The following is a 115,343-nucleotide window of genomic DNA, read 5'->3' as shown; positions in this document are numbered from 1 at the left end:
ATTTACGTAGAAAATCAAGTCATAGCAAAATCAATTATTACAAGCAAACTAAATTAAATAAAAAAGGAGATATGAATAAATGATTACATTAAAATCTGACCGAGAAATAGAAGCCATGGATAGGGCTGGGGATTTTTTAGCAGGAATCCATATTGGGCTACGTCAGATCATTAAACCTGGTGTTGATATGTGGGAAGTCGAAGAGTATGTTCGTAGACGTTGTAAAGAAGATAATGTCCTTCCTCTCCAAATTGGTGTTGATGGTCAAGTCATGGACTATCCTTATGCAACTTGTTGTGCCTTAAATGATGAGGTTGCCCATGCCTTTCCAAGACATTATATTCTTAAAGAAGGCGACTTGTTAAAGGTGGATATGGTTTTAAGTGAACCCTTAGACAAGTCAGTCCTAGATGTTTCCAAATTAGACTTTAACAAAATAGCAGAGATGAAAAAATACACAGAAAGCTATGCTGGTGGCTTGGCGGATTCTTGTTGGGCGTATGCTGTGGGAAAGGTTTCAGATCAAGTTACTGATTTGATGAATGTGACCAAAGAAGCGATGTATATTGGTATCGAAAAAGCCCAAGTTGGAAACCGCATTGGAGACATTGGCGCAGCTATTCAAGAATATGCAGAAAGTCGTGGTTATGGTGTCGTAAGAGACTTGGTAGGACATGGGGTAGGTCCAACCATGCATGAAGAACCTATGGTTCCAAACTATGGAATTGCAGGGCGAGGTTTACGCCTAAAAGAGGGAATGGTCTTAACCATTGAACCAATGCTCAACACTGGAACATGGGAAATTGATACAGATATAAAAACAGGATGGGCACATAAAACCCTTGATGGAGGCCTTTCTTGTCAGTATGAACATCAATTTGTCATTACAAAAAATGGGCCTGTTATTTTAACAAGCCAAGGAGAAGAAAGAACTTATTAGGATGGAAAAGAAGAGTTTTATTAGTAGATTAGTTGAAAAATGGCAATATGAACCTGTACAAGCCTTTATGAAACATCTTAATAGTGCAGAGATGGATCTGTCATCTGTTGCGGTTGCTTATTATTTAATGATCACTGTTTTTCCCTTAATCATCATTGCAGCCAATATTTTCCCTTATTTAAATATTGATATTTCAGACTTACTAACGCTAATGAAACAAAACTTGCCAGCTGATATTTACAGGCCAGCTTCAGCTGTAGTTGTCAATATCTTTTCTAAACCAGCTGGAGGAATTCTAGGAATGGCGACTGTTGCAGGACTTTGGACTATGTCTCGAAGTTTGACCTCCCTGCAAAAAGCCATCAATAAAGCTTATGGGGCTTCACAACATAGGGATTTTTTAGTCAGTCATATTGTTGGCCTGTTTATCAGTGTTTTTATCCTCTTTTTGTTAACATTTGTACTTTTATTCTCAACATTTTCAAAAGCAGCTATTCAGCTCTTGGACAAACACTATAACTTGAGTGATAATATTACTTCCTTGTTTTTACTCTTGATCCAACCAGCGACAGCTGTCATTATCTTTTTAGGGATTATGTTGCTTTATTTTATCCTGCCAAATGTTAAGATTCATAAAATCAGATATATCTTGCCAGGAACCTTTTTAACAGCCTTTGTCATGACTTTTATGAGTAATGTCATTGCTAATTATGTTATGCATAATGTAGAGCGCATGGTGGATATTAAGGCCTTTGGTTCTATTATGGTATTTATTTTAATGCTTTGGTTTATCTTCTTAGCCAGAATTCTTATTTTGGGAGCCGTTTGTAATGCAACCTACCAAGAAATAGATTTAGGAAAACTAGAAGGACGCAGGGGAGATGTAGCCTCTCTGATAAAAAAGACCTTAGGAAATAACCATTCAGAAAAAGAATAACTTTATCTTGCCGGATAAAGTTTTTTTGTATCTAGAACTTGCATATATCTTGTGATAAAATGATTAAGTTAACAAGGAGATACTATGCAGCTTAAAATAAATGCCCCTGCTTTAAAGGGAAGTCTTAAGGTCCCAGGTGATAAATCCATTAGCCATAGAGCTGTTATTTTTGGTGCAATGGCCCATGGCTTAACAGAAATAAGAGGAATCTTAAAGAGTCAAGACGTCAAAGCCACTATTGCAGCTTTTAGTCACATGGGAGTTGGAATTGTAGAAAAAGCAGATTGTCTTTTTATTTATGGTAAAGGCTATGAAGCTTTGCAGGCTCCTCATCAGGATTTGGATATGGGAAATTCAGGTACCTCTATGAGGTTAATTTCTGGTCTCTTAGCAGGTCAGAACTTCACAACTACCTTAAAAGGGGATGCTAGTTTATCTAGAAGACCTATGGACCGCATTGCTATTCCCTTAAAGCAAATGGGAGCTCTGATTGAAGGGCAAGGAGATAAGCAAGTTCCTCCCTTAACAATTAGAGGGACCAAAAAACTAAGGCCAGTTAGTTATCAGTTACCAGTAGCATCAGCTCAAGTTAAATCAGCCATTCTCTTAGCAGCTCTTCAAACAGAAGGTGAAACGCAGGTCATTGAAAAGGAACTGACCAGAAGTCATACAGAAGAGATGATTCAAGCCTTTGGAGGACACTTAGTCCAAAAAGGAAAAAATATCCTTATCAAGGGGCCACAGGAATTGCAAGGGCAAAAAGTTGAAATTCCAGGAGATATTTCAAGTGCTGCCTTTTGGATGGTAGCAGCCTCTATTGTAGCGGGTTCTCAAATAAAACTTGAAAATGTAGGGATTAATCCTAGTCGAACGGGTATTATTGACGTGCTTAAACAAATGGGAGGTAAGCTAACTATCGAATCCTTTGATGCTCAAAAAATGTCAGCTACTATAAAGGTTTCCTATGCAAAGCTAAAAGGAATTGAAATTGGGGGGGAGCTCATTCCTCGGCTAATAGATGAACTTCCTATTATTGCCTTACTTGCAACTCAAGCACAGGGACAGACAATTATTAGAGATGCTGCAGAATTAAGACTAAAAGAAACAGACCGAATAGCAGCTGTCACTAGTATTTTACAGGCTATGGGAGCCGACATTCAAGCGACTTCTGACGGTATGATTATTAAAGGAAAAAGTCAACTGCAAGCTTATAATGCAGATGCTCAGCTGGACCATAGAATAGCTATGATGACAGCTATTGCTGCCTTAGTAGTTAAAAAAGGACATATGGAGCTAAAAGGTCAAGCAGCTATTGAAACAAGTTATCCTAATTTTTTCAAGGATTTAGAAAGGTTATATCATGACTAAGCTATTACTGGGATTTATGGGAGCAGGAAAAACAACCATTGGAGCTCTTTTATCTGAAAATGTTCTTGATATGGATACTCTAATTGAAGAACGGATTCAGATGTCAATATCAGATTTTTTTGCTAAAGAAGGTGAAGAGGCCTTTAGAAAGATAGAGTCTAATCTCTTGGAAGAATTACTCCTAAGCCAAGAAGATAGGATTATTTCCACTGGTGGTGGTGTGGTTATTAGCGCAAAAAATAGAGAGCTTATTTGTCGTAATAAAAAAAATAATATTCTTTTTTCAGCCTCTTTTGAAGTTTTATATGAGAGGATCAAAAAAGATAAGGTCTGTCAGCGCCCACTTTTTTTAAACAATTCAAAAGCAGCTTTTCAAGCTATTTTTGATAAACGAATGGTACTCTATCAAGGCTTGGCAGATACTATTATTAATGTAGATAATAAAACACCTCAAGAGATTGCCGCTATTATTAACCGCAGGTAATGGGATAGGCAATTAGAACGCTTTTACTTCGACTGCTATTTTTATAGAAAAATTAAGATAATTTAAGACAAGTTTTTAAAGATAAGCTATAATAGAAATGTAAAGAATTATAAGAATAGATAGTATTAGAATACAAAAAGTTGGTTAAGTAGATGACAAGAGATAAAAAAGGTGGACTTAGCCACCATGAAGAGCTAAGGTATTTTTATTTATTGAGAAATCTTAGTTATCTAAGTGATAATGAAAAGATAGAGTATCGTTATCTTAAAGCAAAGATGGATGCCGTTACTTCTGATTATCAGGCTGGTTTTGAACAAGACCGGGATTATAAGAGCTCTAGCTATGGTTCAAATTATCAAGTCTATCAGCCCGGCTATTCAGAAAACCTCTATGAGGGCTCAAACCCTGATGACCTTCCCTTGTATCCCCAAGAAGAGCATCTTTCCAGAAAAGAAAGACGTTCAAGAAAAAAGAGACAGCAAGAATATGAACAGTCTCAAGATTTTTATGAAGAAGACTTTTATGATAAGAAGGCTAAGAAAGCTCCAAGGAAAAAAAGAGGTTTATCCTTTTATTTGAAAATAGTAGGCTTTTTACTCTTCTTGCTTTTAGTTGGTATCTTAATCATGTTCTTCAAGGGCTTTTTTGATGTTTCTCATAATGCTAAAAATTATAAGCCAGCTGTATCGGAAACCTTTAAGGGGCAGGATACTAAGGATGGAACCAATATCTTGGTTCTAGGTTCTGATAAACGGGTTACACAAGGCTCAAACGAAGCTAGGACAGACACTATTATGGTTGTGAATATGGGAAATAAGGATAAGAAAGTTAAGATGGTTAGTTTTATGAGAGACACTCTTGTCAATATTCCTGGCTATAGTGCTAATAATTCTAGCTATGACTTAAAGCTTAATGCTTCGTTTAACCTCGGAGAACAAGCCAATAATCAAGGAGCAGAGCTGGTTAGAAAGACGCTTAAACATAATTATGATATTGATATTAAATATTATGTTATGGTGGATTTTGAAACCTTCTCTGAAGCTATTGATACCCTCTTTCCAAATGGGGTAGAAATGGATGCTAAGTTTGCGACTATCGGTGGAGAGGCTGTTGATTCAGTTGAGGTACCCGATGACTTAAGGATGAAAGATGGTATAGTACCTGATCAGACTATCAAGGTTGGTAAGCAACGAATGGATGGTAGGACCTTATTGAATTATGCTAGATTCCGTAAAGATGATGAAGGTGATTATGGACGTACTGTCAGACAGCAACAGGTTATGAGTGCAGTTATGTCACAGATTAAGGACCCAAGCAAACTCTTTACAGGCTCAGCAGCTATAGGAAAAATTTATGCTCTGACATCCACAAATCTTTCCTTCCCATTTGTGGCACAAAAGGGTCTAACGACTCTAACAGCTGGTAAAGGTGTTGAACACATCACTATTCCTCAAAATGGGGACTGGATTGATGAGTATGATATGTATGGAGGTCAAGCCCTCTATGTTGATTTTGATAAATATCAGGAGAAATTAAGTAAATTAGGTCTTCGCTAAAATATGTTATAATGAAGAGTAACTGGAGTTGCTCTTCTTTTTTAGGGTAATATTTGGTTTAAGAAAAGGAAACATATATGTTAAAGAAAAATGATGTTGTTGAAGTAGACGTTTTAGATTTGAGTCATGATGGCTCAGGAGTAGTGAAGCACGAAGGCTTTGTTTTCTTTGTCGAAAATGCCCTACCTACTGAGAAAATCCTCATGCGTGTTTTAAAAATAAATAAAAAAATTGGCTTTGGTAAAGTAGAAGAATTTTTAGTAAAATCACCCTATCGTAATGAAAACCTTGATATGGATTATTTACGAACTGGAATTGCTGACTTTGGTCACTTAGATTATGCACAACAATTGCATTTTAAGACAAAGCAAGTTGCTGATAACCTATACAAAATAGCAGGCATATCAGATGTAGAAGTTTTTGACACTATTGGAATGGCAGAGCCCCTAGCTTATAGGAATAAGGCTCAAATACCTGTAAGACGTGTTGATGGAAAGTTAGAAACTGGCTTCTTCAGAAAGAATTCTCATGATTTGCTACCTATTTCGGACTACTATATTCAAGATAAAGAGATTGATAAGCTCATTAATTTTACAAGAGATTTATTGATTCAATTTGAGGTTAGTCCTTATAATGAAGAAGAAAAGACAGGTTTAATTAAAAATCTAGTTGTTCGTCGAGGCCATTATTCAGGACAAATGATGTTGATTTTTGTGACCACTCGTCCTAAGGTCTTTAGGGTTGATCAAATGATCCAAAAGATTACAGAGGCATTTCCAAAGGTAGTCTCCATTATGCAAAACATTAATGATCATAAAGGAAATACTATTTTTGGAGATGAATTCAGAATCCTTTATGGCAAAGACCATATTATGGATAGTATGCTTGGTAATGAGTATGAGATTTCTGCCCAATCCTTTTATCAAATTAATACAGAAATGGCTGAAAAGCTCTATCAAACGGCCATTGACTTTTCAGATTTATCAAAAAATGATATTGTAATTGATGCCTATGCAGGAATTGGAACAATTGGCCTTTCCTTTGCTAACAATGTAAAAAAAGTTTATGGAGTTGAAATTGTTGAAAAAGCTGTAAAAGATGCCGAGAGAAATGCCGGGAGAAATGGTATTAAAAATATCAGCTTTGTGACTGACTCAGCTGAAGCAGCTATGGAAAAATGGTCCAAAGAAGGAATTAAACCTGATGTAATCCTCGTAGATCCCCCTCGCAAAGGCCTAACAGAAACCTTTATAAAAGCTAGCGTCCAAATGAATCCCAAAAAAATTACCTATATTTCATGTAACCCAGCAAGCCTAGCACGTGATATAAAGCTTTACAAAGAATTAGGCTACAAACTCACCAAAGTACAACCAGTCGATCTATTCCCACAAACACATCATGTGGAGTGTGTAGTGTTGCTACAACGAAGCAAAGGGTAAAAATCCTTTATTTTAAGCACTTTTTCAAGCATTTCGTCTTTATTGAAGAGGCTGAATTTGATATAAAAAAGATCTTAAAAAATGAAATTGAAGTGAACGTCTGTATCGATGTCGACTGCGTAGACAAAAAATAGATACGTCGTAAAATATTTTAGTTAAGCGAGAACATGTTAATAAGTGTTCTCGCTTTTTTTATTTTCAGGAGGCATTCATGCAAAAGAATGAACAATCATCACGTCAAATCGTGATATGTCATCTCACAACTATTATGGGAATTGATAATGAGAAGGCCACACAACTAGTTGATGAAATGGAAGAGTCAGGGCTAATTCAATTTGATGAGTTAGAAAATGTTGGTTTATTGGTGTTGGAGGGACAATCATGAAACGTATTACCGCAAATTAGTATCAGATATCAGAGCGTTATTATAAGCTACCTAAACTATTGTTTGAGAGTGAACGCTATAAGGATATGAAATTAGAGGTCAAGGTGGCTTACGCTGTCTTAAAAGATCGGTTAGAGTTGTCTTTGAGCAAAGGCTGGATTGATGAGGATGGGGCTATTTATTTGATATATTCTAATTCAAATCTGATGGCACTTTTAGGCTGTTCAAAGTCAAAATTACTCTCTATCAAGAAAACCTTACGTGAATATGGCTTAATGGATGAAGTCCAACAGTCCTCCAGTGAAAAAGGTCGAATGGCCAACAAGATTTATTTAGGAGAATTAGAACATGAACCTACCCCAGTCTTAAAAACAGCCGGGGCTAGTGTTAAAAAAATACTAGGGGGGTCTCAAAATCAGCCGGGGCCAGTCTTAAATTCAGCCCCTAGTGAGACTGAAGGAAGTGAGACTAATTATAGTGAAACTGAAGGGAGTGATTTCCTTATTGAGGATGAAGAGGAGATAGAAAATCTAACAAGTAAGAAAAGCGACAATGAACATTTTCATCGTAAGGTGGAGCAAGTCACAAGATATGACAGAGATTACATTTGGGGACTGGTTCATGACCAGTTGGGACAGGTTGGCTTATCACAGGCAGCTAGTGACTATGCCATGATTTTTTAGTGACCGTTATCAGTACGCTTTGGAACATATGCGATTTGCTCGATCAGCGGAAGTGATAGCTGAATACGTGTTTAATGGAGTACTGTCAGAATGGACCAAGCAACTCAGACGACAAGAAGAAAAGGGAGGTGATTAAAATGATTTGGTGGATACTAGGTGGAATCTATTTGGTTTCGCTTATCATTTTGATTGTTGAAATCATTCGTGCACCAGAAATGGATGATCATTATTAAGCAAGGGTGTTACGGAAGAAGTAATGTCCTTTTATTTTTGCCAGAAAGGAATGAGAGACATGAAGTTTTTAGATTTGTTTGCAGGAATTGGAGGCTTTCGATTGCGTTTAACTAATCAGGGGCATGAGTGCTTGGGCTTTTGTGAAATTGATAAATTCGCTAGAACATCTTACAAAGCCATGTTTAACACAGAAGGAGAAATAGAATACCATGACATTAGACAAGTCACAGACCAAGACTTTAGACAACTTAGAGGGCAGGTGGACATCATCTGTGGGGGATTCCCTTGCCAAGCATTTTCACTCGCAGGCAGACGACTGGGATTTGAGGATACTCGAGGTACTCTGTTCTTCGAGATTGCTCGAGCGGCCAAACAGATCCAACCACGTTTTTTATTCTTGGAAAACGTCAAGAGCTTACTCAGTCACGACAAGGGAGAGACATTTCGAACAATCCTCACCACATTGGATGAGTTGGGGTATGATGTCGAATGGCAGGTGCTTAACAGTAAAGATTTCCAAGTGCCGCAAAACCGTGAAAGAATTTTTATTATCGGACATTCTAGAAGATACCGTCCCAGATTCCTATTTCCTCTCAGAGGAGAAAACAGCCCAGCTCATCTTGAAAGGCTAGGGAATGTTAATCTCTCTAAGCGTGGTTTGAATGGTGAAGTCTATCTGACAAGTGGACTTGCTCCTACACTAACGAGAGGTAAAGGAGAGGGGGCAAAAATCGCCATTCCAGTCTTAACACCAGATAGATTAGAAAAACGCCAACATGGACGACGATTTAAAGAAAATCAAGACCCTATGTTTACTTTGACCAGTCAAGATAGACACGGGGTTGTTGTCGCTGGAAACCTTCCGACTAGCTTTGATCAGACTGGAAGAGTATTTGACATTTCTGGCTTGTCACCAACATTGACAACCATGCAGGGTGGAGATAAGGTGCCAAAGATTTTATTGAGAGAAGAATTGCCGTATCTGAAAATCAAGGAAGCCACAAAAGCGGGATTCGCAAAGGCGACGCTAGGAGATTCCGTTAATCTTGCTTATCCAGACTCAACCAAACGGAGAGGGCGAGTGGGAAAGGGAATATCAAATACACTAACGACTTCAGACAATATGGGAGTGGTGGTCGCTGCGCTGGAATATCGACAGGATAAGTGGTATGAAGTCACTGGCATTGTCTTAGAGGGGAAACTTTATCGCCTGAGAATAAGACGACTGACACCAAGAGAGTGTTTCAGGCTTCAAGGCTTTCCTGATTGGGCTTATGAAAAAGCAGAAGCAGTCTCTAGTAAAAGTCAATTATATAAGCAAGCAGGTAATAGTGTAACTGTCACAGTTATTGAAGCCATTGCGAGAGAATTTAGAAGAATGGAAGAGGAAGATAAACATGAACCTACTACATAAGAAAAGTATCCTAGATTGTACGGAATTAGAAGAACGTATTCACCAAGCTGAAACCAATCAGCTACTGGAAAAGTTGCTGTCGCTCCCCAATTTTGATTGTGACTTTGAGGTGACTTTTGAAGATGATTACCATAAAAAGATGAACTACCCACTATTCTACGAATCCAATCTTCATCGGATTTCGGATTTTATGGAAACTAGGGATATTAAAAATGGTGTGGATACCCTGTTGACTGAAGCCAATCATCTGGCCTTTCGTGCCTTTGGTCAACACTATACTGCAGAAGGCAAAGATGGCATACTGACAACATTGATAACTGTTAAGTGCTACGGTGAAGGACGGATGCCTATTGACATGAGTCGCTATTTCTCAACACCTGAACCAACAGTTGAAAATAGCCTAACCCTATAAGGAGGATCCTATGCTTGAGGTATATCTAGGATAAGTTGGTCTATGTCAATCCAGCTTTCTACTTTCCGAATGTGATTCAGGTTCAGACCACCATTCTTCCAACTATCGGTCAGTTTGGCGGTGATGAGTTCGAGAGAGCAAAGGTTATTTATGACTATCTCAAAAGCAAAGGTGCGACCAATCAAGCTATCGCAGCCATTTTAGGAAATTGGTCGGTAGAATCCTCTATTAATCCCAAGCGTGCGGAGGGCGACTATCTATCTCCCCCTATTGGTGCTACAGACAGTTCGTGGGATGATGAGGGCTGGCTCTCACTCAATGGTCCAACTATATACAATGGACGTTACCCAAATATTCTTAAACGTGGTTTGGGTCTAGGACAATGGACAGATACCGCAGATGGGTCACGCAGACATACCTTATTGCTAGAATATGCCAAAAGAAAACATCAGAAGTGGTATGATTTGGGGTTACAACTGGACTTCATGTTGTATGGGGATAGTCCTTACTACACAAGTTGGTTGAAAGAGTTCTTTAACAATTCAGGAAGTCCAGCCAGTCTTGCCCAACTCTTTCTGATTTACTGGGAAGGTAACTCAGGAGATAAGCTATTAGAGCGACAAACAAGAGCGGCTGAGTGGTTCTATCAAATTGAAAAGGGCTTCAGTCAGCCAAATGGTGGAACGGCACAAAGTGATCTACAAGCACTTGAAGCTGTTCGAGGAGACCTCTTTGAGAACTCTATTCCAGGAGGTGGTGACGGTATGGGTTATGCTTACGGTCAATGTACTTGAGGAGTTGCAGCCCGTATCAACCAACTGGGTCTGAAACTCAAAGGTAAAAATGGGGAGAAGATTTCTATTATCAGTACTATGGGAAATGGCCAAGACTGGGTGCGTACAGCGGCAAGCCTTGGTGGTGAAACAGGCACAACTCCACAAGCAGGAGCTATTATTTCCTTTGCGGGAGGAGGACATGGCATACCAGCAGAATACGGGCATGTGGCTTTCGTGGAAAAAGTCTACCCAGATTGCTCATTCCTTATCTCCGAAACCAACTATAATGGCAATCCCAACTACACCTTCCGTAGAATATCTGGAGTGGATAGTAGCTTGAGTTTTGCATATACGACGAAATAAGAAAATGATATGCTAACAATAACTTGATTTGTTAGCATATTATTTCGTTTATCGTTGATTATTTTAAAACAATGTGCTAATATTGTTTTAAAGTGTTAGCATATTGTTTTGGAGGTGGTGATATGGATTTGTTAGAGAAACCCGTTTATAATTATATTAAAAATAATCATGGAGTAATAACTTTTCGTGATATGGAAGAGCTTAACTTTTCTTATCAACAACTGAATCAATTAGTCTCTAAAGGGAAAGTGGAATCAATTGAAAGAGGTATCTATCATCTGCCAGATACCTATATCGATGACTATTTTAGTTTACAGTACCGTTTTCCAAAAGGAATTTATTCCTTAGAAACAGCACTTTGGTTACATGGTCTGTCCCTTACCATTCCATTTGAGCCTGTGATGACTTTTCCTTTTGGGACAAATACGAGGCCAATGAAAGAAGCTAGTGTCAGGCCGATTGTTGCTAGAAAGTATCATGAAATCGGTATGATTAAACTGGAGCGACAAGCTGGACAGTTTATCTCAGTATATGATATGGAACGAACATTAGTGGAGTGTTTGAGAACAGCTTACCATGTCGATATTCAAGTTATTGCTCCAGCTTTTCAAGCTTACTTCAAAAAAGGAGCTGTAGATTACACTAAGTTGTATCACTATGCACAACTATTTAAAGTAACTGAAAAACTACAATCATATGTGGAGGTCTTGTCGTGAAATTTTCAAATGCTAATAGTTTCAAAGCCAAAGTCAAGAATATTGCAAGAGAAAAAGGGATACCTGCTCAACAAGTTCAGCAAAATTTTCTGATTGAACAAGTCTTAAAACTCATCTCAGAGAGCAAGTATAAAGATTCTTTCATTGTGAAAGGTGGATTTCTTATCGGACAGATGATTGGCTTAGATAAACGGACAACAATGGATTTAGATGTTACCCTGAAAGGTCAACCTCTTAACGAAGAAAATATTCAATCAATCTTCAAAGAAATAATCAATCGACCTTCTGAAGGTTTCCAATTTGAAATTGATAAGTTAGAGCCAATTCGACAAGATGACGAATATGGTGGTTTTTCCCTTAAACTAAATGCGACATTTGACATCTTACGTGAAATTGTCTTTATTGATATAACGACAGGTGACCATATTACGCCACGAGAAATTACATACCAATTACAATCCGTTTTCTCAGAGGATAAGCTAGAAGTTTGGACTTATAATTTAGAAACAGTTCTTGCTGAAAAATTAGAAACCATTATAAGTCGAGGAGCTGCTTCAACTAGACCTCGTGACCGCTATGATCTCTATACATTGTACCACCTTCGAAAAGATGAGATTGATGTACCCATATTGAATGCAGCTTTGCACAATACTGCTAAAAAAAGAGAAAGTTTAGATATTTTGATAAATTGGGAAGAGCAATTAGAGACACTACGTAGCTCTGACTATCAGAAACAGCTTTGGTCTCGTTATCAAAAATCATTCAGATATGCCAGTGAAACGAGTTTTGAGGAATCTGTGGACATAGTAGCAATTATTTTAAATCATTTGGAGGTTTAGTATTGTATGCTGACAGGAACTTTACAGATGATGGGGTATGAATTTTTCTTTACGTTCGATGAAGAAAGATTATCCTTGATTCCCAAAGAAGGGGAAAAAGATGAGATTAGGTATTCTTGGTTCTATACTAAATTAGGAATAGGAATCTTTTCTTGGCCAGGGAAGCCTAAATTTGTAGAAGAAGACTTTCTTTATGGACGGGCAAATGAAACAAATCAAGTTATTACATTTCTAACAAATAAACACACGCAACTTCAGGAAAATAACGGTATCATTACAGTGCCGATTTTGGCCTATTTTTTTAGTTATTCTGACAGACCTAGGATTAGTCGAATATCATTTAGTGGGCTAGAGCTAAACTATATTCATCCAATTAATCGTACCTTTGAAATTTCGTATAAACCTGAAGAACACGATGGAAAAATCAATATTAGTACCTATGATTTTGATTCAACAACGACAGAAGAACAGAAGTTTAACGTTTTTGGAAAAGAAGTTCAAGTTTATTTCGGCGTCACTAGAACAACAAGTTTATCTATCGAAAAGCCACCACTAGCGTTAGCATCGTCAATGGTTTTTCATTTTGAAGAAACTCAAGATTATTCTTTTGTACGAGAGTTATATCGTATCGCAAAGGAGTTTATCCAATTTCTTTGTAATCGAAGAAATGTTAGTTTTACTGATATTCGATTGTCAAATAATCAAGGAAAGGTTGGGGAATTCAATGTGATTGAAGAAAGTATTGAGATTGAGATGAAGCCATTGAAAGATGGAAGATATATTCAACAAAAATATATTGCTGGTTATGAGGGAAAGATATTAGATGACATAGCTGAAAATAATCTATATCTCAGACATCTAGGTAAGAGTTTTAGGGATAGTCGGATAATTGATGCTGCTAGTTTTGTATTAAGGACTGCTGCTTTTGAATGGGAGTTTAGTAGACTATTTTCAGGAGATAAGTGGAAAAGTGAACAAAGAAAAAAATTAGAGGAAGAAGCTAGTAAGGAATTAGAGCGTTTGATTGAAAACTCAACAGGTAAACTGAAACAGATATATAAAGATTTGAAAAAATCAGTTGTTTCTTATCTATCTCTTTCTCAAAAAATTAGTCAAATTTTTGAAGAATATGGCGCATCTTTATTGGATTTATTTGGACAATCCATATATAAATTAAACAATATTTCTTATAATCACTCTGAAATTGCAGAGCGAATAGGCAAACAAAGAAATAATTTCGCTCATGGGAATTTAGATAAGGAATTTATAAATGAGTCTTTGCTAGATGTGGTGTTCCTTGAACAAATTGTCCTAGCTATGCAACTCCAATGTTTTGGAATAGATGAAGTAGAAACTAAAAAAATCATAAATGAAGTATTTTGCCATAATTTAATCGTATAGAGTTGTTAAAAAAGTATATTCCGAAAGTCTAGAACTACTAATTTTGTAGACTTGGGTTCACAAACTCCGAAACCAACTATAATGGCAATCCTAACTACACCTTTCGAAAATTATCTGGAGTGGATAGTAGCTTGAGTTTTGCGTATACGACGAAATAAAAAAGGATATGCTAACAATAATTAGATTTGTTAGCATATCTTTTTATTTTTTGGGTCACGATTAATCAGGATTTCTAGAAATGAGAATTGTTATGAGACGAATCATCTCATCAAGAACGTCTGCAAGTGGAATACCCTTTGTATAGCTATATTTTTTTGAATAATTTTGCCATTGTTGATTCTGAATAGGGTCAGCTTTGAATCTCTCAAGTAGTTCAATCATTTTATCAAAATCGAGGTCAGTTTCGCGATAGGAAAAGGTTCTTTGACAAGCATTTTTTAACTGAATGAAATCAATATCTTTTTTCTTCAATTTTGAAAGAATATAAATATCATAAAAATCTCTGCTTCGGCTATTCAAGAAGTTGCGTGAATAGATGGTCTGGAGTTTTTCAGCTAGGATTGTTTCAATGGTATAAGCAATTATTGGAAAATTCTCATTATCAAAAATAGCTTTATAATTGTATGTAATCGGCTGAGGAGTTACAACATCACCTGTTGCAATATCCAAATGGATAATTTGTTTAATATTTTCGAGTTGACATAAAATAGTTGCACGATAGCCACCGTATTCATCACTTTCTTTAATAGCTGTAATCGATTGAATCTTAAAAGAAATTCCTTCTTCTGAGTTTACTAAAATTTCCTCAAGTTGTTGCATCACAGTTTCTTCTGAGAGTGTTATTTGGTGGAACAAAAAATCAATATCAACAGTACTACGAGATTCAACTCCAATAACATTTGAAAGAAGGAATCCTCCCTTGAAAATATAGTGATCTGAATAAGTACTTTGACTTAATTTTTTCAATATCACTTCAAGAAAGTAATAGGTCATAATTGAATTAAAGGTTAAGCCAGTATTCTTTGATATTTTATGACAGAGTGCTGTTAATTTAGCTTTGTTCATACAAGGACCTCCAGAGTTTGTTTGACTTTGTCCAAGGTGTTCATTTTTGAAGCATATTCATAGAGTTTTGCAAGATTTTTTTTAGGATAATTTCCATAATGTTGAAGTGTTTTGACAAAAAGCTCAGTATCTATTTTTTCTCGATGAATCACAAAATCACAGATAATACGTTCAAAATCATATACTCTTACTTCGTTTCCCATAGGAGTTTTTACAATAGTAATTCCTAGTTCGCTGTATTCTTTTGATACGGAATATATGTTCAGATTAGCTGGAGGCGTATTAAAACGGTAGCCTCTTGGAACGGTTACATCAAAGTATTGTGGAATTTCATCTGTAAACTGTTGTAGGTAAAGTGCTGAGATATAAGAGAAGACAGCTTTGGGATATCGGTACTGAAAGAAGTAGTGTTCATCGTAGTCTCCATTTTGGGTTAGAAAAATTCCCTTCTCGACGCGGTATAGAATTCCTTCTTTTTCTAGTCTTGTCAAATATATTGTTGGAATATTTAGTGCTTTACAATCTTTATAGGTGATAATGCCATTTTGGTTTTCTATTAATTCAAGTAGAATCTCTTTATTTGACATGCTTACTCCTTTCTATGTTTCTTTCACACTACAATTTTACAATATTTGTAGTGTAAAAGCAACATTTTCTTTTCCCTGAACTTATTGTGATAACAAAATCAAGCCTTCTTTTTTATGATGAGGAAAGAGTGACAAATTGTTGCTAGAGAATAAAAGAAAAGAAGGACACTTTATGACCAAAACATGTAATCATCACTTTCTTGTCAATCAGGAAAAAGGCGAGAAACACGTCTTTCGCAAGAGTAAAAGATATCGAACGTTATGTTCGGTTGCACTTGGAACAATGGTGACGGCTGTTGTTGCTTGGGGAGGGAATGTTGCATATGCTGATGAAGTTACAACATCAGTTGACACCACCATTCAACGAACGGAAAATCCAGCCACGAATTTACCAGAAGCACAACCAAACCCTGTATCTGAACAAACTGAAAGTATAACGTCAACTGGTCAATCTAATGGTGCTATTGCTGTCACCGTACCGCATGATACCGTAACACAAGCAGTTGAAGAGGCAAAGGCTGAAGGTGTTTCTACGGTTGAAGATAGTCCAATGGATTTGGGAAATACAAGCTCTGCAACAGAGACCAGCCAACAAATTTCAAAAGCAGAAGTAGATGCGCAAAAACAAGTGGACGCTATCAATGAAGTTACTGAAACCTACAAAGCTGATAAAGCGACTTACGAATCGAATAAAGCCCGCATTGAACAGGAAAATAAGGAGCTGTCACAGACCTACGAAGAGGCTAACCAACCTGGTAAAGAGACAAATGCTTGGGTTGATACCAAAGTCAATGACCTAAAATCCCAGTATTCAGATGCTGAAGTGACCGTCAATGAACAAGTGGTTTCATCAGGAAATGGGACATCTGTACTTGACTATACAAACTATGGCAAAGCTGTTGAAACCATTCAATCAACTAACGAACAAGCTTTAGAGGATTATCTAACGAAGAAAACAAAGGCTGATGAAATTATTGCGAAAAATCAGGCCATTCAAAAAGAAAATGAAGCTGGACTTGCTAAGGCAAAGGCGGATAATGAAGCCATTGAAGGGCGGAATCAGGCTGGTCAAACGGCAGTTGATGCTGAAAACCGTGCAGGCCAAGCTGCGGTGGATAAAGCTAACCAAGAGAAACAGAAATTAGTTTCAGATCGTGCAGCTGAGATTGAAGCTATAACCAAACGCAATCAAGAAAAAGAAGAAGTCGCAAGAAAAGAAAATGAAGCGATTGATACCTACAATGCGAAAGAATCGGAACGCTACCAACGTGACTTGGCTGAAATTTCAAAAGGTGAAGAAGGCTACATCTCAGAAGCCCTTGCTCAAGCACTCAATCTCAATAATGGTGAACCACAAGCACAACATGGGACCATTACCCGAAATCCTGATCAGATCATTTCAACTGGCGATGCCATGCTGGGGGGCTACTCAAGAATTTTGGATTCAACAGGATTCTTTGTTTATGACAATTTTAGGACAGGTGAGACCCTCAGTTTTAACTATCAACATCTTCAAAATGCACAATTTGATGGGAAAAAGATTAGTCGTGTGAGTTACGATATTACCAACCTTGTGTCACCAGCTGGAACCAATTCCGTAAAATTGGTTATGCCAAACGATCCTACCGAAGGCTTTATTGCCTATCGAAATGATGGAAATGGGGGCTGGCGAACAGACAAGATGGAGTTTCGTGTGACTGCCAAGTATTTCTTGGAAGATGGGTCGCAAGTCACCTTCTCCAATGAAAAGCCAGGTGTTTTCACGCATTCTTCCCTCAATCATAATGATATTGGTCTGGAATATGTCAAAGATACTTCTGGGAAATTTGTATCCATTAATGGTTCAACTATCCAAGTGACCGATGAAGGTCTGGCTCGTTCTTTGGGTTCCAACCGTGCAAGCGATTTAAATTTACCTGAAGAATGGGATACGACATCTAGCCTTTATGCCTATAAGGGTGCCATTGTCTCAACGGTCACATCAGGCAATACCTATACAGTCACCTTTGGCCAAGGCGATATGCCACAAAATGTTGGCTTGTCTTACTGGTTTGCTTTAAATACCCTACCAGTTGAGTTGCACGGACAGTAACACCTTATAGTCCCAAACCTCGTGTAACGGTAGAGCTTGAACCTGTTCCAGAACCTATTACGGTAACTCCAGATGTCTATGTTCCAAAAAACTTTACACCAGAAAAGCCTGTGAGTTTCACGCCCAAGCCTTTGGAAGAAGTGGTGCAGCCTAATCTGACGTTGACCAAGGTAACGCTACCTGTCAAACCTATTCCAAAAGAACTACCAACGCCCCCTCAAGTACTGACTGTCCATTACCATGCTTATCGTTTGACCACAACTCCAGAAATTATGAAAGAAGTGGTGAATACGGACCAAGCCAATGTACATGAGAAAACAGTCGCAAAAGATTCAACGGTTATCTATCCCTTAACGGTCGATGCTCTCTCTCCTAATCGTGCTAAGACGACTAGTCTCATGTTTGAGGACTACTTGCCTGCTGGCTATCTCTTTGATTTGGAAAAAACACAGGCTGAAAACGGAGACTACGAAGTGACTTTTGATGTATCTAAAAACTTTGTGGCCTTAACCGCAAAGGAAAACTTGTTGCAGGAAGTGAACAAAGATTTAACCAAGGTTTATCATGGACTAATGTCAAATAAGTAGACAGAAAACCGTGTTATTTTATTGCGTTAAAATAATTTTCTTCTTTCTGATTAGGAGTTAGTCCTAGATTAGCCGTATGTGGGTTGTAATTGTTATAAAAATTCTCAATGTATTCAAAGCAATCTAATTGAACCTGTTTGATATTTTGATAATGTTTTCGGTTGATTTGTCTATGCTTTAAATACTTGAAAAATGCTTCAGTTACGGCATTATCATAAGGATATCTAGGATTAGAAAAAGAATGCATGATATTGTTGTCATCAATAATTTTTCTAAATTCGCTGGCCTTAAATTGTGAACCTTGGTCGGAATGAAAGAGAAGTGTTCCTTCAACCTTTCTTTTATTAAGAGCTAATTCTAGAGTGTCACATGCTAACTTTGCATCCATACGATGACTCAGTTTCCAAGCAATACATTTTCTAGAATAGAGATCAAGTATTGCGCAGAGATAGACATATTTCTTATATCCGATAGAAATATAGGTGAAGTCTGTTGTCCAGACTTGATTTGGTTTGTCAGGATTAAATTTTTGCTTGAGTAAATTTTGAGGGGAGTTTCTTTGAGCTTCTTTAAGAGCTCGTTTTGGCTTAACTGTTGCCATTTTAGGGAGCGCCATATTCTTCATAAGACGGTAAATTCTTCCTTCAGAGATTTTAGTGTCATAGTCTCTTTGAAGAATGACCTTGATAGCCTTCACACCAAGTCTTTTGTTTGCTTTGGTATAAATCTCAAGTATTTGTTTTCTATAAATTTGATTATCCAATTCTCTTTTTGAGGGCTTATGTTTTAGAAATTTATAGTAAGTGGAGCGATTGACACGTAAAACACGACACAAGGTTGTTGTGGCGTGTTCAAAGCGTAACCGATAGACAGCGAGGAGTCTTACTTTAAGTTTTGCATGAATATGGCACTTGCTTTTTTTAAGATAAGGTTCTCCTCTTCAAGCTGTGCATTACGTTTTTGTAACTCTTGTATTTGCTTGGCAGTAAGTACAGAATTATCTTCGAGTCTGACTTGAGAATACTGTTTGACCCATTTTGCAAGCGCAGAAGCGGATACCCCATAGTCTTTACAGAGTTCAGACTGAGTTTTTCCAGTTTGATAAAGGTTGACAAGGGATTGTTTAAATTCTTCATCGTAGCGTTTAAATGTTGACATAGGTTGTCCTTTCGTTTTTGTGTCTTTTAAAACAGATTATAACACACAAAGTTTTGTCTACTTTTATAGTATACATCCAAATTTCAGTAGAGCTGTAAGCTTTTTAGATAATGGAGGAAAGTATGTTTTTTGTGGCTTTCTGAATCAACATCCTGTTTTATCAAAAGAAAACGATAAAACGTTGAATACAGAAGAAATATTCAATTCGTTAAAATTAGTTATTGTAAAAAATATTTCTCTAATTGGAAATTGTTTAGGAAGCCAAGAGGACTTAAATAAAGTAATTGAAATCTATAGTTCTAACATGTCGCCGACTATTGATTCAGAATATAATTTAGGTCAATTGGAAGAGTTCTTGACAAGAAGTTTTTTTGATAAAAATAAATTAGGGAAATGTGTAATTGATTATAGTAAGGAGGGTGTTACATATGTTTAATAGATTTTTTGGCATAATAATTTGTATCATTGTGGGGAATGTTGTTTTGACAATATTGGAAAGTTTTGGTATGAATGTCTGGATTGCAAGATTAATTGCTTGTTTAGTTGTCGGAATATGCAGTATTCTAATTTATCATTTTGAAAAAAAGTAAAGGGAAGATTCTATGAAATTATATAATATTGTTAAAAAATTTAAGAATCATGCTGTATTGAATGATATTTCTTTTGAGATAAATAAAGGAGAGATTGTTGGTTTAGTTGGAAAGAACGGTGCTGGAAAGAGTACGCTGATGAAGATTATTTCAAAGTTAGATACTAATTTCGAAGGAAAAATAGATGAAGTAGGTCGCTTGGGGTACTTCATTGAATCGCCAAAATTAGTCACCAATAGAACTGGATTGTGGAATTTAAAATATTTTTCGTATATTTTTGGGAATAAGTTCTTAATTGAAGATTATTTTGATTTTTATCAATCTATAGAAATAATAGATTTCCTTAAACAGAAAGTAAAAAAATATTCTTTGGGAATGAAACAGAAGTTAGGAGTTCTAATAGCATTATTAAACAATCCAGATTATGTTATATTAGATGAACCTACAAATGGTATGGATATTGATTCTAGTATTGTCTTTTTACAAGAGTTAAAAAACATTGTAAAGGAGAAGAATATAGGGGTTTTTATTTCTAGTCACAAATTAGAAGATATAGAACTGATATGTGATAGAATTGTTTTCTTGAATAATGGAAAATTAGAAAAATTAAATAGTAGGGAGTATAAAAATAGGATTATACATAAATTGATATTTAGAGATAAAAATGATGTTGATTTATTTCTAAAAAATCAAAACATAGGGATAATAACTGAAAGTCAAGATGATTTTGTTAAAATTGAGACAAGCTACTCATATAGTGAATTAATGGACTTAATTAATAAATTAAATATTAGTTTGTTAGATTATTCCTATGAACAAAAAACTTTACGAGATATCTATATAGACAAAATTATCAAGGGAGATTGATACTATGAAATTCAACAAACGATTATATATTAAGAGTTGTCTCAAAGAATTAGTAACCTCTGGTATTATAATAATTGGAGTAATTGTTGCCTTAATTCCACCTGTAATTTTAATGTATTATATTATAAATTATGGAAGTCATTCCTTCTACATCAAACATATTTCAAATTTTTTCTGCATTTTTGGACTATATATTGGTGTTTTAAGCCCACTTTATTTTATAAATAGAGATTTTTCAATGGATACTATTACATTAGTTTGTAATACTAAAGAAAATAGAATCGCTTATTTAAATGCCAATGTATTACTTGCTTTCTTTCTCTCTCTCTTTATTTTACTCATCAATTGGAGTAGCTACAGTACTGCTAGCAAATTATCTCGGCGTTACGGGTGATTTGACCATTAATTTCATAATTGGATTCTTTTGTAATTTAACTATTACGATAGTTTTCTATTATTTATTTAGCTACCTATTATTTTCTTTTTTTATAAAATCTAATGTTGTTTTTTCATTTCTAACTTTATTACTATTGTTTATTCCGAATATAATTTCAAATATTTTATACTCTACGCAAAATGAATTGTTAAATAATTTATTTGAAAAAATTCCAATGTATTTTTTACCAATTTATGCAGGTTCAAATATCATGGAGGTTAGTCAATATATAATTTCTATTTTGAGTATTTGTATTTTATATACACTATCGATGAAGAAAACTTTAAATCTTACATTTTAATTTATGATTGATCATTTAACAAAGTAGGACTTGTATTGTTCAAATTAATTATGCGTAATCAATTGAGTATTTCCTCTAAAGTCATAAACCACCCATGAAAACGGACTTTATCTTGTTCGAAACCCGCCATCAGAAAACCGATCTTCATACTCTCTCACGCTTAACTTATCAAGTGCTATGTCATCTTTCTCCTGTTCTCTGCCAAAGATACTTCTTTTTATAATCAGTATTCCTTTTACAAGCTTAATTTATACCTTTCTTAAGATTGTGACTGCCAGTGTTGCCTTTTGGAGCAAGCAATCAGGAGCTCTTACTTACATTTTTTATATGTTCAATGATTTTGCTAAATATCCTATATCTATTTATAATAGCTTTCTTCGTTGGTTGATTAGTTTTATTATTCCTTTTGCTTTTACGGCTTACTATCCTGCAAGCTACTTTTTACAAGGTAAAAATCCTTTATTTAATATTGGAGGCCTTATTCTGATTTCCTTAGTCTTTTTTGGCCTTTCCTTACTACTTTGGCATAAAGGCTTAGAGGCCTATGAAAGTGCTGGGTCATAAATAAGGTAAGAGACAGACTTTTCTTTCAGTCTAAAAAGCTCTAGCCTTATCTTTCAAGCTTTATTTATGATATGTTACTTATTTTGTGGTAGCATTATTATAAGAAGGAGGAGCATTATGAAAAATCATATAGAATCACTCTTACTAAAAACAGATAACACATTGTGGTCTCAGGCAGCTCAGAAAATTGCTCAGGTAGAATGGCCAGCAGGCCCAGCCTTAGCCAAACGAATGGAAAATGATTCCTGGTCCCAAGATGAAGCCGTAGTTTACCTTCATGATGAGGGGAAATTAGTTGGTTTTTGTTCCATAGAACATGAGGATATTGTTAAAGAGGTTGATTATTCACCCTTTGTGAGCTCTGTGTATGTTAATCCAGATTACAGAGGACAGGGATTAAGTTTAAGGATTGTTAGTCTGGCAGAAGACTTTGCAGGGACTCAAAATATTTAGAAACTTTATATTGTCACACGTCATATAGGACTTTATGAAAAATTAGGATATCAAAAAATAGATGAAAAAAATGACGTTTTTGGACGTTTAAATCAGATTTTAGTAAAAGTACTAGACCCTAAATAAAATGAAAGTAGTTATAGTAACAAGATGAAGGAATTTGTAACAAAAGAAATTAGAATTTTTGAAAACTATGAAACCCAGCTGTTTGAATATGGGAAAGTTATTGTTAGCACACAGGTAGTAGAATCCTCTTTAAATTACCATGCAACAGCTCATGGTGGTTATTTGTTTGCTTTAAGTGACCAAATTGCAGGTGCTGTCTGTGTCTCTACAGGTTATGATGCAGTTACTCAGCAATCTAATATTAATTATCTCAAAGCAGCAGTAAAAGGAGATGTGCTTACTATAGAAGGAACCTGTATTCATGATGGTAGGACATCTAAGGTAAATGAAGTTACTATAAGAAATCAAAAAGGACAATTAGTCACAAAAGCAAGCTTTACCATGTTTATAGTTGGTAAAAGAAAAGATAATAATTAAAAAGTGCTATCCATCTTGATTTACGAGATGGATGGTATTTTTTAATTTAAACTTTCTTTCATAAGAGCTGACAAGCGTGATAAGTCATGATAAACTATTAAATAAGAATGATTATAAATAAGCAAAGAGATTATGAAAGGAATTTTGCCAATGTCCCTATTAAGCTTTGATAATGTCAGTTTTGAGGTAGCACAAAAAAGAATTCTGGACCAAATAAGCTTTACTGTTGAAGAAGGGGATTTTATGTCAATAGTTGGTCCTTCAGGAAGTGGCAAGAGTTCCTTACTAAAACTTGCTAGCTCCTTGATCAGTCCAAGTAAAGGAGATATTTTATTCTACGACAATTCTTTAGAAGACTTAGATCTAATAGCCTTTCGCAAGGAAGTGTCCTATTGTTTTCAAACGCCATATTTATTTGGAGAAAGTGTTGAGGATAATATTGATTTTCCCTTTACCATTAGAAATAAAGAAGTAGACCAAAAGAGGGTTAAGGAACTTTTTGCACTTTTTAAAATGGATATAGCTTATTTAAAAGAAGATGTCAAAAAACTCTCAGGTGGTGAAAAGCAAAGAATAGCCCTTATAAGACAGCTCCTTTTTCCTCCTAAGTTATTACTGCTTGATGAGGTTACATCTGCCTTAGATGCGGTCAATAAAGAAATTGTCGAAACAGTTATTACTAACCTGCATGAGAATGGCGTAACTATCTTATGGGTCACTCATGACTTAGAGCAAAGCCGTAAATATGCTAACAAAATAATGACCATCATTGATGGAAAATTAGATAGACTGGAGCTTATTAAATGACAGGTGCAAATCATATTTCTACCTTATCTTTACTTTTGGCATCATCCTTGGTGTTAATAACCTTATTTTTTTCCTATTGGCAAAAATTAGGTTTGGAAAAGGAAATTTTAATCAGTGCTATTCGGGCAGTTATTCAATTATTACTAATAGGCTTTGTTTTGGATGCTATTTTTGGTTACCATAACCCATTGTTTACAGGCTTCTTATTACTTTTTATGATTCTTAATGCTGCCTATAATGCTTCCAAAAGAGCTCAAGGAATGGCAGATGGCTTTAAAATTTCATTTATAGCTATCTTATCAGGGCTTTCAGTTACCTTGTCAGTTCTTATTTTTTCTGGGATTTTAAAATTTATTCCCAATCAAATGATACCTGTAGGAGGTATGATTATTAGCAATTCGATGATAGCTATTGGACTTTGCTTTAAGCAAATGCTGGCTGATTTTCAGAATAAACAAGAAGAAGTTGAAACGAAGCTAGCTTTAGGGGCGGATATCTTACCAGCTTCTAGTGATATTATTAGAAATGTTATTAAAATAGGTATGGTACCTACTATTGATTCGGCTAAAACCTTAGGCATTGTCTCCCTACCTGGTATGATGACGGGATTAATTCTAGCAGGGGTAAATCCTGTTCAAGCTGTTAAATATCAAATGATGGTCACCTTCATGCTGTTAGCAACGACCTCTATTTCTTCTTTTCTTGCTAGCTATCTTGCCTATAAAAGATTCTTTAATCCTAAAAAGCAACTGGTGATAAAAAAATAATGGCACCTAAAAAACACCTTCTTTAATCTGGCTGATGAGTTTGAAATAGGTGTTTTATTAATATAGATTTTTTTACTTGTGGTAAAGCTTATTATGCTGGTAGACAGGGTCAAAAGTAAGATTGACTCCTAATTTGCGCAGGACATTTTTATCTTCGTTGGTTAGGGTTACTGTTGAATGGGCTTCACTACCTTTGAGCTTACCTAATTCTTTCATGGCTAGGTCAGCTTGACTATTATTCATGGCAGTAATAGCTAGCGCTATAAGAATTTCATTAGAGTGTAAACGAGGATTTTGGCTACCCAGATGATTAACTTTAAGGCCTTGAATAGGTTTGACATATTCTGGTTCAATAAGCTTGGTAGCCTTATCAATATTGGCTAACTTTTTAATGGCATTGATAATGACAGCAGCACTTGGTCCAAAGAGATCAGAGGTTTTACCAGTTACAATGTCACCATTTGGTAACTCAAGTGCAAGGGCTGGAAAGCCAGTTGCTTCGGCTTTAGCACGAGCAATCATTGTCACCTGACGATCTTCGGGACAAACTCCAATATCATTCATTAAAAGTTCTATTTTTTTAACAGCTGTTTCAGAAAGGCGTTCTGCCTTAAAATCAACTAAGGTTTGATAGTAACGACGAATGATTTCTTGCTTGGAAGCCTCAATAGCAGCCTCTTCATCAATAATCGAAAAGCCGACCATATTCACACCCATATCAGTTGGTGAAGCATAAGGAGACTTGGTTAAGATCCGCTCAAAAGTACGGTTTAAGACAGGAAAGACTTCAATATCTCTATTGTAGTTAACAGCTGTTTTGCCGTATTTTTCCAGATGGAAAGGGTCAATCATATTGACATCATCTAAATCAGCAGTAGCAGCCTCATAGGCTAGATTAACAGGATGATGTAAAGGTAAATTCCAAACAGGGAAGGTTTCAAACTTAGCATAACCTGATGAAATACCATTAATTTGATCATGGTACATTTGGGACATGCAGGTAGCCAACTTTCCAGAACCAGGTCCAGGTGCAGTAACTACAACCAGATTTCGGCTGGTCTTGATATAGTCATTTTTCCCCATTCCTTGAGCAGAGATAATATGATTGATATCTGTTGGGTAACCCTTAATAGGATAATGTAAATAAGATGTAATCCCATTTTTATCCAACTGTTTACGAAAGGCATCTGCAGCAGCTTGATTATTATATTGGGTAATAACGACGGAACCAACATAAATTCCTAGTGCATTAAAGGTATCAATTAAGCGAAAAACTTCCTGATCGTAAGAAATTTCCAAATCTCCACGTGATTTAGAATGCTCAATATTATTAGCATTAATAGCGATAACAATTTCAACCTGTTCTTTTAATTCTTGGAGCAGTTTGATTTTATTATCTGGTTCATAGCCTGGTAAAACGCGAGCAGCATGATAATCTTCAAGCATCTTGCCACCAAACTCCATATAGAGTTTCCCATCAAACTGACCAATTCTTTCTAGAATATGATCACGTTGTAATTTTAGGTATCTTTCGGAATCAAAAGCAATTTTTTTCATGTATTTTCCCCTTTATCCACCATTATATCAAAGATAAGAAAAGAAGTGAATTTTTTTAAGAATGTCCTACAAAGCATAGAAGTACTTAAAAACAGTACTCTTAAAAGCTGGCTTGACAATTTTAGAGTCCTGTTTTATACTGATATAAATTAAATACTGCTTTAACTATGTCCCGTGAGACATAAAAGCTTCAAGAAAAAGAGACAGATTTTTGCTGTACTCTCATTTGTTGTAGATTTTAGAAAACTCAGGGCATAGGTTCTGAGTTTTTTGACTTGTAAAGGGTATTAATTTAATTAAGGTAGTCAGTGAGCTACTATTAAAGGAGAGATTTATGTCAAAGATGACTTTAGACAAGAATAATAAGCGTGCCTTGGTGGCGGCAATTGTGGCTTCAGGAACTGACGATTTAAATGTGATGTTTCTAGCTTTTTCCATGTCTTCAATTATTAGTGAGCTGGGAATAACAGGGGCCCAGGGAGGTTGGATAGCAAGTATTACTAATTTAGGGATGCTGGTAGGAGGACTTTTCTTTGGTCTTTTAGCTGATCGTCATCATAAATTTAAGGTTTTCAAATGGACAATCTTACTTTTTTCAGTTGCAACGGGACTCATTTATTTTACCCAAAATATTTATTACCTTTACTTCATGCGCTTCCTAGCTGGCGTGGGAGTAGGGGGAGAATATGGTGTAGCTATTGCTATTATGGCAGGAATTATACCAGCTAATAAGATGGGACGGATCTCTTCTCTCAATGGTATTGCAGGGCAAGTTGGTTCCATTAGCTCGGCTCTCTTAGCCGGTTGGCTAGCACCAGCTTTAGGCTGGAGAGGCCTCTTCTTATTTGGTTTATTACCTATTTTATTAGTTCTTTGGATGGTAATAAAGATTGACGATGACAAAATCTGGGATAGAGGAAGTTATCCTGATGAAGAGACCAGTCAGCCTGTTAAGATTAATCAACTCTTTAAAACACCAGCTTTAACAGCCCAAACCTTGGCATTAATGGTAATGACAACAGTACAAATTGCTGGTTATTTTGGAATGATGAATTGGCTACCAACAATTATTCAAACAAGTTTAACTATTTCAGTCAAAGATTCATCATTATGGATGGTAGCAACTATTTTAGGCATGTGTCTAGGAATGTTAAGCTTTGGACAGATTTTGGATAGGTTTGGCCCTAGACTAGTTTATTCTGTTTTTTTACTGGCTTCAGCAGCCTGTGTCTATCTTTTCCAGTTTGCAAATTCTATGTCAAGTATGGTTATAGGAGGAGCGATTGTAGGTTTCTTTGTTAATGGAATGTTTGCTGGCTATGGTGCGATGATTACGCGACTTTATCCCCATCGTATTCGTTCTACTGCTAATAATCTTATTTTAAATGTAGGGCGTGCTGTGGGTGGCTTCTCATCTGTTATTATTGGTAAGATTTTAGATATATCAGGTGTTCCTATGGTAATGATTTTCTTGTCTGTACTTTACCTCATTAGCTTTGTTGCTATGTGGACAATTAAGAATTTAAAAGCGGATGTCTATAAAGAACTGGTTAATTAGCTAAAATAAACTAAAAATAAAAGTATAATCCCATAGATTTCCCTCTTAATTTTTGCTCTAAAAAACTTCTAATCCTGTATCAGGTCTTTAGAAGTTTTTTATATAGTTAAATGAGCAAATCTTTTCAGTTGTTAATTTTATCTATAAAGGCTTTAATTTCAACTCGGACTCTGGTATGACAAGCCTTAGCAATAAGCTCCTCACCAACAAAAGCCTCAAGGCGGAAATCATATTTACGTCCCTCTTCTTTCAAAGCAGTAATTACCACTGTAACAGCTTGGCCTATGTGAGAAGCCTTTAGATGTTGAAGAGCAAATTCTGAACCAACAGTTGTTAAATCAGGCTCTTCAATGGATTGTTGAGCAAATAAATAGGCAGCATTTTCCATAAAAGCCACTAAAGAAGGACTTGATAGCACATTGAGATTGCCTGACCCCATATGTTTTGCAGAATGTTCTGAGGTAGTTTCAAAAACTTTAGAATAGATAGCCATATATTTTCTCCTTTTAGCTTTATTATAATATATTAAGCGCTATCAGTCCTGTCTAAACTGTAATTTATGGTATACTGATTGAAAGATTAAATGTTAGGATAAAATAATTGATTATATGAGACTAGATAAGTTTTTAGTTGCAGTAGGTTTAGGCAGTCGCAGTCAGGTAAAATCCCTACTTAAGGGAAAAGAAATCAAAGTAAATGGAGTGGTTACCAGTTCCCCAAAAGTTCATATTAATGAGAATTTAGATCAGATTAGCTATCAGGAACACACTTTAGTTTATGAAGAATTTGTCTATTATATACTTAATAAACCCAAGGGTTACCTGTCTGCAACTCAGGATAAAAATAGTCAGACAGTTCTTGATTTGTTAGATGCCCAAGCAATTCAGAAAAAAGTATTTCCAGTCGGAAGATTAGATAAGGATACGCATGGTCTGTTATTATTAACCAATAATGGACAGTTGGCCCATGAACTCTTGTCCCCCAAAAAACATGTTGATAAGGTTTATTTAGCCCAGGTTTCAGGGCTTATGACAGACGAAGATAAATTGAGCTTTCAAGCTGGTATTCCCTTATCAGATCATGAGTGTTTACCAGCTCAGCTTGATATTTTAGATACTAACCTTGAAAGGGCTGAATCTACAGTTAAAATCACAATCAAAGAAGGTAAATTTCATCAGGTAAAACGTATGGTTTCTGCTTGTGGGAAAACCGTCACAGATTTGCAGCGCATTTCCATGGGACCCTTATCCTTAGACCCAGATTTACAAGTTGGCCAATACCGTTTCTTAAGTGAAAAAGAAATAGAAGCCCTCCTAAATCTATCACAAGTAAAATAAGCTAAAAAGACCTCTCCATAAATAGTAAGTGGAGAGGTTTTACTTATAACCATTTTTTGAATTTGACATAGAGAATAGAGGAAGTAAGTAAGGTTATAGCAATAATAATGAGGCTAGGATAGCCCCAAGGGCTGTTAAGTTCAGGCATGTACTTAAAATTCATTCCATACCAGCCTACTAAAATGGTTAGAGGCATGCAGCAGGTGGTAACAATGGTTAGAGTTGCCATTATTTTATTTTGTCTCATTTCTAATTGAGAGTTTGATAATTCTCGAATACGTAGAATGGTTTCACGTAAGCTGATTACGATGGTTTGTAGACGAGAAACACGTGCAGAAAAGAGGCGAAAGAATCGTAAATTTTCTTCCTTGAAAAAATTATTTTCATTCTCAGATAATTCTTGAGCAAGATCAATGAGTTGACTATAATGGAGATTCAATTTAGTCAATTTACGCCGGAGTTGATTGAGGTACTGTTCACTGTTTCGATCACTCTTTCCTTCCAGAAAAAGTTCTTCCATAGCATCTAGTTCCTTGTCATAGCCTTCAAGGAGTTCTAAATCCCCATCAATGATAAGTTCAAGAAAATCATACAAAAAGCGTTCTAAGCTGGCTTGTTTCCATTTTTTACTTTTTTGAATTTTATTAAGTAATTTTTCGACATGCTGTTTGGAATCGATAAAAAAGATTCCTTTTTTATTTAAAGCAAAGGAAAAAGAAACGGTTGATTCTAAAAGATCCTTGCGGTTTGGAATGAGAAAAGTAGCCGTTAAAGAATCTAAATTGGTTTCAGCTTTTGTTGATCTTGGTGATTGAAAATTAAAATCAATATCAATCCCCATCTCAATAACATTTTGTAAAGATAGCCATTCTTCTGGTTTCAATACAGCAACAAAGGGTTTATTTTCTGTCATACAAGTGTCAAAAGTTGCTGTTTTTAATGTTTCTGATAATTGATAATACATAAACACATTATAATCCCATTATGAGAAAAAAGCCAGTTTCAAGCTGACTTTTTGTTTTATATAGCCCATTCTCCACCACGGAAGATTGGAACAATTTTTCCATCTGCTGTAATCCCATCAATATCCATTTTTTCTGATCCTATCATAAAATCCACATGGCTTGTTGAACGGTTTAAGCCAGCCTCGGCTAATTGATTCTCAGACATTTCGGTACCACCTTGAATATTAAAAGCATAAGCAGAACCAATAGCTAGATGGTTTGAGGCATTTTCATCAAATAAGGTATTAAAGAAAGTTAAACCAGATAGAGAAATAGGAGTTTTATGGGGAACTAGGGCGACTTCTCCTAAGGCGCGTGCTCCTTCGTTTTCCTCAATTAAACGTTTGATTGTCTCCTCACCTTTTTTAGCTTTAACATCAGTGATTTGGCCATTTTTGAAGGTAAAGGTCATATCTTCAATAACAACTCCTGCGTAGGACAAAGGTTTTGTCGAGCTTACATAGCCATCTGCTCGACGATAATCTGGGGCAGAGAAAACTTCTTCTGTTGGCATATTTGCAATAAACTCTTCTCCTTGAGCATTAATACTTCCAGCAGCTTCCCAGAGATGGTTTTTAGGCATACCTAGTTTCAAATCAGTTCCTGGTGCTCTATAGTGAAGCAAGTCAAATTGATACCCATTTAAAAGATTAGCTTTTGCGACTAAACGTTCCTGATGCTCTTGCCAAGCCTTAATAGGATCTTCTTCATAAATACGATTCATTTTAAAAATAGCATCCCATAAAGCATCAACCTGCTCTTCTTGACTAGAAAGATTAGGAAAGACCATTGCTGCCCATTCAGGACTAGCAGCGGCAACCAAGTTCCAGCTAACCTTATTAGCTTGTGTAGCAGCTCTTTGTTCTGATAAAGCAATAGAGCTTGCTTTAGTTGCTGCTGAAAGACGCTTAGGATCAACACTGGCAAAGGCATTAGGGTCAGCTGACCTTACAACAAGTCTGCTTGCTTTTTTTTCTAGAAGATAATGTGATTTTTCAAGGACATAGCTAGGGATATTTACTAGGCGTTCTTGATCAGCATGAAGTAACTTCTCACGTGTGATGGTGTCATCCATATATTCTACAATAACTTCTACAGCCCCATTTTCATAGGCTTTTTTGGTTAATAAGCGTGCTAAAAGATGATGTTCAACGGCAATTGAAATAATTATGGTGTGACCCTTTTGAACATTTACTCCTTTTTTAATAAGAAGGTCTGCATATTTTTCTAAGTGCTCTTGAAAATTTGGTAAAACCATCAGATAATCCTCAATTTCTTATATTTAGTGAGTTTAAATGTAGCATATTTTAAAGAAAAGCTCAAGATAGGACCCAAGTAATAGACTTTAGCACCAGTCCTTATCTGTCATTTGCTTATTCATCCTATTCATGTTAAGATAGATAAAGAAAAATTTATAATCGAGGTAATGAAAAGTGGCATTTGGCGAAAATGGACCACGTAAAAAAACACTGTTTGAAAAAATAACAATGTTTGTGGTTATCTTAATGGTTCTTGTTACTGTAGGTGGACTAATTGCGGGTGCACTATCAGTATTGATGTAAAAAACGCTGAAAGGCGTTTTTTTGAAATAAGTGAAAGATAGAGATTTAAAAGAATGAGTATGTTTTTAGATACTGCTAAAATTAGTGTACAGGCTGGTCGAGGTGGTGATGGAATGGTCGCCTTTAGGCGAGAAAAATATGTTCCAAACGGGGGCCCATGGGGAGGCGATGGCGGAAAAGGTGGCTCAGTCATTTTTAAAGTCGACGAGGGCCTACGTACCTTGATGGATTTTCGTTATAATAGAAAATTTAAAGCTAAGGCTGGCGAAAAAGGGATGACCAAGGGAATGCATGGACGAGGATCAGAAGACCTCATTGTTCATGTCCCTCAAGGAACGACAGTTAAAGATTTAGAAACAGGAAGGGTTATTATTGACCTTGTTGAAAATGGTCAAGAGTATGTTATTGCCCATGGAGGACGTGGAGGACGTGGAAATATCCGTTTTGCCACACCACGTAACCCAGCACCAGAAATCGCTGAAAATGGTGAACCAGGTGAAGAACGTGAACTGGAATTAGAATTAAAAATATTAGCTGATGTTGGCTTAGTCGGCTTTCCTTCAGTTGGTAAATCAACCTTACTTAGTGTGGTTTCAGCAGCTAAACCTAAAATTGGTGCCTATCATTTTACAACTATTGTTCCTAATCTTGGAATGGTTAGAACAAAATCAGGTGACAGCTTTGCTATGGCTGACCTTCCAGGATTAATTGAAGGTGCAAGCCAGGGTGTAGGGCTAGGAACCCAGTTTTTACGTCATATTGAAAGAACACGTGTTATCTTACATGTTATCGACATGTCTGCCTCAGAAGGACGTGATCCCTTTGAAGACTATCAAGCTATCAATAATGAATTAGAAACCTATAACCTTCGCCTTATGGAACGTCCTCAGCTTATTGTTGCTAACAAGATGGACATGCCCGAAGCTCAGGAAAATTTAAAGATTTTTAAAGAGAAATTAGCAGAGCAGTATGACGAATTTGAGGACTTACCAATGGTATTTCCTGTGTCTACCTTAGCTCAGCAAGGTTTAGACAATTTATTAGATGCAACAGCTGAACTGTTAGTAAAAACGGATGAATTCTTGCTATATGATGAAAATGATTTCCAAGATGAAGAAGTCTACTATGGCTTTAGTGGTCATGAAAAAGAATTTGACATTAGCCGTGCTGATGATGCTTCTTGGATTTTAACGGGTGAAAAACTAGAACATCTATTTGTCATGACAAATATGGAACGTGATGAATCTGTTATGAAATTTGCAAGACAACTTCGTGGTATGGGAGTTGATGAAGCCCTACGTGAACGCGGAGCAAAAGATGGTGATATTGTTCGCATTGGCAATTTTGAGTTTGAATTTGTCGATTGATAGATAGAGTATTCATAAGCTAATACAGATTTTATTGGAGCATATATTATGGGAGATAAACCAATATCTTTTAGGGATAAAGATGGTAATTTCATTTCTGCTGCAGATGTATGGAATGCTAAAAAATTAGAGGAACTCTTTAACCAACTTAATCCCAATAGACGTCTCAGACTTGAACGAGAAAAATTAAACAAAAAAGGACAAGAGTAATTAAATCTTGTCCTTTTTGAGAGCCTGTTCTTGTTTATTTTGAATGTGAAGCCAATTAAAGAAAGTATAAATGTCATTAATTAAGAAAATAATAAAGCAAGTAACTATGGAATAATGGCTTGGATCTTTTTGTGATTCTGATAACCATAAGATAATTAATATAATATCATTTAAAGTAAAGGCAACAGCAAAGTAGGGACTTCTTTTATAACTTAAAAAGGTTGCCATGAAAGAGGTTGAAACAGATAAGGTTGAAACCATTAAAAATGCTGTATGAAGAGAACTTAAGATAAAATAAAAGATCAGAGTCACAAGAAATGTCGATAGGGTAATTAAAAAGATGTCTTTTATGTTTAAATGATTTATAATAACTTCAGATTTCTGGCCTTGGAAGGGGTGGTTTAACCAAGAAAATAAGGAAAGTAGAGCCATAGGTAGGGTCATACAAAAGTAGGTAATAACTTCCCCATAATAATGATTTGTTAAAGAAAGGTAAGCATAAATAACAGAAAATAAGATGGTTAAACCAGGTCCAATAGGATTTCCTTTAGCAGAAAAAATAAGGGAGGTGGCACCAATTAGTGAAGCTGTTAAAGCTAGAAGATTGGAATTAGCAAAAGCTAGGTTAGTAATTAAAATAGTCAGAAGTGAACCTATCCATAAAAGCCACTCAATTTTTGAAAAATATCTTAGTATGGTCATGCTATTATTCAAACATAGCTAGCTCTATCTGTCAATAGTGGCTTCTTTGAGAAGTTCTTGAGTAAGTTCATAATGCAAGAAATGAGGGTTATTAGTTAATGCTCTATCATGTGAGACACAGATAATTGCCCCCGGGAAATCTTCAAGTAACTCTTTTATTAATGGTTGATTAGTGGGGGAAAAATGTCTAGTTGGTTCATCTAAAATAAGGAATTGACTTTTGTTAAGGACTATATGTGCTAAAAAGAGCTTTGCTTTTTGACCGCCCGATAATTGAGAAGTTGGATGATAGATTTCCTCATGCGTAAATTGTAAACTAGCTAAAATAGGTTTGATATCTTGAATATTATGAGGGCTTAAAAAGTCGATTACATTTGCTTTTTCATCTAGAAAATCCTCATAGTTTTGTGGCATATAGGTTATCTTAGTGTGAGTTTGTCTTTTTAAATGCTCATAGATTATCCTTAGTAAACTTGTCTTTCCAATGCCATTCTTACCACTTATTATAAGTTTATCCTGTCCCTTTAGGGTAAGATTAATAACCTGTCCCGTATTTAAAGAGAAATCTTCTAGTTTTAGGATAATTTTTTGCTTAGCTAGTTTTTGAATTTTCGAGAAAAAAAGGTTGATAGTCTCCATTGTGTCAGGAAGCTGTGTTAGCTTTTCTTTTTCTCCAGAAAGTTTCTTTTCTTGGGATTTTATATTTTTCATTTTTTTAGCTAGAAGTCTCCCTGCCGTAGAATCTTTAGTAGCTCTTAGTTGATTTTCAACCTGAGAATGAAGTTTTCTTAAATTGGCTTGTTTGTGTTCAAAGGCTTCTTTTTCTTTCTTGGCTACTTGTGTTAGCTTTTCATATTGTCTCTTACGATTCGTAAGGTAATCTTGATAAGTCCCTTGAAAATAAGTATAAGTAGCCTTTTTTCGTTTTTTAGGAAGTTCTAAATGAAGAATAGCAGTAGCAGTATGACTGAGAAAGGTCTCGTCATGAGATATAAAGAGAATAGTTAGGGGAGAATTTTGAATAAATCTTTCTAGCCATTCTAGGGATTGTAAATCAAGGTCACTAGTTGGCTCATCTAATAAGAGTAAGTCAGGTTGCAGGGCTAGAGCTCTTAGTAGCTGAATTTTTAGCTTTTCTCCTCCTGACAAATCCTTTAAAGTCAAAGCTTCATCTTCTAAGAGTTCACATTTAAAGTGCCATTCATTGGCAAGTTGGAAAAACGTATTATAATCAAAATAATCACTTTTATCTGAATCAAAAATATAAGTATAGAGTTTTTCTTCTAATTGTTCTTCACTTAATGCTTGTGGGATATAAAAAGGATTTTGAAAAGAATGGCTATATTCTCCCTGAGCTTTTGCATAAGTTGAAATGGAAAGAGGATTATTAATGTACTGTATGAGGGTTGACTTCCCAGTGCCTTCTTCACCAATAATGGCTAATTTTTCTACTTCATGTAAAGTGATATTGAGCTGATCTACTAAGGTGTGGAAGTCTTTTTCATGAAACAAGGTTAGGTTGTGACATTGTAGCATAGGGTTCTCCTTTTCTAGCTTGAGAATAGCTTTAGAAGTAGTCTGTTAGCTTGGCTATTAAAAAAGAAGAGATTATTCAAGAAAAAAACTTCCTACCTTGACAAGTAGAAAGTTGATAGATGCTAAAATAGACAGTATTTTACTAAATACTGGATTTCTTATATGAGAGCATACTAAAAAACTAAACTTGAAAAGGTTATCTCTTCTATTAGTTTTTTAGTTGTTCATTGCTCCCTTACCTCCGAGTTAGTGACAAGTTTATCTTAACATATTATACTTTTTATGTCAAAAAAATAAAGACAGGAGTTTTTCCTAGTCTTTATCTTTTTGCTTTTCTTAAACATTAAGAACTTTGTCTAAAAATTCAATTAAGCGAGGATGTTTTGGATGGTCAAAGATTTGTTCAGGTGTCCCATCTTCTAAGAATTGACCACCATCAGTAAAAATAACTCTATTTGCAACTTGTCGTGCAAAGCCCATTTCATGTGTGACGATTAACATGGTCATGCCTTGGTTAGCTAGATCACGCATAACATTTAAAACATCACCAACCATTTCAGGGTCAAGTGCAGAAGTTGGTTCATCAAATAGCATGATATCAGGGTTCATTGCTAAGCTTCTAGCAATAGCTACCCTTTGTTTTTGTCCACCTGAGAGGCTAGCTGGGTAAGCGTCTGCTTTGTCATAGAGACCAACCTTTTTTAGAAGCTCAAGTCCGTGTTCTTTAGCAACAGCCTTAGTTTCTTTGCCTAATTCGATAGGACCAAACATGATATTTTCCAAAACTGTCATATGTGGGAAAAGATTAAAATGTTGAAAAACCATACCAATATTTTCACGTGCCTTATCAATATTTGTTTTAGGATCTGATAATTCAAATCCATCCACGACTACTTTACCACTTGTAATAGATTCTAATAAATTTAAAGTACGAAGAAAGGTAGACTTTCCAGAACCTGAAGGTCCAATGATACAAACAACATCACCTTCATAGAATTTAGCATCAATGCCTTTTAACACTTCATTATTACCAAAAGATTTATGAAGATTTTGGACGTCTATTTTTAATTCTGCCATTAGTTAAGCCTCTTTTCTAAACGTTTAGCTAGTTTTGTTAAGAGCGTAATCATTACTAAGTAAATGATTGCCAAAATTGCATACATACGGAAAGATTGATAGTTCCTAGCAATGATAATTTTTCCGGTCTGGAATAACTCTACCAAACCAATTGCTGAAACAATAGTTGTATCTTTTAGTGAAATAACAAATTGGTTAATAAAGTTTGGTAACATAACTTTAACTGCTTGAGGGAGAATAACCTTTCTCATGGTTATTTTATAAGGAATCCCTAAGCTGCGGCTAGCTTCCATTTGCCCAGAAGGAATAGCTTCAATCCCACCACGAACAATCTCAGCAATATAGGCACCTCCATTGAGGGATAAGGCAATAGTTGCTGCTAAAAAGTCATTAATAGGTGATTGGCGACCGGTTAAACTTTCAATGAGATTTGGGAGCCCCCAGAAGATAAAGGCAGCGACAATCATTAGTGGAATACCACGGATAATATCCACAAAGAGTGACGATGTTATTCGTAACCCTTTGCTTGGTGAAACAGCCATAATACCAAAGATAATCCCAATTACCAAGGCAATAGCAAAGGAAATAAGTGTAAGGCTTAAGGTTGTTCCTAAACCTGATAGGAGTTGCTTATAGTTATTTGACACTAATCCTAAAACATTTGATTCATCAATAACCTTGTGGTTTTTATTTTTGTCATCTTCTGATTTTAAATATTTGTTGATAATATGATCATATTCACCAGATTTTTTCAAGGCAGCTAAGCCGTTGTTAAACATTTCAACCAGCTCTGGGTTAGAGCCCTTTTTAACAGCAAAGCCATATTGACCAGAAGGTTCTCCTTTAATAGGGGTTTCAAAACGTCGTCCTTGTTGGATAGAATATTTCAAAATAGCTTCATCGTCCATAATAGCTACTATAGAGCCAGAGTTTAAACTATCGTACATTGATGAGGCTTCATCAAATGCTTTTAAGTTGTAATGATATTTTGCTTTGTTAGCTTCTAGGAAATTATAAGAAGCAGTTCCTTTTTTAGCACCAACCGTTTTACCATTTAAATCATGGTAAGATTTTATGGGACTACCAGATTTTACACCAAGTAAGATATTAGAGGTGTAATAAGAATCGGAGAAGTCAAAAATTTGTTTCCGTTCATCTGTTATTGACATACCAGCAATAGCAGCGTCAGCTTGGCCAGACTGAACAGCATTTAAAGCGGCATCAAATCCAGGGTTTGCAACTTCAATAGAAAAATTTTGATCTTTAGCAATAGCCTTAATCAGCTCCATATCGATTCCGACATACTTTCCTTTTTCGTTTTGGAATTCAAAAGGAGCAAAGGAAGAATCGGCTACAATTTTATACTTTTCTTTTACAGGAGTAGCTTTTTTGGAAGCATCTCCTGTAGAAGTTAAGTCTGGAACCTGAGATGACTGACCAAGCCATTTTGACATGATAGCTTGGTAAGTTCCATCAGCTTTCATTTCCTGTAGGGCTTGGTTGAAATCATCAATTAAATAATCGTAACCACTACCTTTTTTAACAGCAAAACCAAAACTACCAATAGCTTCGCCCTTCATATTGATAGCTAAGTCTTGTTTTTGATTGATAGCAAATTGAATAACAGGCTCGTCATCCATAACGGCTTCAATAGAACCAGCAGATAAGCTATTGTACATTAGGTCGCCCGTATCAAAGGTTTTAACCTTGAATTTATACTTTGTTTTATTTTTATTTAGAAAAGCCTGAGCAGCAGTTCCATTTTTAACACCAACCGTTTTACCTTTTAGGGCGCTATATTTTTTAATGGGACTAGCTGCTTTAGTAGCAATAACAATTTTAGTATCGTAATAAGGATCTGAAAAAGAGAATACTTTTTTTCTTTCATCAGTAATGGTTGTCCCAGCCATCAAGGCCTTAGCTTGTCCAGATTGGATAGCATTTACCGCAGCATCAAAACCTGGGAAAGTCATTTTGTAATCCCAATTTTTACGTTTAGCTACTTCATCAATAATATCAACGTCTATACCTTTATAAACTTGATCAGAATCCTTATACTCAAAGGGAGCATAGGCAGTATCTGATACAATTGTGATAGTTTCTGCACTTGCATTACTAGTTAATGTTAGAAAAAATAACGATAGTAAAGCAAGGAGAAGGACTTTTATTTTCTTTTTCATAGTATTCTCCTTTAAAAATATGCTTTATTATATCAGAAAGTCCTAGGATAAGCAATCTTTATTTTTGTTTCATGTCATAAAACCTGACATGGATTTTCGACTTTTAATTTCAATAAAATGGAAGCGGCTGTGGTAAAATAGATATAAGGAAGTTTTAGAGGATTAAATATGATAGATAAACGTGAAGAAAAACCTTTTCATTTAGTCTCAAAATACCAGCCATCTGGAGATCAACCTCAGGCCATTGAAGAATTAGTGGACAACATAGAAGGTGGAGAAAAAGCTCAAATACTACTGGGTGCCACAGGTACTGGGAAAACTTATACCATGAGTCAGGTAATAAGTAAAATTAATAAGCCAACCTTAGTTATTGCCCATAATAAAACCTTAGCAGGCCAGCTTTATGGGGAATTTAAAGAATTTTTTCCTGATAATGCTGTGGAATATTTTGTTTCTTACTATGATTATTATCAGCCAGAAGCCTATGTGCCTTCAAGTGATACCTACATTGAAAAAGATAGTTCTGTAAATGATGAGATTGATAAATTAAGGCATTCAGCCACTTCCTCTTTACTAGAAAGAAATGATGTTATTGTTGTTGCATCAGTTTCTTGTATTTATGGACTTGGTTCTCCTAAAGAATATGCTGATTCAGCAGTTAGTTTAAGACCAGGTCAAGAAATTTCTAGAGACCAACTCTTAAACCAATTAGTTGATATTCAATTTGAACGTAATGATATTGATTTTCAGCGTGGTCGTTTTAGGGTAAGAGGGGATGTGGTTGAAGTCTTTCCTGCTTCGCGTGATGAACATGCCTTTAGGATTGAATTCTTTGGGGATGAAATTGATCGTATTCGTGAAATTGAAAGTCTCACGGGTAAGGTTTTAGGCGAAGCTGAGCATTTAGTTCTTTTTCCTGCTACCCACTTTGTAACTAATGATGAGCATATGGAAGCATCCATTGCTAAGATTCAGGCAGAGCTTGAAGAACAATTGAAACTCTTTGAATCGGAAGGAAAGCTCTTAGAAGCTCAGCGATTAAAACAAAGAACAGAGTATGATATTGAAATGCTCCGTGAAATGGGTTATACCAACGGTGTTGAAAATTACTCGCGTCATATGGATGGGCGCTCTGCTGGAGAACCTCCCTATACCTTGCTAGACTTCTTTCCTGAAGATTTTTTAATCATGATTGATGAAAGCCATATGACCATGGGGCAAATCAAGGGAATGTATAATGGTGACCAGGCAAGGAAAAAAATGCTGGTTGACTATGGTTTTAGACTACCATCAGCTTTAGATAATCGGCCTTTAAGAAGAGAAGAATTTGAAAGTCATGTCCATCAAATAGTTTACGTCTCTGCTACACCAGGTGATTATGAAATGGAACAGACAGATACTGTCATAGAGCAGATTATTAGACCTACAGGCCTCTTAGATCCCGAGGTAGAAGTCCGTCCAAGCATGGGGCAAATGGATGATTTACTTGGTGAAATCAATGATCGTGTGAATAAGGGGGAAAGAACCTTTATTACAACTCTTACCAAGAAAATGGCTGAAGATTTAACAGATTACCTAAAAGAAATGGGTGTTAAAGTTAAATACATGCATAGTGATATTAAGACTCTTGAAAGAACTGAAATCATCCGAGATTTACGTTTAGGCGTATTTGATGTTTTAATCGGTATTAACTTGCTTAGAGAAGGAATAGATGTTCCTGAGGTTAGCCTTGTTGCGATACTGGATGCTGATAAGGAAGGTTTCTTAAGAAATACAAGAGGCCTCATCCAAACGATAGGGAGAGCTGCAAGAAACTCAGAAGGTCATGTTATCATGTATGCTGATAAGATGACAGATTCTATGAAGAAGGCTATAGCTGAAACGGCTCGCCGTCGTCAAACCCAAATAGCATATAATGAAGAACACGGCATTATACCAAAAACAATCAAAAAAGATATTCGCGATCTGATTTCAATCACTAAAGGTGGGGAGTCTGTTGAAGAAGAAGTTGTTGATTATAATGCTATGACTAAGTCCGAAAGACAAGAAGCTATTAAAAAATTACAGAAACAAATGCATGAAGCAGCAGAGATGTTAGACTTTGAATTAGCCGCAGAAATTCGGGATATGGTTTTGGAACTAAAAACCATGTAGTAATAGCTTGTCTAGCTATAAGTCAACACTTATCTGTCTTTAAGATTAAGATAAGTTTAAGACAAAAAATATATTTTTATGTTCATAAAATGGTACACTTTACCTGTTAAGCAAAGAGGATAAGTGAGTAAAATTATTAATATCATTCTAATAAATGTTTTTTCTCATAAATTCATATTTTCCTTGCTCAAACATGTAAAATAATGTAAAATTTTCTAGTGCATTAATAAACTAATACAAGAGGTAACAAGTAAATGTTAGAAGAATCTAAAGTAAAAACTATTGCAGTTTTTATTGGTAAAATTATCTTATTTTATATCATATTTATGCTTCTTGTTTATTTCTTTGGCTACACTGGCTATGGTCAAGGTAATTTTATCTATAATGAATTTTAAGGAGTATGCCCATGATTTATGATATGCTTGAAACAATTGATTCTTATGCCCTAACTAATCCTGATACAATTGTTTATGATTGTATGGGAGATTGTCATAGTTATAAGGAACTGAAAATAGATTCTGACAGCCTTGCTTTTTTTATTGATCAATTACAATTACAAGCTAAGAGTCCTGTCCTAGTGTTTGGAGCTCAGTCTTATGATATGCTTGTAACCTTTATTGCTTTAAACAAAGCAGGACATGCTTATATACCTGTTGATGTCCACTCTGCACCAGAGAGGATTAAGTCAATTATTGATATTGCTAAGCCAGCAGCTGTTTTTGCTATTGAGGAATTACCTATTGAAGTCAGCTCAGTTCCTGTCTATGCTTATCAAGATATTGAAAAAGCTAAATTAGCTAAATCAAACTATCACATGTCACATTCTGTCAAGGGTGATGATAACTACTATATTATTTTTACTTCTGGTACAACTGGTCAACCAAAAGGGGTTCAGATTTCACATGATAACCTTCTTAGTTTTACCAATTGGATGATTGAGAGTCCAGAGTTTAAACTTCCTAGCTTTCCTCAAATGCTAGCTCAGCCTCCCTATTCATTTGACTTATCAGTTATGTATTGGGCACCAACCTTGGCTTTAGGAGGAACCTTATTTGCTCTTCCTAAAGAAATTGTCTCAGACTACAAGGTCTTGTTTAAAACAATTATTAATCTTCCTATAGGTATTTGGACTTCTACCCCTTCCTTTGTTGATATGGCTTTATTAAGTGAAGATTTCTGTCATGAGAAAATGCCTCTGTTGACACATTTTTATTTTGATGGAGAAGAGTTAACAGTCTCAACCGCTAAAAAATTATTTGAACGATTCCCAGATGCTCATATTGTTAATGCTTATGGACCTACTGAAGCAACTGTTGCCCTTTCAGCCATTGCTATTACAAAGGAGATGACTGAAAATTATAAGCGCTTACCAATTGGTTATCCTAAAGCAGATTCACCAACCTATATTTTAGATGAAGACCTTAACATTCTACCCCCTGGGCAACAAGGAGAGATCGTTGTGACAGGGCCTGCTGTGTCAAAAGGTTATATTAATAATCCTAATAAGACTGCAGAAGCTTTCTTTACCTTTAATGGGCAAAAGGCCTATCATACAGGTGATGTTGGCTCTTATGCCGATAATCAGTTATTGATTTATGGCGGCCGACTTGATTTTCAAATAAAATATGCTGGCTATCGTATTGAACTAGAGGATGTGTCTCAGCAACTTAATCAATCTCCGTACGTAGAATCAGCAGTAGCTGTTCCAAGGTATAATGACAGTCATAAGGTTCAGAACCTTTTAGCTATCATCGTTTTAAAAGATGGCCTTACAAATGAATTTAAGAATGAACGGGAAATCACCAAAGCGATTAAAGAGTCTGTTAAAGATAAAATGATGTCTTACATGATGCCTCAAAAATTTATTTTTAAAGATGTACTCCCTTTAACTGCTAATGGTAAGATTGATATAAAATCTTTGATAAATGAGGTAAATCAAAGATGAGTTCACTATTTAATTCAATTCCTTATATGGAACCTTACGGCAATCCGATCTATTTCTTCTATTTACTACTAGCCTTAGTTCCTATTGTTATATCCTTACTTAATGGGAAAAAACTTAAAAAATATGAATTTATAGTTAGTATTCTCTTCATTTTATTTATGTTTGGCGGTGATAATTACCATCAGTTAGGAGCCTTCTTATTTTATATTGTATGGCAAATTATTTGTGTCTTTGGCTATAAAAATTATCGTCGAAGTCACAATCAATCAATTATTTTTTATCTGACTGTTTTTGCAAGTATTTTTCCCTTGCTGCTAGTTAAGATAATTCCCTTGACTGCTGTGAATCCAACACAATCTTTATTTGCTTTTATGGGGATTTCTTATCTTACCTTTAAAACTGTTGGTATGATTATTGAGATGCGTGATGGCGTAATGACGGATTTTAACTTATTTACCTTCATACGCTTTATGATTTTTTTACCAACATTCTCAAGTGGACCTATCGATCGCTACCGTAGATTTGAAGAGGATTACAAGACTATACCAAGTCGAGATAACTATCTGAAAATGATTGAAACAGCAGTTATGTATATTATGCTTGGATTCTTGTATAAATTTATCATTTCCTATGTATTAGGTAGCTTATTGTTGCCTCTGATTGAAGCAAAGGCTCTAGGTATTGGTGGTTTATTTAACCGAGAAACCTTGTTAGTGATGTATGTCTATGGTTTAAATCTCTTCTTTGACTTTGCAGGCTACTCCATGTTTGCTATTGCAATTTCATACCTTATGGGAATTAAGACCCCACAAAATTTCAATAAACCTTTTTTATCTGTTAATTTAAAAGAATTTTGGAATAGATGGCATATGAGTCTCTCCTTTTGGTTTAGAGATTACGTATACATGAGGTTGGTACATGCTCTTATTAAGCATAAAACCTTTAAGAATAGAAATGTAACTTCAGGATTTGCTTATATTGTTAACATGACATTGATGGGCTTTTGGCATGGTTTGACCTGGTACTATATTGCTTATGGACTATTTCATGCCATAGGCTTAATTATAAATGACGCTTGGACAAGAAAGAAAAAAGCCATTAACCGAGAGCGGAAGAAGCAGGGCTTGGCACCAAGATTTGAAAGCAAAGCCTTTTATCTCTTCTCAGTAGTGCTTACATTCCATGTGGTTATGTTCTCCTTACTACTTTTCTCCGGTTTCTTGAATGTTCTTTGGTTTAACAATATACAAAAATAATAGAAAGAAGAAAGTTATGACAACAGAAGAAATTATTATTGAATTATTTGATCGTTTATTTATGGAAGATGTCTCTGATATTTTAGATGAAGATTTATTTGATGCAGGTGTTTTAGATAGTTTAGGAACAGTTGAATTAATTGTGGAATTAGAGTCAATCTTTAATATTAAAGTTCCTATCTCAGAATTTGGTCGTGAAGATTGGAATACCGTTAACAAAATTATTCAAGGTGTTGAGGAATTAAAAAATGCTTAAAAAGCTGTGGCTAATTTTTGGACCAGTTTTACTTGCTCTAGGCTTGGTAATAATCACTATTTTTTCCTTCCCATCTCATCTTAAACATGATATTAAGGAAGAAAAGGTAAATGCGGTTTCCTTAACAGATACCTCTTTTAAAAATGGATTGATTAAGAAACAGGCTTTTTCAGATAAGAATATTCTCTTTGTACCTTTCTTTGGTTCTAGTGAATGGAGCAGGATGGATAGTATGCACCCTTCTGTTTTAGCTGAAAAATATGATAGATCATATAGACCCTTTTTAATTGGTAAACGTGGCACACAATCCCTATCACAATATTTTGGGTTACAACAATTTAACCAAGATATTAGTGGAAAAAAAGCTATTTTTGTAATTTCACCACAATGGTTTACTCAAAAAGGTACAGAAGCAACAGCTGTCCAAAAATACTTATCTAATTCACAAATCATTGCTTTCTTACTTCAAGCAAATAACAAAGATGCTGAATATGAGTATGCAGCTAAAAGACTGCTTTCAGTTAATCCTAGTGTTGTTTTATCAAGTTATTTAAGAAAGGTTAGTCAAGGAAAGGCCTTAAGTGCTTTTGACAAAAAAGTCCTATATTTCTTAGAGAAAGTTTCCTTAAGGGAAGAGTCTTTATTTAGCCATTTCAATAAATCTGATAATTATCAGACAAGAATTATTCCAAGAACTCAAGGATTACCCAAAAACTTTTCGTACAGTCGCTTGCATGAACTTGCTTCTAGAAGAGGTAAGGAAGGAACAAGTAATAATAAGTTTGGGATTCAGAATTTCTTCTTTTCTAAGCGTATCGCTCCGCAATTCCAACTATATAAAAATCTTCAAATGAAGTATTCTTATGTAGTTTCTCCGGAATATAATGATTTTCAATTACTCTTATCTCAGTTTGAACAAAAAAATGTTCAAGTTCTGTTTGTTATTCCCCCTGTTAATAAAAAGTGGGCTAACTATACTGGTTTAAATCAAAAAAAATATCAGCAGGCTGTAAAAAAGATCAAGTACCAATTAGAGAGTCAAGGATTTACCAATATTGTTGATTTTTCTGAAAGGGGTGGAGATCCTTACTTTATGCAAGATACCATCCATATAGGTTGGAATGGCTGGTTAGAGTTTGATAAAAAGGTACAGCTATTTTTAGAAGGTAATGATCAGGTAGACCATTATGATTTAGATCCTTATTTTTATACAAAAGGCTGGGCCCTTGCAAGGGATGGATTTTAAAAAATAATTTAGGAAAGAAGGTTAGAATTGTTAGTTGCTATCGTCCTCTTGTTGAGTTTAGTATCTTTTATTTTAGTTATTGAGTATGGTCAAAAGCGTTCTTTATCAAGTTGGCTGATTGAGAAAATGTTTGATTATCGTAAATATAAACTGTCTAAGAAAGTAGATGATTATCAGGGTATTGAAACCCAACGACGTCGAAATATTCCTTATCGCTTGGATAATCCCGAAAGCTTGGTTGGATTTTCAACTCAAGAATATGATATTGATGGAATGCAGGTTTTTATTATCAATGATCAAAAAGATGAGAATCAGCCACTTATTTTTTACCTATATGGAAGTGTGTATTTAAGAAGGCCAGAAAAGTTACACTTTAACACAATCAAGCATCTCATTCAATTAACAAATGCTAAACTTGTCTTTCCTAATTTTGAAAGAGCTCCCTATGCCACTTACAAAGATGTTTATCCTAAACTAGTTAAGGCTTATAAGCAGTTTTCTTTATCAGGTAAAGCAAATAAAGTTAGTGTGGTTGGTGATTCCTCAGGTGGTGGTATGGCTTTAGCTTTTGCACAATATATTAGAGATCACCAAAGTGCACCACAGCCCAAGCAACTTATTCTTTTATCACCATGGTTAGATGTTAGTTTGGCCAATCAAGACTATAAAACATTTGAAGCATCAGAAGCTTACTTGGATGCAGGTCGCTTAAAAGATATTGGAGAATTATGGGCAGGCAGTAAAGAAGAAATCTTATCACCCTATGTTAGTCCTCTCTATGGTTCCTATCATGATTTACCTAAGATTATAAGTTTTGTTGGAACGAGAGAAATTTTTTATCCAGATATTATTAATTTACATAAACGATTAACAAGAGAAGCTTGTGAAAATCAATTAATAGTGGCAGATAAGATGATTCACGCCTATGCTATCTTTCCAATCAGAGAGGCGAAAGCAGCCCGTAAGAAAATTGCAGACTTTATTCTCAGTGATTAAATAAGAATAAAGCTGGAGTTTAGAGTTTTTGATGGACTCGAAATTCTATATTATGATTACTAAAAAACTTGGTTCTGTTCTAGACAGAGCCCGTTTTTTGTTTATTTTTTCTGTACATATACTCATTATTAAGGCTTAGCAAATATCTTTTTCTCAGGAAAATAATGTTTTTAATAAAATTTATTTTAAAAGCTAAAAAACCCCAATCATTCTAGATTCCAGAATGATTGGGGTTTTCTTGTCTTCTTAATTTTTTAGTATCTTAATCATTAGAAGTTCCACTTCTAGACTCTTATTTTACAGATCCTCCAGTGATACCTTCTACATAGTATTTTTGCATAACCATAAAGAGTAGCGTAATTGGTATCGCTATTAGAATAGATCCAGCAGTAAAGGCTTTAAACCAGTAATTAATTGTATCTGGTTGAAGCATTGAGAATAAACCAATGGCTACAGTGTATTTGCTGGTAGCATCCCCTAAGATAACCTGAGCAAAGATGAAATCAATCCACGGACCCATGAATGCTAGAAGGGCTGTGTAGACGATAATAGGCTTAGAGAGTGGTAGGGTAATTTTTAGAAAAATATCTAAACGGGAAGCCCCATCAATCATAGCTGATTCATCTAAGGAATAAGGAATAGTATCAAAGAAGCCTTTAGCAATATAGAAGGTCAAAGCAGCTCCTGCTGAGTATACAAATACTAGTGCTGTTAATGTTTGTGTTAAGCCTAGGGCTTTTAAGATGTAATAAACTGCAATCATGCTCATAAAACCAGGAAACATATTTAAGACCAAGGCTATTTTAAGAAAGCCATTACGGTGTTTAAACTTAATCCGACTTAATGCGTAAGCCATTGCTACCGTGATAAAGGTAGAGATGATACAAGTAAAGGTGGCAACAATAAAAGTATTCATAAACCAGCGAGCAAATGGGAAGGATTCATTGCTAAAGAGTTTAATATAGTTATCTAGTGTCAGTGTCTTAGGTATGAAGTAGTTGACATAGGCTGCACCTTCTCCACGTAGACTTGTTAGGATAACCCAAACAATTGGGAAGAGCCAAAGGATGGAAAGAAGGATAAGTATTAGGTAAACTACACCTAATTGAAAGCGATGTTTGTTTTTCATTATTTAGCAACCCCTTCCTTATAAGATGCGGTTCTTGTATAAGCCAAGAGACTAAAGATAGCTGATACTGCAAAGATTAAAATACCAATAACAGAGGCAATGTTGTAGTCTGCAGCTGTAACAGTTAATTTATAGAGCCAGGTAACCAGTAGGTCAGTTGTTCCAGCTTGATAGTAATGTGAGTTAGTAGGACCTCCACCAGTTAACAAGTAGATAACATTAAAGTTATTAATATTACCAATAAATTGTTGGATGAGGGTAGGTGTCATAATAATAAGAATTTGCGGGAAGGTAATTGAGGTAAAAATCTGGAATTTGCTTGCCCCATCAATTTCAGCAGCTTCAATTTGTTCCCTTGGTAAGTTCATAATAATCCCAGTTGCAATTAACATAGTGAAAGGAATTCCCACCCACATGTTTACAAAGATAATAGAAAACTTAGCCCATAGTGGATCAGACAAGAAGGGTAGGGGATGATGGATTAAACCAATATTCATGAGTAAGGCATTTAAAGGTCCTTGATCATTTAGCAGATTTCTCATGATTAGAAGTGAGATAAACAATGGGACAGCAATTGTAATGACAAAGATTGTACGCCACATTTTTTTGAATTTTAATCCCTTGGTGTTAATCAATAAAGCTAGAATAATCCCAAAGAAGAAGTTGGTTACTGTTGCAAAAACAGCCCAAATTAAGGTCCAGGATAGGACAGGAAAGAATGTTCCAGCCATACGACCAGTAAAAATATTTCTAAAGTTAGCAAATCCAACCCAATCAAATAAGGATTTTGGTGGTAAATGATTATGGTCGAAGTTAGTAAAGGCCAGACAAATCATATAGATAAGAGGTAAGACTGTAAAGAGTAAGACCCCAATTAAAGGAATAATCATTAAGGTAATATGGAAGCGACCATTTGCTAGTGTTTGAAAATCTTCTTTGAAAGTTGGAATCTTTTCTCCAGAATTTTTAATAATATAAAGATTACGAGCACTTTTCAGGTTACACCAGTAGATATAGCAGAAGATAGCGCAAAAAATCAGTGATGCTAGTCCAAAGATAAGCATTAGCATGGAATTATCACCATCTACCGCCACCTGGATTTTAATACCGTCAATGACTTTTGTTGTCATTCCTTGTGTCTGGCTACCTAGGGTAAATAAACCTGCGATAGCAGGAATAATCTGTGAAAAAAAGGAAATTACGAAAACAATTTCACTTAATAAGAAAAGTAAGCCCTTAACAAACTGTTTATTTGCAAGATTTGCAAAACCCATAATCAGAGCTGATAGCTTGATATCTATCCCTCCTTTTTTAAGGGCTTCTGACACAGTTACTTGTTGCTTCAAGTTTGTGTGAGTCATAAAAAATCTCCTTTGTCTAGGATTCATTAATTATCTCAAAAAATTAATGAGTAGTAATATAGAAATGTGTTACCTAAACCTTTAAGCTTTTAAAGGTTTAAGTAGCACTATGCTACATATAAGAAAAACAAGTAGGAGTGGAACTAAATCCTAAAAGTAAGGAACCTTAGTTCCACTCCCTTAAGGAAGAGAATCATCCTATGGAGCCATTAATTCTCACCAGTAACTTGCTTTTAAGTTTAAATTTATTTTGCGTTGGCAATATCTTTATCAAATTGTTTCAATTTGTTCAAGTAGTCGCTTTCTTTGATTTTACCATTGTAAGCATCACTTAAGATAGCAGCACTTTCAGTCCAGAATGTTGCCATTTGGCTAAGTTTTGGCATAACTACAGTGTAGTCTTTAGATGAACCCATTGTGATAACAGTTTTAGCAAGTTCATTTGATTGAACAGCTTCTGAAGCTTGAACGTCTTTGTTAGATGGAACAATGTTACGTGCTTTGAATTGTTTTTCTTGGCTTTCAGCATCAGTTAAATAAGATGCTAATTTGTAACTTGCAGCAATACGTTTTGTATCACCATTTGCTGGTGCTTGGTTAACAGCATAGAGTTTAACACCTAAGAAGGCTTTTTGTTGGACAGTTTCGCCACCAATAGTTACTTTTGGATAAACAGCAACCCCAAGTTTATCTTTACCAATGGCTTCTTGTGCAGCAGCATAATCCCATGGCCCTGATTCAAATGAAGCAACTGAGCCATCACCAAATTTAGACATAACATTGTTTGCATCTAAGCTAACAAAACCTTTATTATTTTTTTGGTCTGCAATCCATTTGAGAACAGCAACACCTTTTTCATTTCCCCAGTTAGTTCCTTTAGCGTCTTCACCATTTTCACCAAATAGGGTATTGCCAACAGACATAAATAATGGACCTGTCACATAGGAGTTAGCTTGTTTAAATGTTCCACCAAAGCTTGCTTTTTCTGTAATAGTTTCATATGAAGTAAGGTCTTCAGGACTTAATTTTTCTTTATTATAGTAAAGAACTTGTGATTCAATACCAAATGGGAAGGCATAGGTTTTACCCTTGTATTGCGCACCAACAATGGCTTGTTCTGTAGCTGTTTTAGCAATATCTTTTGAGTATTGTTCAGGAACTTCTTGGATAGTACCTGATTCTACAAGTTGTCCTAATTGGTCATGAGGAAGTGAGAATACGTCAGCAGCAGTACTTGCATCTTTTTTAATTTTTTCCTGTGCTTTAGGATCTTCTGATTCAACGACTTTAACCTTATAACCAGAATCTTTTTCAAACTTAGCTACTGTATCAGCATAAGATTTTTTTGCTCCAGTTGGAACCCATAATTTAATAGTTTTAGAGTCAGAAGCAGCAGATTCAGTTTTTTCTTTTGAACCGGAAGCACATCCTACTAAAAGTGTACTAGCAAGAGTTAAACTTGCTCCACCAACGATAATTTTTTGCCATGATTTCATAGCTATTTCCTCCTAAGAAATATTTTATACCTCTATTATGCAACCGTTTGCAGAAAAAGTCAATAGTTTTTTGATTTTTTTATTTAAATCGCTTAGAAATATAAATAGGAACCGCTATCAAAGAAAACATTGCTTTTTAAAAAGATAATTGTATAATAAAAAGGAATAAAGAAAAGTTTGATAGAGAACAAATTTTCTTAAAAACGGAGTTAATAATGGTAACAATAAAAGATGTGGCTTCTAAAGCTGGTGTAAATCCCTCTACTGTTAGTAGGGTATTAAAAGATAATCATTCTATTTCTCAGAAAACTAAAGAAAAAGTTAGAAGAGCTATGCAAGAGCTAGGTTATGTCCCCAATGTAGCAGCTCAAATGTTGGCTAGTGGCTTAACACAAAATATAGGTCTAGTATTCCCACCAATTACTTTTAAAGACAGGCTTAGTGAACCCTTCTTTATGCAGATCTTATCAACCATTACTAATGAAGCCAAGTCGCAACATTTTACAGTTTCAATAGCCACAGCTATGACAGTAGATGACTTAGAAGAACAAGTAAAGTTAATGCATCTGCAAAAGCGAGTAGATGGTTTTATTATTCTTTATTCAGAACAAAATGATCCCGTTAGAAAATACCTATTGACCAATAAAATCCCCTTTGTCATTGTGGGTGCCCCAGAAGGGGATGAAAATCAGATTACTTATATCGATAATGATAATCAATTAATGGCAAAGACAGCTGTCAATTATTTATATGAAAAAAGCCACCAGAAAATCTTATTCATTACAGATGATTTGGAATCAGAAGTCGCTTCAGAACGCTACATTGGTTACTTGAAAGGCTCTTTTAAACTTGGTTTAGAGACAAAGCCCATGTTGCTTTTTGATCGTAGTGATCCAGTTGGAGTGGAAGAATTAATAAAAACGATTTTAAACTTTAAGGCAAGTGCCTTAATTGTGATAGGTGATATCATTTCTGTAAGAATAATGCAGCTTCTTTCTTATTATGGTTTGTCTATTCCAGATGATATTTCTTTGATAACATTTAATAATTCAACTTATTCAAAATTAATCCATCCTTACCTTACAACCTTTGATATTAATGTTGACAATTTAGGTAAGACCAGTTTTAAGCAACTCTTAGAAATTATTAATAGTAAAGATCATGCTTTGAGTCAGAAAATAATAGTCCCCTTCACCTTAAAAGTGAGAGAAAGTGTCAGGGATATTAGTAAATAATGAAAAGGTAGCATTTTCAAGAATGTTACTTTTTAGTATTGACTTACGCAAACGCTTGCGCTATAATTTTTTCATAGTCACAATAGACAAGGAGTATATTATGAATAACCGAGCAAGCGGTATACTAATGCATATTAGTTCCCTTCCTGGTGATTTTGGCATTGGAACTTTTGGTAAGTCTGCTTATGATTTTATTGATTTTTTAAGAGAATGTAAACAAACCTATTGGCAGATTTTACCACTCTCAACAACAAGTTTTGGCGATTCACCCTATCAGTCCTTTTCTGCAATAGCAGGTAATACACACTTTATAGATTTTGACTTGCTACTTAAGACGGGTTATTTAGAAAAAGAGGATTTTCAAGGTATTAACTTTGGTGCTAATCCTCAATCTGTTGATTACGCACAGATTTTTAAAAGTAGACGTCCAATTTTGGAAAAGGCTGTGCAGAATTTCTTAGTCAATCCAGATGGTAAAAATGAGCTAGAAGCTTTTGAAAAAAATGCCACTTGGTTAAGTGATTTTGCTGAGTTTATGGCGATTAAGGAATACTTCGGAAATAAAGCTTTGCAAGAATGGGATGACCTTTCAATTGTAAAAAGAGAAGCAGCTGCCCTAGAAGCCTACAGAGCTAAGTTAGCTGATAAAATCCTATATCATAAGGTATGTCAATATTTCTTTTATCAACAATGGCTTGAATTAAAACTTTATGCTAATGCAAATGGGATTCAAATTATTGGTGACATGCCAATTTATATTTCTGCTGATAGTGTTGAAGTCTGGACGATGCCGGAATTATTTAAGGTTGATGCTGATAAGAAACCTTTATACATAGCTGGTGTTCCAGCAGATGGCTTCAGTGAGGATGGTCAGCTATGGGGAAATCCTATCTATAACTGGGAAAATCATCAAAAGACTGGCTTTGCTTGGTGGATAGAACGTATTAAAGAAAGCTTTAAACTTTATGACAAGGTCAGAATTGATCACTTTAAAGGATTTTCTGATTTCTGGGAAATTCCTGGTGGCGATACAACTGCTAAAAATGGTCGCTGGTCATCTGCTCCCGGCTTTGACCTATTTGCTACTGTACGTGAGGAATTAGGTGAATTGCCAATTATAGCTGAAAATTTAGGCTACGTTGATGAAAGAGCAGAAAAGCTTTTAGCAGCTACTGGATTTCCTGGCATGAAAATTTTAGAATTTGGTTTATATGATCAAACAAGTCAGAGCCTTGACTTGCCACATCGCTACCATAAGAATTGTGTAGTTTACACAGGTACTCATGATAATGAGGTGGTTAATGGCTGGTATGAAAATTTAACTGTTAAACAGGCACGTTTTGTTGACAGCTACATTCATCGTTCTACCGAAGAGACGATTACAAAGGCTATGCTAAGAACCATCTTTGCTTCTGTTGGTGACATTGCTATTTTATGTATGCAAGACCTACTAGATAAAGATGCTGATAGTCGCATGAACATGCCAAATACAGTAGGTGGAAACTGGCAATGGCGAATGCTATCAGATGAGATAAAAGATAGCCATAAAGAGTACTTGATTCATTTAACAGAATTATATGGTCGAGCAAATAAGAACTAGATATGTAACGGATACATTTATTGAAAAGAGGATAGTATGACAACTTTTACAACTTTTACTGAGCAGCAGCTTGGTAAAAAGCTTACAGAAGCTACAAATCAAGAAATTTACTTATCATTATTAAGTTTCCTTAAAAGAGAGGCTAGTCAAAAAGCAAAGAATACTGCAAAATGTAAAGTATATTATATTTCAGCAGAATTTCTAATAGGGAAATTACTTTCTAATAACCTCATTAATCTTGGTATTTATAATGATATTAAGCAAGAGCTAGCACTTGCAGGGAAATCAATTGCTCAAATTGAGGATGTGGAATTAGAGCCATCTTTAGGTAACGGAGGACTTGGTCGCCTAGCTTCTTGCTTTATTGATTCCATGTCTACTTTGGGCATTAATGGCGAAGGAGTTGGTTTAAACTATCATTGTGGACTCTTCAAACAGGTTTTCAAAGACAATCTACAAAAAGCAGAGCCTAATTATTGGATCGAAGATAATTCTTGGCTTCTACCAACTGATATTTCCTATGATATCCCCTTTAAAAACTTTACCTTAAAGTCTCGTTTAGATAGAATCGATGTTTTGGGTTACAAGCGAGATAGTAAAAATTACCTCAATTTGTTTGATATAGAAGGAGTTGATTATGGACTTATCAAAGATGGGATTTCATTTGATAAATCAGAAATTAAAAAGAATTTAACGCTATTTCTTTATCCTGATGATTCTGATAAAAATGGGGAACTCCTTCGCATCTATCAACAATATTTCATGGTCTCTAATGCTGCTCAATTAGTAATTGATGAGGCTTTAGAACGTGGGTCAAATCTCCATGACTTAGCTGACTATGCTTATGTTCAAATTAATGATACCCATCCATCAATGGTTATTCCAGAACTGATACGTTTATTGACTGATAAGCATGGTATTGATTTCCAAGAAGCAGTATCCATTGTTAAACATATGGTCGGCTATACCAATCATACCATTCTAGCTGAAGCACTTGAAAAATGGCCTTTAGAATACCTAAATGAAGTTGTTCCTCATCTGGTAACAATTATTCAACAATTAAATGATCTAATAGCAGCAGAGGTTTCAGCACCAGGTTTACAAATTATTGATGATGAAAAACGTGTTCATATGGCACACATGGATATTCATTTTGCAACAAGTGTCAATGGTGTTGCTGCCCTACATACTGAAATCTTAAAAACTAGTGAATTAAAAGAATTTTATCAATTATATCCTGAAAAATTCAATAATAAGACAAATGGAATTACCTTCCGCCGCTGGTTAGAATTTGCCAACCAAGACTTGTCAGCCTACATTAAGGAATTGATTGGAGATGATTATCTAAAAGATGCAAGCAAGCTAGAAAAATTATTAGCCTTTGCAGAGGATAAAGCTGTGCATGCTAGACTAGCTGAAATCAAAAAGAATAATAAGTTGGCCTTAAAACGTTATCTAAAAGAAAATAAGGGCATTGATTTGGATGAAAATTCAATTATTGATACTCAAATCAAGCGTTTCCATGAATACAAGCGCCAACAAATGAATGCTTTATACGTTATCCATAAATACTTGGAAATAAAACAAGGCAAGCTTCCAAAACGGAAAATTACAGTCATCTTTGGTGGTAAGGCTGCACCAGCTTATGTCATTGCACAAGATATTATTCATCTTATCTTATGTTTATCAGAAATGATTAACAATGATCCAGATGTAAATCCTTATTTGAATGTCCATCTAGTAGAAAACTATAACGTGACAGTTGCAGAGCACCTTATCCCAGCCAGTGATATTTCTGAACAGATTTCTTTGGCTTCAAAAGAAGCATCTGGCACAGGGAATATGAAATTTATGTTAAATGGTGCCCTAACTCTTGGAACTATGGATGGTGCCAATGTAGAGATTGCTGATCTAGCAGGTCATGACAACATTTATACTTTTGGTAAGGATTCTGATACTATTATCAAACTTTATGAAGATGCTACTTATGTTTCTAAAGACTATTATGAGTCAGATTCAGCTATTAAAGCTGCTGTTGATTTTATTATTAGTCCCCAAATGCTTGCCATTGGGAATGGTGAGTGCTTGAACCGCCTTTATAAAGAACTTATTACTAAAGATTGGTTTATGACCTTAATAGACCTTGCAGACTATATTAAGGTTAAAGAAAAAATGCTTGCAGACTATGAGGATCAAGAGTTGTGGATGACAAAAGTAGTTCACAATATTGCTAAAGCAGGATTCTTCTCATCTGATAGAACTATTGAACAATATAACCAAGACATTTGGCATTCAACTGAAAAATAGCACATTAAAAAAGCTGGAAAATGTTCCAGCTTTTTTATAATAAACTTTTTTAAACAAGTTTATGAGATTAAGAGTTTAGTAATTGTAATATCCTCATTGGGGTAGTTTTTTTGTAAATGAGAGATGATAGCATCATAGAGTTCATTAATTCTAGCACGTTTTTCTGGAAATTCATGACCAACATAATGGAACTGACTCTCAATAATTAAAAACAATTGATGAAAGAGACCATTTACTTCCTCTAATTTATCCAATAGCCATTGGTCATCTTGAATAAAAGCTGGTAATTGATTGTCTTCTCCTAGCTGCGCATCAGGGACTGTTAAGGGGTAGGTCCCATATTCTAAACAAAGTTCATAGGTCATTTCAATCTCCTTTAGTCATCTTATAGGCTGGTTTTTTAAAATTTAGGATTGTAGTATTGGAGTTGGAGAGAATCAGCCACTGCTTGATTAGTAATCTTGCCTTGATAGGTATTTAAGGCAGTGCGTAGAGGAGAGCCTTTTGCTAGGGCATCTTCAAAAGTATTATTTGCTAGTGATAAAATATACTTGAGACTTGCATTTGTCAGAGCTAGTGTTGACGTTCTAGCTACAGCACCAGGCATATTTGCTACTGCATAATGAATGACACCATCAACTAAATAAGTAGGATTATCATGGCTTGTAACCTTGTTTGCTGTTTCAATAGTTCCACCCTGATCCACAGCTACGTCGATGACAACAGAACCTTTAGCCATGGTTGCAATCATTTCTTTGGTAACAAGTTTAGGAGCTCGTGCTCCAGGGATAAGAACAGCACCAATAACCAAGTCAGCCTCCTTGACACTCTTAGCAATATTAAGAGTGTTGGACATGAGAGTTTGGATTCTGCCTGAGAATTGATTATCTAATTCCACAAGACGTTGAGGATTAATATCTAAAATAGTGACACGTGCACCTAGTCCTAGAGCCATTTGGGCAGCATTCACACCAACATTACCTCCACCAATAATAACAACATGGCCTTTTTTAACACCTGGAACTCCACCAAGTAGAATACCAGACCCACCTTCTATTTTAGTGAGGTATTGGGCTCCTACTTGCACAGCCATACGACCTGCAACTTCACTCATAGGGTTTAATAAAGGTAAGGTTCCTTGATCCACCAAAGTTTCATAAGCTAAACCACTTATTTTGGACTCTAGTAAGGCTTGGGTTAGCTCTGGTGCCGGAGCAAGATGTAAATAAGTAAAGAGTATGAGGTCAGGTCTAAAATACTTATATTCTGATGGTAAGGGTTCTTTAACTTTTACTACTAGGTCAGCTTGCCAGACCTCTTTAGCTTCTTGTTTAATCATAGCCCCTTGCTCTTCATAATCTTGATCAGTAAAGCCTGATCCAAGCCCCGCCCCTGTTTCAATTAAGACTTCATGCTTATTCTCTACTAGGGCCAGTACACCAGCAGGAGTTATAGCTACGCGATTTTCATTGTTTTTAATCTCTTTAGGAATACCAATTTTCATCATTGAAACCTCCATTCTTTCTTTATTCTTTCACAAATAAAAAGGAACGTCAATTATTTGAGATATTGTAAAAAGATGCACAAGCTAATATTTTGCTTAAAGGTAAAGAGAGAAGATATAATAAAAAGAAAATCTGATAAAATAGGAGTTTTTATGTCTAAAAAAATAAGAGTTTTACTCTATTATAAATATGTTCCCATTGAAAATGCTGAGGAATATACGGCTAAACATTTAGCCTTTTGTAAATCAATTGGCCTCAAAGGACGGATCTTAATTGCTGATGAAGGTATTAATGGTACTGTTTCAGGTGATTATGAAACCACTCAAAAATACATGGACTGGGTTCATAGTGATGAGCGCTTTGCTGATCTTTGGTTTAAGATGGATGAAGAGGATGAACAAGCTTTCAAAAAAATGTTTGTACGTTATAAAAAAGAAATCGTCCATTTAGGTCTTGAAGATAATGATTTTGATAATGATGTTAATCCATTGGAACTTACAGGACAATACCTATCACCAAAAGAATTTAAAGAAGCGCTACTTGATGAAGATACAGTTGTATTAGATACTAGAAATGATTATGAATATGACCTAGGACACTTCCGTGGTGCTATTCGTCCTGACATCCGTAATTTCCGAGATCTTCCTCAATGGGTACGTGATAACAAAGATAAATTTATGGAAAAACGTGTTGTTGTCTACTGTACTGGTGGCGTTCGCTGTGAAAAATTCTCTGGTTGGATGGTCAAAGAAGGCTTCAAAGATGTAGGACAGCTTCATGGAGGTATCGCAACTTATGGCAAGGATCCTGAAGTCAAAGGAGAACTCTGGGATGGTGCTATGTATGTCTTTGACGAAAGAATAGCAGTGCCTATTAACCAGGTTGAACCTACCGTAATTGCAAGAGATTATTTTGATGGTGAGCCATGTGAACGTTATGTCAACTGTGCTAACCCATTTTGTAATAAACAAATTTTTGCCTCTGAAGAAAATGAAGCCAAATATGTCCGTGGCTGTTCACCAGAATGTCGTGCTCATGAACGTAATAGATATGTAGAAGAACATAAACTCTCTTATCAAGAATGGGCAGAACGTCTAGAAGCAATCGGGGAAAAACTTCCTGAATATCATACAGTTTAAAAGATTCGATTTCGGATCTTTTTTACTTTATAAGAAGGAAACTCTTAGCTTTAGGGTGGTTCAGAACTCCTTAAAAGATATTGGCTAATGTTAGAACTTATTATATAATGTAGAAAATAATAAAACATTCTAGCTTCAATTTAGGGGATTAAGATGATGACTTTTTATTTTAAAAGACCTCCACTTGTTATGTCGGGCTTGGTTCTTGGGATTCTTTCTTTGGGGAATTTACTAGGAAACTACAGTTTATTGCTTAATAATATTTTACTCATAGTAGCTAGTCTTTTCTATGTCTACTTATTAGCAGGTATGGTAAGGCACCCCTACCAGGTACTGGAAGAATTAAAGTCTCCTCTAGTAGCATCAGTCTTTCCAACCTTTTTTATGGCAGGAATGCTCTTTTCAGCACGCCTTATTAAGGATCTGTCATTTGAGTTAGGGCATTTCTTATGGCTAATCTTCTTTCTGGGAAATTGCTGTCTTATTTTATACTACCTGATTAGGTTTCTTATTCCTTTTTCTTGGAATCATGTTTTTCCTTCCTGGTCAGTACTTTTTGTGGGAATAGCAGTAGCAGCATTGACAGCGCCCTTTAGTCAACATGTTAAAATAGGCCAATTTATCTTTTTTGCCTGCCTTATTTTGACCTTCCTTGTTCTACCATTTATGACCTATAAAGCTTATTTTATAGGCTTAGAATCCTCACTTAAACCTAATATATCAACTTTTTGCGCCCCCTTATCCTTATTGTTAGCTTCTTATTTAGCAGCCTTCCCTGCACCAGATTCTAGACTAGTCATCTTTTTGACCCTAACGTCACAATTATTGTATTTTTTTGTGCTCTTTCAACTACCTGTTTTGATTAAAAGAGATTTTAATCCTGGATTTGCGGCTTTCACTTTTCCCTTTGTCATCAGTGCAACTTCTTTGAAGGGAGCTTTAACTTATCTAGGCTTAAGTAAGGGATTTGTTCTATTACTGATTTTTGAAATACTAGTGGCTACCTTATTAGTTGTTTATGTGACTTATTTATATGGCACTTTTTTGATAAGAAAAAAAGCGAAAGAATAATGTCTCTCGTTTTTATCTAATATACTATAGTTAAATTTAACGTGCTACGCGACGACGAGCAGCTTTTTTACGATTTTCTTCAATGAAGGCTTCTTTTTCTTCTTCAGGTTCGATAATGGTTTTTTTAACAGCAAATAAAGCGCCAGCAAGAGTAGCAGCAGTTGCAAATACACCAGTAGCTAATCCTTTAGCAAATGGATACTTCTTAGACATAACATTTCTCCGTTTCTATAGTGACATTATTAAGTGTTATCACTTCTTATGTTATAATATATGGTAACGAAAATGAAGTGAAATTTCAAGGAAAAGGTGTTTTTTAACGATTTTTCATATAGAAAGTTAATAAAACTTAGTAATGAATGTAAAAAATAAAATTGTTGTCATTGTGGGTCCAACAGCAGTTGGAAAAACATCGCTTGGTATTAAATTGGCTCAAGAGCTTAATGGAGAAATCATTTCTGGTGATAGTCAGCAGGTATATAAGGATTTAGATATAGGGACAGCTAAGGCAAATGAGCAGGAACAGGCTGCAGCAAAACATTATTTAATTGATATCAGACAGGTCACTGAAACCTATTCTGTTTATGATTTTGTCCAAGATGCCACAAGGGCTATTGAGGAGATTCTTGCAAAAGGCAAGGTGCCCATTATTGTGGGAGGAACTGGTCTTTACTTGCAAAGTCTTTTAGAAGGCTATCATCTAGGTGGTAATCTTGATCAAGAAGCTCTGCTTGATTATCGAAAAAAATTAGATAAACTTACTGACCAAGAATTGTATGCCAAACTCCTGGACAAGGAGCTTCAAGTAAAGCAAGTAAATAGACGTCGTGCTATTAGGGCTCTAGAATTAGCTCGTTTTGGTAAGGATTTGGAGAATAGAGACTTTCCCTACCAGAGTCTTGTTATTGGCCTTAATGATGACAGGCCAATCATCTACTATCGTATTAATCAAAGGGTAGACAAGATGTTAGAAGAGGGCTTGCTGGACGAGGCAAAATGGCTCTTTGAAAATTATCCTGATGCACAAGCAAGTAGGGGAATTGGCTACAAAGAATTGTTCCCTTATTTTAAAAGAGAAGCTTCGCTTGAAGAAGCTAGGGAAAAATTAAAACAAAACACAAGAAGATTTGCTAAAAGGCAGTTAACATGGTTTAAAAATAGGATGGCTCTAGATTTTTATACGATTAGTGATCCAGCTTACCCAAATAATATACTGCAAGAGGTTAAAAAATTTTTAGAGAAAGCCTAAGAAGGATTTTTTGTGCTCAAGTGAAAAAAGTATTTTTGTGATATAATGAGTGTTACGGAATCTGGGGGTAGAATATGTCAATGATAGATGTTAAAGAGAATCAAGAACGTGTTGTTTTAGTTGGAGTAGCTCTACAAAACACCGAAAATTTCGACATGTCTATGCAGGAATTGGCAAGTCTAGCCAAGACAGCAGGTGCCAATGTTTTAGAAAGTTTTAGCCAAAAGCGAGAAAAAGTTGATAGTAAAACCTTCATTGGTTCTGGGAAACTTGAAGAATTAAAGGCTATTATTGATAGTCAAGAAGTCGATACTGTTATTGTTAATAATAGATTAACAGCACGTCAAAATACGAATTTAGAAGCAGAATTAGGAATAAAAGTAATTGATAGAATGCAATTAATCCTTGATATCTTTGCTATGCGTGCAAGAAGTCACGAAGGAAAATTACAGGTCCATCTGGCCCAATTAAAATACATGTTGCCAAGATTAGTTGGACAAGGGGTAATGCTTAGTCGTCAAGCAGGTGGGATTGGAAGTAGAGGTCCTGGGGAAAGTCAGCTCGAGTTAAATAGACGTTCAATTAGAAATCAAATTACAGATATTGAAAAACAGATAGCTCTTGTGGAAAAAAATAGACAAACGCTAAGAAATAAAAGGGTTGATTCTGACACCTTCAAAATAGGCTTAATAGGCTATACAAATGCTGGCAAGTCAACTATTATGAATGTCTTAACAGATAAAAGCCAGTATGAAGCTGATGAGCTTTTTGCCACCTTAGATGCCACTACCAAACAAATTTATTTACAAAATCAATTTCAGGCCACTTTAACAGATACAGTTGGTTTTATACAGGATTTACCAACAGAATTAGTAGCAGCCTTTAAATCAACTTTGGAAGAAAGTCGCCATGTTGATCTTCTTTTGCATGTTATAGATGCTAGTGACCCCAATCATTTGGAACATGAAAAGGTAGTTTTAGACATCTTAAAAGAATTAGATATGTTAGATATCCCTCGCTTATCTATTTATAATAAAATGGATCTTAGTCCTAACCTTAAAGCTACTGCCTTTCCTAATGTCAGAATCTCTGCTAAAAGTAAGGATAGTGCTGCTTTATTGCGACGCCTTATTATTGATTGTATTCGGGATATTTATCAACCTTTTTCAGTTAAAGTGAGTCAAGATAAGATTTATAAATTATATGACTTAAATAAGGTGGCCTTACTTGATACGTATACCTTTGATCAAGAAATTGAAGAAGTTTCAGGCTATATTGCTAGTAAGAATAAGTGGAGATTAGAAGAATTATATGACTAATTATATCGATTTAGCTCTAGAGTATGGGGGTTTTACAAGCCTTGATGCAAACTATTTAAAGACTTGTTTACAAGGTTTAGATCACAGTCAAAAACTTAAAGTAATTACCCCACCTCCAAGTGTTATCAATGCTTATTTTGCAGAAATCTATCAAAAACAATCCCCAAAAGCTGCAACAGATTATTTTTTCAATTTATCTCAGGCCTTGGAACTGACTGTGAAAGAACCTGATTTCAAGAAGGAAGAAAAACCCTTTATAAGACTTAATATTGCTGGCAAGTCATATGGTTTTGCTTATGAAGGAAAAAAAGAGCTTGCTCTTGTATTTTCTGAGAAGGAAGAAGGTTTTACAGAATTATTTTTATTTGAATTAGTAAAAATTTTCCCTCATTATCTTGCTTGGCTTGAAGATGGTAAACTTAAAATGCAAGCTCATTTACTAGATAGTTCTAATGCAGAAGAAGTCGTTTTAGAAGGAAGCTTATTAACAAAAGCCTTTCAACTGGATAATGGATGGACAGTAATAAGTGGCTACAATGCAGAAGAAGTCTTAGAGCTTGGACAAAGCTTTTCAGGAGAGAAATATTATGGTTTTGAGCAAAGAGAATTCAAATTATATATAAACAATTAGAAAGTACAGGATGTATGGAAATACAATTTTTAGGAACTGGAGCTGGACAGCCAGCTAAACAGAGAAATGTTTCAAGTTTGGCCTTAAAACTCTTAGATGAAATCAATGAGGTTTGGCTCTTTGACTGTGGTGAAGGAACGCAAAGACAGATACTGGAAACAACCATTAAACCACGTAAAATTAAAAAGATTTTTATTACCCATTTACATGGGGATCATATTTTTGGTTTACCTGGTTTTTTATCTAGCCGCTCTTTTCAGGCTAGTGATGAACAAACGGACTTGGAAATTTATGGACCAGTAGGTATAAAAACTTTCGTAGAGACTAGCTTAAAGGTCTCAGGCTCCAAGATACCTTATCACATTCATTATTTTGAATTCGATGAAAATAGTCTTGGTAAAATTATGGAGACAGACAAGTTTACAGTCTATGGTCAAAAACTAGCCCATACTATATTTTGTATTGGTTATAGGGTTGTTCAAAAAGACCTTGAAGGAACTTTAGATGCAGAAGCCCTTAGGGCAGTAGGACTTCCTTTTGGCCCTCTTTTTGGTAAGGTGAAAAATGGTCAAGATGTTGAATTAGCTGATGGCCGTAAGATTATTGCAAAAGATTTTATTTCAGCACCTAAAAAAGGAAAAATTATTACAATTATTGGCGATACACGAAAGACAATGGCTAGTCAAAAATTAGCACAAGATGCTGATGTCTTAGTGCATGAATCGACCTACGGCAAGGGTGATGAGCGGATAGCAAAAAATCATGGGCATTCAACAAACATGCAGGCAGCACAAATTGCTCGAGATGCGAATGTTAAATGCTTGTTACTTAACCATGTTTCAGCACGCTTTTTGGGACGTGACTGTAGACAAATGGAAAAAGATGCTTCAACTATATTTAGTAATGTTAAAATTGTTAGAGATTTCGAGGAAGTGAGTATTTAATGTCACAACGTAATATCCTAATTACAGGAGCCTCTGGTGGATTAGCGGAGGCTATGATAAAACAATTACCTCAGGAAGATTTCTTAATCCTCCTTGGGAGAAACAAAGAAAAGTTAGAAAAACTTTATAGCTTTCATCAGAAAAAAGTCTGTTTGGCAATAGATATAAAAGATAGTCAGGCTATCCAAGAACTTGTTGAAAAACTTTGGCAAACTTATGGGAAAATTGATATTTTAATTAATAATGCAGGCTTTGGTACCTTTAAAAATGCCCATGAATTTTCCAACACTGAGATTGAAGAAATGTTTCAAGTCAACAGTCTTGCCAGCATTCACTTTGCTCGTTTACTAGGACAAAAAATGGCGACTATTGGTAAGGGGCATATTATTAATATTGTTTCCATGGCTGGATTAATCGCATCAGCAAAATCAAGTATTTATTCTGCTACTAAATTTGCGGTCATTGGCTTTTCAAATGCCCTACGTTTAGAATTAGCTGATAGCCAGGTCTTTGTGACAACAGTAAACCCTGGTCCTATAGACACTCATTTCTTTGACCAAGCAGATCCATCTGGTGCTTACCTTAAAAGTGTTGAAAAATTTAGCTTAAAGCCAGAAGAAGTAGCAAAGAGAATCATAGCTATCCTTGGTAAAAATAAGCGTGATTTAAATATGCCGTTGGCTCTAGCCTGTGCTCATAAATGTTACATACTTTTTCCTAGAATTTCTGATTATCTTGCAAGAAAGGTTTTTAATTATAAATGATAAAGCCTAAATATGAATGGAAAATAAATGACAAGAAGCCAGATGATGGCTTCTTTAAGCTAGCTGAGAAAAAAGGACTAGATCACCTAACAGCAGAACTCTTATTTGCCCGTAATATAAGAGATGAAAAGCATCTAGATGATTTTTTAACCACTGATTTATCAACTTTGCATGATCCTTATTTGTTAAATGATATGGAAAAATCAGTTGGCAGAATACGTCAAGCCATTGAAAATGGGGAGCAAATCCTCATCTATGGTGATTATGATGCTGATGGTATGACAGCTGCTAGTATTGTCAAAGAGACCCTTGAAATGATAGGTGCAGAAGCTTTGGTTTATTTACCTAATCGTTTTACAGATGGCTATGGTCCTAATCTAAGTGTTTATAAATATTTTATTGAACAAAATAACGTTTCCTTAATTATAACTGTTGATAACGGTGTTTCTGGCCATGAAGCAATTGCTTATGCTCAGAGTGTGGGAGTAGATGTTATTGTCACAGATCATCATAGCTTACCTGAATATTTACCAGAAGCTTATGCCATTATTCATCCAGAACATCCTGACGCTAATTATCCCTTTAAACACCTAGCAGGTTGTGGTGTGGCCTTTAAACTAGCTTGTGCCTTACTAGAAGGTATTCCCACTGAATTTTTAGATTTAGTCTCTATTGGGACAATTGCTGATATGGTCAGCTTACAGGATGAAAATCGAATCCTTGTTAAAAATGGCTTACAGGTGTTGAAAAATACAGAACGACTAGGTTTACAAGAGCTAATGGGACTTGGACAGGTTGATTATGACCAATTTAATGAGGATGTAGTTGGCTTTAAACTAGCCCCTCAATTGAATGCCCTTGGCCGTTTAGATGATCCAAATCCTGCTATAGAATTATTAACAGGCTTTGATGAAGAAGAAGCTGCTAATATTGCTCAATTTATTAATGAAAAAAATGAAGAACGCAAGAACCTGGTTCAAAATATTTTTGATCAAGCCATAAAAATGGTAGATCCTCAAAAACCCATTCAGATCCTAGCAAAAGAAGGTTGGCATCCAGGAGTTTTAGGAATAGTAGCTGGTCGTATCATGGAAGAGCTTAGTCAACCAGTCATTGTCTTAGCTATTGAAAAAGATTATGCTAAAGGGTCTGCAAGAAGTATTGATGCTGTTAATATTTTTAAGGCCTTGACCAGTCAAAAAGCATTATTAAGTGCCTTTGGAGGACATGCTGGTGCAGCTGGAATGACCTTGCCTAGAGAGAATCTTGAAAAGCTTTCTGATAATTTATGTCAATACTTAATAGATAGTGGTATTGATCTTAGTCAAAAAAATAGCTTGCAGATTGATGATGACTTAAGGCTTGACCAATTAAAGCTAGAAACTCTCAAAAATCTTGACTTCTTATCGCCATTTGGTATGGATAATAAGAAACCGGTTTTTCGTATTAAAGAATTCAAGCTTGTTCAAGCTCGGTTACTAGGCCAAGATAAAAAGCATTTAAAATTTAGAATTACAAAAGATGGCTTTGAAACAGATGTACTTGCTTTTAACAAGGGTTACCTTTTCCAAGAATTTCAACAGGCTAAGGGATTAGAATTAGCCGTTACCTTGTCTCTTAATTCTTGGAATGGAAAAATAAGCCTGCAATTAATGTTGGTCGATGCAAGAGTTGAAGGTCTTCAACTCTTTGATATGAGAGCTAGAAATGCTCAAATACCTGAGGGCCTCCCAGATATTTTTGAAGATCAGACAAGTAGCGAAGTTCTTATTGATAAGATTCCAGAAAATATCCAGGACTTAAAAGACCAGTTAATCTCCCGAGATCTAAAAGCTATTTATTTTAAAAATAGGATTGAAAACCCTTATTACTTATCTGGTTATGGTAGTAAGGAGCAGTTTGCAAGACTCTACAAAACCATCTATCAGTTTCCAGAATTTGATATTCGTTTTAAGTTGGAAGAATTAAGTGATTATTTGAAGATAGAAAAAATACTCCTCATTAAGATGATTCAAATTTTTGAGGAATTACATTTTGTGACAATATCGAATGGTCTCGTGACGGTTAATAAAGAGGCAGCCAAGAGAGATATTTCTGAGAGTACTATCTATCAAGATCTAAAAGCCTTGATAAAAGTACAAGAAATTATGGCTTTAGCTACCCCTCAAGAAATTTATAACTATTTATGTCATTTGTAGAAGAATGCAAGACACTTTCTTTTACTTAAAAAACGATGTGGTAAGAGCAAGGATTAAGAGGACTTTAATTTACGAAACTATTTTTTCGTGATATAATGAAGAGTATTTTAATTTTGGCCTTTGCCACTAGAAAGATTTTAATTTTATTATGGATTTAACAAATTATATTGCATCAATTGAGGATTATCCCAAAGCAGGCGTAACCTTTCGTGATATTTCACCTTTAATGGCTGATGGAAAAGCTTACAATTATGCTATTCGTGAAATTGCACACTACGCTTGGGATAAAGAAATTGATATGATAGTAGGGCCTGAAGCGCGTGGTTTTATTATTGGCTGTCCAGTAGCTGTAGAACTTGGGATAGGGTTTGCACCAGTTCGTAAGCCAGGGAAATTACCACGTGAAGTGGTATCAGCTGATTATGAAAAAGAATATGGTTTAGATACTTTAACCATGCATTCTGATGCTATTAAGCCAGGTCAACGTGTGCTCATTGTAGATGACTTACTAGCCACAGGTGGAACTGTTAAAGCTACAATTGAAATGGTTGAAAAACTAGGTGGAATAGTTGCAGGCTGTGCATTTCTCATTGAATTAGATGGACTAAATGGTCGTGAGGCTCTGGGTGGTATTGACTATAAGGTTTTGATGCATTTCCCAGGATAATACAAGAAAAGAAACTGATATAAAAAGAGGATTTACTTTTTTATCAGCTATGATAAGAGGGATTATGAGCTTTTTAGAACATTATAAGTCAGGCAACTTGGTTTATCCCAGTGCCTTACTTTTTCATTTTAAGGATATTTTTTCAAATACAGATGATTTTTTGGTCTGGCAGTTTTTTTATTTGCAAAATACAACAAGAAGTGATGAATTGGCTCCCAGTCAGATTGCCAGTGCACTAGGAAAAACGGTAGCTGAAGTTAACCGATCCATATCTAATTTAACTAGTCAAGAATTACTTGATATGAAAACAATCAAGGTAGCTGATGAGATTGAAACAATCATTGATGCAAGTCCAGTTTTGGAAAAGTTAGATCTCTTATTAGCTCGTTCTCAGCAAGCTGAGAGTGATGAGGCTAGCCAGCCTAATCAATTCAAAAAAATCGTTGATGAATTTGAACGTGAATTGGGACGTTTCCTTAGTCCTTTTGAATTAGAAGATTTAGAAAAAACACTAAATGAAGACCATACAGATGTTGAACTAATCAGAGAAGCTCTGAAAGAAGCTGTTTTTAATGGCAAAACCAATTGGAAATATATTCAGGCTATTCTCAGAAACTGGCGTAAAGAAGGTATTACCAATAGTTATCAAATTGAAGAAAGAAGACAAGCACATAAAGAGGCTAGTCAATCACAAGTGACCCTTTCAGATGACTTTTTGGCAGCCATGGATCTTTGGAGTGACTAATGAGAATAGGTAAGCAAAGACTAGCAAAAGTCCTGACCATCATTGGACAAATGTTTCCAGAAGCTAAGGGGGAGCTTGAGTGGGATACTCCTTTTCATCTTCTGATTGCAGTCATTCTATCTGCTCAGACAACAGATAAGGCTGTTAATAAAATAACACCTATGCTTTGGGCAAAATATCCCCAGATTGAAGATTTAGCTCAGGCTAATCTTGTCGATTTGGAAAATTCTTTAAGGACTATAGGCTTGTATAAAAACAAGGCTAAAAACATCTTAAAAACAGCTAATCTTATTTTGGATAAATTTAATGGGCAGGTTCCAAAAACCCATGCAGAATTAGAAAGTTTGCCAGGAGTTGGACGAAAAACAGCCAATGTCGTTTTAGCAGAAGTTTATGGCATTCCATCAATTGCTGTTGACACCCATGTTTCTCGGGTCTCTAAAAGGTTAAATATTTCGGCTCCAGATGCAGATGTAGCTGAGATTGAAAGAGATTTAATGGCTAAAATTCCTAAAAAAGACTGGATAATAACCCATCACAGATTAATATTTTTTGGGAGATATCATTGCTTAGCCAAAAATCCTAAATGTTCTATATGTCCTCTTCAGAAATATTGCAAATATTATAAAGACACTATTGCACCTCAGAAAGCTAAATAAGCTTTCTTTTTTTATAGCCTTACTTTTGTTATAATGTAACAAGGAATGTATAGAAAGATTAGATAATGGAAATTAATATATCAAACCGTTTAAGAAATGTTGCTGATTTTGTTCCCCAAAATAGTAAGCTTTTAGATGTGGGTAGTGACCATGCTTACTTACCTATTTTTTTGGTAGAAAATAAAAAAATACAAAGAGCGATTGCTGGAGAGGTTGTAAGAGGCCCTTATGAATCAGCTCAAAAAAATGTTAAGGAAGCCTCTTTAGAAGGTAATATAGAGGTACGACTCGCAAATGGCTTAGCTGCTTTTGATCTTGAAGATAAGATTGATGTAATTACCATCTGTGGTATGGGTGGCCGATTAATTGCTGAGATTTTAGAAGCTGGCAAGGACAAGCTATCAGGAGTTAAACGATTGATTTTACAAGCTAATAATAGAGAAGATGATTTGAGAAATTGGCTAGTAAAAAATCAGTTTTGTCTTGTGGCTGAAAAGATAATCACTGAAAACAATAAATATTATGAAATTATTGTTGCTGAACATGGACAAGCTAGCTTAAGTAAGGAAGCTTTGCGTTTTGGTCCCTTTTTACTTAGAGAAAAATCACCTGACTTTGTAGGTAAATGGCAAAGAGAGCTAGCTAAGCTAGACTATGCTCTTTCTTGTATACCAGCTACTAATACTTCAGATAGCGCTACCATAAAACAAAAAATAGAGAAAATCAAGGAGATTTTAGGAAATGAAAGCAAGTCAAGTCATTCAAGCATATGAAAACTACTGTCCTCCAGAGTTGTCCATGAAAGGAGATGTTGTTGGTCTGCAAGTGGGAACTTTGGATAAGGACATTAAAAGGGTTATGGTTACCTTAGATGTTCGTGAACAAACTGTTCAAGAAGCTATTGCCAAAAAAGTAGATCTCATTATCACAAAACATGCCCCAATTTTTAAGGGAATAAAAGATTTAGTTTCAAGTCCTCAAAGAGACATTCTCCTTGAACTGGTCAAACATGATATTGCTGTTTATGTTAGCCATACTAATATTGATGTCCTACCTAATGGCCTCAATGATTGGTTTTGCCAAGAATTAGGAATCACTGACACAAGCTACTTAAGTGAAACACAAGAAGGTTTTGGCATAGGCCGAATAGGAACTATTCCTAAACAAAGCTTAGAAAGCTTTGCTTTAAAAATAAAAGAAAGCTTTAAGCTAGATGCTATTCGTTTAGTACGATATCAGTCTGACAATCCGGAAATCTCGCAAGTAGCTATTTGTGGTGGCAGTGGGGGAGAATTTTACAAGGATGCACTAGCAAAAGGAGCTCAGCTTTATATTACAGGTGATATTTATTATCATACTGCTCAGGAAATGCTGACAGAAGGTCTTTTAGCAATTGATCCTGGTCACCATATCGAGGCATTATTTATTGAAAAACTTAGTCAAAAGTTACATGATTGGAAGCTTGCAAATCACTGGGAAATTGATATTATTGCAAGTCAGGCTTCAACCAATCCTTTTAGTCACCTTTAAGGAGACTAAATTATGAATGAGTGGTTATTTAGTCAGAATGTTGTTCTCCTAGCATTTTTTGCAGGTATTTTCACTTGGTTTTGTACTATTTGAGGAGCAGCCATAGTTTTCTTTTTTAAAGAAATTAGCCGAAAGTTATTGGATATTATGATGGGTTTTGCCGCAGGAGTAATGATTGCGGCTTCCTTTTGGTCACTTCTAGCTCCTTCCTTTGATTATGCTAAGGTGACTTATGGCAAGTGGTCATGGGTACCAGCACTAGTGGGATTTTTATTTGGTGGCTTGTTTTTACGGCTTATTGATGCTATTGTGCCACACTTGCATTTAGATAAGGATATTGATGAAACTGAAGGTATCCAGCCCCAAAAGAAATTATCCAAAACAGCTTTGCTATTTTTAGCAATAACCATTCATAATATCCCTGAGGGATTAGCAGTGGGTGTAACCTTTGGAGCACTTTCACATAGTGGTTTTTCAAGGCTGGCATTTCTTGGAGTAATGAGTCTAGCCCTAGGAATTGGTTTGCAAAATATCCCAGAAGGTGCTGCCTTATCCATTCCGATAAGAGCAGATGGTAAGTTATGCTTAAAAGGTTTTTATTGGGGAGCTATGCCTGCTATAGTTGAGCCAATAGGTGCAGTTTTAGGAGCCGCATTAGTTTTAAGTATGTTACCCATTCTTCCTTATGCCCTATCTTTTGCCGCTGGAGCAATGATATTTGTTGTTGTAGAAGAATTAATACTGGAATCACAAACAAATGGTAATACAGATTTAGCAACCTCAGGACTTATGCTAGGATTTGTTTTGATGATGGTTATGAATGTACCACTCGGTTAAGAAAGGCCAAACAAGAAGATGAAAGTTGCGATTATAGGGGCAGGCATTGTTGGTTCAACAGCCGCCTATTATTTACGAAAAAATGAAATAGAAGATGTTACCATTTTTGATTATGGTAAGGGTCAGGCTACAAAGGCTGCTGCAGGAATTATTTGTCCCTGGTTTTCAAAGAGAAGAAATAAAGCCTGGTATCGCTTAGCCAGTCAAGGAGCTGACTTTTATCAGAAATTAATCTTAAATTTATCAGAAGATGGATTTGATACCTCTTTTTATCGTCAAAATGGTGTCTTTTTACTGAAAAAAGATGAAAATAAATTATCAGAGCTCTATGAATTAGCCCATCAACGAAGACACATATCACCTATGATTGGACATTTAAAAAGGATAGATAAGCAAGAAGCAAATCTTTCATTTGCAGGAATCGAAGGTTTTTCAGAAAGTTTATATGCTTCAGGTGCTGCTTGTGTAGATGGCAAGAAGCTCTGTCAAACCTTATTAGCAGCAGCAAATTATCCCTTGATAAATAAATGGGTCGACCTTACCTTAAATAAGAATTTCTTTAGAATTGACAATCAAGATTTTGATACCCTTATTCTGGCAAGTGGTGCTTGGTTAAAGGATATTTTAGATCCTTTAGACTATGATGTTGATATCAGACCTCAAAAGGGGCAACTAATTGATTTGACCATAGATGGCCTTCAATCAGAGAATTTTCCTGTTCTGATGCCAGAAGGTGAACTTGATATTATTCCTTTTGAAGATGGTCGTATTTCAGTAGGAGCAAGCCATGAAAATGATATGGGGTTTGATCTAAGTGCAGATTCTGATATTTTAAATCAATTACAAGCTACAGCTAGTACCTATTTTCCAAGACTAAAAGAGGCTCAAAAGAGGAGTTGCCGAATTGGAACAAGGGCTTATACTAAGGATTTTTCTCCCTTTTATGGGCAAGTACCAGATTTAGCAAATTGTTATACAGCAAGTGGCTTGGGTTCATCTGGTTTGACGGTAGGTCCCTTGATTGGGTTTGAGTTGGTGTCTTTACTTTTAAACCAAGACTTGCAGATGGATCCCAAAGATTATCCTGTGCAAGACTATATTAAACAGAGTAAGAAGTGACATCATAAGTAAAAAGTGATAAAATAAACAAGATATAACAGAATAGGAGATTATCTATGAAAGGTATTATTCTTGCTGGAGGTTCTGGAACACGCTTGTATCCATTAACTCGAGCTGCCTCTAAACAATTGATGCCCATTTATGACAAGCCAATGATTTATTATCCATTATCCACTCTTATGTTGGCAGGCATAAAAGACATTTTAGTTATTTCAACACCACAGGATCTTCCTCGCTTTAGTGAGCTATTAGGTGATGGTTCTGAATTTGGAATTAACTTATCTTATGCTGAGCAGCCTAGTCCTGATGGACTAGCACAAGCCTTTATTATTGGTGAAGAATTTATTGGAGACGATAATGTGGCACTTATTTTGGGAGATAATATCTACCATGGTAACGGCTTAACACAGATGCTTCAAAAAGCAGCTTCCAAAGAAAAGGGAGCAACTGTCTTTGGCTATCAAGTTAAGGATCCTGAACGTTTTGGAGTTGTCGAATTTGATGACAATATGAATGCTATTTCTATAGAGGAAAAACCTAGCTTACCAAAATCAAACTTTGCGGTAACAGGTCTTTATTTCTATGATAATGATGTTGTTGAAATTGCCAAAAATATTAAACCTAGCGAACGTGGAGAATTAGAAATCACCGATGTTAATAAGGCTTATTTAGAGCGTGGTGATTTATCTGTTGAACTAATGGGACGTGGCTTTGCTTGGTTAGATACAGGGACACACGAAAGCCTTTTAGAAGCAGCTCAATACATTGAAACGGTTCAGCGTTTGCAAAATGCCCAGGTTGCTAACCTTGAAGAAATTGCTTATCGCATGGGCTATATTACAAAAGATGATGTCTATAAACTTGCCCAATCATTGAAAAAAAATGAGTATGGTCAATACTTATTGAGATTAATTGGAGAAGCCTAATGTCAGAACAATTTTTTGGTAAAGAATTAGCTGCTCGTCCAATTGATGCTATTCCTGGTTTAATTGAATTTGATATTCCAGTTCACGGAGATAATCGTGGCTGGTTTAAAGAAAATTTCCAGAAAGAAAAAATGCTGCCACTGGGTTTTCCGGAAAGTTTTTTTGCAGAAGGAAAATTACAAAACAATGTCTCTTTTTCTCGTAAGCATGTCTTACGGGGCCTTCATGCAGAGCCTTGGGATAAATATATCTCAGTAGCCGATAGAGGAAAAGTTCTAGGATCATGGGTTGATCTTAGAGAAGGTGACAGTTTTGGAAATATCTATCAAACTGTTATTGATGCAAGTAAGGGAATCTTTGTACCTCGTGGTGTTGCTAATGGTTTTCAGGTTTTATCAGAATTTGTTTCATATAGCTATTTAGTGAACGACTATTGGGCACTAGAATTAAAACCTAAATATGCCTTTGTGAACTATGCTGATGAGAGCCTTGGTCTTAAATGGGAAAACTTAAATCAAGCAGAAGTTTCTGAAGCAGATAAAAATCATCCTATGTTAAAGGATGTTAAGCCCTTATCTAAAAAAGACCTTTAGACGTAATTGTCTAGGAGATAAGAAGCCTTATCATATGTCAAAGAATCCCTAAGTTATTAGAATATATAAGGATAAAAATAATTACTTAAAACAGGTTTTAGGAGAATAATAATTCATGTCTGAATTTAAAAATATTATCGTCACTGGTGGAGCTGGTTTTATTGGTTCAAACTTTGTCCACTACGTTTACAATAATCACCCAGATGTTCATGTAACTGTTCTTGACAAGCTTACTTACGCTGGGAACAAAGCAAATATTGAGGAAATTTTAGGAGACCGTGTTGAACTTGTTGTTGGAGATATTGCTGACGCTGAGTTAGTAAACAAATTGGCGGCAAAAGCAGATGCTATCGTTCACTATGCTGCAGAAAGCCACAACGATAATTCACTTACTGATCCAAGTCCTTTTATCCATACCAACTTTATTGGAACATATACCTTATTAGAAGCAGCTCGCAAATATGATATCCGTTTCCACCATGTTTCTACAGATGAAGTGTATGGAGATCTTCCTTTACGTGAGGATTTACCAGGACATGGCGAAGGTGAAGGTGAAAAATTCACAGCAGAAACAAAATACAATCCTTCATCACCTTATTCATCAACCAAAGCTGCCTCAGACTTAATTGTTAAAGCCTGGGTACGTTCATTTGGAGTACAAGCAACAATTTCTAATTGTTCAAATAATTATGGTCCCTACCAACACATTGAAAAATTCATTCCACGTCAAATTACCAATATCTTATCTGGTATTAAACCAAAACTTTATGGTGAAGGCAAGAATGTTCGGGATTGGATTCATACCAATGACCATTCAACAGGTGTTTGGGCTATCTTGACAAAAGGCCGTATTGGTGAAACCTATTTGATTGGTGCTGATGGAGAAAAAAATAACAAAGAAGTTCTTGAACTGATTCTTGAAAAAATGGGTCAGGCTAAAGATGCTTATGACCATGTGACTGATAGAGCAGGACATGATCTTCGTTATGCTATTGATTCAACTAAACTTCATGAAGAATTAGGTTGGACACCAGAGTTTACAGACTTTGAGGCTGGTTTAGAAGATACTATCAAATGGTACACAGACCATGAAGACTGGTGGAAAGCCGAAAAAGAAGCTGTTGAGGCAAAATATGCCAAGACACAAGAAGTTATTAAAAAGTAACAATTTTATATACTTTGTAATCTTATAATGAGATAACTTGTTAAAAATATGAATAAAGGATTTAGCTAAGTCACTGATAGAGCTAAATCCTTTTAATATTAGGATTTTATTTTTGTAACAAATGGTCTTAAGAAATAGTCTTTATAAGAAAGCGAAGGCTAATTACCTTATTATAAATTTATACAAGAATTTCAAGCTATAAAATGATAGCTTATTTAAATAAGATTGGTATAATAGAAATAAATAAAGAAAAGGAAGTATAAGTATGACTAAATTAGCTACTATATGTTATATAGATGATGGTAAGGCACTCCTCTTACTCCACCGCAATAAAAAAGAAAATGATGTTCACCAAGGTAAATGGATTGCCGTGGGAGGAAAACTTGAAAAAGGTGAAAGTCCCGAAGAATGTGCTATTCGAGAAATTTATGAAGAAACCCATTTAAAAGTTCATAAGATGGAGATGAAAGGGATTATTAGCTTTCCTGAATTCACACCAGGTCATGACTGGTATACCTATGTTTTTAGGGTTACAGAGTTTTCAGGACAATTAATCAGTGATCTGGACTCAAGAGAGGGCAGCCTGGAATGGGTCCCTTATCAAGAGGTTTTAAACAAGCCTACCTGGGAAGGTGATTATGATATTTTAAGGTGGATATTAGATAAAACTCCTTTTTTCTCAGCTAAATTTTCTTATGATAAAAATGGTAAGTTGCTAGAAAAAGACCATATATTTTACGAATAACTAATTACAGACAAGGCTTAAGTGAGGAATAATTTTTAATGATAATAAAAAACAATGACAAGCAACATTCACAAAGTTTATTTTACAAATGGATTTTAAACAATAAATCAGTGGTTATAGTGATGGTTTTATTACTGCTATTTTTAACGATTCTTGTCTTTTCAAAGATAGCCTTTCTTTTAGAGCCTGTTCTTGCATTTTTAACTATATTAATGTTGCCTTTAGTGATTTCAACAATTCTATATTATTTAACTAAACCCTTAGTTGATTTTATTGAAAAATTAGGTCCAAATCGAACAAGTTCTATTTTTATAGTCTTTGCCTTAATTATTTGCCTCTTGGTCTGGGTTTTTTCTGGTCTATTTCCTATGATCAGTAAACAACTTACCACCTTCTTATCAGATTTACCAAGGTATGTGGGAATCGTTAATAAAGAAATGAATAAGTTGTTAGATAGTCAATGGCTTATCAGCTATCAGTCAGAATTAAAAGATATGCTGACAAATATTAGTAAAAAAGCCCTTGATTATTCTGAGAGCATCTCAAAAAATGCTATTAATTGGGCGGGCTCATTTGCCAGTGCCATTGCTAGAATAGCAGTTTCCATTATTGTCTCTCCCTTCATTCTTTTTTACTTCTTACGAGATAGTGGAAAAATGAAAGATGGTCTAGTCAATGTCTTGCCAAATGGTTTACGAATTCCTATTTCAAGAGTCTTAGGAGATATTAACAAACAACTTTCTGGCTATGTCCAAGGTCAAGTGACTGTAGCGATTATTGTTGGTTTTATGTTTGCTATCTTCTTTAGCCTTATTAATTTAAAGTATGCCATCACCTTTGCTATCGTGGCCGGAGTTCTCAATATGGTACCTTACTTAGGTAGCTTTTTAGCTATGATTCCAGTCCTTATTATGGCTTCAGTACAGGGACCCTTGATGCTCGTTAAGGTTTTAATTGTGTTTACTGTCGAGCAAACAGTAGAAGGACGTTTTGTTACTCCGCTTGTTTTAGGTAATAAGCTAAGCATCCATCCCATTACCATTATGTTCTTATTATTAACGGCAGGTTCAATGTTTGGTGTCTGGGGTGTCTTCTTGATTATCCCTATCTATGCTTCTATAAAAGTTATTGTTAAAGAAGTATTTAATTGGTATAAGTCAATTAGTAATTTATACATTGATAATAAAATTATTGTTGAGGAGAAAGACCAAGGTGTCAAATAGTGAAAAAATGATTGCATCTCTAGATCAGAAAGATCTACAAAGAGCAGAAAAATACTTTAAAAAAGCTTTAAAATATGATGATAATGAGGCTCTCTTATCCCTAGCAGAATATTTGGAAAGTATTGGTTTTTTGACGCACGCTAAGGAAATCTACTTACAGCTAAAAGACTTTTATCCTGAAGTCGTGCTTAACCTAGCACAAATCGTAGCAGAAGATAATCTGATAGAAGAAGCGTTTTTATACCTAGATCAGATTCCAAAGACTAGTCCTTATTATGTTAATGCCTTACTGGTTATGGCTGATTTATATGATCTAGAAGGATTAACAGATGTTGCTAGAGAAAAACTAGTTGAAGCTAGCCAACTCAATCAAGATCCCTTAATCCTCTTTGGCTTAGCTGAGATTGAATTAGATTTGGATCATTTTAAAGAAGCTATCTCAATTTATGCTAGCTTGGATAATAGGGAAATTTTAACCTTAACAGGGGTTTCTACCTATCAAAGGATTGGCCGAGCTTATGCTAGTCTTGGTAAATTTGAAGTTGCTATAGAATTCTTAGAGAAATCAATTTCTATTAATTATGAAGATGATACTGTTTATGAACTAGCAACTATTTTATATGATCAAGATAATTATCAAAAGGCTAATTTCTACTTTAAACAATTGGAAACAATGAATGAGGATTACCCAGGTTATGAGTATATCTATGCTCAAAGTTTACACAAGGAGCATAAAACCAAGGAAGCCTTGCGACTTGTGCAGCAGGCATTAAGAAAGAATGAATTTGATAGCCAACTTCTTTTATTGGCTTCCCAATTAGCATATGAATTGCATGATATTAATAGTTCAGAAGCTTATCTCTTGAAGGCCAAAGCTATTGCTGAAGATAGTGATACTGTTAATATGAGGTTGTCTACCCTCTATTTAAATACTAATAGCTATGAAAAAGTTATTGCTTTAGATAATGAGGATAATGATAACCTCTTAACTCAATGGAATATTGCTAAGGCCTATCAGGCATTGGATCAAGAGGATAAAGCCTTTAGTATTTATCAAGCTATTAAGAGTGATTTAGGAGAAAATCCAGAATTCTTATATGATTATGCTTATATTCTTAAGGAGTTTGGGCAAATGGATAAAGTAAAAGTAGTAGCTGAAAAATACCTACAACTGGTACCAGATGATATCAATATGCAAACTTTCATAGATGAATTAGACTAACTCTTAGAAGGTTTTTAGCAAGTTACTAGAAATACATATCGAAATAGCTTATTAAAAATCCAGAAAAATTTCGAGATTTATATCAAAAATACTAATAAAAAAGCTGAGAATATTCTCAGCTTTTTAGTCTATAATTTTCATGGCTTGGATTTTTTCTTTATCTGGTGTTACACGTAGGGTTTTTTGACCAGTATAAGTGACAAAACCAGGTTTTGCCCCACTTGGTTTATGTAATTTTTTAGCTTCAATCATATCTACTGGTAACAAATTAGATAAGCGTCCTTTGGAATAAAAGGCAGCCAGTTCGGCAGCATCTGTTTTGACCTCATCACTAGGATCTAAATTATCTTTAATAACAACATGACTACCGGGAATATCTTTAGCATGGAACCAAAGTTCACCTTTTTTAGCCATCTTGAAGCTCAGCTCTTCATTTTGTAGATTGTTATGACCAACCATGATGATTGTTTTTCCATCGCTTGCTAAATATTTTTCTGGTTTTTTACGTTTATGTCGCTTATCTTTTGAACGATGTTTGATCAATCCAGCTTCGACAAGTTCTTCACGAATATCTTCGATATCCTCCCTTGAAGCCTGACTCAAGTTATATTCAACACTTTCCAAATAGGTAATACTATGGTTGGTTTCCTCAATTAGTCCCTTTAAATGTTTAACAGCTTCTTTAAGTTTATGATATTTTTTAAAATAGCGTTGAGCATTTTGATTGGGGCTTAAAGCGATATCTAAGCTAATATCAATTTTTTCACCAGTATAGTAATTATCCAATCTAACAAGCTCTTCATTATTAGGAATCTGACTGAGATAGGTAGTAAGAAGCTCCCCTTTTTGACGGAAGATTTCAGCTTTTTCCGTATCTCTTAATTCAGTTTCTTGTTTAGCTAATTTTTTGATATTTTTTTCTAGTTCATTTTGTACACGATGAATCAGATCGCTAGCTTGCTGATTAATACGGTCTTTCTCAGCTTTTTCATGGTAATAATAGTCTAATAGTTGAGATAAGCTATCAAAAGCAATACCTGAGTCGCTAAAGGCTACGGCTGAAAAAGATTTGTCAGTTACAGCAGGCTCTAATTCCCTCTGAAAAAAGCTTCTAAACTGTTTAAATTTATCTTGAACTAGCTGTCTGGATAATTCTTGAGCAGTATCTGTGCCTAGACCTTGAAAAACGTGTTGTAAATTTTTAGGGCTTAGGTCTTGGGTATGCAATATTTCAAACAATTTTTCATCTGCAATAGCAAAAGGATTTCTAGCCTGTTTTTGAGGAGGAGCAATATAGGCAGAGCCTGGTAAAATGGTTCGATAGGAATTTTGGGAAAAACCGACATGTTTGATTGACTCAATAATTTTGTTTTCATTGCGGTCAACTAAGATAATATTACTATGTTTTCCCATTATTTCAATGATCAAGGTAGCCTTTATATTATCACCGATTTCATTTTTATTGGAAACGGTAATTTCAAGGATTCTGTCATTTTCGATTTGCTTGATATGTTCGATAACAGCACCTTGCAGGTATTTACGCATAATCATGGTAAAGGTATTGGGGAATTGTGGATTTTGAAAGTCGGTTTCAGTTAATTGTATTCTTCCAAACACAGGGTGGGCGGAAAGTAGTAGTTTTATATTTTTACGATTGTTACGAATTGTTAGCACTAGTTCTCTTTGGTAGGGTTGGTTAACCTTTTGAATGCGACCATATAAAATGTTTTCTTCTAGTTCCTGAGTTAAATAATGTAAGAAACAGCCGTCAAATGACATGGTTTCTCCTTTCTGTTTACTAATTTCTTTATTATAACATAAGCTAGCAAGAGACATAAAAGAATATCTTAATAACTTGCTTTTTTCTCAAATTAAGATATAATTAAACAAAAAAACAAGAGGGGAATCCATAATGACACACACAGAGAATCTGACAAAATGGCAAAGCTGGCATAGATAAAGTTGTGTTTATGGAGAGACATAGATACGACTTTTAGAGCATTTCTAAAAGTATCTATGCGCTTAAATCCTAACATTTAAAAGCGCCTAGTATGGTTTACTAAGTGCTTTTTTCATGTTTTGCTTAAACAAAATTAAAAGAGACAATTGAGGTAGATAGGAGTAATGATGAAAAACAAAGGGTTAAGGATGAGTTTGCTAGTTATCATATTTTTAGTAATAGGGTCACTTGTCATGGAAAAAAGGAACCCTCAAGATAAGCTAGTTTCTCAAAAAAGAATTAAAGTTGGAATTCTACAATTTGTAAGTCATCAAGCACTGGATGACATTGAAAGAGGGATTGAAGATGAATTAGTTAAGGGAAGAAGAGATAAAACTATTGATATCACTTTGTTTAATGCTCAAGGGGATCAAAGTAAATTACAAACAATGAGTCAGCAACTTGTTGCTAGTAAGAATAATATCCTTATCGGTATTGCAACTCCCGCAGCCCAAGCTCTAGCATCAGCTACTAAGGATATTCCTGTGATGATGTCAGCAGTTTCAGACCCCAAAGGAGCTAGACTGGTAAAAAATCTGCTAAGACCAGAAGCTAATATAAGTGGCTTGTCAAATAAAGTCCCTGTCACACAAACCCTTGACATGATTGAGGAATTAACTCCAAATGTGAAAACAATTGGTATTTTATACGCAAGTGGAGAAGATAATTCGGTTTCTCAGGTAAAGGATTTTAAGTCTCATGCTGAAAAAAGAGGCTTTAAGATCATTTCCTACTCTGTTCCATCAACTAATGAAGTTTCATCAACAATGACTATCATGTCCCAAAAAGTTGATGCTATCTTTTTACCTCAAGATAATACGATTGCTTCCGCTTTTTCAACAGTCTTAAATTTAAGCAAGGAAAATAAACTACCTCTATACGTTAGTGTAGATACTATGGTTAAAGAAGGAGGACTAGCTTCTATTGCCCAAAGTCAATACCAATTAGGAGTAGAAACAGCTAAACAAGTCAAGAAAATCATCAGAGGGGAAAAAATATCTCAAGTTCCTGTCAAAATAATTGATAGTGGAAAACCCATTATCAACCAAAAAAGAGCAGAAGAGCTAGGAATTACTATCCCAGAAAGATTAAGATCACAGTCTGATATTATAAAGGGTCATTAGAAAGGTATTAATTATGATTATTTCATCAGTCTCACAAGGACTTTTATGGGGGATATTAGGGTTAGGGATTTATCTTACATTTAGAATTCTCAATTTTCCCGACATGACTGCCGAAGGCTCCTTTCCTTTAGGAGGAGCTGTCACTATTACTAGTATGAATGCAGGTGTAAATCCTCTATTAGCCACTATTTTGGGAATGTTTGCAGGGGTATTAGCAGGCTTTTTAACGGGCTTACTTTATACCAAGGGGAAGATTCCGACCATATTAGCTGGGATTTTAGTAATGACATCTTGTAACTCAATTATGCTTATGATTATGGGAAGAGCCAATGTGGGCTTACATAATATTAAGAGATTACAAGACTATCTTCCCTTTGATTCTAAGCTTAATATTTTGTTGCTGGGATTAGTAGTGATTGTTCTGCTTATTAGTTTATTGATATTTTTTCTTTACACAGATCTAGGTCAGGCTTATATTGCTACAGGGGATAATCCTGTGATGGCAAAAAGTTTTGGGATTGCTACAAATCGCATGGAACTTATGGGACTTATTATTTCTAATGCCTTGATTGCTCTATCTGGTGCCTTAGTTAGTCAACAAGATGGCTATGCAGATGTTTCTAAAGGTATTGGGGTGATTGTCATAGGCTTAGCCAGTATTATCATTGGAGAGGTTATCTATGCTACAAATCTTACCTTGTTGGAAAGATTAATTGCGATAGTTCTTGGTTCTATTTTTTACCAATTTCTAATTTCATCAGTTATCAGTCTTGGTTTTAATACTAACTATCTCAAGCTCTTTAGTGCTATTATATTAGCTATTTGTTTAGCAATCCCTGTTTTAAGACACAAAATTTTTAAGGGGGTCACATTAAGACGATGAAAAAAGTAATTGAATTAATAGATGCTACTGTTTTAGTTGACAATGGCATGAGTGAACTTAAAACAATTTTGGAAAAGTTGACCTTAACAATTTATGAGCATGATTTTATTACCATACTGGGAGGAAATGGTGCTGGAAAATCCACCTTATTTAATGTGATTGCAGGAACTATGTTACTTAGCTCAGGGCAAATAAAAATATTAGGGCATGATGTTACTTCTTTAGGTGCAGAAAAAAGGGCACGGTATCTATCACGTGTTTTCCAAGACCCTAAGATGGGAACAGCCCCTAGAATGACAGTACTTGAGAATTTACTTATTGCTGAGAAACGAGGTCAAAAAAGAAGCTTGATAAAAAGCGTTACGAGTGATACAAGTAATCAGTTTAAACAGGTTTTAGCCAAGACTGGTAATGGTTTAGAAAATCATTTAGCAACCCCAACAGGCTTCTTATCAGGAGGGCAAAGGCAGGCTCTAAGTCTATTAATGGCTACCTTGAAAAAACCAGATTTGCTACTATTAGATGAACATACAGCTGCGCTTGATCCTAAAACGAGTCATTCCTTAATGGAACTTACTAATAATTTTGTGACACAAGATCAATTAACAGCTTTAATGATAACCCATCATATGGAAGATGCTTTAACTTATGGTAACCGTTTATTGGTTATGAAAGATGGCAAAGTAGTAAGTGATTTGGACAAGGTGGCTAAGGCAAAACTCACCCTTTCAGATTACTATCAGCTTTTTGATTGAACCAATTCTGGCTAAGGAGCCCTCAAAGTAATTTGAGGGTTTTTGTAATTTTATGTGGCTTACACTAACTCTATCTAGGAAAAATATTCTCTTTTATGGTATACTAATAAGGATTGTAGCAGTGCTACAAAGCAGTAATTCGACTTACAAAAGTTTGTAAGGACCGTTTGTAATAAAAAAATATATTAGAGGAGTATCATGAGTGATATAAAAATAATTGCCTTGGGAGGAGTTCGTGAATATGGAAAGAACTTCTACTTGGTTGAAGTCAATAATTCTATCTTTATATTAGATGCAGGTTTAAAATACCCTGAAAATGAACAACTTGGGGTAGATTTGGTCATTCCTAATCTGGAATATGTTATTGAAAATAAGGATAAGGTTCAGGGTGTTTTCTTAAGCCATGGGCATGCAGATGCTATTGGTGCTTTGCCCTATCTTTTAGCAGAAGTACCAGTTCCAGTCTTTGGGTCAGAATTAACTATTGAGTTAGCTAAATTATTTGTCAAAAATAATAACAGTACTAAGAAGTTCAATAATTTTCATATTGTTGATAGTGAAACTGAAATTGAATTCAAAGATGGACTGATTTCGTTCTTTAAAACAACCCATTCTATTCCAGAAAGTTTAGGAGTAGTAATCAAAACTGATCAAGGAAATATTGTTCACACAGGTGATTTTAAATTTGATCAGGCAGCGCGTGAATTTTATCAAACAGATTTCTTAAGATTAGCAGAAATTGGTAAAGATGGCGTTTTAGCTCTGCTTTCAGCTTCAGCAAATGCTACTAGCAATACTCAAATTGCGAGTGAGTCAGAAGTTGGTGATGAAATGAATAATGTCATTGGAGATGCCTCAGGTCGTGTGATTGTAGCGGCAGTTGCTTCAAACCTTATTCGTATTCAGCAAGTCTTTGACTCAGCAGCCATTTACGGTCGTAGAGTGGTTTTAACAGGAACAGATGTGGAAAATATTGTTAGAACAGCTATGCGTCTCAAAAAATTGACCATTGTTGATGAGAAATTATTAATCAAACCTAAAGACATGGCTAAGTATGAAGATCATGAACTGATTATTCTAGAAGCTGGTAAGATGGGTGAACCTATTAATAATCTACAAAAGATGGCAACTGGTCGTCACCGTTACGTGGAAATTAAAAAAGGAGACCTTGTTTATATCGTTACAACGCCAAATGTTTCAAAAGAGGCAATGGTAGCTCGGGTTGAAAATTTGGTTTATAAGGCTGGTGGTAGTGTGATTCTTATTACCCAAAATCTACAGGTATCAGGACATGCAAATGGCAGAGACTTGCAACTGATGATAAACCTTATGAAACCTAAGTATCTCTTTCCCGTTCAGGGGGAATATCGTGATTTAGCTGCCCATGCAGCCTTGGCTGAAGAAGTGGGGATTTTCCCAGAAAATATTCATATCATGAAACGTGGTGATGTCATGGTCTTAAATGATCAGGGCTTCCTACATGAAGGTGGTGTGCCTGCTAGTGATATCATGATTGATGGTAATGCTATTGGTGATGTAGGAAATATTGTTTTACGTGATAGAAAAGTCTTATCAGAAGATGGTATTTTCATCGTTGTTATTACTGTTAATAAACGGGATAAAAAGATTGTTTCAAAAGCTAAAGTAAATACTCGTGGCTTTGTGTATGTTAAAAAGAGTCGAGACATTCTTCGCGAAAGTGCTGAGTTAGTTAATACTACAGTTGAAAATTACTTACAAAAGGATAATTTTGATTGGGGTGAACTAAAAGGATCTGTCCGAGAAGAATTATCTAAGTTCTTGTTTGATCAAACCAAACGTCGCCCAGCGATTCTTCCTGTGGTCATGGAAGTTCGTCAATAATATAATAAAGAGGCTTGCTTACCAAGTCTCTTTCACATCTAGAATTATCTTTTTATGGATAAATAAGGAGTTATTATGGCTACTATAAAAATTGAATACCGTTCAGAGGCCTTGGCTATGGAAAGACAGGTCAATGTTATCTATCCAGATCAATCTAGTCTAACTAAAGAAGAACAAAATGATCATGATATTCCAGTCCTTTATTTATTACATGGGATGGGAGGCAATGAGAATTCTTGGCAAAAACGTACAGATATTGAACGTTTAATACGTCATACTAATCTGATTGTTGTAATGCCCTCTACAGATTTAGCTTGGTATACAGACACAGCCTATGGCATGTCATATTATCAAGCTATTGCTGAGGAGCTACCGCAAGTCTTGGCTAATTTTTTCCCTAATATGACCAAAAAAAGAGGAAAGACTTTTATCGCAGGGGCCTCAATGGGTGGCTATGGAGCTTTTAAGTTAGCTTTAAAAACAAATAAATTTTCTTATGCTGCCTCATTTTCTGGTGCTTTAACCAAAACTGAAAAGGGTTTCAAGGATTTAGATAAGAAAGAGCAAAAATACTGGATGGGCATTTTTGGTTCCTTAGACTCTACTCATCTGGAAGAACATTATTTAAGCAATATGGTTAAGCAATCTGATCTGAAAACAAAATTTTATGCCTGGTGTGGCTATGAGGACTTTTTATACCAAGTAAATGAAGAGGCTGTTAAAGAATTTAGGCAATTAGGCCTTGATTTGGTTTATAAAAACGATCATGGAACCCACGACTGGTATTATTGGAATAAACAACTAGAAGTTCTCCTTGAGTTCTTGCCCATCCACTATGTTAAAGAAGAGAGATTATCATAAATTAAAAAATGAAAAAACTGATAAAGATTATTTTATGGCTCCCCATTAAGGTTTTACAGATTATTTGGAGAATTATCTGGAACATCATTCAAACCATACTGGTAGTAGCGATTATTGCTTTTGCTTTAATTTATTATTCAGACCATAGTGATTCAAAATTGGCAAATGATATTGCTAATCTTAGACATAAGGTAGAACTTATTTATAATACTTGGGGAAAAACAGAGTCTGACAAGCCACCTATCACTAAAAAGCTATAAAACCAGATAACTACAAACACTTAGCAGGAGTCCGATGGAAAAAGAACCAGGCTAGTGTTTATATCAAAACAAGCAATCCTATTTTTATAAATGCCTATCAAGCAGCTATTAATAATTGGAACCAAACACAGGTTTTTCAATTAACTTTAATTGATAATGAGCATGAAGCTGATATTATTGCTGATGAGATTAATGACAAAACTCTTGATGCAGCAGGCTTAGCTAAGCTAGTAAGTCAAGATACTGATAAAACAATTCAACACGCAAATGTTTATCTAAATGCTTATTATTTACTAAATGAGAACTATGATTATAATCAGAAAGAATTGTTCATACGGCAGAGCACGAGTTAGGACATGCTATTGGGCTGGACCATAATAATCAAGAAAACTCCGTTATGCAGTCAGCTGGCTCCTTTTATGATAGACAAAAAAGTGATATTTCAGCTTTAAATAAACTCTATAGACAATAGGGTAAATTACTAAAAAAATGCCTCAAAAGGGGCATTTTTTGCTACAATAGACTTATGATTATATTACAAGCAAACAAATTAAAACGTTCCTTTTCAGGTGATATTCTGTTTAAAAATATTAATTTACAAGTTGATGACCGTGATAGAATAGCTCTTGTCGGCCCTAATGGAGCAGGCAAGTCAACTCTATTAAAACTATTGGTTGGAGAGGAAGAACCAACAAGTGGTGAGATTCTTAAAAAGAAAGAAACAACAATCTCTTATTTGGCGCAAGATAGTAGATTTGAATCTGATAAGACTATTTATCAGGAAATGCTAAAAGTATTTTCTAATCTACGTAAAGATGAAGATCGCCTGCGCCAGATGGAGACAGAGATGGCTTCCTTATCAGGTGATAAACTTGAAAAACTGATGAAGGACTATGATCTTTTAACAGAGAGTTTCCGTTATCGTAATGGTTTTTCTTATGAGTCAGATATAAAAGCTATTCTTAATGGTTTTAAGTTTGATGAAAGTATGTGGAAAATGAAAATTTCAGAGCTGTCAGGTGGGCAAAATACACGTTTGGCCTTAGCTAAAATGCTCTTAGAAAATCCTAACTTATTGATTCTTGATGAACCTACTAACCATTTAGATATTGAAACGATTGCCTGGCTGGAAAACTATTTATCAAATTATAAGGGTGCCTTAATCATAGTAAGCCATGACCGTTATTTTCTTGATAAAGTGGCCACTATTACTCTTGACCTAAATAAAACTTCTTTAGATCGCTATCAAGGGAATTATTCCCAATTTGTGGACTTGAAGGCAGAAAAATTAGCTAGCCAAGAAAAGAATTTTGAAAAACAACAAAAAGAGATTGCAAAGTTAGAAGAATTTGTTCAAAAAAATATTGTCAGGGCTTCAACAACAAAAAGAGCTCAGGCTCGTCGTAAACAATTAGAAAAAATCCAACGTTTAGATAAGCCTAGTTTATCTAATAAACAAGCTCATATGACTTTTCATTCTGAAAACCCCTCAGGAAACCTTGTATTAACCATTCAAGATGGGGCTATTGGCTATGAGGATTTAGTTTTATCTCAGCCTATCAATTTAGAAATTAAAAAATTAGATGCGGTAGCTATTGTTGGCCCAAATGGTGTTGGTAAAACTACCCTTATCAAATCTATTATGGACTATATTCCTTTTATTAAAGGAGATATTAAATATGGTGCAAATCTTGATATGGGCTATTATGATCAGAGCCAATCACGTTTAACAGCCCAAAATACTGTACTTGAGGAATTATGGCAGGACTTTTCCACTAAGCCTGAATTAGAGATTAGAAATCGTTTAGGTGCCTTTTTATTCTCTGGTGATGATGTCAAAAAAACAGTTGGGATGTTATCAGGAGGAGAAAGAGCAAGGCTACTTTTAGCTAAACTTTCTATGGAAAATAATAATTTTTTAGTTCTAGATGAGCCAACTAATCACTTGGACATTGACAGCAAAGAAGTTCTAGAGAATGCCCTCATTGATTTTGACGGAACCTTACTTTTTGTAAGCCATGATCGGTATTTTATTAATCGTTTGGCAACTAAGGTGCTTGAAATTAGCCAAGAAGGCTCACAGCTTTATTTAGGTGATTATGACTATTATCTTGAGAAAAAAGCTGAGCTAGAAGAATTAGCAAGACTGAAACAATTAGAGACCCAAGACAATTCTAAGTCAGCTGATTTACAAACAAATGACTATCTCAAGCAAAAGGAAAGTCAAAAGGAAGTTCGTAAATTACAAAGGCGTTTAGCTGAAGTAGAAGATAGGCTTGAAACTATTGAAAAAGATCTGGCAGAAATCTTAGATCACATGTCACAAATTAATGATCCTAGTGAGCTTTTTGCTAAGCAAAAGCAGGTTGATAGACTTGAACTAGAACAAGAAAACTTATTAGTAGAATGGGAAGAAATTGGTGTACAATTAGAGCTTTAAAGAAAAAGAAAATTCTTAAAAGAATATTTCAGACAGATTTTGATCACAATCTGTTATATATAAGTTGAGGTGTTTGTAATACAGCTCTTGTTAGTAAATTCACAATATCAATTTATCGAAAAAAGGCTTATTTTAAAAGAAATTCTAGGATTTTATTTCTTGCAAATTGTGAAGGAATGAGATACTATTAATAAGTAAAATGAAAATATGGAGGCCAAAATGGTAACAGTTTCTAAAGAACAACATTTAGATATGTTTCTAAAAATGGAACGTATTCGTGAATTTGATTCACGTATTAATAAACTTGTCCGCAGAGGATTTGTACAAGGGATGACTCACTTCTCAGTAGGTGAAGAAGCAGCAAACGTAGGTGCAGTTGCTCATTTAACTTATGATGATATTATCTTTTCAAATCACCGTGGACATGGTCAATCAATTGCTAAAGACATGGATCTTAACAAAATGATGGCTGAGCTTGCAGGTAAAGCTACAGGTGTATCAAAAGGTCGTGGTGGTTCTATGCACTTGGCTGACTTTGAAAAAGGGAACTATGGTACTAATGGTATCGTAGGTGGTGGCTATGCACTTGCTGTTGGCGCTGCTCTTACCCAACAATACAAAGAAACTAATAATATCGTTGTAGCCTTTTCTGGAGATGGAGCTACTAACGAAGGTTCATTCCATGAATCAGTAAATATGGCTGCAACTTGGAAATTACCTGTTATTTTCTTCATTATTAATAACCGTTATGGTATTTCAATGAGTATTAATAATGCTACAAATACACCACATTTATATACTCGTGCAGAAGCATATGGTATTCCTGGTTTTTATTGTCAAGACGGTAATGACTTGATGGCAGTATATGAAACAATGGATGAAGCTGTTAAACATGTTCGTGGTGGCAATGGCCCTGCAATTGTTGAAGTAGAATCATACCGTTGGTTTGGTCACTCTACAGCTGATGCTGGAAAATATCGTTCTAAAGAAGAAGTTGCTTCTTGGAAAGAAAAAGATCCAATGCTTAAATACAGAGCATATCTTACAAAAGAAGGTATTGCTACTGATGAAGAATTGGATGCTATTCAAGCACAAGTTAAACAAGAAATTGATGATGCTTATGAATATGCTCAAAACAGTCCAGACCCAGAACTTTCTGTTGCCTTTGAAGATATTTGGGTAGACTAAATTCGGATTTAGCCGTTATAGTTTAATAGACTAAGAAAAATACGATTAAAACTAGGAGTAAATAATGAGTGAAACAAAATTAATGGCTTTACGTGAAGCCGTAAACCTTGCCATGACAGAAGAAATGCGCAAGGATGAAAATATCTACCTTATGGGTGAAGATGTTGGTGTTTATGGAGGGGACTTTGGTACTTCTGTAGGCATGATTGAAGAGTTTGGTTCAAAACGCGTTAAGGATACACCAATTTCCGAGGCAGCTATCTCTGGTGCTGCTATTGGATCTGCGATTACAGGACTTCGTCCAATCGTTGACGTAACCTTCATGGACTTTTTAACTATTATGATGGATGCTATTGTTAACAATGGTGCTAAAAATAACTACATGTTTGGTGGAGGTTTGAAAACTCCAGTTACATTTAGGGTAGCTTCAGGTTCAGGTATTGGTTCTGCTGCACAGCACTCACAATCTTTAGAAGCATGGATGACACATATTCCAGGTATTAAAGTTGTAGCACCAGGAAATGCTAACGATGCTAAAGGACTTTTAAAATCAGCTATTCAAGATAACAATATTGTTATCTTCATGGAACCAAAAGCTCTTTATGGTAAAAAAGAAGAAGTTAACCAAGACCCTGATTTCTACATTCCATTAGGAAAAGGAGAAATCAAACGTGAAGGAACTGACCTCACAATTATTTCTTATGGACGTATGCTTGAACGTGTTCTCCAAGCAGCTGAAGAAGTAGCTGAAGAAGGCATTAACGTTGAAGTTCTTGACCCACGTACCCTAGTTCCGCTTGACAAAGAATTAATTGTTGAATCTGTTAAGAAAACTGGTAAAGTAATGTTGGTTAATGACGCATACAAAACTGGTGGTTACACTGGAGAAATTGCAACAATGATTACTGAAAGTGAAGCCTTTGATTATTTGGATCACCCAATTGTACGTTTAGCCAGCGAAGATGTTCCAGTTCCATATGCACGTGTTTTAGAACAAGCTATCTTACCAGATGTAGAGAAAATAAAAGCAGCTATTGTAAAAATGGCAAAAAATGGTAATTAATATACACTAGAACGAAGTCTCATCAGTGAGACTTCCTTCCATGTATATCGGTATATCTCATTATTAAAGGATATCCTCTAACAATGAGATTATGTTACTGTGATAGTATGAAAGGAAGATTATGGCTGTTGAAATAATTATGCCAAAGCTCGGTGTTGACATGCAAGAAGGCGAAATCATCGAGTGGAAAAAACAAGAAGGTGATACTGTCCAAGAAGGCGATGTTCTTCTTGAAATCATGTCAGATAAAACCAATATGGAAATTGAAGCAGAAGATGCTGGGGTTCTCTTGAAAATCATTCGTCCTGCAGGTGATACTGTACCAGTAACAGAAGTTATTGGTTATATCGGAGCTGAAGGCGAATCTGTTGATACAATTGCTTCAAGTGAGAAGACAACAGAAATTCCTGCTCCAAATTCTGCAGATGCAGCACCAACTGTAGCACCTAAAGAAGTAGTTGAAAGACCACAAGTAGCAGTAGCTCACACAGCAATCCCAAGTGGCGATGGTTCAAAGGTACGCGCTACTCCTGCAGCTCGTAAATTAGCTAAGGAACAAGGGCTTGATTTGAGTCAAGTAGCTGGTACAGGACCAAAAGGCCGCGTACATAAAGAAGATATTGAAAACTTTAACAATGCTCAACCTAAAGCTTCACCACTTGCTCGTAAGATGGCAGAAGTAGAAGGAATTGATTTGGCTTCTATCAAGGGTACAGGATTTAATGGCAAGGTAATGAAAGAAGATATTCTTCTTGTAATGAATGCTAACAAAGCTGTCCAAGAACCAGCTAAAGCAACTGAGCCTAAAGAAGATAAACCTAAGGCTGAATTACCAGAAGGTGTTGAAGTCATTAAGATGTCAGCTATGCGTAAGGCAATTTCAAAAGGTATGACCAACTCATACCTAACTGCTCCAACGTTTACGCTTAACTATGATATTGATATGACGGAAATGATGGCTCTACGTAAGAAACTTATTGATCCAATTATGGAAAAAACTGGTTTGAAAGTTTCTTTCACTGATTTAATTGGTATGGCTGTCGTTAAAACCTTGATGAAACCTGAGCATAGCTACATGAATGCATCACTAATCAACGATGCACAAGAAATTGAATTACATAAATTTGTTAACATTGGTATAGCTGTTGGTTTAGATGAAGGACTTATCGTACCAGTTGTTCATAATGCAGATAAGATGACACTTGCAGACTTTGTTGTAGCATCAAAAGATGTTATTAAAAAAGCCCAAGCTGGTAAATTAAAATCAGCAGAAATGTCAGGTTCAACATTCTCAATTACTAACTTAGGTATGTTTGGAACTAAAACATTTAATCCAATCATCAACCAACCTAACTCAGCAATCTTAGGTGTTGGTGCAACTATTCCAACTCCAACAGTTGTTGATGGTGAAATTGTAGCTCGCCCAATTATGGCTATGTGTTTAACAATTGACCACCGCTTAGTTGATGGTATGAATGGTGCAAAATTCATGGTAGATCTTAAAAACCTCATGGAAAATCCATTTGGATTACTAATTTAAGGTAGAATGTTTTGAGTATTTCTTAATATACAAGCTATGAGGGAATTACCCAAACCTTGTAAAAGATTCTGAACCAACTGATTTATTGGATATAAAAGGAGAAAATAATGGCTGTTGAAATTATTATGCCAAAGCTCGGTGTTGATATGCAAGAAGGCGAAATCATCGAGTGGAAAAAACAAGAAGGTGATACGGTTAATGAAGGTGACATCCTTCTAGAAATCATGTCAGACAAAACAAATATGGAAATCGAAGCAGAAGATGCTGGTGTTCTATTAAAGATTGTTCGTAAAGATGGTGAAACTGTACCTGTAACAGAAGTTATTGGTTATATCGGAGCTGAAGGTGAAGCTATTGAAGAAGGTACAAAAGCAGCATCAGATGTAGAAGTAGCTCGTACTACTGAAGACTTGGAAGCTGCTGGACTTGAAGTACCAAAAGCACCTGAACAAGGAACAGCTCCTGCTGCAAAAGCTGACAAGACTCCACTTGCTAATAACGAATACGACATCATTGTTGTTGGTGGTGGACCTGCTGGTTACTATGCTGCTATTCGTGGTGCTCAACTTGGTGGTAAAATTGCTATCGTTGAGAAATCAGAATTTGGTGGTACATGTTTAAATGTGGGATGTATTCCAACTAAAACATATCTTAAAAATGCTGAAATCCTTGATGGTTTGAAAATTGCAGCAGGACGTGGTATTAATCTTGCTTCAACAAATTATACTATCGATATGGATAAAACAGTTGAATTTAAAAATACTGTTGTAAAAACTCTTACAGGTGGTGTTAAAGGCCTCCTTAAAGCAAACAAGGTTACTCTTTTCAATGGTTTAGGTCAAGTTAACCCAGATAAAACAGTTACTATTGGATCTGAAACAATTAAAGGACGTAACATTATTCTTGCTACAGGTTCAAAAGTTTCACGTATCAATATCCCAGGAATTGACTCTAAACGTGTCTTGACTTCTGATGATATCTTAGACCTACGTGAAATGCCAAAATCACTTGCTGTTATGGGTGGTGGCGTTGTTGGTATCGAACTTGGTCTTGTATGGGCATCATACGGTGTTGATGTTACTGTTATTGAAATGGCTGATCGTATTATCCCTGCTATGGATAAGGAAGTTTCAACTGAACTTCAAAAAATCCTATCTAAGAAAGGGATGACTATTAAAACATCAGTTGGTGTTTCTGAAATCGTTGAAGAAAATAATCAATTAAAATTGAAATTAAATAACGGTGAAGAAGTAGTTGCTGAAAAAGCCTTGCTATCTATTGGACGTGTTCCACAAATGAATGGGCTTGAAAATCTTGATTTAGAAATGGACCGCAACCGTATCAAGGTTAATGCTTATCAAGAAACATCTATTCCAGGTATCTATGCACCTGGTGATGTTAACGGAACTAAGATGTTAGCACATGCTGCTTACCGTATGGGAGAAGTTGCTGCTGAAAATGCAATGCATGGTAATGTTCGTAAAGCTAACCTTGAATATACACCAGCTGCTGTTTATACACATCCAGAAGTGGCTATGGTTGGTATTACAGAAGAAGAAGCACGTAAACAACATGGCGATATCCTTGTTGGACGTAATAGCTTTACAGGAAATGGCCGTGCAATTGCTTCAAATGAAGCCCATGGTTTTGTAAAAGTTATTGCAGATGCTAAATTCCATGAAATTTTAGGGGTACATATCATTGGACCAGCTGCCGCTGAAATGATTAATGAAGCTGCAACTATTATGGAAGCTGAATTAACAGTTGATGAATTATTACTTTCAATTCATGGACACCCAACATTCTCAGAAGTAATGTATGAAGCATTTGCTGACGTACTTGGTGAAGCTATTCATAACCCACCAAAACGTAAATAATAAGTATTTAAAAAGACCGAAAGGTCTTTTTTTATGTCAAATTTAGAATTTAAACTGCAGAAAAGAAGATTATTAATTCAGGAAATCTAATTTAATGATTATTTTTCACTATTATTTTTAAAACTGAATAACAAATTAAAGTTTAAGGTTGACAAAAGTATCATGTTATATTATATTCTAATCAAAATATAATATAAGGTGGTTTATATGAGGAATAAAAAAGTATCATTAAAGAGTATTCTTTTAAAAGCTAGTGCTGCCATTGTTGTAACCGGGATTATAGGTAGCGGTGTATTGATTAATAATACAACATATGCCGTCAGCGGAAAAGATGATAAGAAAAGTGCCGTCAAGTATGAAGCGACTAAGGTTATGGAAGCTAATGCCACTTCTAACAAAGAGGATAAACATATTATTCATACTTTAGATGGATCAATGCATACAACTTGGGAAGAAAATGCACCTGGTGGCGGTGTCGGAGAAGTCCTTTCTTATAAATTTCACTCGCCAATGCATATTGGTAGGGTATTAATTGTTAATGGTGATACCTCTAGTGAGAAAAATTTTTACAAGAAAAACAGAATTGCCAAAGCTGATGTCAAATACTACAATGGTGATAAATTAGTTCTCTTCCAAAAAGTTGAATTACGAGATACTTATACAAAGAAACCTCATCACATTGACATTGATAAAAAACTTGATGTTGATCGTATTGATATCGAGATTACAGAAGTCCACCAAGGTGAAAACAATGAAGTTCTTGCTGTATCAGAAGTCACTTTTGGCAATTTGGAAAGAGATGCTTTTGAAAAAGCCTTTAAAAAGCGTCGTGAAAACTGGGTAACTGATAAGTTAGCAGAAGAGTTTATTAAAACTGCTGACAAATACGCTGACAAAGCTATTCAGATGAATGCTGTTGCTTCACGGGCAGAATACTATCGAATGTATGTGAATCGAAAATACACTTATAGTAAAGATTTTGTAGAACAATTAAAACAAATTTATAAAGAAAGTGGCGCTTCTCATGTAACAAGTAAGAAAGACTTGATTTTGGCATTTGATGATGCAAAGAGAAAATCAACTATCGGAAGACAAGAAAACGGTCTTTTTGTTACAAGCTCTGCAGAAGATATGGCATTGCTTTTCAATGAAAAGGGAAAACTACAACCTGCCAATAAAATTGAAGAAGTTAAAGGTGTAGAAAAAGGCAAATACAGTGATGGAGTTTATCAATATGAGTTTGATGCCGAGTTAACAAAAAATATTGATAAATTAGGTTATATTAGAACTGCTAGCGCTGATACACCTGGAGCAAATTCACTTAATATACCTGGTTGCCAAACTTGGGCAGGAGAACATATCGAAAACTCAGAAAGCGAATTGATTTTCCCATCTATTGATGTAAAAGGAATTAAATCTAAAACTGTCTTAGCAGAAATTGATGCCAAAGGTTACTTTGAAATCATAGATCCAACCCTAATAGGACCAGACGGTGAACATAAAAAAGTTACGGGACGCTTTAAAGTTAAGAAAATGCAGGATAGAAAGTAGGGGCAAATGTACAAGATACCAAAAGGTTTAGAACATTATCAAGAAATCTTTCAAAAAGAATTGCCACTTAAAGACTTAATTAAATTTTTTATAGGTACCGATAAAGACTATCGTATCACTAGTAGAGACTCTTATATGGGAGATATTTCTGATCCAGAAGTTATTTTAGAATATGGTATTTACCCTGTTTTTGTGCAAGGTAAAGTCCAAGTAAAAGATAAGCTTGAAAAAGCTTTATTAGAGATGTCAAAGAGTCATCAAGCACTAGCACTTTATCAAGTTGTTCAATTTTTAAATGGTGAAAACATGCTTTTAAATTATTATGAAAGTTTACCATTTTACTTGAATCGAGAAGAAATACTATCCAATATTAAAATAGCTATGGCAAATGAGCATATTAGACAAGACATGAAAGAGTATAAATCGGGAGAATTTGCTCATTATAAAGATAGCATGCTTGATATGGTAGAAAGAACCATAGACACGTTTTAGAATGATGAAAAGGTATGAAAGATATGTCTAATAAAAATACATTTAAAAAATACAGTCGCATCGCTGCATTATTGTCAGTAGCTCTTATTGCTTGTAACCTTGCTACAGCAAATGCCGAAGCAAATAATCCAAAAACCAAAACTAATGATGTCACTATCAATGATAAGACCAAGGCTACTGATGGTACTCATCCTGAAGCAGATAAGATGCTTAAAACAGATAAGATGATTAAGCTTACTCCTAAAGAGATGCCATTAGAAGATACAGAAAAAGATGATCAGAAAAAAAATCGAGAAAAGGTAGATGAGGTCGACAACTCTAAGGAGCTCAGTAAAGGTATCTATGGCTTAAACTATAATATCCTTGAAGTATTGGCTAGAAACGGTGAACCTATCGAGAATTTTATTCCTAAAGAAGGACTTAAGAAAGCCGATAAGTTTATTGTTATCGAAAGAAAGAAAAAAGATATTAATACCACACCTGTAGATATCTCAATAATTGATTCCGTTACAGATAGAACATACCCTGCAGCACTTCAATTGGCTAATAAGAATTTTACAGAAAATAAGCCAGATGCAATTGTAACTAAGCGTAGACCTCAAAAGATCCATATTGATTTACCAGGTATGGGAGAAAGTGCATCTGTAGAGGTTAAAGACCCAACTTATGCCAACATTGCATCAGCTATTGATGAACTTACTAATAAATGGCATGATAATTTTTCAGGTGGAAATACCCTCCCAGCAAGAACCCAATATACTGAATCTATGGTTTATTCAAAATCTCAGATTGAGGCAGCCTTAAATGTTAATAGTAAAGTCCTCGATGGTACTTTAGGAATTGACTTTAACTCCATTTCCAAAGGAGAGAAGAAAGTTATGATTGCTGCTTATAAACAAATTTTCTACACTGTCTCAGCAGATCTTCCAAATGATCCTTCAGATGTCTTTGATAAATCAGTTACATTTAATGAATTAAAACAAAAGGGTGTCAGCAACGAGGCTCCGCCACTCTTTGTTAGCAACGTGGCTTACGGAAGAACCGTTTTTGTTAAGTTAGAGACTAATTCTAAGAGCAATGATGTTGAGGCGGCTTTCAGTGCAGCACTAAAAGAAAAAGATCTCAAAAGCAAAGGCAAGTATTCTGATATTTTAGATAATAGTTCCTTTACAGCAGTTGTTTTAGGAGGAGATGCTTCAGAACACAACAAGGTGGTGACCAAAGATTTTGATGTCATCAGAAATGTTATCAAAGACAATGCAGCATTTGGTAGGAAAAATCCTGCTTATCCTATTTCCTATACCAGTGTCTTCCTTAAAGATAATAAGATTGCTGGTGTAAATAATAGAAGTGAATATGTTCAAACTACATCAACAGAGTATACTAGTGGTAAGATTAGTTTATCTCATGGTGGTGGATTTGTGGCACAATATGAAATCCTTTGGGATGAAATCAGCTATGATGACAAAGGAAAAGAAGTCCTTACACCAAGATATTGGGAGAGTAACTGGCATAGCAGGACAGCACCCTTTAATACTGTCATTCCTCTAGGAGCAAATACACGAAATATCCGTATAATGGCAAGAGAATGTACAGGATTAGCTTGGGAATGGTGGCGAAAGGTAATAGATGAAAGAGATGTTAAATTAGCTAAAGAAATTGAAGTAAAACTCTCAGGAACAACCTTAAACCCATATGGCAGCATTACTTATAAATAAAGTTGAATAAGTTCCTGACTTAATAGAATTTATTGTTAAAATGATAGTGTAGAAAAAAAGAATGATTTAATCTAGTCCCTGTTTACTAAAATTCTAATTTAATTTTTCTGACTTTACTTATTAGTATCCCAAAAGTTCACTTATTAAAAGCTAGAATTAAGATAAAAATTATCCATGCTTAAGCTCTATCTTATATAACAAGTAGAAGAAATGAAATACCTTTTCCACAATCTCATAGTTATCTAAAAAATTGAATATTTTAATGATTAGGCTGTTGCTTTGTTTAGAAACGTGCTATAATACAAGTTGTTTATAAATAAGAAAGAGATTACATGTTGAAAAAAGAAAAATATATTACTAAATTTTTATTACTCAGTTTGTTATTGCCTAGTCTTCAGACAATTAGTGTTTTTGCAGAAGAGATAGAGGCTTCAGTATCTTCTAGTCCAGTAGTGGAGACTACTCCGACCATAGACAATAAGAATTTTGACTTAGCTAAGCCTAGTGAGAACACTCCTAATATGGGTTCCGATTTAGATAGTTCTTCTGATAAGGGGTCAATAGATAGTCCTAAGCCTCCTCAGACAAACAATGATCAGTCCGCTGGTGGAACAAGTACCAAACCTGATCAGGATAATAAGGAAACTCCTTCCCCAACTCCCCCAAGTGGGACACCTAAAGAAGAGAATCCTGTTACGCCAAATAGCAGTAACAAGCAGATACCGACTCCTAATGCTCAGCCTCAGCCAACTCCAAGTCAGCCTCAGGCTAGTTCAGCAAGTATTCCTCTTGTTCCAAGCATGCCTGCAGTGACTAACAAGACTCAGACAAGTCCATTTAACCAGATGCCAGAAATGCCTTCGGCAATTGCAGAGGCTGGTTATGTGGAACATTGGTCAGGAGATGATGCTTACACCCATAACTTAATGTCTCATCGTTATGGAATTACTGCTCATCAATTGGATAGTTTTTTAGAGTCTACTGGTATTAATTATGACAGAAATCGTGTTAATGGAAGTAAACTCTTGAAGTGGGAAAGGTTTAGCGGCTTGGATGTGCGTGCTATAGTTGCCATTGCCATTGCTGAAAGCTCACTAGGAACACAGGGTGTGGCTAGAGAAGCTGGCGCTAATATGTTTGGTTATGGTGCATTTGATTATGCTCCCCAGTCTGCGACAGCCTACAGTGATGAACGTGCTGTTATCAAGATGGCCAAAGAGACAATTATGGAAAATAAAAATACTAGCTTTGCTATTCAAGATAAGAAAGCGCAAAAGTTATCCATGGGTCTTTTAAATCTTGCCTTAGAAGGTGGTGTCTATTACACAGATACTAGTGGTACTGGTAAGAAGCGTGCAGAACTTATGGAAAAGCTGGATCAATGGATTGACCAACATGGTGGGACACCGGCAATTCCAGATCACTTACAAATGCAATCTTCTTCTAGTGTAGAGACGGTTCCTAAAGGTTATAAGCTGACTAAGTTACATAATATTATTAATTATACAGCAGAAACCTATCCTTGGGGACAGTGTACCTGGTATGTTTACAATAGAGCTCAGGAATTAGGCTACCACTTTGATCCATTTATGGGGAATGGTGGTACTTGGAAACATAAGAGTGGCTATGAAACCAGTGATACCCCACAAGTAGGCTATGCAGTATCTTTTAGCCCTGGTCAAGCAGGTGCAGACTTAACCTATGGACACGTTGCTATTGTTGAAGAGGTTAAAGAAGATGGTTCTATCCTTATTTCAGAATCAAATTGTATGGGACTAGGAACAATTTCTTACAGAACCTTTACAGCAGAACAAGCAAGTATGTTAACCTATGTGATAGGACAAAAATAATATTAGTCACTTATTATTAAATGCAGTGAGTGATAAGATTAGGCAAGAGCAAGGACAAAGATGTTCTTGCTTTTTGCAAGTTCAAGCTAAGCTAAATGTATGTGAGAAAAAGTAGTAGTGAATTAAGTCCTAGCTTGAAATAAAGCTAATTATCTTGTATTTTAGCCCCCATTGCATTAAAATAGTAACTGTAATAAAGAAAAATACAGGAGAAAAAAATGAAATATATTGTTAATAAAAGTAATAATCCAGCCTACAATATTGCCCTAGAAGCCTATGCTTTTAAAGAATTGGTTGATGAAGATGAAATCTTTATCCTCTGGATTAATGAACCTGCTATTATTATTGGTAAACATCAAAATACTATTCAAGAAATCAATAAGGAATATATTGAAGAACATGGTATCCATATTGTTCGTCGTCTATCAGGAGGCGGAGCTGTTTATCATGATCTAAATAACCTTAACTATACTATTATTTCAAATAAGTCAGAAGAAGGTGCTTTCGACTTTAAAACTTTCTCACAACCTGTTATTGAAACCTTGGCAGATTTAGGGGTTAAGGCTGAGTTTACAGGCCGTAATGATTTGGAAATTAATGGGAAAAAGTTCTGTGGAAATGCTCAAGCTTATTATAAAGGACGCATGATGCACCATGGTTGCCTTTTGTTTAATGTTGATATGACAGTCCTAGGCGATGCCCTTAAAGTAAGTAAAGATAAAATTGAATCTAAAGGGATTAAATCTGTACGTGCTCGTGTAACTAACATCTTAGATGAACTACCTGAGAAAATTACAGTTAATGAATTTTCAAACAAACTTTTGGACAAGATGAAAGAAACCTATCCTGATATGAGAGAATATGTTTTATCAGAAGATGAATTAGCTAAAATTCAAGAATCTGCAGATCAGCAATTTGGTAGCTGGGATTGGACTTATGGCAAAGCCCCAGAATATACTATTGAACGCAATGTACGTTATGCAGCAGGTAAAATCAATACATTTGCAAATGTTGAAAATTCTATTATTAAAAATATTAAGATTTACGGAGACTTCTTTGGAATAAAAGATGTTAAAGATATCGAAGAACTTCTCATTGGTTTAAAATATGAGTACAAAGATGTTTATGATAAATTACAAACTGTCGATATTAATCAGTATTTCTCACGTATGACAGTAGAAGAAGTTGCTAAGGCAATTGTTGCTTAAGAATAAGTTTACTCTTTAATTTATAATATAAAAGGCTCTTAAAAATCATATAGAATTTTTAAGAGCCTTTTTGAATTAAAAAAACTTTAAAATCAATATATTAAAAGATTTTAAAGTTTTTATGTTTTTTTAGGATTAAGAAAATTATTTATAAAACTAGCATTCTAGGCTTTCTCAGTCCTTGAATTTAGCTTTACTTTTGACATCCGTATATTCTTCAGCTATTTCCTTAGCAAGAATATCTTGATAGTCTGTTAATGTGATACCTTGCCCATATTTGTTTTTTAAAGCTGTTGCTACTAGTCGGTAAGCGAGATTGACATTTCGAGATAAAATAGGACCGTGGAAATAAGAACCAAAGACATTTTTATAGTGGACACCTTCAGTCTGATCTTCATTATTATTTCCATGTCCATAAACAATATCCCCTAAAGGTTTTTCGTCTGGGGAGAGAAAGGTACGTCCCTGGTGGTTTTCAAAACCATAGTAGGTTTCCTTAAATTCCTTGTTATAAATTTTTATGTCCCCAATAAAACGGTTGTTATTTTGGTTAAGTGTGTAATGTCCCATGACTCCAATGCCATCTATTTTAAGCCCATTAGCTTGAATATAATATTGACCTAAAAGCTGAAAGCCACCACAGATAGCCAAGATAACCTTATCTTGGTTAATAAAATTTGCAATAGCTTCTTTTTTGGCAGGTAAATCCTTGGCTACAATAGTTTGCTCGTAGTCTTGGCCTCCACCGAAAAAAATAATATCATACTTATTTTCATTAAAGTCATCTCCTACAGAGACAATATCAACAGTAACATGTGCTCCTAATTTCTCAGCAACATATTTGAGCATGAGGACATTTCCATTGTCACCATAGGTGTTCAAAAGGTTACCATAGAGATGTGCAATATGGATATCATAATTAAAATTACCTTGGTCAGGAGATTGTAGTGATATATAAGTCATTATTGGATCTCCTTTCTAATAAAACCTTTATGAGCTAAAATATCACGAAATTCTAGCATGGCAGTATAGGTGGCAAGGATATAAGCGTGTTTAGTCTCTTGCTGTTCAATAGCTGTGATAATCTCTTCTAAGCTTTCTTTTTCTGTAATATGGTTACTATCATAGCCGGTAACACGTAAACGTCTAGCAATTTCAGAATGTCTAAGACCACCAGTATTGATTTCGGTAATATCCATCTGGTTAATAAGTTCAAAATTAGCATCCCAAATCCAAGAGGTATCAATGCCATCAGCATAATTAGCATTTAAAAGAACAGATAAGCTAAAAGGATAATTTGCTAATTTAATCATTTCAAGGGCCTGGCTAGCACCAACTGGATTTTTAATGAGGATTAGAGTACAAGACTTATCACCAATTGAAAAACTTTCTTGACGGCCAAAAACAGCCTTACTCTTATTAAAACCAGCCTTTATTTTTTCTGGAACGACACCAAAATATTCAGCCACAGCAACAGCAGCTAGGGCATTATAAATATTGTAGAGTCCACCAACGTTTATTTTATAAGCCTGACCATCTATTATAAATTCAGAACTGGAATTCGTTATTCGAGTGAGTTCTGTTAGCTGATAGCTTAATTGAGGTCTTTCAAAGTGGCAGTTCAGACAGATGTAATTTCCTAGATTAGCATAGGTATTAAGTTTATATTGTAAAATATGCTGACATTTAGGACAGACAATGCCTTCAGTGTTATAATGTGCTAATTTTGGTGTATGAGATTCAGTATTAAAGCCATAATATTGCACAGGATTAACTAGTTCTTTTGAGGCAAATAAGGGGCTGTCACCATTAGCAAGGATAGTAGCTTCAGGCGCATTACTAGCTCCTTCTTGAATCATGTTATAGGTAGTATAAATTTCTCCATAACGATCCATTTGATCTCGGAAAATATTAGTAAAAACAAATAAACTAGGTTTAATGTAGCTTGTAATCCTTGGAAGACTAGCTTCGTCAATTTCTAAAACAGCAATTTTTTTCCCACTTTTTCCTCTTTTGGCTGTTAAGAAGGTAGTTACAATACCAGTAATCATATTTGCTCCACTTGGATTAGTAAGAACTTGACCAAAGGCTTCTTGTAGGATACCAACTGTAAGTGCTGTAGTTAGGGTTTTACCATTAGTCCCTGTAATGACTACAATTTCATAATCTTTAGCAAGGGTGTCCAGGATGTCTTTATCGTATTTGAGAGCAAGTTTACCAGGGTAGGTTGAACCTCTCCCCATTTTTTTAAGAACTGTTTGAGCAGTTTTTCCGGCACTGATGCCTAAGATTGTCTTCATTTTCATGTTTATATTTTATCATAGTTTCATCAAATTTTGATACAGAAAATCCTATGGAAAAATGTTATAATGGAATAAGTAGAAATTTCACATAGAAAGAGAGTTGTATGAGTAATTTAAGTAATATCGATATGAAATTTTTTTTAAGCTTACTGGATAACCCATGGCTTTTAGCTATTCATATTTTTGATGTATTAATTGTTGCTTTTGCTATCTATCGTTTTATTCGAGCTCTAGTTGGTACAAAAATCATGTCTCTAGTTCAAGGAGTCATTTTATTTATAGCCTTAAGATTTGTTGCGGAATGGATTGGTTTTACAACCATCACCTATTTAATGAATCAAGTTATTACCTATGGGGTAATTGCGGCTGTTGTTATTTTTGCTCCTGAAATCAGAACTGGTCTCGAGAAATTTGGTCGTACAACACAACTCTTTCTACAGAAAGAAACTAAAAATGATGAAGAAACCTTAGTAGATGCTTTGATAAAATCAGTTGCTTATATGAGTCCCAGAAAAATTGGAGCCCTTATCGTAATTGAACAGACACAAACCCTACAAGAATACATTAATACAGGCATTCCTTTGAATGCTGATATCTCGAACCAATTATTGATTAATATTTTTATTCCCAATACCCCTTTGCACGATGGTGCAGTAATTATAGGGGATAATAAGGTTAGATCAGCAAGTTCTTACTTACCTCTAACAGAATCAATGTCGATTTCCAAAGAATTTGGGACTAGGCATAGGGCCGCTATTGGGCTATCTGAAAATTCTGATGCTATTACAATTGTTGTTTCAGAAGAGACTGGTGGTATTTCTATAACTAGAAAAGGCCAATTTCTTCATGACCTGAGCAAGAGTGACTTTGAATCAGTAATCCGCTCATATCTTATCAGTGAACCAATCCAGAAAGATAAGTGGTTTAGAAAAATAGTTGGAGGCAAATAAGAATGAAAAAATTTTTTGTGAGTCGCTTCTGGTTAGCCTTGGTTTCGCTATTTTTTGCTATTTTATTGTTTCTAACGGCTACAGCTAGTCATTCTTACAACACTAATTCGCAAATTTATAGTCCTATCGAAACCTATACTCATAGCTTGTCAGATGTTCCTATTGATATAAAATATGATAGTGATAAGTACTTTATTAGTGAGTATTCATATGGTGTACAGGTTTATTTAACTTCTACTAATCGTGTAAAATTAGATTCTGAAGCCAATGCAGATACTCGAAAATTCAAAATTGTAGCTGATTTATCACAAAGTAAACCTGGTAAGGTAACAGTTCCCTTAAAGATAACCAATCTTCCTTCTGGAGTAGCAGCAAAAATTACTCCTGACCAAATGTCCGTTACAATTGGCAAGAAGAAAACAAAAGTATTTTCAATAACTGGTAGTATCGATGCTAAACAGATTGCTGATGGTTATGAAATAAGTAACATTGAAACAAAGGACCATAAAGTTGAAGTAACTAGTGATGAATCCAAAATTGATTTAATAGATCATGTGGTTGCAAAATTACCAGAGGAAGTTAAGTTAACTTCGGATTATAAAGATGAAGTTACGCTACAAGCTGTATCAGCAGATGGAACTATCTTAGCAAGTTCTATCAGCCCAGCTAAAACAGAATTATCTGTTGCTGTTAAAAAGATTACTAAATCAGTCCCTATAAGAGTTATTTTAACAGGAAGCTTAAAGGATAATATTACAGAAATTACTCCTAAATTATCAAAAGAAGTAGCTGTTATCTCAGGCCCGAGAGATGTACTTGATACAATAAATCAAGTTATTGCTGAAGTTAATATTTCAGATGTTACTAAAAATACTGCTAAGACAGTGAGTTTAAAATCTGATCTTGTTACTATTGAACCATCGTCTGTTACTGTTCAGTTGACAACAAAAAAGAAATAATAGATAATATCAAAGTATATGGAATGGAGGAAGCGTTTATCGCTTATTAGATTATGGGAAAATATTTTGGAACAGATGGTGTGCGTGGAGAAGCCAATGTGGAGCTTACACCAGAGTTAGCATTTAAATTAGGCCGTTGTGGAGGCTATGTTTTAAGTCAACACGAATCTGAAAGACCTCGAGTATTTGTTGCGCGTGATACCCGTATTTCTGGTGAGATGTTAGAATCAGCTTTAATAGCTGGACTTCTCTCTGTTGGAATTGAAGTTTATAAGTTAGGTGTTCTGGCAACACCTGGTGTCTCTTACTTAGTAAGAACTGAAAATGCAAGTGCTGGTGTTATGATTTCTGCCAGCCATAACCCTGCTTTAGATAATGGAATAAAATTCTTTGGTAATGATGGCTTTAAGCTAGCTGATGAGCAGGAACTAGAAATCGAAGCTCTCCTAGATGCCCAAGGAGATAAATTACCAAGACCAAGTGCAGAGGGATTAGGCACTTTAGTTGATTATCCAGAAGGCCTTCGTAAATATGAAAAGTTTCTAGTCTCAACAGGTCTTGATTTGCAAGGGATGAAGATAGCTCTTGATACTGCAAATGGTGCGGCCTCAGTTTCAGCACGTGATGTCTTTTTAGATTTAAATGCTGAAATTACAGTTATTGGTGAAAATCCAGATGGTTTAAACATTAATGATGGGATTGGGTCAACCCATCCAGAAAAATTACAAGAATTAGTAATTGAGACTCAATCACAGGTTGGGTTAGCCTTTGATGGTGATAGTGACAGACTAATAGCAGTTGATGAAAAGGGACAAATCGTTGATGGCGATAAAATTATGTTTATTTTAGGTAAGTATCTGTCGGAAAAAGGGATGCTTGCTAAAAATACTATTGTTACCACTGTTATGTCAAATCTTGGTTTTCACAAAGCTCTTGATGAGCATGGGATAAATAAGGTTGTCACTGCTGTTGGGGATCGCTATGTTGTTGAAGAAATGCGTAAGTCTGATTTTAACCTCGGTGGTGAACAATCAGGACACCTTATCATCATGAATTATAATACGACTGGTGATGGTCAGCTTACTGCCATTCAGTTAACCAAGGTAATGCAAGATACAGGTAAAAGCTTATCTGAACTAGCCTCTGAAGTGACTATCTACCCCCAAAAATTGGTTAATATTCGTGTAGAAAATAGGATGAAAGATAAGGCTATGCAGGTTCCAGCCATTGCTGATATCATTCACAAAATGGAAACTGAAATGCAAGGCAATGGTCGCATATTAGTGAGACCAAGTGGTACAGAACCCCTTCTTCGGGTGATGGCTGAAGCTCCAACAGATGAAGAAGTCGACTATTATGTCGATACCATTGCTAAGGTAGTGAGAGCTGAAATTGGCCTTGATTAATAGATAAAGAAGTGGGAAAGAACTATCTTTCTCACTTTTTTGCAATTTAGGTTGGTAATGAGTTAAACGAACAAGTAAATATAGGTACTTAAGTAATTGGATTTAGTTTATTAACATGATAAAAGTAGGTGGATAAAGGTGTTATTTTATTGTCAAAATGTTAAAATAAGAACATGTTAAATAAACCAAATTCTGCTTATGTGCATATTCCCTTTTGCACCCAAATATGTTATTACTGTGACTTCTCAAAAGTTTTTATAAAAAATCAGCCGGTAGATGCTTATCTAGAAGCTCTTATTAAGGAATTTCAGTCCTATGAGATTAAAAAGCTCCGTACCCTATACATTGGGGGCGGTACTCCAACGTCTATCACAGCCAGCCAGTTAGACTATCTCCTAAGCCAACTTGTAAAGGATCTAGATTTAAGTTATCTTGAAGAGTTCACAATTGAAGCAAATCCAGGAGATTTAGATGCTGAAAAAATCCAAGTTTTGAAAAAATCAGCTGTTAATCGGGTATCACTTGGTGTACAAACCTTTAACGATAAACACCTCAAGCAAATTGGTAGAAGTCATAATCAGGCTCAAATCTATTCAACAATTAATAGTTTAAAAGAAGCTGGATTTTATAATATTTCTATTGATTTAATTTATGCTTTACCAGGCCAAACTTTAGAAGAGGTTAAAGAAAATGTGGCCAAGGCTTTGGCACTAGATATTCCTCACCTAAGTCTTTATAGTTTGATTTTAGAGCATCATACCGTTTTTATGAATAAGATGAGACGTGGAAAACTGAACCTTCCAACTGAAGATTTAGAAGCAGAAATGTTTGACTATATCATTGAGGAGATGGAAGCAAATGGCTTTGAACATTATGAAATCTCTAACTTTTCAAAGCCTGGTTATTACAGTCAGCACAATCTTATGTATTGGAATAATGATGAATATTATGGCTGTGGAGCAGGAGCATCTGGCTATTTAAATGGGATTAGATATCGTAATCGAGTTCCTATTCAACATTATTTAAAAGCTGTAGAAGAAGGAAATGCTCGTTTAAGTGAAGAAAAGCTAAGTCTTAATGAAATGATGGAAGAAGAACTTTTTTTGGGACTTCGTAAGAAATCAGGTGTTTCAATTGCTAAATTTGAAAAGAAATTTGGCAGGTCTTTTAATCAACGTTATGGGGCAATTGTTGCAGAACTAAGAGAAAAAGGCTTACTAGTAAATGATGAAGCAGTTATTAGAATGACAAAGAAGGGTCTTTTTTTAGGGGATTCTGTAGCAGAAAAGTTTATTTTAGAATAGAGGTAAGATATGGGTTTAAAACATAGAGAAAGTTTAAAGATTCCATTTGATTTATGTGATGTCAAATTAGATGTCAAATTACCACTTTTGTTAGCATACTGCTTGTCTGTTTCTATGAGACAGTCTCTAAAAGTTGATCGAGGAGATGATTATCTCTTGAAAAATTATCAGCTGGTATGGATTATTACAGATTATGAGGCAAGTATTCATCGTTTGCCAGTCTTTAATGAGCTTATTACTGTTGAAACTCAAGCCATTTCTTATAATAAATTCTTCTGTTATCGCACCTTCCATATTTATGACGAAAAGGGCCAGCTCTTGGCTGATATTCTAACCTATTTTGCCTTAATGAATCCTGAAACCAGGAAGGTATCACCAATTCCTAAGGAAGTTGTGCAACCCTATCAAGCTGAATTTGTTAAAACCATGCGAAGAGCTCCAAAGATGCAAAGCTTAACAGACGCCCAAGAGAAAAAATACCATGTCCGTTATTTTGATATTGATATGAATGGTCATGTTAATAATAGTAAATATTTGGATTGGATGTATGATGTCCTAGGTTATGAATTTTTAAAAACGCATAGACCTATTCGTTTACAGCTAAAATATATCAAAGAAGTTGCACCAGGTGGTCAGATTAGCTCAAATTACACATTAGAAAATCTCATATCCTATCATGAAATAAAATCTGATGGACATATCAATGCTCAAGCCCTTATTGAGTGGCAAAAAATTAAGAAGTAAGGAGAAGAAAGTGCACTATAAAGGTTATTTAATTGACTTAGATGGAACAATCTATAAGGGGAAAGATCCCATTCCTGCAGGCAAACGGTTTATAGAAAGATTACAAGAAAAAGAAATTCCTTATCTATTAGTCACAAATAATACCACTAGAACACCGCAAATGATTCAGAAGATGTTAGCAGAAGACTTTGCTATCACAACTAGCTTAGAATCAATTTATACAGCAACCATGGCAACACTTGATTACATGAAGGATATGAACCGTGGCAAAAAGGTCTATGTTATCGGTGAGACAGGACTGAAATCTGCTATGCAAGAAGCAGGTTATGTAGAAGATAGTGAAAACCCAGACTATGTAGTAGTCGGTTTAGATAAACAATTGTCCTATGAAAAGTTAGCAGTAGCTACTCTTGCCATTGAAAAAGGGGCTTTATTTATCGGAACTAACCCTGATTTAAATATTCCTACAGAAAGAGGACTCTTACCAGGTGCAGGCTCTTTAGTTGCACTATTAGAATCCTCAACACGTGTCAAACCAGTCTTTATTGGTAAACCAAATGCTATCATTATGAACAAGGCACTAGATATTTTGGGTGTTAAACGTGAAAAAGCGATTATGGTTGGCGATAACTATCTCACAGATATTATGGCTGGAATTCAAAGTGATATTGCTAGCTTACTGGTAACAACTGGTTTTACCAGACCAGAAGAAGTAGCAAGTCTAAAAGTACAGCCTAATTATGTCATTTCTAGCTTGGATGAATGGGGACTATGATTAAAAAGAACATTTATTTTGGAATACTTTTTTTATGGCTACTTGCTATATCAGTCTTACTAACAATCTATGGGGCTTGGCTATTTTACCCTCTTGAAATAGATTTTTTAAATATAGAAAAAGTTGTCTATCTGTCTAAAGCCTCTATTTTACATAATTTTAATGGCTTAATGGACTACCTTACCAATCCCTTTAATCACAAACTGAACTTTGCAAGTTTTGCAGCATCCCAAGAAGGCTTAGCCCACTTTAAAGATGTCAAATATCTCTTTCATTTTAGTCAGTTCATTTGTTTTATTTTAGCTATCCCATCGCTGATTTTTCTAAGAAAAAATTTGAAAGAAAAGACGCTCCTAGACTATCATCGATATTTTTTAGTAGCAGCAGTATTACCTTTAATAGTGGCTCTTTTTGCTCTTATGATAGGATTTGAAAACTTTTTCATTTTCTTTCACAACCTTCTTTTTGCAGGCAAAAGCAATTGGATGTTTGATCCCTTAACTGATCCTGTTATCTGGATTTTACCAGAAGATTTCTTTATGCACTGCTTCATAGGATTTGGATTTATCTATGAGGGAATTATGCTGATGCTTTATTATCTATCAAGGCATAAAGCAATTATGGATAAATAGACTTTTGATATGACTTGTTACACTGTCAGTCTCAAGAAAGTATGATTACAGTAGTTTAAGAGCTGTGCTATTTTAAATAGTGTACTAGCAAGCTTCTATGTTATAATGATTGAAAAGTTAGGAAGAGGTGCTTATGGAAAAGACATTTTTTATGATTAAGCCAGATGGGGTTAAGCGAGGTTTAGTGGGGCAGGTTCTTAGTCGTATTGAGCAAAGAGGTTTTATAATTGAGCAGTTAGAAATGCGTAGGGCTGATACAACTATTCTTAGAAAACACTATGAAGCCTTGGTGGATAAGCCCTTTTTCTCTGAAATTGAAACCTATATGACTAGTGACCCAATTGTCATTGGAGTGCTTAGCGGTAACCGCGTTGTTTCTTCGTGGCGGATGATGATGGGAGTAACCAATCCCAAGGATGCACAGCCAGGTACTATTCGAGGTGATTTTGCTCAAGCCCCTGGAGATGATGGTGGTATCTTTAATGTCGTTCATGGATCAGATTCTACTGATTCTGCAAAAAGAGAAATAGATTTATGGTTTGGTTCAGATCAGAATGCTAGGCCTTAATCTAACAAAGAAAAGATAATGATTATGTTAATAAAGTTAGTAATTGAAAGCTTTCTTTCTTAATGCTGTCATTGTCTTTTTCTTTTTAAATTAAGTGGTTTGTATAACTATAATCATGCTGATTATAGCTAATGCCCTAGCTACTTGTTTAGTTTTTTGATATAATAAAAGGAAACGAAAAATGTGTATAGGAAACAAAAATGAACAGTCAAGAACTTAAAAAACGTCAAGAGATGATTCGTAATTTCTCTATTATTGCCCATATTGATCATGGTAAGTCTACGCTGGCAGATCGGATTTTAGAAAAAACAGAAACAGTATCTAGCCGTGAAATGCAGGCCCAGCTCTTGGATTCGATGGACCTTGAGCGTGAACGTGGTATCACTATTAAATTAAATGCTATTGAGCTTAATTATAAAGCAAAAGATGGTAAAATTTATATTTTTCATTTAATTGACACCCCAGGACATGTGGATTTCACCTATGAAGTGTCACGTTCTTTAGCAGCTTGTGAAGGAGCAGTCTTGGTCGTTGATGCTGCCCAAGGTATTGAAGCACAAACCTTAGCGAATGTTTACTTAGCTCTTGATAATGACTTGGAAATTATGCCAGTCATCAATAAAATTGACCTGCCAGCTGCCGATCCAGAACGGGTCAGACAAGAAATTGAAGATGTTATAGGCTTAGATGCTTCAGAAGCAGTTTTGGCATCTGCTAAGGCAGGGATTGGTATCGAAGAAATTCTAGAGCAGATTGTTGAAAAAGTACCTGCCCCAAGTGGAGATGTGGACGCTCCATTACAGGCTCTTATTTTTGATTCCGCCTATGATGCTTATCGTGGTGTTATTTTACAGGTTCGTATCATTAATGGTATTGTTAAGCCTGGTGATAAGATTCAAATGATGTCCAATGGTAAAACTTTTGATGTCACTGAAGTAGGTATTTTTACACCCAAAACAGAAGGTCGTGAATTCTTGGCAACTGGAGATGTGGGTTATATTGCTGCATCTATTAAGACGGTGGCAGATACTCGCGTAGGTGATACCGTAACCCTTGCTAGCAACCCTGCAAGCCAAGCTCTGCACGGCTATAAGCAAATGAATCCTATGGTTTTTGCTGGGATATATCCTATTGAATCAAATAAATATAATGACCTTCGTGAGGCTCTTGAAAAACTACAACTGAATGATGCTAGTTTACAGTTTGAGCCTGAGACGTCACAGGCCTTAGGTTTTGGTTTTCGTTGTGGTTTCTTGGGGCTCCTTCATATGGATGTTATTCAAGAACGTCTGGAACGTGAGTTTAATATTGACTTAATCATGACAGCGCCGTCTGTTGTCTATCATATTAACACAACTGATGGGGATATGGTTGAAGTCTCAAATCCCTCTGAGTTTCCTGATCCAACTAAGGTTGAGAGTATTGAAGAACCTTATGTGAAGGCGCAGATTATGGTGCCACAAGAGTTCGTTGGGGCTGTTATGGAATTAGCTCAGCGCAAGCGCGGAGATTTTGTGACCATGGACTATATTGATGATAACCGCGTCAATGTTATCTATCAGATTCCTCTGGCAGAAATCGTTTTTGACTTCTTTGATAAGCTGAAATCATCCACTCGTGGCTATGCGAGCTTTGATTATGAGATTTCAGAATACCGTAAGTCACAATTAGTTAAGATGGATATCCTTTTAAATGCTGAAAAAGTAGATGCTCTTAGCTTTATTGTCCATCGTGAATTTGCCTATGAACGTGGAAAATTAATTGTTGAGAAATTGAAAAAAATTATTCCCCGTCAGCAGTTTGAAGTGCCTATCCAAGCAGCAATTGGTCAAAAAATTGTTGCTCGGTCTGATATTAAAGCCTTACGTAAAAATGTCCTTGCCAAATGTTATGGTGGTGACGTTTCTCGTAAACGTAAGTTACTTGAAAAGCAAAAGGCTGGTAAGAAACGGATGAAGGCTATTGGTTCTGTCGAAGTCCCACAAGAAGCCTTCCTAAGTGTTCTGTCTATGGATGACGATTCTAAAAAATAAGCAAGGTCTCACCATCACGGGTGGGCCTTCTTTTTTACTATTAAAAAATGATTTTTTGGGATAATTTGTTACAATAGATTTATAAAAAAGAGGAGTGTATTATTATGGAATCAAAAGAAGAACTACGTCAACGTATTGGAGATTTATCTTATAAAGTAACTCAGGAAGCTGCAACAGAAAGAGCATTTACAGGGGACTATGATGACTTTTTTGAAAAAGGTATCTATGTTGATATTGTAAGTGGAGAGGTCCTTTTTTCGTCCTTGGATAAATTTAATTCAGGTTGTGGTTGGCCTGCTTTTACAAAACCCGTAGACAATAGAAAAGTAACTAATCATGAAGATTCTTCTCATGGCATGCGTCGTGTTGAAGTAAAAAGTAGACAGGCACAATCCCATCTGGGTCATGTTTTTACTGATGGCCCAAAGGAAGAAGGAGGCCTCCGTTATTGTATTAACTCTGCGGCTCTGCGTTTTGTCCCTTATGCTGATATGGAAAAAGAAGGTTATGGTAAGTATTTAAGTCTCTTTGAAGAAAAGTAAACTCAAAAACCAATCTTTTCTAGACAATTTTAAATTAGTCATTTCTTGAAATCATAAGATGACTTTATAAAGAAAGTTGGTGATAGTTTGTCTACCTTAATAGACTATATTAAATGGAATCAAGATAAGAGTTTTCAAGAGTTGCCCTTAAATGAATTAGACATTGTAGCTATTAATGAAATTGGTTATTTGTCTTTTGATGTTCTAGTCACTGATGTTATTAAAGAAGATAGCCTGATTGATTTATCATCTATCTTAGTGGATGAGGGGCAAGACAGTCAAAATACAGTCTATAACTTTCTGATTAGTAAAGAAAGGGTAGCCCTGTTTAGATCCTTAAGAGATTCTAAACGGTTTAAAGAATTAAGCTTATCTCATTATGTTAATGACATTGATCCTGAGAGTGAGAAGCAATTTGCAGCCATGGTTTTTAAGATTCCTTCGATTTGTCATACCCAGATCGTATTTCGAGGAACAGATGATAGCTTGATTGGCTGGAAAGAAGATTTTAAGCTGACATATATGAATGCCATTGCTTCACAAAAATCAGCTCTTCTTTATTTATCGAGTTACCTGGAAAAGAACCCAGACGAGCAGGTCATTTTGACAGGTCATTCTAAGGGGGGGCATTTAGCCTTGTATGCTTTTACTTCATTATTAAACAGCTTACAAAAACGAGTAAAAAAAGCCTATTTACTTGATTCTCCAGGCCTTTCAAAAGAAATGCTTGAAACAGAGGCTTATAAGCGAGTAAGAGAGCGACTAATACTTATCAGGCCCCAGGAATCGATTGTCGGTGTTATGCTCTATAGTGATGTCAAACCTAAAATTGTTAAAAGTAATTCTTTTGGGCTTTTACAGCATAAAACCTCTAATTGGCAGGTCAGACTTGATGGAGAATTTATTAGCGTAGATAAGCCCTCAAGTTTAAGTCTTAGCCTAGAATTAACATTTAAGGCTTGGACAAATCAATTGTCTAAAGAAGATCTAAAGCTAGTTTGTGACAGTTTTTTTGATGCCTTATTTTTAAGTGGTATTACAAGCCTTAATGCCTTTACATTGGATGAACATGTTTTCCATACTTTTTTTAAAGTTCTAGCGAGTCTCAGATCAATTGACCATTTCAAAAAAGCGATTATGGTAAAATCTATCAGGCAACTTATTCATAATTATACTGGTTATCGCAGAAGGGGAGTAAATCTCAAAGTACAAGAAAAAGTGACGGAAATTTTACATAGAAGTAGCAGGAAAAAGCATTCTAAAAAGAGTTAAATTAGCTTTTTTAAAATAGATTTATTCTCATTTTTTTACAATTCTCTTATTGATTTATCACTTCTTTTATCCTAAGTTTTCTACTTGACCCAAGGTCTATGATCAATGCTATAATGAAGCTAGGTATAAGGAGGACATAAACTTATGAGAGAAGTTCTTAAGATGAATGACAAAACAGCTATTCCTATCCTAGGTTTGGGAACTTGGCTGGTTGAGAATGATAAGGCTGAACGTGTTGTATCACAAGCTCTGAAACTTGGATACCGTCATATTGATACTGCTCAAGCATATAAAAATGAAGTTGGAGTGGGTAAAGGTATTTTTCTATCAGGCATTCCTAGAGAAGAAATCTTTGTAACCAGTAAGGTAGCAGCTGAGCATAAAAATTATCAAGATGCCTCTCAATCAATTGACCTATCACTTAGAGATCTAGGATTAGATTACCTTGATTTGATGATTATTCATAGCCCTCAGCCTTGGTCTGAATGGCGCTCAAGTGATAAAAACTTTGATCAGGGAAATTTAGAAGCTTGGCGGGCTTTGGAAGATGCTCAAAAAGCTGGCAAAGTAAAATCAATAGGACTTTCAAATTTTCTCATTAAAGATGTTGAAAATATTCTAAAAAATAGTAATAAAAAACCAGCTGTTAACCAAATATTAAGCCATATCGGCAATACACCTTTTGCCTTAATTGATTATTGTAAAGAACATAACATAGTAGTAGAAGCCTATTCTCCTATTGCTCATGGACAAGCTCTGAAAAATGACATTTTGAAAAAAGTAGCTTCTAAATACAATGTTTCTAGTGTACAATTAAGCATTCAATATATTTTACAACTAGGCATGGTTGCCCTTCCTAAGGCAGAAAACCCAGAACATATGCTAAGTAACATGACCTTAGATTTTACAATTTCTCGTGAGGATATGGCTCTTTTAAAATCAGTTAAGTTTGTAGATTATGGAGAATATGCCAATTTTCCAGTCTTTAGTGGTAAATAATATAAGAAGATGGCTGCGCTAAATAGGGTCATCTTTTTATATTAAAAAGTGCTCCATTTGGAAAGTTTAGCGAATTTTACAAGACATTTTAAAAGTTT

The 115,343-nt window shown here is 35.3% G+C and carries 104 protein-coding genes and 7 pseudogenes (1 of these 111 cut by a window edge); 90 read left to right on the top strand and 21 right to left on the bottom strand.

Annotated features, from left to right (window positions below; all coding sequences use genetic code 11):
• The 16 genes and pseudogenes from spxR to A3GU_RS10670 form a co-directional block, all read left to right on the top strand.
• Positions 1-57, top strand: the end of a protein-coding gene (spxR, locus tag A3GU_RS0103730) for a CBS-HotDog domain-containing transcription factor SpxR (protein WP_018366206.1). 1,227 nt of this gene lie to the left of the window's left edge; 57 of the gene's 1,284 nt are visible here — the last part of the coding sequence; its start codon lies beyond the left edge, outside the window; it ends in the stop codon at positions 55-57.
• Between the two features lie 22 nt (positions 58-79).
• Complete coding sequence (locus A3GU_RS0103725) at positions 80-940, top strand: methionyl aminopeptidase (RefSeq protein ID WP_018366205.1); 861 nt, start codon at positions 80-82, stop codon at positions 938-940.
• 1 nt (position 941) lies between these two features.
• Positions 942-1,877 carry a YihY/virulence factor BrkB family protein gene (locus A3GU_RS0103720; RefSeq protein WP_018366204.1) on the top strand — a complete coding sequence of 312 codons (936 nt, stop codon included), beginning with the start codon at positions 942-944 and terminating at the stop codon, positions 1,875-1,877.
• Positions 1,878-1,961: 84 nt separating this feature from the next.
• A complete protein-coding gene (gene aroA, locus A3GU_RS0103715) occupies positions 1,962-3,245 on the top strand; it encodes a 3-phosphoshikimate 1-carboxyvinyltransferase (protein ID WP_018366203.1) in 1,284 nt (427 codons plus the stop codon).
• Entirely contained in the window at positions 3,238-3,729 is a 492-nt protein-coding gene (locus A3GU_RS0103710) for a shikimate kinase (protein WP_018366202.1), read from the top strand. The genes aroA and A3GU_RS0103710 overlap by 8 nt, the downstream gene beginning before the upstream one ends.
• A 152-nt stretch (positions 3,730-3,881) precedes the next feature.
• Complete coding sequence (locus A3GU_RS0103705) at positions 3,882-5,285, top strand: LCP family protein (RefSeq protein ID WP_018366201.1); 1,404 nt, start codon at positions 3,882-3,884, stop codon at positions 5,283-5,285.
• 77 nt (positions 5,286-5,362) lie between these two features.
• Complete coding sequence (gene rlmD, locus A3GU_RS0103700) at positions 5,363-6,724, top strand: 23S rRNA (uracil(1939)-C(5))-methyltransferase RlmD (RefSeq protein ID WP_018366200.1); 1,362 nt, start codon at positions 5,363-5,365, stop codon at positions 6,722-6,724.
• A gap of 211 nt (positions 6,725-6,935) precedes the next feature.
• A complete protein-coding gene (locus A3GU_RS10195) occupies positions 6,936-7,109 on the top strand; it encodes a hypothetical protein (RefSeq protein ID WP_018366199.1) in 174 nt (57 codons plus the stop codon).
• Positions 7,110-7,135: 26 nt separating this feature from the next.
• Positions 7,136-7,928, top strand: a pseudogene (locus tag A3GU_RS09535) (replication initiator protein A).
• 156 nt (positions 7,929-8,084) lie between these two features.
• Positions 8,085-9,440: a DNA (cytosine-5-)-methyltransferase gene (gene dcm, locus A3GU_RS0103680; RefSeq protein WP_018366196.1), complete on the top strand. Its 1,356-nt coding sequence runs from the start codon at positions 8,085-8,087 to the stop codon at positions 9,438-9,440.
• On the top strand, positions 9,424-9,852 hold the full coding sequence (locus tag A3GU_RS0103675) for a hypothetical protein (protein ID WP_018366195.1): 429 nt from the start codon (positions 9,424-9,426) through the stop codon (positions 9,850-9,852). The genes dcm and A3GU_RS0103675 overlap by 17 nt, the downstream gene beginning before the upstream one ends.
• Before the next feature lie 29 nt (positions 9,853-9,881).
• Positions 9,882-10,991, top strand: a pseudogene (locus A3GU_RS09530) (phage tail tip lysozyme); the annotation flags it as partial.
• Between the two features lie 122 nt (positions 10,992-11,113).
• Positions 11,114-11,707 carry a type IV toxin-antitoxin system AbiEi family antitoxin domain-containing protein gene (locus tag A3GU_RS0103660; RefSeq protein WP_018366192.1) on the top strand — a complete coding sequence of 198 codons (594 nt, stop codon included), beginning with the start codon at positions 11,114-11,116 and terminating at the stop codon, positions 11,705-11,707.
• Positions 11,704-12,546 (top strand): nucleotidyl transferase AbiEii/AbiGii toxin family protein, encoded by an 843-nt coding sequence (locus A3GU_RS0103655; protein WP_018366191.1) that lies wholly within the window; start codon positions 11,704-11,706, stop codon positions 12,544-12,546. The genes A3GU_RS0103660 and A3GU_RS0103655 overlap by 4 nt, the downstream gene beginning before the upstream one ends.
• Positions 12,547-12,552: 6 nt before the next feature.
• The gene (locus A3GU_RS0103650) at positions 12,553-13,947 is read left to right on the top strand and encodes a HEPN domain-containing protein (RefSeq protein ID WP_018366190.1); all 1,395 of its coding nucleotides are present in this window, start codon (positions 12,553-12,555) and stop codon (positions 13,945-13,947) included.
• 56 nt (positions 13,948-14,003) lie between these two features.
• Positions 14,004-14,105: pseudogene (locus A3GU_RS10670) on the top strand (CHAP domain-containing protein); the annotation flags it as partial.
• A gap of 61 nt (positions 14,106-14,166) precedes the next feature.
• Here the strand turns inward: A3GU_RS10670 and A3GU_RS0103645 are convergent.
• Both A3GU_RS0103645 and A3GU_RS0103640 read right to left on the bottom strand, forming a co-directional pair.
• Positions 14,167-15,012: a nucleotidyl transferase AbiEii/AbiGii toxin family protein gene (locus A3GU_RS0103645; RefSeq protein WP_018366189.1), complete on the bottom strand. Its 846-nt coding sequence runs from the start codon at positions 15,010-15,012 to the stop codon at positions 14,167-14,169.
• Positions 15,009-15,599 carry a type IV toxin-antitoxin system AbiEi family antitoxin domain-containing protein gene (locus A3GU_RS0103640; protein WP_018366188.1) on the bottom strand — a complete coding sequence of 197 codons (591 nt, stop codon included), beginning with the start codon at positions 15,597-15,599 and terminating at the stop codon, positions 15,009-15,011. Before A3GU_RS0103640 ends, A3GU_RS0103645 begins: the two co-directional genes overlap by 4 nt.
• Before the next feature lie 172 nt (positions 15,600-15,771).
• Here A3GU_RS0103640 and A3GU_RS09525 point away from each other — a divergent pair.
• A pseudogene (locus A3GU_RS09525) lies at positions 15,772-18,254 on the top strand (GbpC/Spa domain-containing protein); the annotation flags it as partial.
• A gap of 37 nt (positions 18,255-18,291) precedes the next feature.
• On the opposite strand, the gene A3GU_RS0103630 reads toward A3GU_RS09525, so the two are convergent.
• A protein-coding gene (locus tag A3GU_RS0103630; protein WP_156812685.1) for an IS3 family transposase occupies positions 18,292-19,436 on the bottom strand; the annotation gives its coding sequence in 2 pieces (ribosomal slippage) (positions 18,292-19,205 and positions 19,205-19,436; 1,146 coding nt in all).
• Between the two features lie 19 nt (positions 19,437-19,455).
• Between A3GU_RS0103630 and A3GU_RS10185 the strand changes: the two genes are divergently transcribed.
• The 3 genes from A3GU_RS10185 (at position 19,456) to A3GU_RS0103605 (ending at position 21,287) form a co-directional block, all read left to right on the top strand.
• Positions 19,456-19,872, top strand: coding sequence for an MDR/zinc-dependent alcohol dehydrogenase-like family protein (locus A3GU_RS10185; protein ID WP_018366185.1), 417 nt, complete (start codon positions 19,456-19,458; stop codon positions 19,870-19,872).
• A 166-nt stretch (positions 19,873-20,038) separates the two neighbouring features.
• The gene (locus A3GU_RS0103610) at positions 20,039-20,893 is read left to right on the top strand and encodes an ABC transporter ATP-binding protein (protein WP_018366183.1); all 855 of its coding nucleotides are present in this window, start codon (positions 20,039-20,041) and stop codon (positions 20,891-20,893) included.
• 4 nt (positions 20,894-20,897) lie between these two features.
• On the top strand, positions 20,898-21,287 hold the full coding sequence (locus A3GU_RS0103605; RefSeq protein ID WP_026216436.1) for a hypothetical protein: 390 nt from the start codon (positions 20,898-20,900) through the stop codon (positions 21,285-21,287).
• A gap of 450 nt (positions 21,288-21,737) precedes the next feature.
• Here the strand turns inward: A3GU_RS0103605 and A3GU_RS10665 are convergent.
• Positions 21,738-21,830 (bottom strand): annotated as a pseudogene (locus A3GU_RS10665) (IS200/IS605 family transposase); the annotation flags it as partial.
• On the opposite strand from A3GU_RS10665, the pseudogene A3GU_RS09520 reads away from it, so the two are divergent.
• The 5 genes and pseudogenes from A3GU_RS09520 to A3GU_RS0103580 form a co-directional block, all read left to right on the top strand.
• Positions 21,820-22,194, top strand: a pseudogene (locus A3GU_RS09520) (ABC-2 family transporter protein); the annotation flags it as partial. The pseudogenes A3GU_RS10665 and A3GU_RS09520 sit on opposite strands and share 11 nt — an antisense overlap.
• 117 nt (positions 22,195-22,311) lie before the next feature.
• Complete coding sequence (locus A3GU_RS09515; protein ID WP_018366181.1) at positions 22,312-22,647, top strand: GNAT family N-acetyltransferase; 336 nt, start codon at positions 22,312-22,314, stop codon at positions 22,645-22,647.
• A 150-nt stretch (positions 22,648-22,797) separates the two neighbouring features.
• On the top strand, positions 22,798-23,190 hold the full coding sequence (locus A3GU_RS0103590) for a PaaI family thioesterase (RefSeq protein ID WP_018366180.1): 393 nt from the start codon (positions 22,798-22,800) through the stop codon (positions 23,188-23,190).
• A gap of 150 nt (positions 23,191-23,340) precedes the next feature.
• The gene (locus A3GU_RS0103585; RefSeq protein ID WP_018366179.1) at positions 23,341-23,997 is read left to right on the top strand and encodes an ABC transporter ATP-binding protein; all 657 of its coding nucleotides are present in this window, start codon (positions 23,341-23,343) and stop codon (positions 23,995-23,997) included.
• On the top strand, positions 23,994-24,764 hold the full coding sequence (locus A3GU_RS0103580; RefSeq protein ID WP_018366178.1) for an ABC transporter permease: 771 nt from the start codon (positions 23,994-23,996) through the stop codon (positions 24,762-24,764). The genes A3GU_RS0103585 and A3GU_RS0103580 overlap by 4 nt, the downstream gene beginning before the upstream one ends.
• A 72-nt stretch (positions 24,765-24,836) precedes the next feature.
• On the opposite strand, the gene A3GU_RS0103575 is transcribed toward A3GU_RS0103580, so the two are convergent.
• Positions 24,837-26,321, bottom strand: a complete 1,485-nt coding sequence (locus A3GU_RS0103575; RefSeq protein WP_018366177.1) for a DUF1846 domain-containing protein — start codon at positions 26,319-26,321, stop codon at positions 24,837-24,839.
• 334 nt (positions 26,322-26,655) lie between these two features.
• Between A3GU_RS0103575 and A3GU_RS0103570 the strand changes: the two genes are divergently transcribed.
• Positions 26,656-27,879, top strand: a complete 1,224-nt coding sequence (locus A3GU_RS0103570) for an MFS transporter (RefSeq protein WP_018366176.1) — start codon at positions 26,656-26,658, stop codon at positions 27,877-27,879.
• A 124-nt stretch (positions 27,880-28,003) separates the two neighbouring features.
• Here the strand turns inward: A3GU_RS0103570 and A3GU_RS0103565 are convergent, their stop codons facing one another.
• Positions 28,004-28,372 carry a thioesterase family protein gene (locus tag A3GU_RS0103565; protein WP_018366175.1) on the bottom strand — a complete coding sequence of 123 codons (369 nt, stop codon included), beginning with the start codon at positions 28,370-28,372 and terminating at the stop codon, positions 28,004-28,006.
• 115 nt (positions 28,373-28,487) lie between these two features.
• Between A3GU_RS0103565 and A3GU_RS0103560 the strand changes: the two genes are divergently transcribed.
• A complete protein-coding gene (locus A3GU_RS0103560; protein WP_018366174.1) occupies positions 28,488-29,216 on the top strand; it encodes a pseudouridine synthase in 729 nt (242 codons plus the stop codon).
• Between the two features lie 43 nt (positions 29,217-29,259).
• Here A3GU_RS0103560 and A3GU_RS0103555 read toward each other — a convergent pair whose 3' ends face one another.
• Both A3GU_RS0103555 and A3GU_RS0103550 read right to left on the bottom strand, forming a co-directional pair.
• Positions 29,260-30,180: a magnesium transporter CorA family protein gene (locus A3GU_RS0103555; protein ID WP_018366173.1), complete on the bottom strand. Its 921-nt coding sequence runs from the start codon at positions 30,178-30,180 to the stop codon at positions 29,260-29,262.
• A 56-nt stretch (positions 30,181-30,236) separates the two neighbouring features.
• Positions 30,237-31,478, bottom strand: coding sequence for an aminopeptidase (locus A3GU_RS0103550; protein ID WP_018366172.1), 1,242 nt, complete (start codon positions 31,476-31,478; stop codon positions 30,237-30,239).
• 175 nt (positions 31,479-31,653) lie between these two features.
• On the opposite strand from A3GU_RS0103550, the gene A3GU_RS09990 reads away from it, so the two are divergent.
• The 3 genes from A3GU_RS09990 to A3GU_RS10180 are packed head-to-tail and all read left to right on the top strand — an operon-like array spanning position 31,654 to position 33,359.
• Entirely contained in the window at positions 31,654-31,782 is a 129-nt protein-coding gene (locus A3GU_RS09990) for a DUF4044 domain-containing protein (protein WP_018366171.1), read from the top strand.
• 53 nt (positions 31,783-31,835) lie between these two features.
• Positions 31,836-33,149 (top strand): GTPase ObgE, encoded by a 1,314-nt coding sequence (gene obgE / locus A3GU_RS0103540; protein WP_026216435.1) that lies wholly within the window; start codon positions 31,836-31,838, stop codon positions 33,147-33,149.
• Positions 33,150-33,197: 48 nt separating this feature from the next.
• Positions 33,198-33,359 carry a hypothetical protein gene (locus A3GU_RS10180; protein ID WP_018366169.1) on the top strand — a complete coding sequence of 54 codons (162 nt, stop codon included), beginning with the start codon at positions 33,198-33,200 and terminating at the stop codon, positions 33,357-33,359.
• On the opposite strand, the gene pnuC is transcribed toward A3GU_RS10180, so the two are convergent.
• From pnuC to A3GU_RS0103515, 4 genes are all read right to left on the bottom strand, one after another.
• On the bottom strand, positions 33,360-34,061 hold the full coding sequence (gene pnuC, locus A3GU_RS0103530) for a nicotinamide riboside transporter PnuC (RefSeq protein WP_018366168.1): 702 nt from the start codon (positions 34,059-34,061) through the stop codon (positions 33,360-33,362).
• A 24-nt stretch (positions 34,062-34,085) separates the two neighbouring features.
• Positions 34,086-35,597 (bottom strand): ATP-binding cassette domain-containing protein, encoded by a 1,512-nt coding sequence (locus A3GU_RS0103525; RefSeq protein ID WP_018366167.1) that lies wholly within the window; start codon positions 35,595-35,597, stop codon positions 34,086-34,088.
• A gap of 336 nt (positions 35,598-35,933) precedes the next feature.
• Positions 35,934-36,674, bottom strand: a complete 741-nt coding sequence (locus A3GU_RS0103520) for an amino acid ABC transporter ATP-binding protein (protein WP_018366166.1) — start codon at positions 36,672-36,674, stop codon at positions 35,934-35,936.
• Entirely contained in the window at positions 36,674-38,854 is a 2,181-nt protein-coding gene (locus tag A3GU_RS0103515) for an ABC transporter substrate-binding protein/permease (protein ID WP_018366165.1), read from the bottom strand. The genes A3GU_RS0103520 and A3GU_RS0103515 overlap by 1 nt, the downstream gene beginning before the upstream one ends.
• Positions 38,855-39,022: 168 nt before the next feature.
• Between A3GU_RS0103515 and uvrB the strand changes: the two genes are divergently transcribed.
• The 7 genes from uvrB to A3GU_RS0103480 all read left to right on the top strand — a co-directional run bounded on the left by uvrB (position 39,023) and on the right by A3GU_RS0103480 (position 46,707).
• A complete protein-coding gene (gene uvrB / locus A3GU_RS0103510; RefSeq protein ID WP_018366164.1) occupies positions 39,023-41,008 on the top strand; it encodes an excinuclease ABC subunit UvrB in 1,986 nt (661 codons plus the stop codon).
• A gap of 254 nt (positions 41,009-41,262) precedes the next feature.
• Entirely contained in the window at positions 41,263-41,403 is a 141-nt protein-coding gene (locus A3GU_RS0103505) for a teichoic acid D-Ala incorporation-associated protein DltX (protein ID WP_018366163.1), read from the top strand.
• Positions 41,404-41,414: 11 nt separating this feature from the next.
• A complete protein-coding gene (gene dltA / locus A3GU_RS0103500; RefSeq protein ID WP_018366162.1) occupies positions 41,415-42,953 on the top strand; it encodes a D-alanine--poly(phosphoribitol) ligase subunit DltA in 1,539 nt (512 codons plus the stop codon).
• Complete coding sequence (gene dltB, locus A3GU_RS0103495) at positions 42,950-44,209, top strand: D-alanyl-lipoteichoic acid biosynthesis protein DltB (RefSeq protein WP_018366161.1); 1,260 nt, start codon at positions 42,950-42,952, stop codon at positions 44,207-44,209. The genes dltA and dltB overlap by 4 nt, the downstream gene beginning before the upstream one ends.
• 16 nt (positions 44,210-44,225) lie before the next feature.
• A complete protein-coding gene (dltC, locus tag A3GU_RS0103490) occupies positions 44,226-44,465 on the top strand; it encodes a D-alanine--poly(phosphoribitol) ligase subunit DltC (protein ID WP_018366160.1) in 240 nt (79 codons plus the stop codon).
• Positions 44,458-45,711 (top strand): D-alanyl-lipoteichoic acid biosynthesis protein DltD, encoded by a 1,254-nt coding sequence (gene dltD / locus A3GU_RS0103485; protein ID WP_018366159.1) that lies wholly within the window; start codon positions 44,458-44,460, stop codon positions 45,709-45,711. Before dltC ends, dltD begins: the two co-directional genes overlap by 8 nt.
• A gap of 27 nt (positions 45,712-45,738) precedes the next feature.
• Positions 45,739-46,707 carry an alpha/beta hydrolase gene (locus tag A3GU_RS0103480; RefSeq protein ID WP_018366158.1) on the top strand — a complete coding sequence of 323 codons (969 nt, stop codon included), beginning with the start codon at positions 45,739-45,741 and terminating at the stop codon, positions 46,705-46,707.
• 292 nt (positions 46,708-46,999) lie between these two features.
• Here A3GU_RS0103480 and A3GU_RS0103475 read toward each other — a convergent pair whose 3' ends face one another.
• The 3 genes from A3GU_RS0103475 to A3GU_RS0103465 form a co-directional block, all read right to left on the bottom strand.
• On the bottom strand, positions 47,000-47,836 hold the full coding sequence (locus A3GU_RS0103475) for a sugar ABC transporter permease (protein ID WP_018366157.1): 837 nt from the start codon (positions 47,834-47,836) through the stop codon (positions 47,000-47,002).
• Complete coding sequence (locus tag A3GU_RS0103470) at positions 47,836-49,197, bottom strand: carbohydrate ABC transporter permease (RefSeq protein WP_018366156.1); 1,362 nt, start codon at positions 49,195-49,197, stop codon at positions 47,836-47,838. The genes A3GU_RS0103475 and A3GU_RS0103470 overlap by 1 nt, the downstream gene beginning before the upstream one ends.
• Before the next feature lie 245 nt (positions 49,198-49,442).
• Positions 49,443-50,693 carry an extracellular solute-binding protein gene (locus A3GU_RS0103465; protein WP_018366155.1) on the bottom strand — a complete coding sequence of 417 codons (1,251 nt, stop codon included), beginning with the start codon at positions 50,691-50,693 and terminating at the stop codon, positions 49,443-49,445.
• Between the two features lie 215 nt (positions 50,694-50,908).
• Between A3GU_RS0103465 and A3GU_RS0103460 the strand changes: the two genes are divergently transcribed.
• Genes A3GU_RS0103460 through glgP form a run of 3 tightly spaced genes read left to right on the top strand, consistent with a single transcriptional unit; the run spans position 50,909 to position 55,835 of the window.
• A complete protein-coding gene (locus A3GU_RS0103460; protein WP_018366154.1) occupies positions 50,909-51,928 on the top strand; it encodes a LacI family DNA-binding transcriptional regulator in 1,020 nt (339 codons plus the stop codon).
• Between the two features lie 22 nt (positions 51,929-51,950).
• Positions 51,951-53,528 (top strand): 4-alpha-glucanotransferase, encoded by a 1,578-nt coding sequence (malQ, locus tag A3GU_RS0103455; RefSeq protein WP_083906198.1) that lies wholly within the window; start codon positions 51,951-51,953, stop codon positions 53,526-53,528.
• A 36-nt stretch (positions 53,529-53,564) separates the two neighbouring features.
• Positions 53,565-55,835, top strand: coding sequence for a glycogen/starch/alpha-glucan family phosphorylase (gene glgP / locus A3GU_RS0103450; protein WP_018366152.1), 2,271 nt, complete (start codon positions 53,565-53,567; stop codon positions 55,833-55,835).
• A gap of 59 nt (positions 55,836-55,894) precedes the next feature.
• Here the strand turns inward: glgP and A3GU_RS0103445 are convergent, their stop codons facing one another.
• Positions 55,895-56,200: a hypothetical protein gene (locus A3GU_RS0103445; protein WP_018366151.1), complete on the bottom strand. Its 306-nt coding sequence runs from the start codon at positions 56,198-56,200 to the stop codon at positions 55,895-55,897.
• A gap of 35 nt (positions 56,201-56,235) precedes the next feature.
• Positions 56,236-57,339 (bottom strand): alanine dehydrogenase, encoded by a 1,104-nt coding sequence (gene ald / locus A3GU_RS0103440; RefSeq protein WP_026216434.1) that lies wholly within the window; start codon positions 57,337-57,339, stop codon positions 56,236-56,238.
• 153 nt (positions 57,340-57,492) lie between these two features.
• Between ald and trhO the strand changes: the two genes are divergently transcribed.
• A complete protein-coding gene (gene trhO, locus A3GU_RS0103435) occupies positions 57,493-58,479 on the top strand; it encodes an oxygen-dependent tRNA uridine(34) hydroxylase TrhO (protein ID WP_018366149.1) in 987 nt (328 codons plus the stop codon).
• 153 nt (positions 58,480-58,632) lie between these two features.
• Positions 58,633-59,550 carry a TDT family transporter gene (locus A3GU_RS0103430; protein WP_018366148.1) on the top strand — a complete coding sequence of 306 codons (918 nt, stop codon included), beginning with the start codon at positions 58,633-58,635 and terminating at the stop codon, positions 59,548-59,550.
• Positions 59,551-59,586: 36 nt separating this feature from the next.
• Here A3GU_RS0103430 and A3GU_RS09985 read toward each other — a convergent pair whose 3' ends face one another.
• Positions 59,587-59,763: a DUF3042 family protein gene (locus A3GU_RS09985; RefSeq protein WP_018366147.1), complete on the bottom strand. Its 177-nt coding sequence runs from the start codon at positions 59,761-59,763 to the stop codon at positions 59,587-59,589.
• 142 nt (positions 59,764-59,905) lie between these two features.
• Here A3GU_RS09985 and miaA point away from each other — a divergent pair, with 142 nt between their 5' ends.
• The 19 genes and pseudogenes from miaA to A3GU_RS0103325 all read left to right on the top strand — a co-directional run bounded on the left by miaA (position 59,906) and on the right by A3GU_RS0103325 (position 78,086).
• Positions 59,906-60,799, top strand: a complete 894-nt coding sequence (gene miaA, locus A3GU_RS0103420) for a tRNA (adenosine(37)-N6)-dimethylallyltransferase MiaA (RefSeq protein WP_018366146.1) — start codon at positions 59,906-59,908, stop codon at positions 60,797-60,799.
• An 80-nt stretch (positions 60,800-60,879) separates the two neighbouring features.
• Positions 60,880-62,118, top strand: a complete 1,239-nt coding sequence (gene hflX, locus A3GU_RS0103415) for a GTPase HflX (protein WP_026216432.1) — start codon at positions 60,880-60,882, stop codon at positions 62,116-62,118.
• Positions 62,111-62,749, top strand: coding sequence for a hypothetical protein (locus A3GU_RS0103410; RefSeq protein ID WP_018366144.1), 639 nt, complete (start codon positions 62,111-62,113; stop codon positions 62,747-62,749). The genes hflX and A3GU_RS0103410 overlap by 8 nt, the downstream gene beginning before the upstream one ends.
• 14 nt (positions 62,750-62,763) lie before the next feature.
• Entirely contained in the window at positions 62,764-63,693 is a 930-nt protein-coding gene (gene rnz / locus A3GU_RS0103405) for a ribonuclease Z (RefSeq protein WP_018366143.1), read from the top strand.
• On the top strand, positions 63,693-64,457 hold the full coding sequence (locus tag A3GU_RS0103400) for an SDR family NAD(P)-dependent oxidoreductase (protein WP_018366142.1): 765 nt from the start codon (positions 63,693-63,695) through the stop codon (positions 64,455-64,457). Before rnz ends, A3GU_RS0103400 begins: the two co-directional genes overlap by 1 nt.
• Positions 64,454-66,655 (top strand): single-stranded-DNA-specific exonuclease RecJ, encoded by a 2,202-nt coding sequence (gene recJ / locus A3GU_RS0103395; RefSeq protein ID WP_018366141.1) that lies wholly within the window; start codon positions 64,454-64,456, stop codon positions 66,653-66,655. The genes A3GU_RS0103400 and recJ overlap by 4 nt, the downstream gene beginning before the upstream one ends.
• Positions 66,656-66,803: 148 nt before the next feature.
• Positions 66,804-67,322: an adenine phosphoribosyltransferase gene (locus A3GU_RS0103390; protein WP_018366140.1), complete on the top strand. Its 519-nt coding sequence runs from the start codon at positions 66,804-66,806 to the stop codon at positions 67,320-67,322.
• 64 nt (positions 67,323-67,386) lie between these two features.
• Complete coding sequence (locus tag A3GU_RS0103385; RefSeq protein WP_018366139.1) at positions 67,387-68,067, top strand: DnaD domain-containing protein; 681 nt, start codon at positions 67,387-67,389, stop codon at positions 68,065-68,067.
• Positions 68,067-68,726, top strand: coding sequence for an endonuclease III (nth, locus tag A3GU_RS0103380; RefSeq protein ID WP_018366138.1), 660 nt, complete (start codon positions 68,067-68,069; stop codon positions 68,724-68,726). Before A3GU_RS0103385 ends, nth begins: the two co-directional genes overlap by 1 nt.
• 65 nt (positions 68,727-68,791) lie before the next feature.
• Complete coding sequence (locus A3GU_RS0103375; protein WP_018366137.1) at positions 68,792-69,499, top strand: tRNA (adenine(22)-N(1))-methyltransferase; 708 nt, start codon at positions 68,792-68,794, stop codon at positions 69,497-69,499.
• A complete protein-coding gene (locus A3GU_RS0103370; protein ID WP_018366136.1) occupies positions 69,468-70,256 on the top strand; it encodes a Nif3-like dinuclear metal center hexameric protein in 789 nt (262 codons plus the stop codon). Before A3GU_RS0103375 ends, A3GU_RS0103370 begins: the two co-directional genes overlap by 32 nt.
• Positions 70,257-70,268: 12 nt before the next feature.
• A pseudogene (locus A3GU_RS0103360) lies at positions 70,269-71,093 on the top strand (ZIP family metal transporter).
• Positions 71,094-71,111: 18 nt separating this feature from the next.
• Positions 71,112-72,212 carry an NAD(P)/FAD-dependent oxidoreductase gene (locus A3GU_RS0103355; protein WP_018366134.1) on the top strand — a complete coding sequence of 367 codons (1,101 nt, stop codon included), beginning with the start codon at positions 71,112-71,114 and terminating at the stop codon, positions 72,210-72,212.
• A gap of 56 nt (positions 72,213-72,268) precedes the next feature.
• Positions 72,269-73,138: a glucose-1-phosphate thymidylyltransferase RfbA gene (gene rfbA / locus A3GU_RS0103350; protein WP_018366133.1), complete on the top strand. Its 870-nt coding sequence runs from the start codon at positions 72,269-72,271 to the stop codon at positions 73,136-73,138.
• The gene (locus A3GU_RS0103345; RefSeq protein ID WP_018366132.1) at positions 73,138-73,731 is read left to right on the top strand and encodes a dTDP-4-dehydrorhamnose 3,5-epimerase family protein; all 594 of its coding nucleotides are present in this window, start codon (positions 73,138-73,140) and stop codon (positions 73,729-73,731) included. Before rfbA ends, A3GU_RS0103345 begins: the two co-directional genes overlap by 1 nt.
• Positions 73,732-73,846: 115 nt before the next feature.
• Positions 73,847-74,896 (top strand): dTDP-glucose 4,6-dehydratase, encoded by a 1,050-nt coding sequence (gene rfbB, locus A3GU_RS0103340; RefSeq protein ID WP_018366131.1) that lies wholly within the window; start codon positions 73,847-73,849, stop codon positions 74,894-74,896.
• A 265-nt stretch (positions 74,897-75,161) separates the two neighbouring features.
• The gene (locus tag A3GU_RS0103335) at positions 75,162-75,641 is read left to right on the top strand and encodes an NUDIX hydrolase (protein ID WP_018366130.1); all 480 of its coding nucleotides are present in this window, start codon (positions 75,162-75,164) and stop codon (positions 75,639-75,641) included.
• Between the two features lie 38 nt (positions 75,642-75,679).
• Entirely contained in the window at positions 75,680-76,864 is a 1,185-nt protein-coding gene (locus A3GU_RS0103330) for an AI-2E family transporter (RefSeq protein ID WP_018366129.1), read from the top strand.
• The gene (locus A3GU_RS0103325) at positions 76,854-78,086 is read left to right on the top strand and encodes a tetratricopeptide repeat protein (RefSeq protein ID WP_018366128.1); all 1,233 of its coding nucleotides are present in this window, start codon (positions 76,854-76,856) and stop codon (positions 78,084-78,086) included. The genes A3GU_RS0103330 and A3GU_RS0103325 overlap by 11 nt, the downstream gene beginning before the upstream one ends.
• Positions 78,087-78,209: 123 nt before the next feature.
• On the opposite strand, the gene A3GU_RS0103320 is transcribed toward A3GU_RS0103325, so the two are convergent.
• Positions 78,210-79,865, bottom strand: coding sequence for an NFACT RNA binding domain-containing protein (locus A3GU_RS0103320; RefSeq protein WP_018366127.1), 1,656 nt, complete (start codon positions 79,863-79,865; stop codon positions 78,210-78,212).
• A 348-nt stretch (positions 79,866-80,213) separates the two neighbouring features.
• Here A3GU_RS0103320 and trpX point away from each other — a divergent pair, with 348 nt between their 5' ends.
• The 17 genes from trpX (at position 80,214) to lplA (ending at position 100,758) form a co-directional block, all read left to right on the top strand.
• Positions 80,214-81,209, top strand: coding sequence for a tryptophan ABC transporter substrate-binding protein (gene trpX / locus A3GU_RS0103315; protein ID WP_018366126.1), 996 nt, complete (start codon positions 80,214-80,216; stop codon positions 81,207-81,209).
• A 13-nt stretch (positions 81,210-81,222) separates the two neighbouring features.
• A complete protein-coding gene (locus A3GU_RS0103310; protein WP_018366125.1) occupies positions 81,223-82,092 on the top strand; it encodes an ABC transporter permease in 870 nt (289 codons plus the stop codon).
• The gene (locus tag A3GU_RS0103305) at positions 82,089-82,847 is read left to right on the top strand and encodes an ABC transporter ATP-binding protein (protein ID WP_018366124.1); all 759 of its coding nucleotides are present in this window, start codon (positions 82,089-82,091) and stop codon (positions 82,845-82,847) included. The genes A3GU_RS0103310 and A3GU_RS0103305 overlap by 4 nt, the downstream gene beginning before the upstream one ends.
• A gap of 198 nt (positions 82,848-83,045) precedes the next feature.
• Positions 83,046-84,710 (top strand): ribonuclease J, encoded by a 1,665-nt coding sequence (locus tag A3GU_RS0103300; RefSeq protein WP_018366123.1) that lies wholly within the window; start codon positions 83,046-83,048, stop codon positions 84,708-84,710.
• A gap of 75 nt (positions 84,711-84,785) precedes the next feature.
• Positions 84,786-85,571, top strand: a complete 786-nt coding sequence (locus A3GU_RS0103295) for an alpha/beta hydrolase (protein WP_018366122.1) — start codon at positions 84,786-84,788, stop codon at positions 85,569-85,571.
• 8 nt (positions 85,572-85,579) lie between these two features.
• The gene (locus A3GU_RS10435; protein ID WP_018366121.1) at positions 85,580-85,831 is read left to right on the top strand and encodes a hypothetical protein; all 252 of its coding nucleotides are present in this window, start codon (positions 85,580-85,582) and stop codon (positions 85,829-85,831) included.
• Between the two features lie 325 nt (positions 85,832-86,156).
• Positions 86,157-86,303 (top strand): matrixin family metalloprotease, encoded by a 147-nt coding sequence (locus A3GU_RS10430; protein ID WP_342661865.1) that lies wholly within the window; start codon positions 86,157-86,159, stop codon positions 86,301-86,303.
• A gap of 54 nt (positions 86,304-86,357) precedes the next feature.
• On the top strand, positions 86,358-88,271 hold the full coding sequence (locus tag A3GU_RS0103285) for an ABC-F family ATP-binding cassette domain-containing protein (protein WP_018366120.1): 1,914 nt from the start codon (positions 86,358-86,360) through the stop codon (positions 88,269-88,271).
• A gap of 219 nt (positions 88,272-88,490) precedes the next feature.
• Complete coding sequence (locus A3GU_RS0103280; protein WP_018366119.1) at positions 88,491-89,459, top strand: thiamine pyrophosphate-dependent dehydrogenase E1 component subunit alpha; 969 nt, start codon at positions 88,491-88,493, stop codon at positions 89,457-89,459.
• A gap of 64 nt (positions 89,460-89,523) precedes the next feature.
• Entirely contained in the window at positions 89,524-90,522 is a 999-nt protein-coding gene (locus tag A3GU_RS0103275; RefSeq protein WP_018366118.1) for an alpha-ketoacid dehydrogenase subunit beta, read from the top strand.
• Between the two features lie 121 nt (positions 90,523-90,643).
• On the top strand, positions 90,644-92,062 hold the full coding sequence (locus tag A3GU_RS0103270; protein WP_018366117.1) for a dihydrolipoamide acetyltransferase: 1,419 nt from the start codon (positions 90,644-90,646) through the stop codon (positions 92,060-92,062).
• Positions 92,063-92,169: 107 nt separating this feature from the next.
• Positions 92,170-93,939: a dihydrolipoyl dehydrogenase gene (gene lpdA / locus A3GU_RS0103265; protein WP_018366116.1), complete on the top strand. Its 1,770-nt coding sequence runs from the start codon at positions 92,170-92,172 to the stop codon at positions 93,937-93,939.
• A 207-nt stretch (positions 93,940-94,146) separates the two neighbouring features.
• A complete protein-coding gene (locus A3GU_RS0103260) occupies positions 94,147-95,490 on the top strand; it encodes an NADase-type glycan-binding domain-containing protein (protein WP_018366115.1) in 1,344 nt (447 codons plus the stop codon).
• Between the two features lie 6 nt (positions 95,491-95,496).
• Complete coding sequence (locus tag A3GU_RS0103255; protein WP_018366114.1) at positions 95,497-95,982, top strand: NAD glycohydrolase inhibitor; 486 nt, start codon at positions 95,497-95,499, stop codon at positions 95,980-95,982.
• Between the two features lie 14 nt (positions 95,983-95,996).
• A complete protein-coding gene (locus A3GU_RS0103250) occupies positions 95,997-97,700 on the top strand; it encodes a thiol-activated cytolysin family protein (protein ID WP_026216430.1) in 1,704 nt (567 codons plus the stop codon).
• Between the two features lie 332 nt (positions 97,701-98,032).
• Positions 98,033-99,550 carry a CHAP domain-containing protein gene (locus tag A3GU_RS0103245; RefSeq protein ID WP_018366112.1) on the top strand — a complete coding sequence of 506 codons (1,518 nt, stop codon included), beginning with the start codon at positions 98,033-98,035 and terminating at the stop codon, positions 99,548-99,550.
• A gap of 218 nt (positions 99,551-99,768) precedes the next feature.
• Entirely contained in the window at positions 99,769-100,758 is a 990-nt protein-coding gene (gene lplA, locus A3GU_RS0103240) for a lipoate--protein ligase (protein ID WP_018366111.1), read from the top strand.
• A gap of 174 nt (positions 100,759-100,932) precedes the next feature.
• Here the strand turns inward: lplA and gatD are convergent, their stop codons facing one another.
• A complete protein-coding gene (gatD, locus tag A3GU_RS0103235) occupies positions 100,933-101,721 on the bottom strand; it encodes a lipid II isoglutaminyl synthase subunit GatD (protein ID WP_018366110.1) in 789 nt (262 codons plus the stop codon).
• Entirely contained in the window at positions 101,721-103,064 is a 1,344-nt protein-coding gene (gene murT, locus A3GU_RS0103230; protein ID WP_018366109.1) for a lipid II isoglutaminyl synthase subunit MurT, read from the bottom strand. Before murT ends, gatD begins: the two co-directional genes overlap by 1 nt.
• 101 nt (positions 103,065-103,165) lie before the next feature.
• Between murT and cdaA the strand changes: the two genes are divergently transcribed.
• The 12 genes from cdaA to A3GU_RS0103170 all read left to right on the top strand — a co-directional run bounded on the left by cdaA (position 103,166) and on the right by A3GU_RS0103170 (position 115,245).
• Complete coding sequence (gene cdaA / locus A3GU_RS0103225) at positions 103,166-104,011, top strand: diadenylate cyclase CdaA (RefSeq protein ID WP_018366108.1); 846 nt, start codon at positions 103,166-103,168, stop codon at positions 104,009-104,011.
• Positions 104,012-104,013: 2 nt separating this feature from the next.
• A complete protein-coding gene (locus A3GU_RS0103220; RefSeq protein WP_018366107.1) occupies positions 104,014-104,970 on the top strand; it encodes a CdaR family protein in 957 nt (318 codons plus the stop codon).
• A 53-nt stretch (positions 104,971-105,023) separates the two neighbouring features.
• The gene (gene glmM / locus A3GU_RS0103215; RefSeq protein ID WP_018366106.1) at positions 105,024-106,376 is read left to right on the top strand and encodes a phosphoglucosamine mutase; all 1,353 of its coding nucleotides are present in this window, start codon (positions 105,024-105,026) and stop codon (positions 106,374-106,376) included.
• A 173-nt stretch (positions 106,377-106,549) separates the two neighbouring features.
• Positions 106,550-107,680, top strand: a complete 1,131-nt coding sequence (gene hemW / locus A3GU_RS0103210) for a radical SAM family heme chaperone HemW (RefSeq protein WP_018366105.1) — start codon at positions 106,550-106,552, stop codon at positions 107,678-107,680.
• Positions 107,681-107,689: 9 nt separating this feature from the next.
• On the top strand, positions 107,690-108,424 hold the full coding sequence (locus A3GU_RS0103205) for an acyl-ACP thioesterase domain-containing protein (RefSeq protein ID WP_018366104.1): 735 nt from the start codon (positions 107,690-107,692) through the stop codon (positions 108,422-108,424).
• 10 nt (positions 108,425-108,434) lie between these two features.
• The gene (locus A3GU_RS0103200) at positions 108,435-109,199 is read left to right on the top strand and encodes a TIGR01457 family HAD-type hydrolase (protein WP_018366103.1); all 765 of its coding nucleotides are present in this window, start codon (positions 108,435-108,437) and stop codon (positions 109,197-109,199) included.
• Positions 109,196-109,831, top strand: coding sequence for a TIGR01906 family membrane protein (locus A3GU_RS0103195; RefSeq protein ID WP_018366102.1), 636 nt, complete (start codon positions 109,196-109,198; stop codon positions 109,829-109,831). Before A3GU_RS0103200 ends, A3GU_RS0103195 begins: the two co-directional genes overlap by 4 nt.
• Positions 109,832-109,964: 133 nt before the next feature.
• Positions 109,965-110,399: a nucleoside-diphosphate kinase gene (ndk, locus tag A3GU_RS0103190; RefSeq protein ID WP_018366101.1), complete on the top strand. Its 435-nt coding sequence runs from the start codon at positions 109,965-109,967 to the stop codon at positions 110,397-110,399.
• 200 nt (positions 110,400-110,599) lie between these two features.
• The gene (lepA, locus tag A3GU_RS0103185; RefSeq protein WP_018366100.1) at positions 110,600-112,432 is read left to right on the top strand and encodes a translation elongation factor 4; all 1,833 of its coding nucleotides are present in this window, start codon (positions 110,600-110,602) and stop codon (positions 112,430-112,432) included.
• 104 nt (positions 112,433-112,536) lie between these two features.
• The gene (gene msrB, locus A3GU_RS0103180; protein WP_018366099.1) at positions 112,537-112,974 is read left to right on the top strand and encodes a peptide-methionine (R)-S-oxide reductase MsrB; all 438 of its coding nucleotides are present in this window, start codon (positions 112,537-112,539) and stop codon (positions 112,972-112,974) included.
• An 87-nt stretch (positions 112,975-113,061) separates the two neighbouring features.
• Positions 113,062-114,246, top strand: coding sequence for an Mbeg1-like protein (locus tag A3GU_RS0103175; protein WP_018366098.1), 1,185 nt, complete (start codon positions 113,062-113,064; stop codon positions 114,244-114,246).
• Between the two features lie 144 nt (positions 114,247-114,390).
• The gene (locus A3GU_RS0103170; protein ID WP_018366097.1) at positions 114,391-115,245 is read left to right on the top strand and encodes an aldo/keto reductase; all 855 of its coding nucleotides are present in this window, start codon (positions 114,391-114,393) and stop codon (positions 115,243-115,245) included.
• The last annotated feature ends 98 nt before the right edge of the window (positions 115,246-115,343 follow it).

It is taken from the genome of Streptococcus didelphis DSM 15616, from assembly GCF_000380005.1.
GTDB classification, from domain to species: domain Bacteria; phylum Bacillota; class Bacilli; order Lactobacillales; family Streptococcaceae; genus Streptococcus; species Streptococcus didelphis.
Note: the sequence above shows the minus strand (reverse complement) of the source record. Positions and strands in the feature narration are given on the sequence as shown.

Bases quoted from the DNA above. Each gene is read 5' to 3' on its own strand.
- A3GU_RS0103725 (WP_018366205.1), top strand. From the start codon at position 80: ATGATTACATTAAAATCTGACCGAGAAATAGAAGCCATGGATAGGGCT.
- A3GU_RS0103720 (WP_018366204.1), top strand. From the start codon at position 942: ATGGAAAAGAAGAGTTTTATTAGTAGATTAGTTGAAAAATGGCAATAT.
- aroA (WP_018366203.1), top strand. From the start codon at position 1,962: ATGCAGCTTAAAATAAATGCCCCTGCTTTAAAGGGAAGTCTTAAGGTC.
- A3GU_RS0103710 (WP_018366202.1), top strand. From the start codon at position 3,238: ATGACTAAGCTATTACTGGGATTTATGGGAGCAGGAAAAACAACCATT.
- A3GU_RS0103705 (WP_018366201.1), top strand. From the start codon at position 3,882: ATGACAAGAGATAAAAAAGGTGGACTTAGCCACCATGAAGAGCTAAGG.
- rlmD (WP_018366200.1), top strand. From the start codon at position 5,363: ATGTTAAAGAAAAATGATGTTGTTGAAGTAGACGTTTTAGATTTGAGT.
- A3GU_RS10195 (WP_018366199.1), top strand. From the start codon at position 6,936: ATGCAAAAGAATGAACAATCATCACGTCAAATCGTGATATGTCATCTC.
- dcm (WP_018366196.1), top strand. From the start codon at position 8,085: ATGAAGTTTTTAGATTTGTTTGCAGGAATTGGAGGCTTTCGATTGCGT.
- A3GU_RS0103675 (WP_018366195.1), top strand. From the start codon at position 9,424: ATGAACCTACTACATAAGAAAAGTATCCTAGATTGTACGGAATTAGAA.
- A3GU_RS0103660 (WP_018366192.1), top strand. From the start codon at position 11,114: ATGGATTTGTTAGAGAAACCCGTTTATAATTATATTAAAAATAATCAT.
- A3GU_RS0103650 (WP_018366190.1), top strand. From the start codon at position 12,553: ATGCTGACAGGAACTTTACAGATGATGGGGTATGAATTTTTCTTTACG.
- A3GU_RS0103645 (WP_018366189.1), bottom strand. From the start codon at position 15,012: ATGAACAAAGCTAAATTAACAGCACTCTGTCATAAAATATCAAAGAAT.
- A3GU_RS0103640 (WP_018366188.1), bottom strand. From the start codon at position 15,599: ATGTCAAATAAAGAGATTCTACTTGAATTAATAGAAAACCAAAATGGC.
- A3GU_RS0103610 (WP_018366183.1), top strand. From the start codon at position 20,039: ATGAAATTATATAATATTGTTAAAAAATTTAAGAATCATGCTGTATTG.
- A3GU_RS0103605 (WP_026216436.1), top strand. From the start codon at position 20,898: ATGAAATTCAACAAACGATTATATATTAAGAGTTGTCTCAAAGAATTA.
- A3GU_RS09515 (WP_018366181.1), top strand. From the start codon at position 22,312: ATGAAAAATCATATAGAATCACTCTTACTAAAAACAGATAACACATTG.
- A3GU_RS0103590 (WP_018366180.1), top strand. From the start codon at position 22,798: ATGAAGGAATTTGTAACAAAAGAAATTAGAATTTTTGAAAACTATGAA.
- A3GU_RS0103585 (WP_018366179.1), top strand. From the start codon at position 23,341: ATGTCCCTATTAAGCTTTGATAATGTCAGTTTTGAGGTAGCACAAAAA.
- A3GU_RS0103580 (WP_018366178.1), top strand. From the start codon at position 23,994: ATGACAGGTGCAAATCATATTTCTACCTTATCTTTACTTTTGGCATCA.
- A3GU_RS0103575 (WP_018366177.1), bottom strand. From the start codon at position 26,321: ATGAAAAAAATTGCTTTTGATTCCGAAAGATACCTAAAATTACAACGT.
- A3GU_RS0103570 (WP_018366176.1), top strand. From the start codon at position 26,656: ATGTCAAAGATGACTTTAGACAAGAATAATAAGCGTGCCTTGGTGGCG.
- A3GU_RS0103565 (WP_018366175.1), bottom strand. From the start codon at position 28,372: ATGGCTATCTATTCTAAAGTTTTTGAAACTACCTCAGAACATTCTGCA.
- A3GU_RS0103560 (WP_018366174.1), top strand. From the start codon at position 28,488: ATGAGACTAGATAAGTTTTTAGTTGCAGTAGGTTTAGGCAGTCGCAGT.
- A3GU_RS0103555 (WP_018366173.1), bottom strand. From the start codon at position 30,180: ATGTATTATCAATTATCAGAAACATTAAAAACAGCAACTTTTGACACT.
- A3GU_RS0103550 (WP_018366172.1), bottom strand. From the start codon at position 31,478: ATGGTTTTACCAAATTTTCAAGAGCACTTAGAAAAATATGCAGACCTT.
- obgE (WP_026216435.1), top strand. From the start codon at position 31,836: ATGAGTATGTTTTTAGATACTGCTAAAATTAGTGTACAGGCTGGTCGA.
- A3GU_RS10180 (WP_018366169.1), top strand. From the start codon at position 33,198: ATGGGAGATAAACCAATATCTTTTAGGGATAAAGATGGTAATTTCATT.
- pnuC (WP_018366168.1), bottom strand. From the start codon at position 34,061: ATGACCATACTAAGATATTTTTCAAAAATTGAGTGGCTTTTATGGATA.
- A3GU_RS0103525 (WP_018366167.1), bottom strand. From the start codon at position 35,597: ATGCTACAATGTCACAACCTAACCTTGTTTCATGAAAAAGACTTCCAC.
- A3GU_RS0103520 (WP_018366166.1), bottom strand. From the start codon at position 36,674: ATGGCAGAATTAAAAATAGACGTCCAAAATCTTCATAAATCTTTTGGT.
- A3GU_RS0103515 (WP_018366165.1), bottom strand. From the start codon at position 38,854: ATGAAAAAGAAAATAAAAGTCCTTCTCCTTGCTTTACTATCGTTATTT.
- uvrB (WP_018366164.1), top strand. From the start codon at position 39,023: ATGATAGATAAACGTGAAGAAAAACCTTTTCATTTAGTCTCAAAATAC.
- A3GU_RS0103505 (WP_018366163.1), top strand. From the start codon at position 41,263: ATGTTAGAAGAATCTAAAGTAAAAACTATTGCAGTTTTTATTGGTAAA.
- dltA (WP_018366162.1), top strand. From the start codon at position 41,415: ATGATTTATGATATGCTTGAAACAATTGATTCTTATGCCCTAACTAAT.
- dltB (WP_018366161.1), top strand. From the start codon at position 42,950: ATGAGTTCACTATTTAATTCAATTCCTTATATGGAACCTTACGGCAAT.
- dltC (WP_018366160.1), top strand. From the start codon at position 44,226: ATGACAACAGAAGAAATTATTATTGAATTATTTGATCGTTTATTTATG.
- dltD (WP_018366159.1), top strand. From the start codon at position 44,458: ATGCTTAAAAAGCTGTGGCTAATTTTTGGACCAGTTTTACTTGCTCTA.
- A3GU_RS0103475 (WP_018366157.1), bottom strand. From the start codon at position 47,836: ATGAAAAACAAACATCGCTTTCAATTAGGTGTAGTTTACCTAATACTT.
- A3GU_RS0103470 (WP_018366156.1), bottom strand. From the start codon at position 49,197: ATGACTCACACAAACTTGAAGCAACAAGTAACTGTGTCAGAAGCCCTT.
- A3GU_RS0103465 (WP_018366155.1), bottom strand. From the start codon at position 50,693: ATGAAATCATGGCAAAAAATTATCGTTGGTGGAGCAAGTTTAACTCTT.
- A3GU_RS0103460 (WP_018366154.1), top strand. From the start codon at position 50,909: ATGGTAACAATAAAAGATGTGGCTTCTAAAGCTGGTGTAAATCCCTCT.
- malQ (WP_083906198.1), top strand. From the start codon at position 51,951: ATGTTACTTTTTAGTATTGACTTACGCAAACGCTTGCGCTATAATTTT.
- glgP (WP_018366152.1), top strand. From the start codon at position 53,565: ATGACAACTTTTACAACTTTTACTGAGCAGCAGCTTGGTAAAAAGCTT.
- A3GU_RS0103445 (WP_018366151.1), bottom strand. From the start codon at position 56,200: ATGACCTATGAACTTTGTTTAGAATATGGGACCTACCCCTTAACAGTC.
- ald (WP_026216434.1), bottom strand. From the start codon at position 57,339: ATGAAAATTGGTATTCCTAAAGAGATTAAAAACAATGAAAATCGCGTA.
- trhO (WP_018366149.1), top strand. From the start codon at position 57,493: ATGTCTAAAAAAATAAGAGTTTTACTCTATTATAAATATGTTCCCATT.
- A3GU_RS0103430 (WP_018366148.1), top strand. From the start codon at position 58,633: ATGATGACTTTTTATTTTAAAAGACCTCCACTTGTTATGTCGGGCTTG.
- A3GU_RS09985 (WP_018366147.1), bottom strand. From the start codon at position 59,763: ATGTCTAAGAAGTATCCATTTGCTAAAGGATTAGCTACTGGTGTATTT.
- miaA (WP_018366146.1), top strand. From the start codon at position 59,906: ATGAATGTAAAAAATAAAATTGTTGTCATTGTGGGTCCAACAGCAGTT.
- hflX (WP_026216432.1), top strand. From the start codon at position 60,880: ATGATAGATGTTAAAGAGAATCAAGAACGTGTTGTTTTAGTTGGAGTA.
- A3GU_RS0103410 (WP_018366144.1), top strand. From the start codon at position 62,111: ATGACTAATTATATCGATTTAGCTCTAGAGTATGGGGGTTTTACAAGC.
- rnz (WP_018366143.1), top strand. From the start codon at position 62,764: ATGGAAATACAATTTTTAGGAACTGGAGCTGGACAGCCAGCTAAACAG.
- A3GU_RS0103400 (WP_018366142.1), top strand. From the start codon at position 63,693: ATGTCACAACGTAATATCCTAATTACAGGAGCCTCTGGTGGATTAGCG.
- recJ (WP_018366141.1), top strand. From the start codon at position 64,454: ATGATAAAGCCTAAATATGAATGGAAAATAAATGACAAGAAGCCAGAT.
- A3GU_RS0103390 (WP_018366140.1), top strand. From the start codon at position 66,804: ATGGATTTAACAAATTATATTGCATCAATTGAGGATTATCCCAAAGCA.
- A3GU_RS0103385 (WP_018366139.1), top strand. From the start codon at position 67,387: ATGAGCTTTTTAGAACATTATAAGTCAGGCAACTTGGTTTATCCCAGT.
- nth (WP_018366138.1), top strand. From the start codon at position 68,067: ATGAGAATAGGTAAGCAAAGACTAGCAAAAGTCCTGACCATCATTGGA.
- A3GU_RS0103375 (WP_018366137.1), top strand. From the start codon at position 68,792: ATGGAAATTAATATATCAAACCGTTTAAGAAATGTTGCTGATTTTGTT.
- A3GU_RS0103370 (WP_018366136.1), top strand. From the start codon at position 69,468: ATGAAAGCAAGTCAAGTCATTCAAGCATATGAAAACTACTGTCCTCCA.
- A3GU_RS0103355 (WP_018366134.1), top strand. From the start codon at position 71,112: ATGAAAGTTGCGATTATAGGGGCAGGCATTGTTGGTTCAACAGCCGCC.
- rfbA (WP_018366133.1), top strand. From the start codon at position 72,269: ATGAAAGGTATTATTCTTGCTGGAGGTTCTGGAACACGCTTGTATCCA.
- A3GU_RS0103345 (WP_018366132.1), top strand. From the start codon at position 73,138: ATGTCAGAACAATTTTTTGGTAAAGAATTAGCTGCTCGTCCAATTGAT.
- rfbB (WP_018366131.1), top strand. From the start codon at position 73,847: ATGTCTGAATTTAAAAATATTATCGTCACTGGTGGAGCTGGTTTTATT.
- A3GU_RS0103335 (WP_018366130.1), top strand. From the start codon at position 75,162: ATGACTAAATTAGCTACTATATGTTATATAGATGATGGTAAGGCACTC.
- A3GU_RS0103330 (WP_018366129.1), top strand. From the start codon at position 75,680: ATGATAATAAAAAACAATGACAAGCAACATTCACAAAGTTTATTTTAC.
- A3GU_RS0103320 (WP_018366127.1), bottom strand. From the start codon at position 79,865: ATGTCATTTGACGGCTGTTTCTTACATTATTTAACTCAGGAACTAGAA.
- trpX (WP_018366126.1), top strand. From the start codon at position 80,214: ATGAAAAACAAAGGGTTAAGGATGAGTTTGCTAGTTATCATATTTTTA.
- A3GU_RS0103310 (WP_018366125.1), top strand. From the start codon at position 81,223: ATGATTATTTCATCAGTCTCACAAGGACTTTTATGGGGGATATTAGGG.
- A3GU_RS0103305 (WP_018366124.1), top strand. From the start codon at position 82,089: ATGAAAAAAGTAATTGAATTAATAGATGCTACTGTTTTAGTTGACAAT.
- A3GU_RS0103300 (WP_018366123.1), top strand. From the start codon at position 83,046: ATGAGTGATATAAAAATAATTGCCTTGGGAGGAGTTCGTGAATATGGA.
- A3GU_RS0103295 (WP_018366122.1), top strand. From the start codon at position 84,786: ATGGCTACTATAAAAATTGAATACCGTTCAGAGGCCTTGGCTATGGAA.
- A3GU_RS10435 (WP_018366121.1), top strand. From the start codon at position 85,580: ATGAAAAAACTGATAAAGATTATTTTATGGCTCCCCATTAAGGTTTTA.
- A3GU_RS0103285 (WP_018366120.1), top strand. From the start codon at position 86,358: ATGATTATATTACAAGCAAACAAATTAAAACGTTCCTTTTCAGGTGAT.
- A3GU_RS0103280 (WP_018366119.1), top strand. From the start codon at position 88,491: ATGGTAACAGTTTCTAAAGAACAACATTTAGATATGTTTCTAAAAATG.
- A3GU_RS0103275 (WP_018366118.1), top strand. From the start codon at position 89,524: ATGAGTGAAACAAAATTAATGGCTTTACGTGAAGCCGTAAACCTTGCC.
- A3GU_RS0103270 (WP_018366117.1), top strand. From the start codon at position 90,644: ATGGCTGTTGAAATAATTATGCCAAAGCTCGGTGTTGACATGCAAGAA.
- lpdA (WP_018366116.1), top strand. From the start codon at position 92,170: ATGGCTGTTGAAATTATTATGCCAAAGCTCGGTGTTGATATGCAAGAA.
- A3GU_RS0103260 (WP_018366115.1), top strand. From the start codon at position 94,147: ATGAGGAATAAAAAAGTATCATTAAAGAGTATTCTTTTAAAAGCTAGT.
- A3GU_RS0103255 (WP_018366114.1), top strand. From the start codon at position 95,497: ATGTACAAGATACCAAAAGGTTTAGAACATTATCAAGAAATCTTTCAA.
- A3GU_RS0103250 (WP_026216430.1), top strand. From the start codon at position 95,997: ATGAAAGATATGTCTAATAAAAATACATTTAAAAAATACAGTCGCATC.
- A3GU_RS0103245 (WP_018366112.1), top strand. From the start codon at position 98,033: ATGTTGAAAAAAGAAAAATATATTACTAAATTTTTATTACTCAGTTTG.
- lplA (WP_018366111.1), top strand. From the start codon at position 99,769: ATGAAATATATTGTTAATAAAAGTAATAATCCAGCCTACAATATTGCC.
- gatD (WP_018366110.1), bottom strand. From the start codon at position 101,721: ATGACTTATATATCACTACAATCTCCTGACCAAGGTAATTTTAATTAT.
- murT (WP_018366109.1), bottom strand. From the start codon at position 103,064: ATGAAAATGAAGACAATCTTAGGCATCAGTGCCGGAAAAACTGCTCAA.
- cdaA (WP_018366108.1), top strand. From the start codon at position 103,166: ATGAGTAATTTAAGTAATATCGATATGAAATTTTTTTTAAGCTTACTG.
- A3GU_RS0103220 (WP_018366107.1), top strand. From the start codon at position 104,014: ATGAAAAAATTTTTTGTGAGTCGCTTCTGGTTAGCCTTGGTTTCGCTA.
- glmM (WP_018366106.1), top strand. From the start codon at position 105,024: ATGGGAAAATATTTTGGAACAGATGGTGTGCGTGGAGAAGCCAATGTG.
- hemW (WP_018366105.1), top strand. From the start codon at position 106,550: ATGTTAAATAAACCAAATTCTGCTTATGTGCATATTCCCTTTTGCACC.
- A3GU_RS0103205 (WP_018366104.1), top strand. From the start codon at position 107,690: ATGGGTTTAAAACATAGAGAAAGTTTAAAGATTCCATTTGATTTATGT.
- A3GU_RS0103195 (WP_018366102.1), top strand. From the start codon at position 109,196: ATGATTAAAAAGAACATTTATTTTGGAATACTTTTTTTATGGCTACTT.
- ndk (WP_018366101.1), top strand. From the start codon at position 109,965: ATGGAAAAGACATTTTTTATGATTAAGCCAGATGGGGTTAAGCGAGGT.
- lepA (WP_018366100.1), top strand. From the start codon at position 110,600: ATGAACAGTCAAGAACTTAAAAAACGTCAAGAGATGATTCGTAATTTC.
- msrB (WP_018366099.1), top strand. From the start codon at position 112,537: ATGGAATCAAAAGAAGAACTACGTCAACGTATTGGAGATTTATCTTAT.
- A3GU_RS0103170 (WP_018366097.1), top strand. From the start codon at position 114,391: ATGAGAGAAGTTCTTAAGATGAATGACAAAACAGCTATTCCTATCCTA.